Origin of the sequence: Ochrobactrum sp. BTU1, assembly GCA_018798825.1 — a bacterium.
Taxonomy (GTDB): Bacteria; Pseudomonadota; Alphaproteobacteria; order Rhizobiales; family Rhizobiaceae; genus Brucella.
Map to the genome: position 1 here is coordinate 461,372 of CP076357.1, position 115,343 is coordinate 576,714.

Genomic DNA, 115,343 nt, shown 5'->3' on the forward strand with positions numbered 1-115,343 from the left:
ACTCGACGATATTGAATCGGAGCTGAATGCAGTCTCAGAGCTACGCGAGAGACCGATGGGCACTATTCGGTTGACTGCCACGGAATATGCCGCGAGCGCCATTCTGCTACCCGCACTCCAAGGTTTCGCCAAGAATTATCCTGACATTCGCGTGGAGATCGTGACTGACTACGGTCTCACTGACATAGCTGCCGAGCGTTTTGACGCGGGAGTGCGGCCAGGTGATATCGTATCGAAAGACATGATCGCCGTTCGGATTGGCCCCGACCAGCGCATGGCTGTAGCAGGCTCACCGACATATTTCGCAGGCCGGAGCGAGGTTCACACACCGAAAGACCTGACTGATCACAACTGCATCAATCTTCGCACTCCCACGCATGGAGGCTTGTTTGTATGGGAGTTCCAGAAGGGGCAGGACGAACTAAAAGTGCGGGTCGACGGCCAGTTCGTGTTTACCACCAGCACGATGATCCTTGAAGCGGGACTGTCGGGCCTCGGTCTTATCTACCTGACGGAAGGCCAGATACAGCCTCACCTCGACACTGGCAGACTGGTCCGCATCCTAGAGGACTGGTGCCCGCCTTTTCCAGGTTATCACCTCTATTACCCTAGCCGCCGACAGCCCACGGCCGCTTTTGCGCTTCTCGTCAAGACTCTGCGATACTTAGAGTAGCGGTGACTTGTGGCACGCAGTCTATCAACGAAGGTCGGGACCTACCGGACAAGGCAGAAGTTTTAATGGCCGCTTAGGGACAATAGCGAACTTTCACCTTAGTCGCAAAAACCCCAAAACCTGCGACGCATTTTGCGACCAAAACCTGTGACGTAACAAGTCTTAGGATTTCCGCGACACGGTTAAACTACCTTTCGGTTGGGATATCGCGCCTTTATTTCGTCCTTGGTTCCCAGTTCCCTGATGAAGTCAGTGAAGCTCGGCGCGACATAGCCGATATTGTCCCAGCCGTAATTTGCGTGCTTGCCGAAAACCTGCTTTCGGACATAGGGCAGATACAACACGTTACCAAAACTTTCCGGACGAAGATCGATCAGCACGGCAGCGTTGTTGTCGCCGGTTAGCGGTAACAGATCAGGTGAGACACGCGGGCTGACGCCTTGGAAATCCGGATGGGGGTAGCAAAACCGTCTCACTACCCCGAGCGTCAACTTCGCATCGAGAACCGGGGTGAAGTGAATGCGAATTTCATTGCGCTTGGAAAAATTGCAAGGAAAGAACCCTGCTCCTATTGACGGCACGACGCCGATGGTCGAATATTTTCGCAAAAATTCCTTGTAGTCCTCTGGCAGGCTCTTCCCCATGATTTCTTCGAGCGCGGCGATATCGGCCTCGGAACTCTCCTGAAAATAGACGGGGCCTCCCGCCTTACGGATTTCCCACATCTGGAAGACCTTTGGATTAAGCGTTTTCAGGTCCATGGCCGTCCTCTTCACTCAGTCGTTCTCGTCTCAAATATGTTGAATCTGTCGCGAAATTCCCGACTTTTACTTCTGATTAGCCTTGTCTTACGATAGCGGTTTTGCTGCTCGACGCTACTGGATAGATGAACTTTATTGTTCATGATCTGGAATGGTGAATATATGGGCCGGCGCAAACTTCTCAAGCAGGAAGAGTGGGAAAAGGTTTTTGGTATTCCTGATGACGAAGTAAGTTTGATCCGGCACTATACTCTGACACCAGAGGATCGGCAGGAAATCGAAACACGCAGGCGCTCGCACAATCAGCTCGGATACGCCGTTCAGCTTTGCCTCATGCGGTATCCCGGACGAACGTTGATGCCAGGCGAGCAATTGCCGTCATCGGTTGTATGGTATATTTCCGAGCAACTCGCGGTTGATCGCGAAGACTTGGATCATTATTCCCAGCGTGAACCCACCCGGCTTGAGCATACCGCAAGCCTTTCGGCCTATCTCAAGATGCGAACGGCGAAAGGTGCTGATCGGCGTACTGCATTACTGGCAGCAATAGAGGCGGCCGCCGCAACAGACAAAGGCCTACCTATCGTTGACGCTGTTGTTGCGGCATTCCGTGCAAACACTGTCCTGCTACCGGCGCAGAATACCATTGAACGTATCGGCCTCGCCGGACGGTCCATTGCCCGGCGGCTTGCCGAAACTGCGGTACTGTCAGGGTTTTCGGCAAAACAGCTTGAGCAATTTGACAGCCTTCTCAAGGTCGATCCTATGATCAGACAGACCCGGTTCAACTGGCTGCGATCAGCTCCGGACGCACCGGGAGCTGATAATCTGGTCAGCCTGATGGAACGGCTGGCTTTTGTACGCTCTCTTGCCATCGATCCACGCCTGCAAAGCCGAATCCACTCAGCGCGGTGGAACCAGTTAGTGCGCGAGGGTGATGTAACACCTGCATGGCTGGCAGCAGATTTCAACGCAGGTCGCAGACGCGCCACGATTGTCGCGCAGATGATCAAGTCAGGCCAAAAACTCACCGATGATGCGGTGACCATGTTCATCAAACTGATCGGCAGGCTGTTTTCGCAGGCGACAGCCAAGCAAAAGCAGCGCCATATGGACACACGAAAGGAAACTGCCAAGGCACTTCGGTTGTTCAGGGATACATTGCGCGCTCTGGTCGTCGCAAATGACACCGGTTTGGATGTCATAGAAACGCTTGATCGCGAGATTGGCTGGAACAGGCTCTTGCAGGCACAGTCCGTCATTGAAGCAATGGTAAAAGAGGCCGAACCGGATATTCTTTTTCTGGCGGCAGAGAGGTATGGCAATGTACGCAAATACGCAGTGCTATTCCTGAACGTGTTTACATTCCGTTCCTCACGACAACACGATCCCCTGCTTTCCGCCATAAGGACACTCAAAACCCTAAATGACGGTGGCAAACGAATACTGCCCGACAAGGTGCCGATGTTTCACCTCGTCGAGCGGGTTCGCAAGCTGGTATTAACTGCGGACAAGTCGGACCGGCGGCGCCTTTATGAAATCGCCACCTTGGCTGAACTGCGTGACCGCTTGCGATCGGGCGATATCTGGGTCGAAGGCAGTCGCGCATTCCGCCCGATCGACGAACATCTCATGCCCCGCCCGGCGTTCGATGCACTCAAACAACAGGACAAGCTCGGTCTCGGCGTGCAACGTGACGGCGTCGCGTACCTCACAGAAATGCGACAAATGCTCGATTTTAACCTCAAGCGGCTTGCCCATCGTGCCCGCAACGGAAAGCTCGAAGGCGTTCGGCTTGAAGACGGAAAACTTATTGTCACGCCGCTTGCAAGCGATGTGCCTGTTGAGGCCGATGAGTTGAATGAAGAATTGACCGGTATGTACCCACTCGTCGAAGTTCCTGATCTCCTAAAAGAGGTTAACGACTGGACCAGTTTTGCCGAGCATTTTACCCATGTGCGCACCGGCGAACCTCCACGCAGTATTCCAGCCATGCTGGCGGGCACTCTTGCCGACGCCACCAACCTTGGCCCCAAACGCATGGCAACTGCATCCAAAGGCATCAGCGCGCATCAAATTAGTTGGTTGCGACTGTTCCACGCGCGTCCGGAAACATACCGTGCGGCGCAAGCATGCGTAACTGACGCGCACGCCCGTCATCCTCATGCGCTCCTATGGGGAAATGGAACCACTGCGTCATCGGATGGTCAATTCTTTCGGGCCAGCGACCGCGCTGCGAAACGCGGGGATGTGAATCTGCATTATGGCAGCGAACCAGGCACAAAATTCTACAGCCATCTCTCCGATCAGTATGGCTATTTCAGCATACTGCCAATTAGCCCGACAGAAAGCGAGGCGGCCTACGTTCTGGATGGCCTTTTCGACCATGAAACAATCCTCAATATCGAAGAGCACTTCACTGATACGGGCGGTGCCAGTGATCATGTCTTCGCCCTCTTCGCCCTGATTGGAAAACGCTTTGCCCCGCGACTACGAGATCTGAAAGGACGGAAATTCCACACATTCGAAAAGCAAGAAACCTATCCCGCGCTCAAGGAGCATATTGGCGCGGTCCTCAATATTGATCTCATTCTGGAATACTGGGATGAATTGCTGCATCTCGCTACCTCCATCACCACCAGATCAGTTGCGCCGTCGACAATCCTCAAGAAATTGGCCGCTTCGCCCAATCCAAGCCAGCTCGCCAAAGCCTTGCGCGAGCTTGGCCGCCTCGAACGCTCCCTCTTTATGATCGAATGGTACTCGAGTTCTGCTCTTCGCCGACGTTGTCAGGCAGGCCTCAACAAGGGTGAGGCTGCGCACAAGCTTAAGCGCGCCGTTTTCTTCCACGAGCGCGGTGAAATCCGCGACCGCTCATTCGACAGCCAAGCATTCCGTGCCTCTGGTCTCAACCTCGTCGTCAGTGCTATCGTTCATTGGAATACGGTCTATCTTGAAAGGGCCGTCAAGCACTTACGACAACAGGGCCGGCATATTCCGGATGTAGTCCTCAAACACGTCTCCCCGTTAGCGTGGGAGCATATAAATCTAACCGGGATTTATTCGTGGAATGAACCGCTGACTCTTGTCAATGGCTTCAGACCGCTTCGATCGTCAAGCAGTTTGGCCCATGCGGCATAGCCGGCGTCAGAGTGTTCTTCGATTGTTCTAGCTTACCGTATGATTCCGCACAGTTCTTGTCGCCCCCCCTATATGGTCGATCCGATCAATCGCGTAGGCCCGATCTGCAAACCATAACTCGATCTCTGACGGGTCGAGCGTATCAATCAAGGCAGGCGTTGGAACCGCACAACCGGATGCACGGATTGTCCGTATATTGTGCTGATACCGGCGAATTCGCTCTTCCAGCGGATATTCGGGACCGTGTTTTAATATTTTGTCGGTGGGCCATGTTGGCATCGTTAGCTCCTCCCTAGGGAACGGTTTCGAGGTCCGTTTCGCGAAACTCGTTATCCGTCGCCAATAACCACCAAAATTGATATTCTGGATTTGTTCGTCAAGTTAGCCAAAATCGCACGTTCGAGCCGACCGGGCCTCATGACGTTACACGACCGGAAGCTGGGCAAATTCTGCAATCAAAGTACAAACGATTATTACAAGAATGCGACTTCGAAGAACGCCATGTTCGTTCCTGTTCATTAGTGTCCATAAGCCCGTCGCGAGGAGGGTACAAAGGATTGTTATTCTAATGTCATTCCGGACATGATCCGAGTACATGACTACAAATGCCGAGAGAGCAATTCCTCCCGCCAATATGAAAAGAAATCCTTTCGAGAAAATTTGGCTAAGGTTTTGCAGCTGAAGCTTTGTCATAGCAGAAATTCTCTCGGACACTGGTTGAAGTCTTGTATTCTTTTTTGGTCAGTTTAATCGTCATTGGCTGGCCTACAGGCTTAGGCAAGCTCTATGTCGGTTTTCGGGAAATCGTCACCCTTGAAGAGCAGGGGTAACCGGTATTCCTGAGCGCAGGCGTAAGCGAAACAATCGCCCAGGTTCAAGCGAGCGGGGTGGGCCACAAATTTGCCGTAGGTGCGCGCCGCTTCAATCGCTCTGCGATGGGTTGCGCCACTGATCGCCATTTCCCTTGCGCCTAGCTCCGACATGAATTTCTCGACATGCGCTTGCGCCATGTCAATCGTCTCGGTCGGTATGGGTACCTGTGAGCCTACCTGTTTGTTTGCTAATCGCCTCGCGAGACTGATAACGGCTTCGAACATTGTCAGTGACGAATAATATATCGGCGATGTCGTCTTTTCGAGTTTTGCCAGAAGATAACCGGCGTCGTCTTCATTGCTGAGAATTGCGACGATGGCAGAAGCATCAAGATACATTAATCGTCCTCATAAAGATCATCGCTGAACTTCTTCATGTCAAAGGGTTCCGGATTCGGACCAAGAATGGCTGCGAATTCATCCTGAATGACTTTGACACGATCGCGCAGCGGTATAGAATCCTTTGCGCGCTTTAGTTCATTTTGTAGTGCCCGTCGTACCGCTTCAGTTTTGCTTGGCGCGTTGGTGATTTTCTGAACCTTCTTCGCCAGTTCATCAACAGCACTATCGCGAATGTAAAGGGACATGGCTTTTCCTTGGATATCCCAGTTGGTATATTCCGTATATTATAACTCGGATATACATTCAATTCAAGGCGGGAACCGGTCGTACGGGAGAAACGCACGACCGGCCTGCGGCTTATTCAGCCGCTTGGGAAAACTCCGCTTCATCGCCGGCGCATCCAGTTTCTTCGCCGGTTTCGTCATCCATGGTTTCGGTTGCAGTTTCCTCCGCGATCCGAACGGGGACAGGGAGCCATCCGCTACCGGAAACAAGGCGCTCTGCGATCAAGACCGCTTCGCCTTTCTTCTTGGCGGCACGGACTGACAATTCCGCCTCCTTGCCTTTGGCTTCGGCCACTGCCAGTTCAATCGTCGTCCTGTTGACGTGATTGAAATAGCTGTCACCGGTCGCCTCGAACCAATCTGACATATCAACGTCAAGTGACCGGGCCAGTTGATCGGCTTGTGCCACATCGCCCTTGCGCTGGCAGAATTTCGGCTCGACCGCATTGACAGAATGAGCGGCGGCAAAAGCCAGAAGCGATAGAAGCATGTCTTGTGGCTGCTCACGCAGCCAATCGAACAGGTCATCGGGATTGCCGGGGAGAATATCGCCGAAGCGATCCGACAGGTCGTTGAAAGCAGACAAGCCTTTGCAGTTTTCCGCGTCCTTCATGGAACGTTCAAGCCGCTCATGAGTGACACGAATTTGCAAGGCGCTATGACCGCCGTAGGGATAAACAACGTCGATCAACATGGAATGCACCACGGCAACGAGTGCGATACTGTTGATGGCCCAGAGCAAGGCGCCAGTCTTACGCGATGCGCCTGCCGTTGTTGGGTAAGCAAGTCCTTCGCGAACTTACCCAACAATTATTAGCCTCAATGTGACGCCTGATACCGGCCCTTTAAGAGTATGGCGATTGTGCTAATGAGTGCCGCCAACGCTAGATACAATGCGAATGCAAGATTGTTACCAGTTGCATCAATCAAGAATGTAATAATCATCGGCGATAACCCTCCAAATATCGTTACTGCTCCGGTGTATGAGACAGATGTGCCAGTTGCACGAAACTCTGGTGGGAAAAGATCCGCGAGTTCAGCACTTGCGCCCACAGCGAAGAAAATCATAAGTGCCATTTGGCAAGCTTGAACAAATAACAAGGTTTCGACACTGGGATGAGCGTTTAGGTACCAGAGCAGTGGGTAAGCTAGAACAAATGTTCCGATGCATCCAAACATCATCAGGCGTCGAATACCAACACGTTCTGCAAGCAGACCAACAAAAGGCGAACCTAACGCGCCGACCAATCCAACTACAACCTGACCAAGATATCCGGCACGAAGCGGAAGTCCCAACTGGCGAGTTGCATAGATTGCAAAATAGTTCGACGCGTATGTCGCGACTGTCCAGAAGAGAACAATAAAAACGCCATATATGATGGCGTTTTTATACCTTAATGCCTGCTTCAAACCAGATTCGTGCACAACTTTAAGCGTATTTTGAATGTTGGGCTCATTCGCCATCTGCCGCCGCAGATAATAGCCCACGGGCACAATGAGCAGACCAAGAATGAATGCGAGACGCCACGCTCCGTCCATAACTTCTGTTTCGGTGAAAAAATACGTAAGTCCCACCCCCACTAAACCGGCGAGAAGGGTGCCACACGATTGCGAAGCCGGGAGCAATGAAGCAAGAAAACGACGGCGGTTAGCGGGAGCAGATTCTACCATGATGGTGAGAGCCGCGCCCAGTTCTCCGCCTGCCGACAAGCCTTGAAACAATCGACCAACAACCATCAAAACAGGTGCTGCAATCCCAATCGTTGCATAGCCGGGACAAGCTGCAGTAATCAGAATGCCTAAGCCCATTAGAAGCAGAGAGAAGCTGAGTGCTTGTCGCCGCCCTACGCGGTCCGCAATCCTCCCAAGGATGATGGCACCCAATGGACGGACCACGACACCAACGGCCACGGTCGCCAATGTAAGCAGTAATGCCGCTGCGTCAGACGTTGCAGGGAAAAACGTTCGCGAAATTGGTACCGCAAAGATTGCCAGAAGTACCCAGTCATAAATTTCAAGAACAGTACCTATTGAAGCTGCCGCGGCTATCTTTTTGTTTCCCGAGGTCATTTTATCCTGCGCGGTAAAGACGTCGGTATTTTCTTGCGCAATCTCGTTATGCGGCATGGGAAACCTCGGCTAAATATGTTTCAACAAGGCGCGAGAAATAGGTTGCACCGATAGGGATCAGAGCGTCGTTGAAGTCGTAGCAATCGTTGTGCAGCTCGCAGGGGGCCGTCGCACCGTGCTCGGTACGGTGCGAACCATCGCCGTTCCCGATAAATGCGTAACAACCTGGTCGTTCGAGCAGCATGTAAGAAAAATCCTCGCCAGCCATGGTTGGTTTGACGCTACGGTGAACGTTTTCTATCCCAACGATTTCTTCTGCGACCCTCATGGCCATATTAGTTGGCTCAGCGGAGTTTATCGTGGCGGGATAGGAGAGATCGTAGCGAACGTCAGCCGAGCAACGATGGGAACTCGCCACACCTTGTGCGATCTCTTGAATGCGGGAACCGATTATCTGTAAGACGCTGGGATCCAGCGATCGAACGGCCCCGGACACTCGACATTCGTGCGCAATAACATTGTTCGCGACGCCGCCATTTATCATACAAACTGATAGAACAGCGGGATCGATGGGATCTACATTGCGACTTACAATTCCTTGAAGAGACATGACAAGTTCACTTGCCGCCAGAACCGCATCAGCCGACAGATGAGGCATGGCAGCATGGCTGCCGATCCCAGTTATGACAATTTCGAATACGGCGCTGGCTGCCATAAGCGAGCCAGTTCTGGAGCCTATTTGTCCGACAGGTAAACCCGGCCAATTATGCAGCCCAAAGATCATGTCGCATGGAAATCGCTCGAACAGACCGTCTTTCACCATTTCTCGACCGCCGGCTAACCCTTCTTCTGCCGGCTGAAATATGAAATTTACCGTCCCGTCAAAGCTCCCTTCTTCTGCCAAATATTTCGCCGCTCCCAGCAGCATGGCAATATGTCCGTCGTGTCCGCAAGCGTGCATTATTCCTGGCGTGCGGGAGCGATGAGAAAATGTGTTTTTCTCTTGAATTGGCAGCGCATCCATGTCGGCTCGCAGCCCAATGGAGCGAGAGCCGGTGCCCCTTTTTAGGGTCCCGACCAACCCGGTTTTTCCGATACCGCGGTTGACAGTTATCTGTAAATTTTCAAGATAATCAGCGATAAGATCAGCGGTCTGATGGACGTCGAAGCCCAGCTCGGGATTGGCGTGCAGGTGTTGGCGCAAATCACTTAGCTTGTCCGAAGCCGCCACAATGCTATTGTAGAGCTTCATGTTACAATGGTTCACTTTGATCCCCTGATTTATCGTTAGTGTTCTTAAACAAATGGGTAGGAGCTCAATCCGACATTGAGCCCCAACACGTGTCTGAAATTACAGCGGCGGCCGGTTCAGAGTTTATCTGCTGAGAATGCCAGACGTTGCGCGCAATACATCGAAGACTGCTGCGAGTTCATTCTCATTACAGTAATAGTGGGGCGAGAACCGGATAGCGTCATTTCGCACGCTGCATTTTACGCCAGCAGCATCCAGGCTTTCGAACAGCAAATTCGTTGGCGTTTTATTGTCCTTGATCAAGATGATGCCGGATTGGGATTTGTCCGGCCAATCGCTGAGGACTTCGTACCCTGCGCGCTTTGCCTGGTCTCGGATGCGCGCTCCGAGCTCCAAAACATAGCCCTCGATCCTTTTCAATCCAATGAAATCGATCTCTTCCAATCGCTTTGAAAGGCCGAAAATACCAGCGGCGTTCTCCGTGCCCGGTTCAAACCGTCTGGCGTCCGGAAGAAAATCGAGCACTCGATGAAACGCGAAAGCGTCCTGCACACTGAGCCAACCGATAACACGTGGACGAATGCGCTCAAATGCCCTCTCCGAGAAGCCCATCGCACCGATTCCAACCGGTCCGAGCATCCACTTGTGGGCGCTCACCACAAGCACATCTACTCCATCAGCCTGCATATCCAGGCTCAGAACACCGACCGATTGCGTACCATCAACCACCAGGAGCGCGTCATATTCCCTGCAAATCTCCGCAAAGGCGGCGACATCAACCCGGAACCCACTGTAGAATTGCACATGGCTTACCGCCACTAGCCTTGTTCTGTGATCAACCAATGCGCGGAGCTCATCGGGTGATAGCGCCCCATTGTGGGCTTTCAGCTTACGGATTTCGACTCCCTGCTGAGACAACGATTCCCAAATGAGATAGTTAGAAGGGAACTCCAGCTCCGGGATAACAAGATTATCACCGGCCTTCCAATCCATACCTAAAGCGACAAGCGACATGCCATGGGAGGTGTTCTGGACATAGGCAGTCCGATCTGTCGTGCAACCAATGAGCTTAGCCGCGAGGCGACGGCCCTTATCACGGGTTGGCGCACTTGCTTGCGTGATTCCGGAAGTGTCGACCGCATGAAGAGACGCCTGATGGATAACGGCATCCCGTACGCCAGTCGATATGGGCGAGACTGCGGCATTATTCCAATAGATGCACTCATTCACGATCGGATACCGGGTTCGGATTTCCGCCACCTCGGTCGCGGTCAAGCTGATTGTCTGCATCGATGAAGCGTGTGCGTTCATAAATAGCCTCGGACTATCGATTAATAATTTGTTAGGTCGAATTGCGGGGAAAAGTGATCAGGAGACGGCTTCCCTCCGATAACATTGATAATTAATGGGAAATCTGGTCTACGGAAGTTATGATGCGAGATGTGTCGACTGCTGCGATAGACATCCCGTATTTTTCCAGGACGGTCTTGTAGGTGCCATTTGCAATCAATTCCTGGAAAATTTTCTGCATCATTGCAGCGGTTGCCTTATCACCCTTCTGAACGGCCACCCCTAACGGCAATACATCATAAACGCCCGGCTCGATCACGAGCCTTCCCTTGCTTGTCTGTTCGTAATATCCCGCTGCTGTGGAATCGTCCAAGCGAGCGTCCGCCCGGCCAGTCAGGACCGCCTGAATCGTATCCTTTTGCTCGGGATATATGGATTTTTCGATTTTCGGGTGGTTCGATTTCTGACACTCTTCGCTTAACTTGTCAGCGGTGAAGTCAGCTGCCGATCCAGTCTGGACCGCTATTCGCAATCCACATAAGCCTTCTGCACCCGAAATGCTGCCCTTTTTGTCGGGCGGAACCATTACGACGGTTCCCGATTGAAGAAACGTGACGAAATCGACCTGCTTCAGGCGATCTTCCTTCACCGTGAACGTTGCCCACGCCACTTTTATTCTTCCAGCAGCAAGGGCTGGAATTTGTGACGCGAACGGTATTCGCTGGATATCGAGTTTTGCCGCAATGAGCTTCGTTGCCGCGTTTGCCAGTTCTATATCCAGCCCAGCTGGTCGTCCATCCGAGTCCACAAACTCGAATGGAGCATAGTCGAGACCGCTTGCAATAGTGAGAGTACCGGACGATTTGACAGAGTCTATCACCGGGATTTCCGCGCCAAACGCATTTTGCGCCAGCACCAGTGTAAAAAGAAAACCTAGATGCGTCGCCTTCATGATGTTCCCCATTATGTTTTTGGTTGGCCTTCGCCTCACAAGCAGATCATATTGACGCCCGTGAATCGAATTGAAAGTATGCATTGACAATATGAAGGTGATTCATGCCGTATTCAGCACCGCAGTAATTCGAGGGGAGGTGACATGGCCGAGTTTTCCCTGAATCAGATCGACCTAAACTTATTGAGAACATTCGATGTTCTTATGCATGAGCGAAGCGTGACGCGAGCTGCTGATCGGCTTGGCCGTACACAATCCGCTATTAGCCATTCGCTCGGCAGACTTCGTGAGGTCTTTCAGGACGAACTTTTCACGCGGGATTCAGGAGTAATGGAGCCAACGGCGAGAGCAAAGGAGCTGGGCGAGGTCATTTCGCGATCACTGCATGAGATCCGTATTGCCGTGGATCGACATTTGAACTTCGATCCGGCAACCAGTGTCAGAAATTTTCGGATAGGTCTGTCGGACTACACCGCCGTCACATTCCTTCCGGAACTGATCGAGACTTTCTCCAGTCTCGCTCCAAATGCTTCGTTAAATGTCGTCCATGCGCGGGAGCCAGATGCTTTAGGCTTACTAAGAAACCGCGAAGTCGAATACGCGGTCTTGGGCAATGCAAAGCTCGATACGGCACATTTTGAAATGATGGAGCTTTCACGGGATCGCATGGTATGCGGTGGGTGGAAGGGAAATCCGCGTATGAGCGATATGTCGTTGGACCGGTATCTTGCTTCGCCGCATCTTCAGATTTCGGCGGACGGGATAGCAAGAGGTGTCGCAGACATAGCGTTGGAGAATCTTGGCCTGCGTCGCAAAGTGGTTGCCACAATACCTCATTATCTGGTCGCACCTTGGGTAATTAAAGGGACAGAATTGATTTCGGTGTTTGGTGATGGGGTGCTGTTCGCTCTAACCGAAGAAAGCGAGATAACAATCGTTCCAACGCCAATAGAACTACCGGACGTCACAATTTCCATGATATTCGACAGAGCCAATGAACTCGATCCCGGACATCGATGGTTCCGGGACCTAATTGTAACTATCTCAGAGAAACAGAAATCGCTGAAAAAGGGGCTTTACAGGCGCCTGAAGCTAGAAGCCATGAACGAAATAAGACGATAATAGTTGTGATCTTTGATTGCGATAGCACCATCGGTTCGAATCACGATAGTCACACGCGGTACCTTTTTCAGTGCAGTTCGAACATGGCTTCGACTTCAACCGCTGCTTGCAACGGTAGTGAAGTTACCCCAATTGTGCTCCGCGTGTGGTATCCATGTTCGGCAAAGACTTCCACCATGAGATCTGAAGCACCGTTCATGACACGTGCGTGATCTGAAAAAGCGGGGGCAGCGGCAACAAAGCCGCCCAATCGAACGACGCGTTTGATTTTATCTAGGCTCCCCACAGCTGTCCGCGCCTGAGCGAGCACATTTATGGCAGCAGCACGTGCAGCGCTAACCCCATCATCCACCGACACGGTTTCACCAAGCAAACCTGTCGCGACAAGCTTTCCGTCAGCAGAAAGGCACAGCTGGCCGGAAACATAGAGAATATTTCCGACCTGATGTGATGCCACATAGTTGGCAATGGGTTTCGGTAGATTTGGCAATTCTATCGCCAAATTAGAAAGACGCTGATCGAACGAAGAGGTCATCGGTTAATCCTGTCAACAATGTGGTTGCAAATTGAATGAAGCAACGAACGGGCTAAGAAGGCCCGTTCGTCGAATGTCAAAGAACCCGCGCCAAAAACTCTCGTGTTCGGGGGGACTGCGGATTGGCAATTATTTCCCTCGGATTCCCTGATTCAACGACGACGCCACCATCCATAAAAATCAGCTGATCTGCCACCTCGCGGGCGAACCCGATTTCATGGGTTACGACAACCATCGTTATCCCGCCCCGGGCCAGGCTCTTCATAACATCGAGAACCTCGCCAACGAGTTCCGGATCGAGGGCCGATGTTGGCTCATCAAACAGCAGCACTTTGGGGTTCATTGCGAGGGCTCGCGCGATCGCCACCCGCTGCTGCTGACCACCTGACAACTGCCTCGGATAGGCATCTCGTTTATCGGCCAGGCCAACCCGCCGAAGGAGTTCCATGGCCTTGCCGGTTGCATCGCGAACGCTCTGTCGCTTGACGCGAACTGGCGCCTCGATCAGATTTTCCAGAACGGTCATGTGAGGAAATAGATTGAATTGCTGGAAAACCATGCCGATTTCCGCTCGGCGTTCACAAATCCTGCTAGGAGATAACTCGTAGAGCCTGTTTCCTTCTAGTCTATAGCCGACGAAATCTCCATCGACGAGCATCAGGCCGCCATTTATTTCCTCGAGGTGGTTTATGCAGCGAAGGAACGTGCTTTTTCCAGAACCGGATGGACCGATTATGCAAGCCACCGAACCAGTAGGAACCGTGAGGTCGACACCCTTCAGCACTTCAAGATGGCCATATGATTTACGTATGCCTTTGGCATGAATCATGGTCGTGTGTGCGATCCCAAACCGATCATGATGTGTTTGCGAGCCGGTCATGCCAAAGCCTCCTTACGGCGCAATTTGGTCAGATTGCCAAGTATGGTCGCGGCGACGCCGCCCGTGTTGCGGTGTTCGTCGCGGCTGAAGTGTCTTTCTAGATAGAACTGACCGACGGACATTATTGACACCACGGCCAGATACCAGAACGACACGACCAGAAGCAGCGGGATCGTCTCAAATGTCCGGGCGTAAATCGACTGTGCGGAGTACAGCAGATCGCTGACTGCTATGATGCTGACTAGCGAGGTCGTTTTTAAAAGGTTGATCGTCTCGTTGCCTGTTGGCGGAATGATCATTCTCATCGCTTGCGGTAGAATAATCCGCCTCAAAGCCATACCCGGCTTCATGCCAAGGCAAGCGGACGCTTCATATTGTCCTTTGCTTACTGATTTTAGTCCGCTTCTAACTATTTCGGCCATATAGCCCGATTCATGGAGGGACAGAGCGACTGTGGCCGAAACTAACGGTGTCATGATGTCGTTCGTCGATACGGAATACAACGTGCCAACCCAGGGCAACCACACCGTAACTTCTTTCACGACAATCGAAAGATTATACCAGAGGATCAATTGGACGAGGGCAGGTGTCCCTCTGAAAAACCACACGAATGTCGCAGCAGGAACTGAGAGCAGTTTGCTTGGTGACATCATCATCAAAGCTGCGATGGTACCACCGATGGTCGCAAGTATCATTACAACGATCGTTAGAAGAATCGTCGTTCTAAGACCGTTGAGTATCAGTGGATTCAACAGATAATGGGCGACTACTGGCCATTGGAACTCTGGATTGGAAACCGCGGATTTTATGATCGCTGCTACTAAGGCCAAGACAACTGCCACGGCCAGCCATCTCCATGTGTGCCGTAGTGGAACTATTCTCAATTGTTCTTGGTCGATACGGTCAGTCGCCCGCTGTTCGGTTTTTAAACCCGTCATTCCTTCTCTCCCATTAATCCGTTTACGCCATCGGCGCAGCGTTTCCCGGATTGTTCGACGCTTCATGTCGTTTTCTAGCTGCCGTACCTCTCATTCACCGGCTTTACCTGCCGATTATGTTGGTGCGCTCCGCAAGAGGTACGACTGTTCCCGTGCTACACATTGCAGTAGAGCGCGTTATTCAATCAAATTAATAGTTCGCATTATCTAAATGAATGCAGCTCATGAAATTGCATCGTTCCATCCAACGCAGCCATCGACCGGGACAGTTGACTGCTTGTAAGTTTCGTAGGTTTCCATCTATAATGAGAAGAATATTTATCTCACAATATCAATAACTTAGTTCCATAATACATATTATCTGATTGATATGTATAACGGCAATATACAGATGCGACACATGGGCAATTTAGAGATGCGACAATTTTTGCCTCTCTTGCCCTTTTCAAATCGAACGCGGAAAGGAAGACTGGGCTTTCAGCAGCAAACAGCGGATGGGAGCCGTCATGTCTTGTTTGATCACGATGTCGCAGAAAGAACTCAACCGGCTGAAGACTGTTCAGCAAATCAGAGATAATCAGCTTCGTGTGGTGGAGGCAGCGGCGCTGCTTGGCCTCAGTCGTAGTCAGATTCATCGGATGTTACAGGCATTTGATCGGCTTGGTGCAGCGGGCCTTGTTTCGGGCAAGCGCGGTCGTCCGAGCAATCGCCGTTATGGCGAGGATTTCCGGAATGATATTCTGGATATTGTACGGACGTATTATCGGGACTTTGGGCCGACACTGGCCTGTGAGAAGCTGATTGAACGCCATCGGCTTTCAGTCAGCAAGGAGACGCTGCGGCAATGGATGACAGCAGCGGGATTGTGGACATCACGTCGCGAACGCAAGCGGCAACTGCATCAACCGCGCGGCCGGCGTGATTGCTTTGGTGAACTGATACAGATCGACGGCTCGCATCATTGGTGGTTCGAGGAGCGGGGTCCCAAATGCGCCCTCCTCGTTTATATCGACGATGCCACTGGCAAGCTCCTGCATTTGCGTTTTGCGGGCTCAGAGAACACGTTTGATTATTTTCATGCGACGAAGGCATATCTCCAGCAATGGGGCAAACCACTAGCTTTCTATAGCGACAAACACGGCGTTTTTCGTTCGCTTCATCCGTCGAAGCAAGATCGAACAAGCGGCCTGACACAGTTTGGTCGGGCACTTTATGAGCTCAACATCGACATTATCTGTGCCAATACTCCACAGGCCAAAGGCCGTGTTGAGCGGGCAAACAGGACTTTGCAGGATCGTCTGGTTAAGGAATTGCGGCTGCGCGGCATCGATACGATCGAAGCAGCCAATGCATATGCGCCGGAATATATTGCAGATTTCAATGCCCGTTTTGGCAAGGAGCCACGCAATCCCAAGGACATGCATCGACCGCTGGCAGCGCATGAGAATATTGATGGTGCGCTGTGCCGGAAGGAAGTGCGAACGCTGTCACAAACACTGACACTACGCTATGATAAAGTGCTGTTCATCCTGGAACCGACCGAAGTTGCAAAGCGGCTTGCGCGGCAGAAGGTCATTGTCTGCGACTATCCCGACGGACGTCTGGAGATCATGCACGGTACGGACACCCTGCCCTATACAACATTCGACAAGCTTCGTTCCATTCATCGCTCACCTGTTGTCGAGAACAAACGGCTGGATGACATGCTGTTGATCGTCGCTGAGATGCAGGCGGGACGGGAGCAGCAACGCAGCAAAAGCGGTCCGCGTCGTACTGGTCAGGCCAACCATATGTTTGGTATACCTGACGGCAGTGTCGGGAATGGCTATCAGAAGCGAGAGCGTAAATCGCGCACAGCTTACATGAACGACCCTGCCGTCATTGCCCGGCGAGAACAAGCTTTATTGAGACAGCCAGCGCCGGAATAAAGGAGTCAATGGACACCGATATCGCTTTGCGTATCTGACTCCAATTGCAGGCAAGCTGTCCAGAGCGGTGTTTTGTGGAAGGTTCCGTCGTCAAGCAAGCTGAGCCCTTCTCTTGCCTCAAAAAGCAGGCCGAGCCAGCATAAGCGTCGCAGGACACCGTACTGAAGCTCGAATTTCAGGTCCCACGCATCGACGGTTATTTCAGTGTCGGACAGATGAGCGATATCCGGATAGAGTATCTTTACAATGTCCATCGGCTTACACCCTTCTCTGGTCTTGATATTGAGCAGATTGAGATACATACGCCACCAACGCAATCGTGCCTGGATCGCCTCTTTACGTTCGGTGGCATGAATATACGAATAGAGATAATCGGTGGCGATCAGATCGAAGAAGGCTTGCGGATTGACCAGAAACTCCAGGCCACGTTTGGTTGGCAGCAGTACATTTTTCCTGCGGCGAAGAAGCTTCAGATAACGGGTCAGGTCGTGCACAACACAAAGTGGTGGCATGTCGTTTTCATTGAGCACCTTGTGCATGCTGAAGAGGTCTTTGGCTGTGAACCTGGGCCAGAGGAAGTTCTCAGCAGCCCAATGCACGAACTTGCGGTTCATCGCGCCGGTTGCCGTTAGTCCGATGCCACCCTCGCGCTGAGCATAGGCAACTGCAAGCAGCATGCCGCGAAGCAGTGGTGAGAGTGCAGCGATATCGACGTCACCTTGCAGGCAGATTTTTGGTAGCATTGTACGACTTGGATCCCTCTCCGCCCGATGCAGGTGAGCCGAGTATCAACTGCTGACAGAACAATTGCTACTAAGAAAGCTAAAGCCGAAGAGGTGGATATTCACCCGCCCCCATTCCTCGTTTGCAACCCCGACCAGCCTCTCGGAATGGGGGCTGAACGTCAGCACCTGTCGCATCTGTAATCTGCTGGGAACGTCGCAACTTTAACTTGCTAAAACAATGTGTATAACGGGGGTGGGTTCTAGTTTGAAGTGCGACTTGCAAATGATAACAATGAGTTATCCAATGCAAGGAACCCTTCATGGACCGCACCTATTCACATATTGACCTGGATGAACGTCGCAAAATAGCCCGCTGGCGCACTGCAAAGCTTTCCGTTGACGTTATTGCTGAGAAGCTTGGAAGGCATCGCTCGACGATTTTTCGTGAACTGAAACGCAATCAGTTTAACGATGATGAGATTAAGGATTTAAACGGCTATTACTGTACGATTGCTGACCAGAAATGCCGCGAGCGGCGTTCGAAGCAACGCAAGCTCATTCGGTATGATGAGCTACGGCAGTCCGTGATCGATCACATCAGCGATGGATGGTCACCGCAACAGATTGCTGGGAGAATGCGGTTGGAGCAACATCCCATCTCTGTCAGTCACGAAACAATCTATCAGTTTGTGTATTCCACCGACGGTCGAAAAGAAGAGCTTTGGAAATATCTGCCGGAACGTCGTGCCCGACGCCGCCCACGTCATGCCCGGCGTCATCATGGACGCCGCTTTCCGCCTGAACTGAGCATCTTGCACCGCACGGATATGGTTGCCAGGCGCAAGCAATTCGGTCATTGGGAGTGCGACCTCATCCAGTTTCGCAAGAGGTTCGGCAAAGCCAATGTGACGTCTCTGGTCGAGCGGGTGAGCCGCTTTACGGTTTTGTTGCGCAACAATGATCGGCAGTCACGGCCGGTGATGGATGGGGTGATTAGGGTACTCCAACCCCTGCCCCAAATGGCCCGCCGATCGATTACGTTTGATCGTGGTACTGAGTTTACAGAGTGGTGGGTTCTAGTTTGAAGTGCGACTTGCAAATGATAACAATGAGTTATCCAATGCAAGGAACTCGTCATGGACCGTACCTATTCGCATCTAGATTTGGATGAACGTCGCAAAATAGCCCGCTGGCGCACTGCAAAGCTTTCCGTTGACGTTATTGCTGAGAAGCTTGGAAGGCATCGCTCGACGATTTTTCGTGAACTGAAACGCAATCAGTTTAACGATGATGAGATTAAGGATTTAAACGGCTATTACTGTACGATTGCTGACCAGAAATGCCGCGAGCGGCGTTCGAAGCAACGCAAGCTCATTCGGTATGATGAGCTACGGCAGTCCGTGATCGATCACATCAGCGATGGATGGTCACCGCAACAGATTGCTGGGAGAATGCGGTTGGAGCAACATCCCATCTCTGTCAGTCACGAAACAATCTATCAGTTTGTGTATTCCACCGACGGTCGAAAAGAAGAGCTTTGGAAATATCTGCCGGAACGTCGTGCCCGACGCCGCCCACGTCATGCCCGGCGTCATCATGGACGCCGCTTTCCGCCTGAACTGAGCATCTTGCACCGCACGGATATGGTTGCCAGGCGCAAGCAATTCGGTCATTGGGAGTGCGACCTCATCCAGTTTCGCAAGAGGTTCGGCAAAGCCAATGTGACGTCTCTGGTCGAGCGGGTGAGCCGCTTTACGGTTTTGTTGCGCAACAATGATCGGCAGTCACGGCCGGTGATGGATGGGGTGATTAGGGTACTCCAACCCCTGCCCCAAATGGCCCGCCGATCAATCACGTTTGATCGTGGCACTGAGTTTACAGAATGGTCGTATCTACAGAATGGGATAGGGTCTCAAACATGGTTTTGTGATCCGCAGTCACCCTGGCAGAAAGGCACTGTTGAGAACACCAATAGGCGCACAAGACGCTGGCTTCCCCGAGACCTTGATCCGCTCACCCTCAGTGATCGAGACCTCGCATTCATCTGTCATCGCCTCAACAATACACCGCGTAAATGTTTAGGATATAAAACGCCCGCAGAAGTCTTCCGACAAAAACTCATCTCAAACAGACATCGTTTTGCGTAAGCTCAAACGGCAAAAGTCGCGCTTCACCCTGACCTCACAAGCATTTAAAATACCGATTCCAGATGGTAGGTCTGGAGCATTCTTTAGAACATCAAGATTATCAATCCATGCGAAGTAACCATCGATCAAAGAACCCATTGCGTTATATGTGAACCCAGTTTCGTTTCCAGTTTTTTTCTCATTTTCCGACATTTTAACGGTCCCCCTGGAATAGCTGCGTAAGTGAGATTTTCTGTGCTGAAGAGGATTCAATAACCATGAGCGCAAGTAAGATAATTGTCCAAAATGCGACAGGAATAAATATTCCTGTAAGAATAAAAACGGAGTTATTCTCCGAAATAGGCATCCAACGAATAATACCGTCGGGATTGTTCTCAAACCATGAGTGTGAACCGCTCATTCCGAATGCAGATATATTCAACATTACAAAAGCGCAACATGCAGAGAAAATTGATATAGAGATAATATCTGCAATATATACTTTATATTCTCCGGCAACGAAGAATATTTCTTTTGATTTGGCAGAAAAATAGACGCGAAGAAAAGAGGCGAGACCACAAAGAAAAAACTGTAAGAATAAACCTCCAACGAAAGCGTCTGCAAAAGCAGGTTTGCTTGCCTCGAGGTAAGCTACGTCAAGACGGATACGATGTAGCATAGGCAAGTGTTACCAATCGAACGAAAACAGTCGAAGAAATGCTGCGGGCATGAAAACTACTGCACAGCTTACGAAGTAAAGAGATTCAGAAATTCTGATCTTAACTTTCTGATCCACATAATTGATCTTGTTTAGTTCAGGACGCATGTTCTTGAATTTGTACGAAAAGCCGATTTGCTGCTGCATTACTCCCCCCCTCCCATCTCCAACAAATCATCCACAGCCGCCCTTTTAACAGCCGTTAGAGACCCACAGCCTTTTTAACCCACGGACCCGCTCACGAAGTTTCGCGCAACACGCTTTTAAAGATGCTATAAATACCCTCACCGATACCCCTCATTTCCCGATTGAAAAGCGATTTCCAAATTTTTTTGAGGCTCTGTCAAGAAGTAACCGTTACAATGAATTCAAGTAACTTTGCTGTAACCCTGCGCTTACAACTTCAATGCCGGTGGTCTCGGTAAATTGGGTGACGAATTGCTCTTCACAGATCATTCTGTCTGAACGCCGTCGGTTGTTCGAGCTGAAGCAGCTTACATTCCCTCTCGGCGATATAACTTAGTACTCAAAGCCATAATCAATAGAAGATCTTGCTTTATAGCGAGGACGACAGGGCCTTAATGAGCCTGCTAATGCCGAGCGGACGGCGCGAAACGCGCTGGATGGACGATATTTAAAGAACCGCATAGCGCCGAAAGCAAATGCAGCGATAATTAAAGCCGTAAACGTCCACCACCGGATGTGAAAAAAGAACAATGGCAGAAAGAGTACGAAATACCCATCCAACATGAAGAAGGATGGGTTTCGCATTGTTTCACGCCATTCCACCGTTCTGCCGAAGATGTCGGACTGATGACTCATTCTGCTGCCTCTTGCGACTGTAATTGAACCGCGTGAGGCATTGGCACACCCTGCAAGAACAAAATGCCGACCGTGTTGCCTGCATTGAGTTTAACAAGTGGGCCTTTGGGCGCTAAACGCTCAATATCCTGGGCCATGCGCTGGCCGACTTTGCCTGCACCTGCATAGAGCCCCTGCTCAAATCGCGGCTTTTGCTGGTTCATCATTGCATAGCCGGGGCCATAGATGATGGAGCGACCGCTTTTAGCAAGCGTTGATCCCAGCCCCTCTATGAAAGATGCAGCGATCAAAGGCGCGTAACGCGCAAAGTAGCGCCTATCGACTTCGGATTGTACGGCTATTGATCCCTTGGCGGCATCCACTGCATAGGCTGACACCTGCGTTTCCGAGCCATCGGGGAACACCATGCGGTTAAATTGAACGATCAACGCGTTCGTTGTGTCATTCTGTTTGAATTCGCCGATCATGCGGGCTTTATACAAAGGACCTTTTTTCATGATCTCGACAACGACGGGACCGGGTGTGTCGGAGTCGGTACTGTTTATGAGACGCGCAAAAGCAAATTGGCCAGCATTGATCGCATTGTTGGGTGAAAAATCTTCGCCCCCTATTTGCTCCTGAGCTTTTTGTGTACGGTCAAGCACCGCCTGCTTACGCTGCGCGGGGGTCTTATAAAGATCCTGATTGAGAACAATGGTGTTTGTTGATCCGGCAACACCCCAACCCCGTTCATATTCGGTTGCCTTGGTAGCAATCCGGCTCGCTAACTGATTGATCCGCGAATAGTCCACTGCAGGCTGTGGCGACGCAGCCGCCTGTGTCGTAACGACTGGCGATCTTGCGTCTTGCTCAGGCTCATTGGCTGGAGCAACAGGCTTGCGGAAATTGGTCAGTGGTTTTGGTTTGTCGTCAATGTCGCGCAATGGTTCGTCAGGTGTTGCAACGAAACTCTCGCCGTCTTGCTCGGCCTTTTCTGCATTGCGACGATTGACCGTATCAAGCGTCTCTTTATAGCGCTGGCTTTCTGCGAGCTGCTTGCCTGCCGGTGTCGTATCAACCGAGGGTGGTCTGGATATGCGGGAATTGCCCAGATCCTTAGTATGCATTGCTTTAAACACGGTGAGGCCAACCCCGCAAACGAGGACGGCTCCACCGAGCAAATAGAAAGTCGAATTAAAACGTGCACGCTTGTGGCGTTTGATAACCGACTGTTCAAGACCGGACTTTGGCGCCTCTACAGTTGGCGTTACAGGTTCTGGGGCATTTTCGGTCAATTTGAAATCCTCACACGTTCGATTGTACCGTTGCGGGAAATGAGAGCGACGGGGGATTTTTTAATCCGATAAGCGTGAACACCGCCGGGACCGGTCAACACAGATGACCAGGATGGTGAAACAAGCGTGTCCTGTGTACGGAGAAAGTAATCACCGGAATAGGTCCACACATCTGTATCGGGGTCCGTGGTGCGAAGCTGAACGGCACCCTTTGGCAGCCCCGTTCCTTGAACAAATGCCATCATGACACCGTCGCTGGGTGCGACCTTGGCCGATACGGTGGATGGGTTCACGGCCGCATTGGGGCCATAGCCTTCAACGGTAATATCTCGTCGCGCCAAGGCTGTGTTCTGACTGGTCTTAAGATTGAGAACGATTGGCCTGCTTTCTTCAACAAGAGAGACGATCAGGTTTGAATAGCCGTGCGATTGCAAGGCGCTGATTGCGAGCTTGTTTGAGCCTTCCTGAAGTGCGTAGACCTGAAACCTGTCGGCACGTCCAACAACATAAGACGCCACAGGCCATGCTTTGCCGGTGCGATCATAAAAACTGATAACGGAAACTGTGTTGGGAGCGGTTGGTATCGCGGACACAGCTTGATCAGGCTTTAAGGATAGCCGGATGGCATCGCTCATCAGTCGGGGTTGTTCGCCCGATGGTGGCTCGGATGCTGCTTTCTCAATATCATCCACACGCTTGCGATAGTCACGGATCATCTCGGGCGTCATCGGCATCAAGGATTGAACGGCTGCGCCATAGGCGGTTATCACTTCTGGTGACAACGGCTTATCGAGTTCGTCCAGCGACTGCAAAAGCCGGTCTGTGCCGATGATAGGCGGCAACTCGTCTTTCTTGGAGCCGTTCGGACTGGGACGCGCCATGGGTGCTTGTCCGAAGCGGGTCGGATCCTGCTTTGATGAAGCCGGTGGGTCAGACTTGAGGTTTTGTGGTGAAGCTTTCTGCTCCGGCAAAACCGCAACAGGGATATTATGTGTCGATTGCGCAAATGCCGGACCAGCCAGCGGATGTAAAAGTAACAGCGCGGGAAGGATTGCGGTTCTCATTTTATGCTCCTGGAGCTGCATTGAAGTTGGCAACAGCGATGGCACGTGGATATTCGTTGGTCTTCATGCGGGTCAGCGTCATCGTCACCATGAAATTCTGCCCTGTGATCTGACTGGATGACTGATAGGTCACGCGTAAAGGCAGCTGCACGATCCAATTGTAGATGCCCTCAGGGTTCAGCCCTTCCCTGACGATTACCGCTCTTTGTGCAATGGCAGTCGTGTTCAGTCTCTGGTTTTTGACAAGATCGATCTGACCGCTTCGATTGAGGGCATCGACAAACGAGTTCCAACCAACCGGCACCGCAAAATAGGGCTTCATGTCTTCAAATTCGGCCCGATAATTCGAGAAAGAATATGTAAGTGCCCGGGTTGCCGCTTCGGTTGCAAAGCCGGCAATTTCTGCGGGGCTTAAGTATGGCTCGGCCAAGGGAACAAGCCGCGTAATGCTTCCAGACGAATTGGTGGCAAAATAGACGGGCGTGGGCCTTGAGATAGCAAGGAGCGTTGCAGCCATTGCACAAATAGCAGTTGTGGCTGCAAGGCTGATCGCAATAAACGTCATGCGCCGATAAGCAGAACGATAGGTTTCTGCTCTCATCAGTACAGATTCAACACGCCCATAATCGTTACTGCTCATTTTTTCCCCTGCCGTCGGCTTTTCCAGCACTCACAATGGCTTTGATCTTTTCCTCGCTGATCTGACCATAGAAAATCTGGTTACCCTGATCGGTCTTGTAGAGATAGAACGGAACGCTGTTTAAGCGGTTCTTGCGAAACCATTTGACGTTCTTTGTCATGGCCTTGATGACATTCTTGTCCATCTGATTGACGGGTAAGGGTGTGCGCTCCAGCTCACCGTTGAGCATGTCTTCACTGTGCTTGATGAATGTCTCGCCGGGGTTTTTGTCTTGAACAAAACTGACGGCGAGCTGAAACGATAAGGCAGACAGAACCGGTGTCGGAATGATGCGCAATTCAATCTCGCCGCGATCCAAGTACGGCTTCAGCTCAACCAGTGACTTTGCACAAAACGGGCAACGGGGATCGGCCAACATATAGAGGACCGGCGCCCGCTCTTTGAACCTGTTGGCCTGTATCCACATGGAATAGCTATCGGCCTGATCGCGCAGTTCAGCCAGTGTATTAAATGTTGGAACCGATTGCTCATCCATGCCGCTCGCAGCGCGTGCGTCAAAGGTGGCCGTTGTCGATGCTGGTGGTAAGCCACGAATTGTTGGCACAGTCTCCGCTTCTGGCACCGGTGGCTTTGTTGGCGGTACTTTATCGTTCCGCGTTGCAGACCTTGGCTTGAGTGGATCCACTGAAGTGAGTGACGCAAAAATATCTTCCCCTTCCGGACCGAAGATCTTGCCTCGGATCAGCAAGCCCTCCTCCGTCGTAAAAGCGATTTCAGGGCGTTGATCAGGCAACAGAATGGACCAGACTTGCAGACCACCCATTTTGAACAACAGTTTTGTTTTTAAACTCTCTTCGAATAATACCCTATGAGCATAATCAGATATTTGAGTATCAATCTTGTATTCTTTTGTATTTAGTTGAGCATTTGCGTTGCTTCCGTATCCAATAAGTAGAATAATTAATAAGTTAACTCCCAATTTATTGCTCATTATATATATACTCATGTATTATATTGGAATTATCTTTAGATTGATGTATTAAAAATAAATATACAAGTTAAAACTGCCGCATTGATTATTTTTAGAACCGAACGATTTTTTAATCACGATTGAGAGGCAAGCATGAGTGTTGAGTGGGAGAACGGCGACGATAGAGATGGCTTTGCCTTGCAAATGCTTGCGGTTGTCGTCGTCTCAGCAATTAATTCCGCCATTGGCGGTTGGGGCCTGGCCAAGCTGACGCATGGACCCTCCCCCAAAATGGATCGCTCAGAGATAACAGCGCTCCAGCGAAAAACAGCCGCGTTTGAAGACAGTCTGAAACAGCAGGTTTTAGAAACGGCAACGTTACGCCATCAGCTGGCAAACCTCACCAGTGAAAACGGCATCATTGTCCGCCTTGTCGGGCATGTGAAAGCACTCAAAGAGCGTAACCAGCTGCTGACGGAAATCGTCATGCAACAACAGGAGAATGTTGGGAGCAGAACAGGGATTTCAGCAAACGGCCTCACCATGACGGGCGCCGAAGGAGCGGCTTTAAGCGAGCAAAACATCGCTTCACCCACCCGGCTTATGGTGGTCACGCCATCAAAGAATTCGAAAGCTGAACCGGAGAAAACAACATCCACGAAAGAGGCTGTTGAAGAGGGAGAATAATGCATGGAGGGACTTGCCGGACTGATGGAGCGTGCCGCAGCCCTCATGCCACCGTTTCAGTCTTTGGTGGTTGCGATTGTCTATTGTATTGGGCTTTTGTGCGCACTTAATTCTCTGCGTGGCTTTGCGGCTGTCAGTGACCGTAGCCTTTCACCCAGGGGCTGGTCTCAAGCTGGGTGGCAGGGGCCTGCATTTCTCTTCGTGTTGGCGGTGGCGTTTGTTTCGCTCTCGAGTGTCATGTCCGTATTTCTCATGTCAATTTTTGGCATGGATCAGACATACGCTGCCAGTGAAGCTTTTGCTTATGCACCTCAGCTCCTGAAGCCTGCCAATAACGAAATGGGGCGCAAGGTTATTATATCCGTAATAAGAATAATTCAGTTTATCGGATTAATCGCATTCGTACGCGGCATATATATAGCAAATCTATCGGCAATATATCCAAACAGAGGCATGATATCAAAAGGCCTGACACATATTGTCGGCGGGATATTTGCAATGAATTTAGTAGCATTTCTTGAGATTTTAGAAAAGTTTTTACTCAATACCTAGAGGCCATTTTTTATGACGAAAACCCAGGCAATTTTATTGGCAAGCACCGCGACCATTGCCAGCGCACCGGCGGTGGCTGCATCTTCTGGCGGCGTTGGCGACATGGCATCAAACCTGCGCACCGAGGCGGTTGGACCTATCGCGGATCTGATCGGCTCCCTCGCTTTCGTCTTTGGTGTGATTGCAGGGATTATAGGCTTGTGGATGTTATTTCAACACCGCCGCAATCCCCATGACCCAAACAACAGCGTCGGCAAAGCAATTATGTCGTTTTTCGTGGCTGCGGGATTGATTGGCATCCCAAGCTATCTCGGCGTTGGGGTTGCAACCTTCTTTGGCTCCGGAGCCACAACCACATCTGTTGATGGCTCTTTGCGATCGATAAACTGATGGCAATCATACGCGATACACTGAATGGACTTGCTTATCTCCTGAGCGGGTCTGTTTTGCGTAAAACTTTGGAAAGCTACTGCCGTCTTGTCACCGTGACGGGCGACCACGTGCTGGTGGCCGATGACGGCTCGCTTGTCAGTCTATTCCGCCTGGAAGGCTGTCGGTCCATAAAAGGATCGGCAGAACTTTCAGAAGATGTAGCAAAGCTACGTTTGTCACTGGCGTCACAGTTCGGCACACGTGGTTTCACCCTGCAATTCTGGTTTGGTCATCTTCCTGATGTTGGCCTCGCGGAACTTGAGAATATTCTGGCGGGAACCCTCAACATTGCGCGGGGAGCTGAGCTTGATGTTAATGACCTGATCGAAGAGCGCCAAGCCCGTTTGCCCGACAAGCTGAGCGGCGAACGTGCCTATATCGTCTTGTGGTCACGGCCGACAATGCTGTCGCGCGAAGAAAGCCGTACTTCAGCGGCAGTCCTCAATGACGAGATCAAACAGCTTCCGCCCGCAGTAACAGCACAACTCCCCCTACCGGCACTGCCGGCGCTTCTAACCCGGCATGACGCACTTGTTGAATCGCTTTCACGCGAGACTAAACGATGTGATTTTGATGTTGAATTGCTGAATGTTCGTGAAGCACTAGCCGAAATCAAGGGCGTTCTGAACCCGGAGTTTCTCGCTGCTTCAAACGACTGGACGCCAGTTTTGCCTGGAGATTATTTGCGGGCAAAAATGCCCAACACCGATATCGAGCTGCAAGGCAAGGATTTCTCGCATCTCCTATGGCCGTCGCTTACCTCACAAATCATGTCCGAAGACAGCACTCTGCTCAATGACCGCGTGTTTGAATTTGGTAGTAAAATCTATTATGGCTTTGACATTGTTCTTGGTCCCGAACAGGTCGTGAATTTCAACGATCTGATCTCGCGCATTCTTGATCAGCGCCGCAAGATTTCATGGCGGGTCTCGATGCTCGTTGATAGCGGTGGATTTCAAGGGCAAGTTTTCAAAGAGAACTATGTCAACCTGTTGAGCTTTACAGGTCGCATCACCAATGGCCGCATTAAAAAGGCTTTCGAGACGGCACGAGCCAAGGACGGCGATGGTGAAACCGTTGTTCGCTGGCGGGCATCCTTTGCCGCATGGTGTGATCAGGGCGATGAAAAGCAGCTTTTGTCCGATATTGCGACTTTGCGCCAAACCGTACACGGTTGGGGTAATTGCCAGACAGATATGCAGGTTGGCGATCCTGTTGAATGTATCATGTCATCGGCATTGGGTATCAGTGCTGCCTCAACTGCGCCCGCTGCATCAGCTTATCTTTCCGATGTATTTGCGCTGGCTCCATTTGCGCGACCGTCCAGTCCCTGGCGCCGCGGATCGATCCTGTTTCGCACGCATGACGGGAAATTATGGCCGTATAATCCCGGTTCTTCGCGCCAACTTGGTTGGGTTGATATCATCGTGGGTCAGCCCGGCACTGGTAAATCGGTGCTATCAAACTCAATGAACCTGTCGATTGCACTGTCGCCGCAAGTCGGGCGTTCAAAAACCGGCACATCCTTGCTGCCCCGTATATCGATCATCGACATTGGACCATCGAGTGAGGGGTTCATCAATCTGCTCAAAGAAGCTCTGCCGCCTTCGCGTCGTCACGAGGTTATGCATCTCCGCCTGCAAAACCGTGAGCAATATGCAGTCAATCCGTTTGATCTCCAATTGGGCATGCGCAAACCATTTGCCTATGAACTGGAATATCTGGTCAACCTCATTTGTCTTTGTTGCACGCCAGATAACCGGGAGAGCCCATATGATGGCATCAGTGCTTTGGCGCGGGCAGCCATTCTGGAGGCTTACGAATATTATTCCGATAAAATCGCACCAAAGCGCTATGCAGCAACGGATAGTGTGGATGTTGATACGGCGCTTAAAAATCTTGGCTTTGAATTAGACAGTGCGACCACCTGGTATGAAGTGGTGGACTTCCTGTTTCGGAACGGCAAATATCACGAAGCCACACTCGCGCAACGATTTGCCGTTCCGGTACTGGCCGATCTCGTCAGCATGTCCAACAGGGAAACGGTCAAGGAACCGTTTCGTGAAATGCATGTGGAATCGACCGGTGAAACGGTTGTTGTTGCATTCCAACGCATGATTACAGCGGCGTGCCGCGATTTTCCGCTGCTTGCCTACCCGACCCGTTTCAGCGTGGCGGGTGCGCGTATTATTGCCTTTGATCTGGAAGCGGTTGCCACCAATTCGGGCGCTCACGCACATCGGCAATCGGCAGTCATGTACATGCTGGCCCGCCACACCATCACAACCGATTTCTGGCTGCATGATGATGACCTGAAGGATGACAGCATCCCGCCAAATATTCGCGCCTATCACGCACAGCGCGTGAGCGATAACAAGCAGATGCATAAGCGTCTGGCCTATGATGAGTATCATAGGACGGGAGGGCTGACCTTTTTTCGTAAGCAAAATCAGAATGATGCTCGTGTGGGACGCAAAACCGGTGTTCAGCAGGTCTATGCATCGCAGCTCATTGAGGATTTTGACAAGGAAGTTCAGGAGCTCGCGAATAATTTCTTCTTCTGCAATGTGCCAACTGAAAGTAGCATTCAAGCGCTCGGCAAGACCTACAACCTTTCGGAAACGGTCAAAAATGTATTGCGTGGCCTGAATGGCCCGATCTCGGGCCAAGGTGCGCCATTTGTTGCGATGATGAAGCTCAAAACGGGGCGCTACATTCAGTCTCTCGTCAATGATATCGGCCCGATTGAGAATTGGGCCCTCTCCACCACGCAAGATGACACCGCTCTCCGCGCGCTTCTCTACGAAACCTTTGGCCCAAAAATGGCACGCCGCGTTCTCGCAAAACGCTTTCCGACCGGAACCGCTACTGAACTCCTTGAAACGCGCAAAGCCGAAATGGAAGCGCGGGGGCAGACTGTAGATGACCGCGCCAAAGACAACATTATCCGAACGATTGCCGACGAAATCATAAGAGGGTTCCGTGATGTTTAAGACGATATTTTCAATTGCAATTGGTTTGACGCTTGTGCTGGTGGGAATGACGCCAGGTCAGGCAGACACGCCAAAAAAAGCAGGAAATGAGCAGCAGTTTCTTCAATATCAGCCCGATCTGACGATCAAATTTGATGGCTCGGACCCACAAGCAACCTCGGTCGCCCGGAAAATGTACGGACACCAGTTTAGATATGTGGAAGCAAAGCGGCTGTGGCTGAAAGAGCCAGATGCGGGCTTTGAGCAAATGGTCCTGAAGCTTTCAACGGAAAAAAGCTGCACGGATGATTGCCTTTATGCTGTTTTGTTTCACGACGACAAGCAATGGCTGGAACTATGGCGCGGCAAAGCGAAGAACCTTCAGTTTGGCCCGGTTGGAGATAATGGGCTTCGCGGCATCTATGACGGAACCCGTATGTGGAAATGGACGGGTGATGAATACTGGCCTCAGCTTGCCGAAACTAAATTCGACTTTCGTCCGATTAAACCCGTCGAGAAAGCAGCTGTCGATAAAGACCTCGCAAGAAAATCCGACGATAGACGCAGCGACACAAAATACTCTGTGCTTGACCTTCCGCTTAACGATGGAAACGGAGCAATCATATCAATCAGTAGCTTATATTATTGCGGTCAAACACTCTGCACAGTGTTTGTTCTCGACGAAAGGGCGAAAATCCTTGCAAAATACGGCTCGATGGAAGGTCAAGCTGGCGCTTCCTCTCTTCGCGACGCCAACAATAATCCATTAGTTGAAACTGTGAGCTTCAACGGGCTCAACCTTTATAAAATTGGCTCTGATACCCCTGCCTATGAAATTGCGGCACAAAAGCCCACAATTGCAGGGAAGAAGCGCAAATGAACCTACGCGCAATTTCCCTCCCCACTATCATAACCCTTCCCTTATGCGTGACAGCTGTTTCAGCACTTGCTGATTACAATCAGGATGTCGCGAAATTCGAAGGCGGGGACTCCTACTCTGTGATGAACAGTAATGCATCCTCTGCACTCGGCAAATATCAGATCACCGCTGGCACGTGGGAGAACCTCGGATATCTCACCTATAACGGTAGCGGTAGCAAATCTGATTATTCGAACTATTCCTTCACGGATAAGGCCAAGAATTCGGGCGTGAGTTCGCTCAGTGATCTTAGGAACTCCTCGGCAGGTGCTGCTTTACAGGATAGAGCCAATCAGGAATTGGCATCAAGCAACTGGGCCACCATGAGCGATCAGACGCGTGGGTTGGTCGGGCAGACTGTCAATGGTGTGGTGATGAGCCAGGATGGCTTACTGCAAGCGGCGCACTTTTTAGGTGCCCAGGGCCTCAACGACTGGGTAGCTAGCGGTTTTGACCCAAGGGTATTGCCGCCAGCGTATTTGAAGGCCAATGGCTTCAAATCCTATGAGGAATTACAAGCCTATCTGATGAACCGCATAGCAGGTGGGGCCGGCAATAGCGGACTAGCCGGTGGTCAGGGGACAGGTGGCGCCCCGATGTATCCGGATACTGCCGGTTTCCCTGGCATCGGCAGTGTGCGGCCTGTTCTCATACAAGAAAGACCGCCGTTTCAAGGTGAGAAAGGGACATTATGATGCGAAACTTACTTTGCAGCATGATGGTACTTGCGGCCTGCGTTCAGGCCAGTGCCGACCCGATGGACAGCCTGTTTGCCAATTCCGGCGAAGCTTGCCTTCCTGCCGTGAAGGTCAATCTTAAAGATGCTATCCGCAATGGTATTGAAGGTGAAGTAAAGCGGCGCGAACAAGCTTTAAAGATGCCCGCACCATTGGCGGGTTTAAGCTGTCTGGACAGTCTGATGGATGTCAATCTCGATACAGCCATCCAACTACCAAGCCTCAATAGCTTGTTCAACGGGGCGCTGTCAGACGCACAAAACCAAGTCTGTTCAATGGCGCGAGATCAAATCGAAAAAGTTACAGAACCGCTTCAGAATGCCTTTAGCATCCCGCCGATCCACGGATTAAATCTACCCGGTACTGGCGCAAATGGCGGACCTGATATCGATTTCGGTGTCAGTAACGGAGCTATAGGCCGATTCGGCGCCGAGATTGTGAACACTGGCCCTCGTGAGAACGCCCAAACCATAATGGACGAACTATATCGCGGTCTTTACGGAGGAGCGATGTGATGAAGAAGCGCAACTCTTATATGGCCGTATCACTGTTCTCTATTTTGGCAGGAACCAGTGCAGCCTCTGCAGCCTGCGACTGCCGAAGCATCCGCAACATCGTCAATGATGGCGTTGAACGTGTCAATGAGCATACAACCGATGTCGGCAAGTCGATTTCTAAGACCATCCTTGATGGCGTTGCGCAGTTAAGCGCCTATTCAAGGCGCTCGACCGAAGCGCAGAAGCGCATCACGGAAGCCGCTCAGGTTAATGACGTGACCCGCGAAAAGCAGATTGCACGTGGACTGGCAGAGAGTGGCCGCTATGATCCCGCTCCATCTGCCTGCGCCGATCTTTCGGGGATCTTCAGTATTGGTAAAGCTGGCGGCGGCATGGGGCTGAGCGGCAAAGACATTACCAATGCCTCAAGAAACTGGTCCTACGGCAATGAAGATATCGGCGCACCCGTTGCACAAGGTGGTCTGGCCGTTGCCAACGCGATCATTACCGACCGTGACCGATTTAAGGGCACTGGCGGCTTTGCCGATCCGACTTCAGACGCACGTCTGATCACCGATGCGATAACCCTTGATACAACCAAAAAGGAAATCGCAGGCGCACAGATCCGCCTCGTTAACAATATTGTCGACCCAGTACCGGCAAAGCCGATCACAGCGCTTGAGGCAAAGTCCCCTGCTGGTAAAGCGCAGATTGCGGCGCGTCAGGTTGATGCCAGTAGACGTTCAGCCGCACACGCAATCATGAGCTACCTCGGTGATCTGGTCACACCAACCGGCAGCTCAGAACTCGCGGCCTGGGCGAAAAAGGCCGCACCCCAAGGCTATCCCTATGCGATTGGAGATCAGGTCTCGCAGCTACAAGCCATGGATATTTTTGTCCGTTCGCGTTTTTCCAACGCGAGATGGCATGAACAGATTGCCCAGATGTCACCAGATGCCATTCAACGTGAACAATTGCTGGCAACAGCCCTGACCCAGCAAATTGAATGGATGCGGTTTGATCTAGAACGACGCAACGCAGTCGCGCTTGCAGCCCTCCTCTCTTCCACCCTCGACGATCGCGATACCCAAGCTACCAGCATTCCGATTGCTCCGGGATCAGGCGGCACTTGAGTTCATGCAAGCGATGCTGGAGAGGGAAATTTATATGCAGGATAATGCCAGTAAGCGACGATTTGGATCTATCCGCAGCTATTTATCATGGCGCGGAAAAACATACCGGGACATCGGGCGCGGATCTCGATTTGGATTAGAAGCAAGCGCCGGAGGTTTAAATGCATTTCGTCTGCTCAATCGCGCTCAACAGGGCAGTTTTACGTTTCAGGACAAAGACGGCGGATATGAGCGATTCTGGCGGCTTGTCGGCACATTAGGTGAGGATGCGGTACAGCGCGCACTCTATAAGTGGGATCGTGAAGCCATTATATTTCTGATGGCATCTGCGATTTTTATGGCGCTCATTCCCGCATTTTATTTCTTTTTCCACCTCACACCGACTGGCTTATTCAGCCTCCTGTTCCTGGCTATCGCATTTATCATTCTGGGATGTCGTGCTTCGTACCGGGCATGGCAACTGAGACAACGGCGAATGGGATCTCTGCGCGATTTCCTCTTTGGTCAGGATCTTGGGACAACCGAAATCAGAGGGGTTGGCGATGATTAAGCGTCTCTTGGGCTTGTCAGCTTTCTTTGCCACGATGGCCGTTTCCAGGGCTCATGCTGCCTCCGAGATCAATGTTGTCGACATTATCAGCGGTAAAGGCGATACGCGCACAAACTCCTATTTGAACATGATTTTTGGCCCCCTGTTCGATGGGCCAAACAAGGAAACACTGATTTCCGCTCTCATATTCAATTTTAACGTGCTGTTCTTCTCCATCGGCCTTGTCATCTTCCTCTATAATATTGTGACTGCCACCGTTGATACGGCCAACGAAGGAGAGGTTCTGGGAAGCCGATATTCGACCGCTTGGGTTCCGATCCGCATTGTCCTTGCAGCAGCAGCGCTCGCTCCTGTCATGCCAGGCGGTTATAATTCTGCACAGTATATTTCTGCCTACGCCGTAAACGTCGGTACCGCCGCCGCAACCTTCTTTTGGGATCAGACGGCAGACATAATCGTAGAGCAGAAAATTCCGGTTTTAGCAGCCGAAACGGATGGGCCGGATGGTCAGTTCCTGCAATCCCTGTTTCGTATGGAACTCTGCCGCGCCGTCTATAATCTGGAAGTCGCCAAGGGCGGTAACAACATGGATGGTGTTGCAAGGCACTGGGTTCTCCAATCCGGTGTCCACGTTCTTGATTACAGCCTGCCGACACAAGCTGGTGCCTGCGGAAAGATTACGCTGCCGACCGAGACTGTCGGCTTTCGTCGCATCGCCGAAACCGCTCAAACAGGTAAAGACGATCTCAACAAGAGCTCCAGTGACAAGTTCAATGATTTCCTTACTGATATGCAGAAGAACGTAGACATGATGGCCGATGAATTTGCGCCCGTAGCCGATCTTCTGGCGCAAACCGTTTCCAAGCGACAGCCCCTACCCCCTTATCGCAACCTTGCTCTTGACATGAAGAAATGGCGCGAAGCTCAAAGCCAACTGCTGCGCAGGTTCATCGGCACAGATCGTCTCAATCAAGTCGCAAAAACAACCTTCAATCAGACTGAGGACATAACCGTCATAACTCCTGGCGCAAGCACGGATCAAAAACTCTCAATCAACGTGAAGAACGGTGGCTGGTCACAGGCGGGCTTTTATTATCAGCTGATATCGCGCATGTCGTCCGACGCCAATGCGGTCGGTTCAATGATGCCAAGCGTTACGCCAGGCGGCGCTATTGGTGGAGCGGCCAATCCGCATGGTCCTGTCGTCAATGCCGTGGCGTCTCAATATGCGGCTCAGAATAGTTACTGGTTCGGCTCTGCCGAAGGTGATGCCAAGAAATTCCTCAACCAAATTACCGCGACTTACAATGGCACGGTAGACTGGTGGAATGAATCCGTCACGCGCAGCGGTATCAGAGCCTTCACCAATGAGCGTCTGGCGTTTGCCGACAATGGCGGCGATTTGGCCAATATCCTGCCTCCATCAGGTGGCCTGTTGGAGAGCATCGCGCTTTTCGCACCAAACTCATCTGTCTTAGATCCCATGAATGCCATCGTACTACTCGGCATTCAATTGACGACACTTGCAGCGGTCACAACGGCAGCAGTTGTGTTCTTCGGTGCTATGCCGTTTGTGGGCGGTGCTGCCACTACGCTCGGGACAATTATTGGACCAGCCCTGCTGGCGTTGATGGCTTTGGGGAGCACAATGTCGTTTGTTCTGCCGCTGATGCCGTCCATCATTTGGGTTCTGGCAATCATGTCGTTTATTATTCTTATTATAGAGGCCATTTTTGCAGCGCCACTTTGGGCCATCGCACATCTGTCTATGGGCGGACATGGCTTTGTCGGTTCTCACGCCCGCAAGGGTTATGTCCTGCTTCTTTCCCTGCTGCTGACACCCACGCTGATGATCTTCGGACTATTAGCTGGGATGATTGTCTTTCGGATTGCTGGAAATGTGCTCAATGCCGGCATGTATTACGCTCTGACATCCTCGCAATCCCTCGTCGCAGATAGCTGGGCTAGCTTCGGTTGGTATGCAGGAATTCTGGTCGTCGGCATTTTTATGGCTTTTGTCTACATAGCCATTATTGAATTATCGTTTTCTCTGATCGCGGGATTTCCAGGTCGTGTATTCCGATGGTTTGATGAAATCGGCGATCAGCTCGACAGCCAGTCATCCTTGCGAGCCGGGTTAGGTGCCGCTGCGCAGTTTAAAGGAACAAATTTTGGTGTCTCGAGTACGACGATTGGTGCAATCGGCTGGAACCAACGTCGGTTGAATGCGAACAAAGGTAAGGAAAATTCGGACAGCGATAAATCGCCCTGAACTAAGGCAGACGTGCTTTTGGCGCGCTAGTCAAATGGCAAGCAATACTTACGAACCCACATTCCACATAGGAACATAATGGGAATAACCAGAAACATGACAATCTTGAGCCAGGTCATCGTACCCGTATCATCCAAGAGAATTCGCATTGGTCCAATTCCCATCGAGAGCCCAAAGACTAAAAGCAAGCCAATACCGGGTATCATGAATACAAATGCTATTGGCACGAAGATCAAAAATCGTACTGCCTTTTCCGTTTTTGATATCGGGCCATATGCCTCACGATCAAAGACTGGCTTAAGATATTTTGGAAACATAGCAATTCATCCCGGAACAGGTTTGGTTAGCATATCCCTCAATATATCATTTTAACTTTTGTCTCGGTCAGCCCAACATCTTGCCCAAAAGACCGTCCGTCCGCCTTTCGTAAAAAGCCGATCCCAAATGTTCGCGCGCGGTTGCTTCCGTCAGAAGCCCTTGTCTGATCTTGATATCAATGCTTTGGGGGAGTGACCGGGCAATAAGCCTGTTAACTTTTGTCTCGGTCAGCCCAACATCTTGCCCAAAAGACCGTCCGTCCGCCTTTCGTAAAAAGCCGATCCCAAATGTTCGCGCGCGGTTGCTTCCGTCAGAAGCCCTTGTCTGATCTTGATATCAATGCTTTGGGGGAGTGACCGGGCAATAAGCCTGCCATCGTTCTTTGCGTCTTTAAAAACGTCGCTTGCAACCTTGGTCCAGTTATCAAACGGTGCTGAGGCAAAGCGATCGCGCACGGCATCCGTGAAGATCATGAATTCGCGAATGGCAAAGCGACCGCTGTAATCGGGCGTCGGCACCAGATGCTGTGCCACCACGACTTTCAGCGATGTGATGAGATCATAAGCGCGGCTTGCTTGTTCATCCGCTGGAAACTCCAGTACCATGCGCCGCAAAGCTTCGGCGACAGACCCTGCATGGGTCGTCGTGTTGACGATATGCCCCTGCACTGAGGCCGCAAGACAGCCTGACATCGATTCATAATCACGGGACTCACCGACATTGATGATTTGCGGCGCACGACGCAAAGAGGCCCAAATTGCCTTGCCGAAGGTTGCGAAATTCCGTCCTTCGCCGATTTCCGACTGCGCAATGAAGGCTGGTGAAGCGAGATTGTTCTCCAGGACATCACGGAACGTATATTCAATCGGTGCCTGATAATCGATAATCTTGCGTGGGTTCTGCCTGTTCTCAAGATGCGAACGTGTAATCGCTGCCATCGTGGATGACTTCCCATGCCCGGTGCCGCCCACAATGGCGATCAACCCACTTTTGGGATTAAGATAATCGCGTATCTCGTCTTCAAGCTTCACGCTATCCAATGTCGGTGTTTTTAACGGCAATGAACGGATAGAGAGTTCGAAACCATCTGCACCATTAACCGAAATACCGGTGGCGTTAATGCGATAACGGCGTCTGGACGCGCGATTAATGCCGATCTCATAGGCAAAATCCAGCGCTCGACCTTGGCGGATAATGCCTGCTGCGTCCGCTGAACGCCACAGAGCCGACAGGATCATGTCGACTTCCGACGTGTGTAAACTACGCAATGAGCCGTAATACTGGCGGCCGTTGATCTGAACATGGATGCGGCTCTCCGACATAATGGAGAAGTCAGACGCGCCTCGATGGGACGCGGCTGCAAAAAGGTGGTCGATAAGCTCGCTATTGTTATCAAAACGCTGAGGTTCATGCAGCAGCAGCGGCACAAACGTGCCGCGGGGATCGTAAGGCTCGTGCGAAATTTTGCTCAAGTCGATCATTAGGTCTGCCTATTTATCGACGCGGCGCGTGACCGGTTTCCATTTTTTTGGATTGGTCACAAAGGTTGCGTCGTTTTCGATGCGAACCCTCCGCTGACCAATGAACAGTTCTGCACGCGTTCCTTTGGAACGTACTTCACTGGAAGAAATCAGCAGTGACTTGATCAGACCAGCCTCGACCAGACGGCGGTATTCGATCATACCGGCATAGTCGCGCCGCAACAGATTGAGATTGATCTGCAGCGCTTCATCTGCCTGCGAACGGCCTTCCTTCCACCCCTCGACCATATACTTGTCCCAGATGGCGCGCTCTTGCTTACCGACCGGCAGAAACTGCTCATCAGGTTCGGCCGCCTTATCAAGCGGCATCACCAGATAATCGCGCCATGTCGGAACGATGCCGACAATCCGGCCCGGCTTTTCGATACGATAATATTCGTCCGCCGCCACACTCTCACGCCCACTCTTGGTAATGGTCAGCGCTTCACTCGCTCTGGTAACAACAGGCGGCACCACAAATCCAGCTTCTTTAGGGGCGGCATAGACGATTGCGTTGAAATTGAATTCTTCAGATAATTCCGGCGACTTCTTTTCAAGCTCCGCCATGATTTCATAAACGCGGCGCTCGTAACCAGCCTGTGCCGCATAGGATATCGCCGCATCGCGCAGGATCTCGGATCTTGCTTTTGCAACACCGGCACCGCTGCCGGCATTGCGGGTCCGCTTGGCAAACTGTTCAAAGGTTGAAGGCACATAGGATGCACCGGTCAATCGGTCAGGTCCGCCGATCAGAAGCGTTGGTGGCTCAATATCCCGCTTGGTTGTCGTGCAACCGGCCAAACCAAGGGAAAGAAAAACAACAGGGAGAGAAAGGCGCATTTACAGCCTCGCATCGTCAATATGTGGAATTGGGCTTTTCTCCGGTCGCTTGTAACGAACCGTCATGCTCTTGTGAGCTGGATCGATGGTCAACCGAACCAAGCCCTGTGATTGCAAAAGCCCTTCCTCTAAAATCGCATAGGCCGTGTCGCTTGACCGGTTGACCGAGACAAGAACAGGTGCACCAGGGCGCTCCCCATATTTGCGAACACTGTAACCGATCTCAGCGGCAGTGTTTCGAATCAGATCCTCAATGGGTCCCTGAAAGCTGGCACGCATTGGCATGAACAAAGAGGTGTCGGATTGAGCCGATTCAATCATCCTGATCACACCAGTCGGCCGATGATTAAAGTCCGACTTTTCCAGATAAACGAAATTCTTTTCTTCTTTTATAGTATCAGTTTTTTGATCAATAATGGGACTTATCGGCTTTGTATCCATAACGGGTTTGTTGGTGCATCCGGTCAGTAATACAATTCCGGCAATAAAAATATAACGCATAAATATACTCCTGAAATGGAGCAAATTAAGCATAAAATCCAATGGTTTACAATGTTCTTAAACTTCAATTATTAGGGGGTAATTTCATGCCCGTCATCGCATGACTGACTCATACTTTCCGTCTGATTGATTGCTCGCAAATACCACCTTGCCCGACTATCGCTGGCCTGAACCTGCGCGACTGGGTGGGCACATGCTCCGCCACAACAGGATCAGGAGTTGTTAGGACGCGGTCAGACCGATTTAATCGAGGTCGAGCGGAATTTCTGCCTCAGTTCGGAGTGGATACCAGGCGCCGGAGATACCATGACAAGACGAACGCGCCGGGACCTCGGCCCGGCTTTCAAGGGGAAGGGTGGGGCTGGCCGCGATCCGAGGTGAGCAGACGCCAGTGGAGTTGCCCAGCAGTTAGCTGTGCACGCCAACCAGATCAATAGCTGCGCATCGAGATCATCAGAAAGCCTGCCATCCGATTATATGTGGGTTTGAGGATTAGTTTTCACGAGGCCGCTAGAGGGCGAAACCTTTAGCTGATAGATCAAAGTACTAGTGAATACTCCAACAACCGATAAAGCGACAGCGTTTTGACCGATAAACCGAAGCCAGACTCTAATCCAGACCGAATTGGCGGCGGAGGCGCTGCCACGACTGCAGGAATCCGTTTCCAGCAACAGCTCGGCGCTTTGATTGCCTCCTGGATCCTCGCGGGTGATCGTTTTGATCCCGCTTTCGAACTGGGTGCTGCGCGCCCACTCTGGGTTCGGTTTGAGACAGAGGCGCCCGTAGACGATCTTCTGATGGAGACGAGTGAAGGTGGGTTCGTCGCGATCCAGGCCAAGACAACTGCACGTCTTTCAAGCGATCCAGAATCACCGTTTGGGAAAACAGTTCGGCAGTTCGTTCGGCATTGGTATGAAGCCAATCGCGGTAATGGCTCGAGGCGCTGGAACCGGTCGCTCGATCCCAAGATCGATCGGCTCGTCCTCGCCGTCGGTCCCGACGCCTCGCGTGAACTGCGCCTCACCTTACCTGAAGCATTGGCCATTTCAGCACAAGCCGGTGGCGGAGAGCTCAATCAGGCGCAAGGCGAGGCTTTGGCAAAGTTTCGGGAAGTGGTGGAAGAGGCCTGGACGCGAACCTCGTCTGATACGATGGATCCGAAATTGTGGACTGATCTTACGAAGATTGTTCGCATCTACGTTTTCGATAGTATTCAAGGTCAAGCGCTTGCTGGCAGCGCACTTGTCAGGGCGTTTGGAGGCACTGCCGACACAGTATCCGCCTTTGCCATTCTCTCTGACGTCTGCGAGGGTATGATGCGCAGTCGAGGTGGTGGCGACGAGGCCGCCCTACGCCAGCAGCTGGCGGCCCGCGGCGTCCGGTTGCCGGCGTCGAGGCAGTTTGCTGACGACATAGACGCTCTGAAGAGGCACTCGCACGAGGTATCCGAGGCGCTAGCGCGCTACGAAAAAATCGAAGTTGCCGGTGGAAAGCCACTGACGATCACGCGCGATTGTCAGTTGGCGGTAGAGCAGGCAGCAGAATCTGGGTCATTTCTCATCATTGGAGAACCCGGCGCCGGAAAAAGTGGGGTGATCAGCCTTACTGCCAAATCACTTATGGAAAAGGGCGCCGATGTTCTGCAGCTAGCGGTCGATCGATATTCAGTCGAGAGCCTCGAAGGTTTGCAATCTGAACTGGGTTTGCAGCACCCGCTTCTTGATGTCCTAAAGGCTTGGGATGGAAGCGGCTCTGGCTATCTCATGATTGACGCCTTAGACGCTACGCGTGGTAGTCCAGGCGAAAGCGTCTTCCGGCTACTAATTGAGCGTGTGCTTTCGCTCAAGGGGCGATGGACCGTTATCGCCTCCATACGAAGTTTTGACCTTCGTATGGGGCATCAGTATCGCGAATTGTTCAAGGGAGCGCCACCCGTATCATCCCTCTCGGATGCTGAGTTTTTGAACGTCAGGCATCTGGTTGTTCCGGTGTGGCAAGATAATGAGCTCGACCAACTCCTTGCAGGTTCTCAGCCACTGAAGGCTTACCTCCAGGGCTCCGATCAGAGGCTCAAGGATCTGATCCGCATTCCTTTCAATACCCGGATGGTCAGTGAATTGCTTACTGCAGGCCATGCCGAGACCCTTAGGTCAATCAAATCGCAGTCAGAACTGCTAAAGTTGTATTGGGAGCGCCGAGTTGAAGATCTGGGACTGGGAGCCCAAGTCTGCCTCACAACTGTCGTCGGCTACATGATAAGGGAAAGAACGCTGCGAGCGCCAATAGCTTCGGCGGCTTTTGATCATCCTCGCGCGCTCGAAAGCCTCTGCAGCAAGGGTGTACTTGTTGTCGATAACCGCCGTCGCTGGGTGCAGTTCCGGCATCATCTGTTGTTCGACTATGCGGCTGCCCGCTTGTACCTCGATTACGATGCTATTAAGGCCGGGCGGCTTTATTTTCCGAAAGCTGACGCCCTAGGTCTCATAATCGCACCAGCCGTCGGCTTTGTTCTTCACGAAATCTGGGAGGACGATGCAAGTCGCACCGAATTCTGGTCTGCTGTCTGGACGCTCCTTTGCGATACGGAGGCGGATCCCGTCATTCGCATAATGGCCAGCAGGCTCGGAGCCGAACTCCCGACAGATCCTGAGGATTGTAGTGCTCTGGCTCGAACTGCGGTTGAAGGCGGCGCATCAGCAGCGAAGGGGCTCTCGCAAATCGTTGGAGCATTTGCGGTCCGGATTGAAGATGGGGGGGTATTTTCGGTTGAGCCATGGGTGCGTCTCGCGCAACATCTGGCAGACGGGCCCGCCGATGTGTGGCGGTCCGTGGCCGGCTTGCTCGATCATCTTCTGAAGGTGGTCAAGGTAGAAGGCCTGCGGCTCATTCTCGGTGAGACCGCGCGAAAGTTGCTGCAATTCGGATTCGAGCAGGCTGACGATGCCATCGTTCGGTGGGGCCTTGAATTCGTCATCGACACCTTCGAGACCAATTTGCCTGCTTCGCGAGAGCTAGTCTCACGGCTTTTCGACAAGGATCGTCTAGCCAGGGTTGGCCATGATGAAATTCCAGCAGTGTGCTATAAGATTGAAAAGATCGGCAACGTCGATCCAGAATTCGCGACTGAGATTTACCGGGTCGTTTTTGGCTACGAGATCGTCGACGATCACAAAACCAGTATTGGCAACAGCCGGATCTTGCCTCTGATCTCTTCTGCACGACAAGATTACGAGTTGGCCCATTGGTCACTTGGGGAGTATTTTCCGAAGTTTCTTGAGAGACACCCCCGCGAGGCGACTTCCGCTCTGATTAATGCCGTGGATGGCCATGTTTCCAGAAAAAGACATCATGATAGCCATCTGACCGACGAAACTGTCATGATCAGCGGACGGCAAATCAGGGTGCGCGAAGATTACAGCCACATCTGGGCTAATGATCCTGACAGGGATTCGCATGACGGCGCGGAAAGACTGATCTGGCAATTCCGAAAGCATCTGCGAGCCACGTCCGATTCGAACGCTTTGCTGCTATTCGAATGCTTGGTCGGGGGGGCAAGCTGGGCAGTGATCTGGTCTCGCGTTTTCCTTTGCGCTGCCGAGCGCAAAGGAAACTTACTGTCTGCCGTTTGGCCTTTGGCCGCGACCAAGATTTTTCTTTTGCTCCCCGACACTCAGAAAGATGCCATCGATGCTGTGTTAGCTGGGATTTCGTTGCGCTCGGAGACGGAACGCCGAACCTTTGAAATGGCGGCGTTGGCGTTCAACTTCGACGAATATCTCAAGCCGAGCGAGACGCGGCGGGGCTTTCTCCTGCGTTTGTTCGGTCGCATGGGCCGTGAATCTCTGGTGACCGATAAAGCAAGGAAGTTTTTGGACGAGAACCAGGCTGAGCCCGTCCCTGACAACGACCGACGTTATAAAATCACCGTTCGCAGCCAAGAGTTTGGAGATTTTGACCACATCCCAGAGATCGATCGAGACGCCGAGGAAAATGGGCCGTTGATGGCGGCAACCAGTGCGGTCAAGGTCCGGTTACGCAAGAGCGGTGATTCCGGCAGTTCGTCGGAGCTTGGGATCGAGGACTGGTTTCAGTTGCTGGATAAGCTCAGATCCAACCTCGCTGTACCCGGCGTTAGTTCTTCGCTCAAGCGATCCGCGGAAGGTGTCCTCGGACAAGCCTGCAGTGAGCTTGTCTCGCGCCGTCTTCTCGGTTCGACCAGTGAGCCACTATCACCGGAAAATGACGACGCGTTTGTTGCGCTGCTCGAGCTTGCGGCTAGATCTGAAAGCCCAATGGTTTATCCTGATACGGAAGCCAAATTCGAGACTTCGCAGTCCTGGGGCTCGCCCGCGGCGCGGGTTGAAGCCGCAGATGCGGTATGGGACTTATTCTTCCAGAGACCGGATCTCTACCCCAGACTCATCCGTGCCGCTGAGACGCTCACAGCGGATCCACATCCCGCCGTTAGAATGAATGCCCTCTTGCGTGTCCGAAGCATCTGGTCCCTGGACAGCGACAAATTTTGGTCAATCATGGGCGTTAGACTTGAGAGAGAGACCAACATAGCCGTGATCACGCACGTTCTGGGCCATTGGGGCGCATCGATGGTGCACAGCGACCAAGACCGTTCATTGGCACCGCTGAGACGCCTCGCAGAGCGCGAAACGCCCGGGAGCAAGCGAGAGCAGCGCCTTCTGATTGTCATCGTTCCGCTGTTCGCGATCCTATGGGTTCGACATGCCCGCGAGGATGTTCGGGAACTGCTCGACAGATGGCTAGGCAGACCATGGGAGCATACCGAAGTTATCAAGGCGGTTCTTTTTTCGCTTCGCCCAGCTCTCATTTCAGGGATCAACGCAGATGGAGCGGACGCACGCAACATCCGCAAGCGCGCACGGCATATTCTAGAAACAGTCGTCCGGGCAGCCCAGGGTCAGCTGGCCGGATCGAACGCTTCAGCCAAATCCATAGACATTAAACGGAGCTGCATTCAGTTACTCGATGCCGCCGGAAGTCAGCTTTATTTCGCGTTGAACGGCGAGACGAAGGAGAAGGCGAACAAGGAGCCAGAAAGCAAACTGCTTCTTAGGGTCTTCGAGGATGAATATTCGCAGTTAATAAGTGAAATTGGTGCGAATGCAGACCCGCACACCATCTACTATCTGCTGCAGCTCGTCGAAAAGCTGGTTCCGGCCGTGCCCGAGGCCTCTTTCGCAATGATGATTGATCTGCTGCGATCCGGAAAAACGTTTGGCTATCAGTTCGAGTCCCTGGGCGTCAGTCTGGTCGTGCGCATGCTTGGTGTCTTTCTTGCTGACCATAAAATGATCTTCACCGATCGCCCAGAACGCCGCCGCGAGCTGGTCGAATGCCTAGAAATTTTTTTGCAGGCTGGCTGGCCAGAGGCGCGCAGGCTGATTTATCGGCTGCCGGAGTTGCTTCAGTGAATCCTTGGAGTGACGCAAACGACTTTAAACTTGGCCTTCAGGCTTTGCTCGCAAAGGTCGATCGAGAACTTGAGAAGGCGGACCGAGACCCATTCAGTGATCCCGATCCTGACCGGTTACCTCATGAGCACGACACGCGTCTGCTGTTCATTGATGAATTGCTGACGCTTCTTGGTTGGAACCGCGGCATTGATGGCAATGTGCGTGAAGAGGTTCGTCTCAAAGGCGAAACCACCAAATTCATGGATTATGTTGGTATTAGTGGGCTTAACAACAAAGCTCATTTGCTGGTTGAGGCCAAGGCGTGGGGCAAACCTAGCATTTCTGCCCGCCATCCCGGTGAAACAACGGATCCAATTGCGCTTGTAGTGAGCGGCGTTAATCACATCCGAATTGATGGCCATGAGAAGGATTCCCCCGTTCATCCCGAGTGGGATGCCCATCTCCGTCAGGTGGCGGGATACGTTCGGACGCTTAAAGAGAAATATGATCGTCATTTGCCACGTGCGGTCTTGCTCAGCGGCGAATGGATGGTCGTGTTCATCAAGCCGGTCGAAACTTTTCTAGAAAAAGCTGTTCCCGAAGACATCCTGTTTCTCCGGCGCGCTGATTTCTTCGACTGCAGCTCGGATATTTACAATCACCTTCACAGGGCGAAGGTTACTGGAGAGGCCCCAATCCCCCTGCGACCGGCGCAGCTGCACAACTATGTCGGGTTGGATGACGTGCAAGGGGTTTTTCGCGGCGTTCACGCAGTAGTGGAGAGGACAGGAAGCAGCCTTTTCGGTCTGGAGCCCCGCTTGAGAATTTATCCTGTTCTTTATATCGTCCGGTTGGACGATACCGTTTTGACTGTGATGAATGGAAGGGATTCATCTTATCTAGAAGACGGTCTGGATATTGATGGCAAATCTCGGGTGGAGACGCATCTCGAAGAAATCACAAGTGCAACTGGCGCCCTTCTAGAACAGTGCGCGCTTGAACTTGATGGTCGGCTTGCAATATCTGACATTGCAAGTTTTCCTGGATTCGCGGCCAACGAGCTCGGGCGTAAACTGTTGCGCGAATTGCCAGATCCGGACGAATGGTTGGCAGCGACGGGTATAGCCGAACATTTTGTTTTGCGTGAACCTCGTATTAAGGACTGCCGTTTTCATTGCTGGAGCCAGTGCGAAGCTGACAAAGCAGTGACCGGTGCGGTCAACATGCGGGGGATCTCCCCAACCCACTTCTTCACAGACGGCCAACCGCATCACTGCGCTCATCAGGTCATTTTAGATCGCCGCGAAAAAAGATGCCAAGTTGGCGCCATCGACTCCCGAATTTGCTGTCAGGCCTGTGTCTTTTTCGATAACTGCTGGAAGCCAGAAGAACAAGCCAAGCTGCCCTGTGGAACATGATTGAGATGAATTTAGCACAAAGGCTCGAAATCCAGTAATATACCGGTTTTATCGCCTTTTACACGATGGAGAGTCCGCCTTATAGTTCATGCCCGTCATCTAATGACTGGTTCATATTCTGCATCTAAATGATTGCCCGAAATTGCCACGTTGCCCGACTATCGGTGGCCAGAACCCGGGCACATATTCCGGAACAATAGGATCAAGGGTTGCTACGACACGGTTGATGCGCTCGCTTTCAATGAGGCTGGGTTACAACGGGCCAAACCGCTCGGTGATCTCGGCCAGAAGTCCTGTAATGTCCTTGAATGCTGTACTTCCATCATCACTGTTGAGCAACTTCGCCATGTAAGATTAACGGATTGCTGTCCACCGTTCAGAGATGCCTAGTGGTGGTCATTGTAGCTGGGAGGGGGTAAGCTCAACTCTAATGAGTAATCAGATGCGATATAAGCACGAGGAAGTCAGATCTCCTTTCAGACAAGAAAATTGAATCGAAGGTCCTCAAGGTAAATTGCAAAAAAGGCGGCCCCACCTTAGCTCTGACAGAGGAACAAATTACTATATTAAAGGACATGGCCAACAAAGAATACAATCAAAAGGCTACCGCTAAATCCCTTGGTGTCAATCGATCGACCATATCATGATATAACTCTTACCTGATCCGGAAGGTCGGACGAGCAAAGAATCCTATATTCTTGGAAAATCCATCCGAACGCTGGGCTAATCACAGAATTACGAACCGATATACCGCGAGCGCAGGCGTAAGGAAGAAAAAAGCAGGAGCCGAGACTTCACAAACAGCCTCCTCAGCGACAGTTGAGATTGAAATACAATGAACGACCTGTTATATGTCATACATTAGTGACGATTTGTTAGACGCGGAGCAACTTAGATGCCGAAGGTTCAAGGTGATGACATCACTTCCCAGACGCCACCCGCTGTCCAGAGCAAGCAGGTTCGTTTGGCCCACAAGCTCGCCAAAATACGCTCATTTCGCATCAACGAGACACTTTCCGCTGCGAAACAGAGTGGCCTGATTGGCGCTGGCAAGGAAGACCGCATCAGCGCACGTGTCAGCCACGAACTTTTGGAACAAGCGAAATCTCGTACGGGAATTAGCGGAACGTCAGAACTTCTAGAATTCGCGCTTGCAAGTGTCGCTCTTGAAGACCACTTTGAAGAGACTATGACGCGCCTTGAAGGCACCGTCGACAAAGATATCAAGCTTGGGTTTTAATGAGCTCGTTTGATGTCGATGCTGCAATCCGATGGATGCGAGGGTTTCCCACGAAAACCCTTGCCCGCCGAAATGATGAAGAGCTGCCCTTCATTGACAACGAGTCATTAGGTGGCCAACCCGTATTGTTGGATACCTGCGTCTATATAGATCGCCTTAAAGGCGACATTCCCGACCATTTGCGCGATATCCTCCGAGCAAGGCTGAATCATCACAGCTCCACTGCGATCCAGGAACTGGCTCATACCATTGGTGTACTTGATCCGGCAGATACCAGGACTGCATCTGTCCACAAGGCTGTTAGCGATGTCATCACAGCGATGCCGTCACATCGGGTGATCACCGCCGATATTGATGTTCTTGGACGAGCAGCCATTCTCAATGGAATAATTTGCCGTATTCAAGGCTATAACAACGACCAGAAGTTTCGATCTCTGAACGACTGTACTATTTTTCTGCAAGCCCTCAAATACGGTCTCGTTCTGATAACAAGAAATATCTCTGATTTTGACTATTGTTTGCAACTTATTCCAACAGGACGCGTGTTGTTCTACAGGACATAGATCCTTGTTTATTGTTTCGCTTTTGAGGTTCTGCGTCACCGACAGGCGCCCCTTGATTGCTGCACACCACGCGTTCTCGACTGCTCTTACACCTTCCCCAGGCGATGAGATGGCTCAACCCCTATCAATGCTCCAATGCGCTCATGCCGGATGTGTTCTTCAGCTGCTGTGAGCGGCTACGACCAAGAGCTTTGCTCTGGTCCTTGTTCGATTAGCTGAACACGTCCCACGGGTGCTTCGAAATTTGGGCATGGCCAACAAAATCGTTTACGCGATCCAGCCATGCTTTCTTCCACTTTAACTTGAGTTCGGTCCTTTCCATATCTTCGCTCATGGCAAAGTCTCCTGTCTTCCTTTTCACAAACCCATCAGGAATTGGCGAATTAGAGATTCACAAAGGCTTCGAGTTGTGGATTATGGGAGACAACTTCTAACGTACTGATTTGGGCGGGAAATGACGAAATCTCTTGAGGCGCACGATAAGTTACTGAATGACATCTTCTCAGATTCATATTCCTTCAGAATTCCAGACTATCAACGGCCATATTCGTGGACGACTGAGCAAGCAGCCGAACTGCTCAGTGACCTCATGGATGCTATGAAAGACCTTAAATCCGATAGTTCCGGTGACTTTTATTTTCTTGGAAGCATCGTCCTGATTAAGAATGACCGGGTTCCTCATTCTGACGTAGTCGATGGCCAACAACGCCTGACGACATTGACCATTTTGCTGGCCGTCTTGCGAGAATTACTTCCACTCCATTCAGATGGCATTACTGACTTTCTATATAAAAAAGGGAAAAGTTTCGCGGCGTCAGTCGAGCCGAATAAGTATCGGCTTCGAGCCATCGATGAGGACGCCCAATTCTTTCAAGAGTACGTTCAAGAACCAAGTGGCATTCAGAAACTCCTGAAATCCACCGAAAGGCTTACCGACAGCCGGAAAAACTTTCAGGAAAACGCGGCCTTCTTTTATAATGAGCTCAAAGTTCTTGATGAGGCCGAGCGCGTCACCTTGCTTCAGTTCATCGTCTATAAGTGCTCACTTGTGGTGATCTCGACCCCTAATTTCGATTCCGCCTATCGCATTTTTAGCGTTCTTAATGACCGAGGCCTTGACCTCGCGCCAAGCGATATTTTGAAGGCCAAAATTCTTGGAGACATCCGCAAAACTGGCGGAGAAGCCAAGAGCAAGGAATACGCTACAAAATGGACTTCAGTTGAACGGAAGCTGGGCCGCAACGGTTTCGTCGATCTTCTTGGCCACATTCGAATGATTTTTGCCAGACGAAAGCAGCATGCAATTCTGTCAAAGGAGTTCACTGAATTCGTTGCCAAGGGAATGTCAGCTGAAAAACTGGTCGATAATGTCATTCAACCGTATTCGAATATCTATTCATTCCTAAAGGAAGCCAATTTCCAAGCTACAGAAGCAGCAGAAGACATCAATGAGCAACTTCGGCATCTCAATCGTGTTGATTGGAAAGATTGGGTTCCGCCAGCGCTATCCTTCTTCAAAAAATTCAGAAATCAGCCTCGTCTGATAGCCGATTTCCTGAAAGGTCTCGAAAGGCTGTCCTATTACCTCCTCGTGACTAAGGCTGGGATTAACTCCCGCATCGAGCACTTCGTCGCGGTGATAGAAGAGATTGAGAAGGAGGATTTTGGCGGTATCAGCCAAAACATGAAATCCTTGGGTCTCAACGATGATGAAAAAAGGTCTTTCGTTGCGGCACTTGATGGCGATATTTATAAAAAGCTGCCGAAAGCCCGTGCGGCTCTCATCCTGCGTCTGGAAGCGTTAAGGTCTGATGGCTCAAAGAGGCAGGAGTACTCTCACGTTTCAATCGAGCACATTTTGCCACAAACGCCTTCAGTTGAATCTGGCTGGATGGACATCTTCCCAGACGCCCAACTGCGGGAGGATTGGACACAACGGTTGGCAAACTTGGTGCCGCTCCACATCCGCAAAAACCCAGCCGCATCTAATTTTGATTTCGACACGAAGAAGAATGTCTATTTTGCCGGAAATGATGGAACGGCATCTCCATTCGTACTCACTCAGGAAGTCCGATCATTACCAGCCTGGACGCCGAAAGTGTTAGAAGTTCGCCAGCAGAAACTGGTCGACATCTTCACGCGTCATTGGAATCTTCAGTCGACCGAACAATAGGTTTCGGTTCATCTCTACTCGTCGTCGGGCAAGCGAGTTCTTCTGCAGATAAGTTCTTTTTGAATAGAGGGGGCTCTTTTTTTGCGCGATGAAGAAGCCCGTTTTATAGTTCATGCCCGTCATCTAATGACGGGCACATACCCTGCGTCTGACTGATTGCTCGCAATTGCCAGGTTGCCCGAGTATCGCTGGCCTGAATCTGCTGCAACTGAGCGGTCACGTGCTCCGCCACAACAGGATCAAGAGTTGCTACGACACGGTTAAACCGCTCGCTTTCCGTGGGACTTATTTTAAACGCACCAAACCGCTCGTTGATCTCGGTCAGAAGCCCGGTGATTTCCTTGCGCGCTTTCCGGCAATCATCACTGCTGAGCAACTTCGCTATGTCGGTCTCATCATCATGCATCTTGCTGATGAAACTCTTTGTCCCCGCCGACAAATCAGCAATCGGCGTTTGCATCTTATCGCGGAAAGCCACTTCCTGTTGGGTCAGATTGGCTGTGAGAACCGTGTAGCATCGTGCATAATCATCAAGCGAACTAGAAACCAGCCGCAAGCCATCCAGAGCGGCCTTCCGCGCTTCGCTTTGGCGGCCAGAAATAGATGTCTTGCCCAATAACTCGCCAAAATCCTGTGGCCGCTTTTCCATATCCATCAATAGTTTACCGACTTCGTTGCCCTGCTGCACATTGTCAATGAACCGATCCGCAACGTGTCCATGATCGACAAAGCACTTGGCAAAGTCCTGCCGCACCATGCGTTCGAAACGCTTGACGTCCGGATTAGCCAAAACCAGGCGCGAAACCGTTTTGGATACGCTCTCTTTGAATATTGTGATTGCCGGAATGAGCGGCTGTTCTGTTTGCTCCTCTTCTACCCGAAGCTTGCGTGGATCAGATGCGGTAAACGCAACACGCGCACCGGTTTCAGGTCGAGGTTCTGGTAGATCAATCACGTTTCCAATGATGATTGCCTTATCTGACCTTTGCATCATAAAATTCGAGCCCGACGCTCCGCTAAACACGCCGTTATATTCCTGTCCCGGCTCAGTCGTCGCCATATAGAAGTGGTCCCATGAGGAGACATGCGGTTCTCGTGCAGGCTGGAAGCGCTCAAAGGCCAGTTGTGCAACTTCAAGCGCATGCACCCGTCCTGGATCGATGATTTCCGCAAACATTCGCCGCATTGGTTCAAGGTCGCCATGTTCATGTGCGGCAACAGAGACAAATGTCATGCGCTGCTCAGAAATCACACCGAATTCAAGAGAATAACCGGCTTGCTCGGCAAGCGCCGCAAAAAACTCGCGCTGCGTCCGGCCATTGCCTTCCCGGAAAGGATGAATGGAGTTTAACCGAGCGAAGGCATCCGCTGCTTGGGTGGCAAAAGTTTTTTGATCAAGCCCTCGCAGATAGTTACGGGCTTCAAGATCCGACATGAGACTTTGCAAATTCCGATCAATCTCGTTCCCAATCGCAAAATCTCTTCCTCCGATTTTGTGCATAGCAGGCATCGAAGCCTGTGTGCCATCTGCGAACGTGAATACGTTGTGACGCAACGTACCGGCCCACTCAAACACGTCTTGAAACAGATGTTTATGCAGGGCTTGAAGATAGGATATGTCGAATGTTGCCTGAGGGCCAATTCCCTCATACAATTCGATCAGACGTTGTGCGAGCTTTGGATGTTCTGCTTGTTCAAGCTGCTCAAAACTTGTGGCGCCTAATAAATTTTTTAAAGTAAAACCGTCAGCAAGAGTAAATGACATTAATGTCGGCCAAGAATGGCATCGATCTTCAAACCAAGCTCGTCAACTTCAATCTCACCAGCAATGTACGCATCAAACACCGGCTGGCATGCTTGGTTCGGACGAAGTCCTTCCATTGCGTTTGAACGAAACGCACGGCGAACGATCTTGCGACGGCGCTCCATTTCTTCCGCGGTGATTGCCGGGGTATTTTGCTTAAGGGCGTGAGCCATAATGTTTCCTCTTAAATGTTAAATGGCGAGCATCCTTCGGCTCATTCAATCTCTTATAACATCTACCTGCTTTGGCTGGCGCACAACGCGCTGATAATACTCGGCGCGTGTAAGATCGCCGGCGACGTAAGCCGCTGTCGCCTCTTCCAGCAGAGGGTCGTGCACATAACCTGCCGCCTATTGGCCGCACGCGCCTGATCGGCCGCGTATTTCCGCTTAGCAACTGCTTCCGGAGACCGATCCGGCCGAGTAGTATGAACGTTCATAATCACATCTCCTGTTAGAACTAAATTTAGCGCGAAAAGCTCCAGAAATCCAGAAATTTAAGGGTTTTTGCCGCATTTTGCACGATGAAGAAGCCTGCCTCAAAGATCATGCCCGCCATCCAATGACTGGGTAATATTCTGATGCAGGCTCATTGCTCGCAATTGCCAATTTGCCCGACTATCGCTGGCCTGAACCTGTTGTAACAGAGTGGTCACATGCTCTGCCACTACAGGATCAAGGGTTGCAACCACACGGTTAAACCGCTCGCTTTCGGTGGGACTGGCTTTAAACGCGCCAAATCGCTCGTTGATTTCAGTCAGAAGCCCGCTAATTTCCATCCGCGCTTTTCGGCAATCGTCACTGTTGAGCAACTTCGCCATGTCGGTCTGATGATCATGCAATTTGCTGATGAACCTTTTCGTCCTCGCCGACAAATCAGCAATCGGCGTTTGCATCTTGTCGCGGAAAGCCTCTTCCTGTCGGGTCAGGTTGGCTGTGAGAGTAGTGTAACATCGCGTGTAATCGTCAAGCGAACTTGAGACAAATCGCAAGCCAGCCAGAGCCGCCTGCCGTGCTTCGTTTGGTCGGCCAAAGATTGATGTCTTACCTAATAACTCTCCAAAATCCTGGGGTCGTATTTCCATGTCAGCCAGATGCTTGCCAATTGTGCCACCCTGTTGCACATGGCTGATAAAAAGATCAGCAACATTCCCATGATCGACAAAGCATTTGCCAAAGTCCTGTCGCACCGTGCGTTCGAAACGCTGGACGTCCGGATCAGCCAAAACCAGACGCGAGACGATTTCCGGCACACTCTGTTTAAAGACGGTGAGTGCCGGTATCAGCGGCTTATCCGGTGCATGCCATTGGTCCCAGTCCCTCTCATAATCGGCAAGAATCCGATCCTCTTTTCTGTCAGTGAGAACAACACTGGCAATCTCAACCTGGCTGACAAAAATGCTTGCACGCGACAAATAATGCAGCTTTGGCCAATCCTGCTCGATCCTAGCCCAATCGACCTCAGAGAACTGCGACAGGGCAAGTCCAAGCTTCACTGCATCAAACTCAGCACCAGCAGCGACAACGGTCGCAGGCGGCAAAACTTCGCGTAGCTGTTCCAAATACTGCCTGACATCGGCTGCAGCGTGACCGTCATTGATGGCATTGCGGCAAGACAAAGCGGCACTCGTCCGAGCACTTTTGCTATCCACACGCTCGGCATGATCAAGGCTCTGCTGCAGCCGCGCTGCGACCTGTCGGACACGATCCGACATCTGAGAATAGCGACGAAAAGAAACCACTGACGGCAGGTGACGACGCGAATTGGAGGGCGATGTTAGAGGGTGGTCATTCACAATACCGGGCAGCTCTGTGGACTGTTGTGCCTGTTGCGATTGCTGTTTAGGAAGCAGTTTGTGTCCAACAGATTGCAAGCGGCTCACGACCGTCTCAAGTCGTCTCTTCCAGTGGCTGACAACGTTCTGAAGTGCGCAACGCCAATCCTGATCTGTTCCGACATCGCGCCGCTCCATGAAGGAACGTAAGGCATCGCCATAATCCTGCGTGTTACGATGCAAAAACGTAACGTCTTTTTGCCGATCACGTGAGAGTGCCTTGGAGAAACCCGCCCTGTCGCCAAACTCTTTCAAATTCACATAGATGCGTAAATCGTCACGATGACGGGTCAGAGCAACATAAGTGAGCTGTGCATCCATCGTCTTCGATGCATAGACAAATGTCTGATCGACCGTTTTGCCTTGCGACTTATGAATGGTCTGCGCGTAACCATAATCAATGGCATTGTAGCGCTGTGTACTGAATTCAACGATTGAACCACTATCGGTTTCAATCGTCAAAACGCCTGTTTTGGACTGATAATCCGTAATAAAGCCGGTCGAGCCGTTTCGCAATCCGGTTTCAAAATCTCCTTCGAGACAAATGATCTTGTCACCAATCGCAAAACTCCTGCGGCCCTTGCTGGTCGTAACGTCGAACCCGTTCTGCAGCGCCCCTTCGGACTTAAGCTCCATCCGCGCAAGCACGTTCAATGCATCGACGTCCACATTGCGATGGCTCAGAATAAGGGCATCATTGCCTGCCCGCCAGCTCTCGCACCATTCCTTGATGAGCGAGGTTTTGGCTTGTGCTTCATCACGTGAATAAACAATGTTGCCAAGAGCATTATAGACATAAAGCGCATCTTCGGCCTTGCCATTGGCGAGCATTAAAGACGCATTACGGTGATGATCATTGTGCTGACGAATGATGCCGGACAGTTCCCGATAGCCGACATAATCCGCGATACCACGAAACGCAGCCCCTGACATAATGGGTTGTAATTGGCGATGATCGCCAAGAAGAATGAGCTTGGCATCGGCTTTCTGCACATGTTCAATGATCATCCGCATCTGATCTGTGGAAACCATGCCACCTTCATCAAGCACAAACACGTCGCCGCTTTGCAGCAGCCGTTTGCCTCGAGCCCAATTCACCTCCCACGAGCGAATGGTTCGACTGCTAATTCCGCTCGATTGCTTCAAACCATCGACAGCAACACCCGCCAGAGCTGCACCAAAAACCCGAGAGCCATTGGCTTCATAGGCTTGCCGAACAACATTCATAACTGTCGATTTACCCGCCCCGGCATAACCAACAATCACCGAAAGTCCCGCACGATCCGTCGCATATCGGATTACCGCATTCTGCTCATCGGAAAGTGCTAAACCGGCCTGACGTTCAAAGACAGTTCTTGCCTTGCTGACCCGATTTTCAGAGACATAGAATGTGTCGTTCTCGACAAGCTTACCGGCACTCTCGATGATGCTGTGTTCATTCTCAAACACGGCACGTGTAGTATAGATTGCTGGACGGATTTCCTTATCTGTGACCGGATCATAAACCGGCGCACAGATCGCAATCAGATTTTCTGAAGCACCGAGACGCAGCTTCACTCTCTGAAACGCCTCGCGACTGTCGGTATATCTAAATACCTCCCGCGCAACATCCTTATCAGTAAACACTGAGTGTTGTGTGGTCAGCTTCTGCAAGATCAGTTCCGGGTTTTCCAGCACCGATTGGGCGTTGAGTGCCGCAATTTGCTTGTTGCGCTCAACGCGGTCCGAAGTTCCCCCACTTGCATGAACTATGTTGGCCGCAACCCCTACATGCTCTGTTGGAATGAGCGGCAGCCCTTGTTTCTCATATGAGCGATGATCAACGAGGACATCAAAGCCGTGCAGCGCCAGATGCTGGTTTTGGATATCTGCCCAGGCCTCGCGCATGTCCTTTAATTCAGGCTTGCCGATTCCAAAGCGCGCATAATCGATCTTGCCGCCCTCACCGCGTCGAACCTCCCCATCATCGTCAAAGATCGGCTGCAACACCTTGCCAAAGCCAGTCTCTGTCAACGGCCGTGTCTGGACCATGATATGAACATGGGGATTATTCGGCACATCATGATAGGCCCAATCGGCAACTAGTCCACGCGATGTCAGCCGCTCGGCAACGAAAGCGCGTACCAAATCAATATTCTGCTTAACGCTCAGTTCCAGCGGCAATGCCATTTCAATTTCATTGGCATAACGCGAATTCGCTCTCACATTGAGATGTTCGACCTGAGACCAGAACTTCTGTGATGGCTGATCACCAGAGAGTAACAACAACTCTTCAATCCACCGTGGCGCATTCTGAGGTATAGCAAACTCTTTGTGCGCGACGTGAGACTTATTCGAGAAGTCTTTCCATTCCCCTGTCGCTTCATTCAGGATCGTAGCACCGCGACGATAGGCAATTGCGGCAACGGCACTTTGTCCCCTAGCTGCACTGATCTCCTGAACGCGTAAGTGATAGATCGCCATGGCACGCAAAATAAAAGATCACGAAGCTTCGCGGTATCGCAAGACAGCGTCCCCAACTTAAAGCCATGCAGTTTTGCGAAAAACTGCTAAGTGCGCCCTTAGCGAACCGGGCTCGCTTCGCTCGCGACGGTTCCGGGACTGGTGCACTGGGGCGGCCCGCAATGAAAGATATAGTACAGAGCGCCACCCATCCACCAAAGGTACAGAGGCAAGCCGCCAGTATGTTGGTTCGCCGTGATCCGAGCGCAAGATCGTCAGCCGAATGACAACAGCGCAGACAACAAACTCTCGTACTGAAAACGTGGATTTTTCTGTGACCTTTACGTTCGGGTGGAACCCTCGCCGCTACAATAGCTTCTAAGCATGATCGAGATGGTCGTTTAGGGCGCATCGAGCGCACCTTAACGACCGACCTTCGGCAGCCCTACAGCGTTTTTGAGTTACGCGGGTTGTCTTCGGTTATCGGCGCTCTGTTCTGAAACGTTTCACCACTTTCTAGGGAATGAACAATCGATTGTTTATCTCTAAAATCAAGGCCTCCACTGTTTCAAAACAAAGGAAGTCTCAGTAATGGCACGATTGAAAACCAACAAATCCGTTTCGCAGATTAAGGCAGAAATTGAGCGTCTCAACGCCGAACTTGAAGCCGCAAAGACCATTCAGGCACAGAATATCGGTGCGCTCGCAATCGATGCAGGCCTAGCAGATGTACCGCTATCTGATCTTAAAAATGCCTTTGGAGAACTGGCTACACGATTTCGCGCCGATGCAAATCAGTGAGCTGTCGCGGCTTAAAAACAGGCTCCTTCGACAGAAAGGCAGATTGTCGATGCTGAAAAAATCTGATCGTTCCAAAGATGCACATGAGAAAATCCAGCTGGGCGGTCTCGTCGTCAAGGCGGGGCTACGTGAGGCCGATAAAGCCTTTCTGCTCGGTGTCCTCGTCATGGCTTCCCAGCAATTGAACGACGAAGCTTTTGTCCGCGGCATGACGGCTCTCGGCAAAGAAGCCTTTGCCCATGATTGAAAAAGAACCCGCTCCCCCGTGGGGCGCGTATCTGTTTATCGGTACGTCACTCACGCTTATTTCAATCGGCGCTTTTGTCTGTGGCTATTTGTTTCGCAACTGGCCGCAAGCGCTGACACAGCTTTCATTTGCTGAGGGCTTGTCATGCTATCTGCCGCTTTTTCCATCGCATTGCGCTGCTTTGATTGCCGATCACGGCGGCATTCCACCTGCAAAAATGCTCAATTATCAGATCATAATTGCATCCCCGATGATTGTGCTTTGCGGGCTGGCTTCATTTATAACCTGGTATCATTTTATGCGCATGAGACCGCGCATAGTGCTAAGCGGTCTGTCAGTTGGCACCATGCGGGACTTGCTTGCTGCTGCGCGGATAGAACAGAAATCCAGCAAATTCCCAGATGTGCTGGGCTTGCATATGTTCAACGGCTGGCATCTTTCATTGAACCGAGAAACACGGCATTTCAATATTATAGGCGGCATTGGCGGCGGCAAAACCATTCTCATGACAAGGCTTATTCATGCAGCCGTTAAACGCAATGACAAGCTGCTGATCTTCTGCCAGAAAGGCGATTACACAAAGATCGTGCCGCAGAATGCTGTGAACGGGGTAAAGCATAGTCCGATCTTACTTGCCCCAACTGATAGCCGCTCAGCTGTCTGGAATATCGCAGCCGATCTGGTCGTTTCTCAAGAAGCCATCGAGCTTGCCAAACGACTTGTGCCGGAATCAAGCAACCGCTTTTTCTCCGATAGTGCGCGTGCGATCCTATCCGTTTGCATTATCAAACTGATGGCAACCAAACCGAAGCGATGGACCTGGGCCGATCTGCTGGAAGAAACCCGCAAGGACAATGACACGCTTCTCGCCACCGCCTTAAAATACGGGCGCGGTGCCAATCTGTTTCTTGAAGCTGATTTCCGACAGCTCATGTCCACGCGAGGTACGCTTGAAGCGCATATGGGCATGCTCAATATGCTTGCTGCTGCCTGGCCGAGTTATGAGAGTAAAACACTCTTCTCCATCCGTGAATGGCTGCAGGACAAAACAAGTTTCGGCTCCGTCATCATTCGCCATGATGGACAGTTCTCCGCGCTGTCCGATGCATGGATTTCCTCGCTTTATGCCATTGCAATCAACACTGTCACTGACAGCAAATCGCTCAATGACAATGATCTGCGCCGGATCTGGTTCTTTCTCGATGAATGGGCGCAACTGCCACATATTCACCAGTTCCAGACTTTCGTCACGGTCGGCCGTTCCAAAGGTGTGTGCGTCGTATTAGGCCTTCAAGATGCAGCACAGGTCTCCGAAAAATACGGGCAGGATGCTTTAAAAACCCTGATGGCGAGCGTCGGAACCACCATCATGGTTCAAGTCAATCATGGTGAAACTGCACTAACGCTGGAACGCTACTTCGGCAAATCCACCTATACGGAATGGAAGCGCAAACCGCTTGGGAGCCAGGGCGGTATGCAATGGGCCGATCAGCGCTTTGAAGAAGCGCCGTTTAAATCCACCGAATTCAGCTCACTGCTCGGAACCGATAAAGACGGCGTGCGCTGTCTGGTCTCTGGCGTCGGCCAATATCTTTATAAGATCGCAGTACCGCTCGATCCAAAATACGCAACCGAATATAGACAAGCGTCCGCACCTGCAGAATGGACGACAACATTCAAGGTCGATGGAACTCTCAGCACCGATACAGAGATTGAGGCTTATATCGCCGCAGTCAAGCAACGACAAAAGCCGCAATAAACGTCGATCGGTGTTCGCCAATAACAGCGGATAGAGATCGTAAAATTATCAACCTCACTGGCTTTTAAATAAAAATGGTCTGGCCGGATTAATCCGGCCAAAACCGTTTACGCTTTGAGCTCCGCCATCTTCTGCGACAGCGTCCACAGTGCTTTGTTCAGCCTGATATCCTGATCGATGCCATTAACAGCACGGGATTTAACACGGCGCGGGCGGCCGCATGCATCACGGCTAATGCCACGTAATCCGCCCTTTAAGCAGTTTTCTTGCACAGTGTTAAAAACCGTCCACAGATCGTTTGCCTTGTCATCATGGCGGCGCGGGATGAGAAGTTGAGCGGGTGTGATGGGTGTATGGGTTACGCCCTCTGCATTGCCAAAACGCAGCATGTGGGCGGCATCGGCAAAGATCGTCTGCTCATCTCGGTTCAAATGAATAGTTGACCAGTCCTGCGGGGCGGCGAGAACCTTTTCGGCTTCATTTAATACGCTATATGTGCCCTCTATCACCTTGCCCGTCACATCGCCTGAATGGCGAACCTTGATCGCTTCAATTGTGCCCACTTGGGCCACAAGTGAATTCATGCAGCGAATGCGAAACAGCCCTGCCATCAATTCATAAGCGCTTGTTCCGTCATTGGCGTTCTTGAGAAGGATTTCACAGATATTGTCACCGACGCTGTAGCTATTACCGTCATCGATACGGCGCAGGCGAATGAGGTGTTTGGTAAACTCGGCTTTGCCTTCAATCCGACTGCGCGATTGCTTTGCTCCGACCGGCACAAAACCCTCTTTGGTGAGCGCACGCAGGATTTCGATTGTCGGAATTGGCTGAAAGCGGGGTGAGCGGCTTTCATGGGCAGTGAGGGCAAAAACAGACGGTGCAGTTTTCAACATTTCGTCCTCACGCATCGCGCGGGCATTATCGAAACGGGCCGTATCAGTGCAGATAGTCATAGGCTTTCTCCGCTTTTAAGTTCTGTCCCCTAAACGGGTCAGCAGCATTGCGCTGCTGTACCTCTTGCCTCGTGGCGAACAGCGGGTGTGCAAGCGGAGGGGTGGTTTCGCGGGGAACCAGCTGCAGAGAGCAAAGCGAGCGAAGCTGGGCGGAAACCAATCCGAAGCGCGCTGAGGGCGGATGCCCTAAGCTTTTGAAATCCGTGTGAAGCAGGGGAAAACGGAACGCAAGCGCGAGTACCACTCGGGGAAGATTAAAAAGCCCCGGCACGTCTCACAACATTCCGGGGCTGCGCAACTGGATGCGACCAAACTTCCTAGCGTTGCGCACAGCGACATTAGTCAAAGCCGACAAGTCTGAAAAGAAGAATATCTTATCGTCTTTTTGCCTGCCGTCAGAGGCTTCAAATGCCCATCAACCTCGCCGACCCTTTCAACCAGATCGGGAGAATCCAAGGGCAGATCTACGGGGATTTCAATGTTCTATCCAGGATTCTGCGGACAACCGGCCGTAAGGCGGTTTCAGTTCACGGGAATGAATCAATCCGCCCTGATTGATTCAAAAGTCTCATTAGACGCAGAGGATGTTTTCAACGACGTTGATTAAATGATCGAACGGCAACTAGAGCTTTACGTTGAACACAATGATCCAAGTCGAAACATGGCGCGCTTTTACGCCATGCATATCTCCTATTCGCTGTTCGGAGAGCCTTGCCTTTTTCAGCAATGGGGAAGGATCGGTACCTCTGGCCAGTGTAAGTTACAACACTTCGAACACGAGGATGATGCAATTCGCACGTTCCGAGATGTTGCAAGAAAGAGGCAAGCCCACGGATACAAGCCAAGGAATGAGTAAAGCTGGATCTGCATGGAAGCATTAACGGCGTGATTCAGGCGCACTCAAGCAACAGTCGGACATAATTGGCGAAACGGGTGTTTTCGCAAACAACCTCTCTTTGATGAATGCGAGCATCGCGGTTGGCATGAGGGAGAAAGCTCAGACACCCCTGCTCGATAGAGCTCCGCGCACCACGGTAAAGCAGCACTTTTTATCCTTCAGCAACTTAATCGCAAGCAATAACCCTTAGCGCTCGCGGGTGGCTGGCCGACGGTGTTTCCAGAATATCCGTGTTTCCAATCTGACCCAGTATCGTGGATTAGTGACAGTGTTTAACCCACGCCTCCTCGTTGCGCCTTTTGAAAAGCCGCTTTGTCACCTAGTGCGAGTTCATTTCTGTCAGAAACGGGTCATCTTCCGTCAGCCATAGGACGGTTTACGGCAACAATACGCTGGAACAAAACCTGATCTGCTGAAATTTTCTTCGCAAACTCGCTTTTCTTTCTGCTCTTTTATACCGTAGGTCTCTAGGGACGTTGATGTCCCGACACCCATTGAACGCTTGGAAAAACCCAAGTTCGGTCTGAATTTCACAAGCCAACGCTTCCAGTAAGTGCAGACTATCCGCACAATGTTGGAGAGGTTCTTGCCACGCCATTGCTCCCGATGTTCCACGGAGATGAGTCCATGCGTTCGGGCTTTCCGCAACGCATTACGTGTCGTTGTGAGCCCTACTCCTGCGCGATCGCCGATTTCCTTGTTGGTGCAGCAGCATTGACCGGTCTGCCGAATATCGGAGGCTACGATATAAAGGACGGCTCGTTCACCTTCCGTGAACATTCCGCTGAGCTGCTGTGGCAACACCGATGAACCACCGAAACGGCGCTTACGTTCGAGACGCTGAGGGTCACGTTTTCCAGAAGCCGCTTCCGCGCGGGATTGAAGTGAGGGCACGCGCCGTGGAAACCAGCTATTGGTGCGAGACCACTGCTGCGACTGGTTCTGCAATTCGGTTCGTCGCTCGAGCACAAATTCATAAAGCGTGACGCTCATCGGGTCGAGTTCGTCAGTGAGCGTGATCAATTCGCTCACGCGTTTGAAGACCTCATTTATCTGTTCAATCGTCTTAGCGCGCCTCAAGAGTTCCGCCACTTGTTGCTGCATGAACGCTTTGCGCAAACATAAGGTTGTACTCGACATGTTGTCCTTTCAGAGAAAGGCACAAAAAATCCGTGGCGCGGAAGCGCTAGAGGCTTGCATAGATGTGTGGAAAAGACTAAATTTAGCTCCGTTGTTTTTGAGCTATTGGCAGGATTGCCGTCCTGTTAGTCCCAATTCCGAAGAAGCCGGCCTCCGTGCCGGTTTTTTTGTGTCCGTAATTCTCTCCATAAAATCTGATTCAAAATTGCGTAAAGTAATCAATAAAACTGACCCAGATTGATTAGGAACACGGCCAAAATCAAACGGCCAAATGTTGGGGGCTTCGTTCAGAAAAGGCTGCTCAATATGAATTGGCAGCTACAAAATTCGGTCTGATAGCAAGAGCCTAACTCACACCAAGTGCAGGCACCGATCAAAGCGGTGCTACCGGCCCAAAGTCACGCGTCAATGTACAGTGCGATGAAATTGCGTACTGCCCGTTGTCGCCACGTCCTTGATCTTAAAATCCGGCATCTTTTGTTGAGAGAAGCGAAGCCCGCCTTGCCGAGCGCACCGGATAAAAAATCATTCTCAAGTGTCAGTTCGCCGATCTTGGCGTGCAGCGGTTTGACATCGACGGCTGGATCCGCCGGTTCAGCCTTCGCTTCATCACCGAAGACGCCTGTCGCACCCTCAAGGAGCTGGTCTTTCCATTGCTTGATCTGGTTGGTGTGCACGTCGAACTGTTGGGACAATTCCACCGGTGTCTGCTCGCCTTTGATGGCGGCGAGCACCACTTTTGCCTTGAAAGCCGGGCTGTGGTTCCGGCGTGGTCGTCTTGTCATGGTATCTCCTGTTCCCGACATCTAAGCCAGAGTCAGGCAGAAATTCCACTTATCCCCCATGTGCAGATTTCCCGAGCCACCTCTTTCAATGGTGGTAATGCGCTGTACACGCTTTATTGCGTCTTCCAGATGTGCAGTCAGCTTGTCATGAGGGGTACGTGCAAACACGCTGTCGCATCCGAGGCGGTTAGCTTTGACGGTGAGACGGAAACCGGTCAGCGTTGCGTAGAGTAGAATGAAATAAGACATAATGTATCCTTTCGTTTGTTTGACGAAAGGATGCTACTCCGTTGACCAGAGGTGTCATGGATCGCCAAGCGACCACCCTCTGGAAAGTGGGCAACCATTTTATAGGCGCGAGCGTCAGCGCTGCGACTGTAAAATTTTGGGAGGAGCCACTTAGTCCTTGACGCCGGATGGTCTGGGGTATCTTTGGCAGTCAAACAGAGAGAGAACCACGACGGCTTTGCGTCGTGTCCGTATGGGGAGGATAATTTGAAAGGGGAAAACCCTTTCATACTGGAATACTGGCCGGTCGAACCGGCAGTGTTCCAGCCGCCCATTTGCTCGAACGATAGGCTTAAGCCGCTTGTGCCGGTATGACCTCGGCGGCCACCCGTTCGCCTATGTCACGCTCGGCAATGGAAAGCTCATAAGCGGTTTGCAGATTGAGCCAGAATTGCGCGCTGTTTCCAAAATAACGCGCCAGCCGCAAAGCTGTTTCCGGCGAAATCCCGCGCTTGCCATTGAGAATATCAATAATGCGGCTGGATGGGAGGCGCAAAGCCAGTGCAAGCTTATTGGCCGACATTTCCCGCGTTTCCAGTTCTCTCTTTAAGATGCGTCCGGGATGTACAACGAGCATTTTCCGACCCTCTCAATGATAATCAATAATTTCAACATCAAACGCATGGCCGTCCTTAAACCGGAAGCATATGCGCCAAGGGCCATTGATATTCATAGCCCACTGCCCTTTTCGGTTGCCCTTCAATGGATGAAGGTTCAACGACTTCAAAGGACTAAGATCACTCAAGGCGCTGGCCGCATGCAAGGCTGATAGTCTTTCTAATGCAAGATCAACATCCAGGCCTGTAAATTTGCTTTTGCCGGTTTGTGCCAGACGTTCCGTTGCTGCGTTCGCCCATGACTTAATCATACATTATACCTACCACGTTAAACGTTATACGTCAAGCGTATAATTCAATATTCATGATGAAATGCGCCCCCTCGCCTCACACGTATTGAACGTAGAAATGCGCTTGCGATTAAAGGAACCACAATGGAGGATTGCTCCAGCCACTATGATTCAGGCTTTGAGTTCGGCCATTTTCTCCGAAAGCGTCCACAGTGCTTTGTTCAGCCTGATATCCTGATCGATGCCATTGACGGCGCGGGACTTCACACGGCGCGGGCGGCCGCATGCATCACGGCTCATGCCACGCAATCCGCCCTTTATGCAGTTTTCTTGCACAGTGTTAAAAACCGTCCACAGATCGTTTGCCTTGTCATCATGGCGGCGCGGGATGAGAAGTTGAGCGGGTGTGATGGGTGTATGGGTTACGCCCTCTGCATTGCCAAAACGCAGCATGTGGGCGGCATCGGCAAAGATCGTCTGCTCATCTCGGTTCAAATGAATAGTTGACCAGTCCTGCGGGGCGGCGAGAACCTTTTCGGCTTCATTTAATACGCTATATGTGCCCTCTATCACCTTGCCCGTCACATCGCCTGAATGGCGAACCTTGATCGCTTCAATTGTGCCCACTTGGGCCACAAGTGAATTCATGCAGCGAATGCGAAACAGCCCTGCCATCAATTCATAAGCGCTTGTTCCGTCATTGGCGTTCTTGAGAAGGATTTCACAGATATTGTCACCGACGCTGTAGCTATTACCGTCATCGATACGGCGCAGGCGAATGAGGTGTTTGGTAAACTCGGCTTTGCCTTCAATCCGACTGCGCGATTGCTTTGCTCCGACCGGCACAAAGCCCTCTTTTGTGAGCGCACGCAGGATTTGGATTGTCGGAATTGGCTGAAAGCGGTGTGAGCGGCTTTCATGGGCAGTGAGGGCAAAAACAGACGGTGCAATTTTAAACATTTCGTCCTCACGCATCGCGCGGGCATTGTCGAAACGGGCTGTATCAGTGCAGATAGTCATAGGCTTTCTCCGCTTTTAAGTTCTGTCCCCTAAACGGGTCAGCAGCATTGCGCTGCTGTACCTCTTGCCTCGTGGCGAACAGCGGGTGTGCAAGCGGAGGGGTGGTTTCGCGGGGAACCAGCTGCAGAGAGCAAAGCGAGCGAAGCTGGGCGGAAACCAATCCGAAGCGCGCTGAGGGCGGATGCCCTAAGCTTTTGAAATCCGTGTGAAGCAGGGGAAAACGGAACGCAAGCGCGAGTACCACTCGGGGAAGATTAAAAAGCCCCGGCACGTCTCACAACATTCCGGGGCTGCGCAACTGGATGCGACCAAACTTCCTAGCGTTGCGCACAGCGACATTAGTCAAAGCCGACAAGTCTCAAAAGATGAATATCTTATTGTCTTTTTGCCTGCCGTCAGACGCTTCAAATGCCCATCAACCTCGTCGACCCTTTCGACCCGATCAGGACGGTTCTGTGCTGATCTACAAGCATTCAATGTTCACCGCAGCCCTTATTCGGCATGTGATTTGCCATGTCGATCATAAAAGCGGTCGTACACATCCCCCGCTGATACACAGCGGAGTTTGCAGAAAGGTACCCAAGTTTAGAGGACGTTGGTGATTAAAACCAATGTGCCGAGTCCGCAAGCCAATGCAATACCAACAAACTGTAAATTTGGCAGACGGTCGACCCAGTCTATTGCTTCTTGCGGCCTAGCGGACTTGTCGCCGCCTGTTTTCCATCAATGAGAAGCGTTTGTAATTTTCCAGATTTGTGGAAACCATTCTTCCCCATCACATTTCCTCCCCTCTCCCCCTCAGTCTCTTTCAGTTACAATTTTTACCACCGGGACAAAAACTGTTCATCCTTAACTTTCGATTATCTGTCCAAAATTCTGCGAACAACTGGCCCTAAGGCTGTTGGCTCCGTCGCAAAATTTTCAGCTGGTTAAAAGCAGCCTTATATTAGCGACGGAGCCAGGCCGACTGCACCCAAACGAAAAATTGCGACAGAGCCAAATAGCTGGTAGCTCGCTTCCACGCTGTAGAGGACGAATTCGGATCGAATGTTGCGGCCTTGGTGTAGGACGCATCGAGAGGCCCGTTGGTCTGCGGTCATCGGCTCAATCTTAAGAAGCAATCTGGACAAACCGGACAATCTGCACTATCTTGGCTGGAGTGAACAAGGAAGACGAAGATGGTTGCTGCCACACGGAAATCGCAGATCGGCGCAGGGCTTGAAGTCAATCCGGCTGCAGTCGCTGATGTTCTCAAGGTTCTTGCCCGACACAATCCCGGCCTTTCGAAGCCGGCGCTTGTCGCGACGGGAAAGGTCATGGCTGTGGTCTCCGCAGTGGCAGCCCGTCTATCTGTCGAGCAGCAGCGTCGAATTGCCGCCGACGATGTCGAACTGGCTCATATCGTCGAGGCGGCCGTCGCAGAACTGGCCGCGAAGCCTGGACATGCGCTCGAGAAGGTTCCGGTCGAAAAGCCTGTCGAAGTGAGCCGAGGTGCTGGCCTCGGGCAATCGGTGGACATCGAGGAAGGGCGCCGCAGGATCGCCGAGTTTGCGACGCCGACCCGCATCGAAGACTGGGCGGGGCCGGTCGCCGGACCAGGGGACATCGAGAAGACGTTTGGCACAAAGCGATCAACCTTGCACGACTGGCACAAGCGCGGGGCTGTTATCGGCTTGCTCAAGGGCGAGCGAAAGCATGTCTTTCCTCTGGCTCAATTTGTGGATGGCCGGCCTGTCGAGGGCATGCCCCAAATCACCAAAATCATCCGCAATCCTCGGGTGGCCTGGCAATGGCTGATCCAATCGAAGCCAAGCATTGGCGGAACACCGCTCGAAAACCTCAAGAAGGGCAATCTCGACGTGGTTCTGGATGCAGCCGAGCGTGATTTTGGCTGAGCCCTATCGTGAAACTTGATCCCCAAACGGTTCAGGAGCTCGCGCTGAAATTTCGACCAGAATCCTATGTCCGCGTTATCCCCGTAGCGCACATGTCGACGCCGCTTGGCATGGGGTTCGGCCAGTCGCGGTTCTCAAGTCCGAACCAATTGTTCCGTCTACTTTATGCTGCGTATGATCTTGCGACCGCAATCGCAGAGACGATTGTGCGCGATCGCTTCGAGGGGATGCCCGACCGTGTACTTGATGAGAGTGAAATCGAAGAGTGGGCAGTCACCGAGGTGACAGCCACGGCCCCTCTTATCCTTCTCGACCTACGAACGACCGGTCTCCTGAGGCTCGGCATCAGCACTGACGCTGCCCGTGCTAAGGAGCATAGCGAAGGTCAGAGTTTAAGCGAAGCAGTCTATAGCTCCTATGCAGTCGATGGGCTGCTCTATTCCTCGCGCCTTACGGCCGCGGATTGCGTCGCGGTCTATGATCGAGCCGTCGGCGGAAAACTTGTCACCTCTCCTGCTGTCGAATTGGTTAGGCAAGCCGACCTGATATCCGCCCTGCGGTCAATTGGCGTATCGATACGAACTGGGCGGTAAGGTGCAAGAGAATGAGATTTCTCTTGCGGACGTCAAAAAGGCCATGAAGAGCTAAAAAGACGCCTTGAAGTTATATTAGCGGCGCAAAATCGATAAGGTTAGTGCGCAGGCGCATGCGGATCGTGCTTCTAAGATGTTTAATGAATTGGACGTGACGAATATAACCGTAATGGTGATTTCAGCATGTCCAAATCCCTCACGAAAACGCTATCGGCTTGCCTGGCCTTTTGATTGGGGCTGAGGACTGCCCCACCATCTCTTTGAGAGATTATTTTTTCATCGGGACAAAAACTGATCATTCCTGACTTTCCATTATCTGTCCAGGATTCTGCGGACAACCGGCCGTATGGCGGTTTCAGTTCACGGGAATGAATCAATCCGCCCTGATTGATTCAAAAGTCTCATTAGACGCAGAGGATGTTTTCAACGACGTTGATGAAATGATCGAGCGGCAATTAGAGCTTTACGTTGAACACAATGACCCAAATCGAACCATGGCGCGCTTTTACGCCATGCATATCTCCTATTCTCTGTTCGGAGAGCCATGCCTTTTTCGCCAATGGGGAAGGATCGGCACGTCTGGACAGGATAAACTTGGACACTTCGAACACGAGGCCGACGCGATCAGAACGTTCCTGGATGTTGTCAAGAAAAAGCAAGCCCGCGGCTACACGCCGAGAAACGGTGAAAGCTGCAATGTTGTGAAAGCCTTTTAGCCGCTATTGATCCGCGCTCATGCGACAGCGCCTTCATCCGCTCGCGAAGGTCATGGTCATCGCTGCGCCTGGTTTCGTAACGGATCGTCATCCGGCAAACGCCCATGGCTTTACACGCCCGCCGTTCGCTCATCTGATGCTGATCCATCAGATGAGCGACAGCTTTCCGCCTTGCTGCGGGCGCCACCACTAATGAGATGGTCCGCCTCGTCCTCCCGCAGCATAATGAGGCGGCCAAACCGAAGGAGGTTGCTATGCCACAACGCAATATGCCGCGTTCAGCGGCTGTCTACGGAATTGCTATTGGTAAGAACATCTTCCAAGTCGTCGGTCTCGGAAGCGACGGCGTGCCAATTCAGAAGGTTCGTTTCCGACGCGACACGCTGCTGCAATTCTTTGAGCGAGCAGCACCGGCGATCGTGGGGATGGAATCCTGCGCTGGCTCTCAATGGATCGCCAGGAAGATACATGCGCTCGGACATAAGGTGCGCTTAATTCCCGCACAGTTTGTGAAGCCCTACGTAAAATCGAACAAAAACCGACATCATCGATGCGGATGCGATCGCAGAAGCAGCTACGCGACCAACAATGCGGTTTGCTGCACTCAAGAGCGAAGAACAAGCCGATCTTCAGGCTTTGCACAGGGTGCGAGACCAGATGATCGGAACGCGAACGCGCCTAATAAATCAGATGCGAGCCTTCTGCCTGGAATACGGAATTGCCCTGCGCCAGGGCGCGGGTCTGTTCAAGCTCGACCTGCCACAAGTTCTCGAAGACCAATCCAAACGACCTTACGTCAGCGATGAGGAAGCTGCTTGCAGATTTGTTTGCCGATCTGCGCCAATTGGAGCAACGTATTAGTGACGTCACACGCGAGATCGAAGCCATAGCTAGTCGAGAGGATGTGGCTCGACGGCTCATGACGATCCCTGGCATCGGAGCATTGGGAGCGACTGCACTTCTTGCAGCGATTGGCAGTGGACGGCAATTCCAAAAAGCACGCGATTTGGCGGCGTGGCTCGGCCTCGTGCCGCGGGAATACTCGACCGGCGGAAAGCAAAGGCTTCTCGGCATCAGCAAGCGAGGGAAACGCTACGTGCGCAAACTGCTCGTACACGGCGCACGATCATGCTTTCGACATCTCGACCGAACAAAGGATCGGCTGGGGAACTGGCTGGATGGCCTCCAAGCCCGAATGCACCCAAACAAAGCTGTCGTTGCACTTGCCGCCAAAATTGCCCGGATTGTCTGGGTCATCCTGACTAAGCCTGGAGCGCTTTACGAACGCAGAGACCCTGCCTTCACCTAACGCTTCTGGCTCGATTGCAAGGCTCGGGAATAGTGATGACGAAACAGTGGATCAACATGCCGTAAGTCCTGTGCAAAAAAGCGGGCTTCGTGCCCGAACCATTTATTGGGAACGGCGTGTGCGGATCTCATCATGGCCTGGCTGCAACCGCAGCCCACTCGCGAGAGGCCGGATACATTTATGCAACTGGAATCGTCATTTGCGATGTCGCGAACCCTTGCACGGACGAGGCGGACCATACATTCTTTCTCAAAAGGTCTTTCAAAGCGGCGTTGTCGAGCATCGCATCTGCCAGGAGCCGTTTCAGCTTCCTGTTTTCGTCTTCCAGCGTCTTCAACCGCTTGGCCTCAGACACCTCCATGCCGCCGAATGGCGCTTCCGTTCTTATCGTTTTGACGGTTCTATCGAGAGTTACAAACAGAGATAAATGCTTACGAATTATCTCATCAACCTTCCTGCTGATCAACGATCCGAAATCCGGCGTCGGAAAGATCGTTGATCGCTTTTCTGTCGACAGTTTGCGGCGCACGTGACATCCCCACCAAAGCTCTGGCAATTGTTTTGTCGAGAATTGCCGGGCAGGAACATGGGTTAGACCAATTCATCGATAGTGACTTTGAGTGCTTCGGCAAGCTTCTTCAAAGCATCGAGCGAGCCTTCGCGAGCACCACTTTCAATCTGCGAGAGATAAGGGGCGCTCATACCGGCAGCATCGGCGAGCGCCTTCCCCGTCATGCCGCGATATTCACGCCAGACCTTGATCTTGTTCTCGCCATCAAGAAGACGGTCAACTATATCGGAAGGGATCAATTCATCTTCGCCGGAAGCAATGCGCGCTTCTATCCGCCGGATATCTTCGATATCTTCTTTGTCTTCAAGAGCCTCAATCAGCCTGTCAAGTTCGGCCTTTGGAAGGAGAGCGAGTTCTTCTCCCTTCGGGGTTTTGATAATCTGAATATTCATTATATTTCTCCTAGTCGTAGACCCCTCCACGTGAGGCAATCTTTTCAACGGCAATCACTTCGCCAGTTTCCTTAAATATTATCCTCCAATCACCAACTCGCATGCGCCTAAATACTTTCATGGTGCCTGCCATAACAATCACATTGTTTCCTAAGCTTGCAGGGTCTTCAGCGTACTGGTTAAGCTTGGACCGGATCAGCCTTGACGTGTTGGCTGGCATCTTTGATAAGGCCTGGATTGCTTCGCGGATATAGGTGATCTGCTTCATAAGTCATTATTAGCACTATGCTAATTATAGCGCAATAGTATTATTATCTATCAGCTAATATCTATCTTGCGGAGGCGTCGCTGCGTCTTGCATGTGCGGTCCTGATGAATGTACCAATAAAAAAAGCCCCACCGAAGCGGGGCCTTTACTATTTCTAAAACCAAGCGATCAGTTTCACAGTGTTTTCGTAGAGCGACACAACTCCGATAAGGATCGCCAGCACGCCCAAAATCACCCATCTCATAAAGCGGCCAATGATGCGCATTGATCTGATCAGATCCGGCCCGTGTTTCATCAAGTCAATATCTTCCTCGCGAAGCTGAGAGACAAACTCGCGGGTTTCTTCAGTAATTCGATCAGCTTGCCAGCAGTGGTAGCTTCCGGATCCATTGGCATCACCTTACCCTCGGCTGTTGTCCGCGGCTGAGAGGTCTGGTCCGGCTGCTGTTGCTTGTTGCCTTCAGCATCCTTCGGCGTCAGGTCGATATTGGCCTGAATGTCGAAACCTTCATATTTCTTAGATCCTGAGAAATCCTCATGGGTGAGCGTACCGGTAACGGGCGGATAAGATTTTGTTACGACACGGTTCTCAACTATTCACCTTTGATACCACCGGAACATCATAATCTATAACATCAATGATGTCGTTTGACGTCATTACAATAAAATGCCTCAGATTTTCTTGTTCAATCACGCACTTCTCCGCATGTAACCACTTTAGATATTTTGAATTGACGCATTCGACTATAAGGAAACCTATCAGTGAAAGGGACGCAATTTCTGAAACAAACCCAATCCGGTCACCTTCATCAGTATTCCTGTATGAAACAACGCCACCATCCCAATACAAATTATAAAAATCTCCTTCATAATCCCGTACACTAATTGATAAGCCATCTACCCCATCGACAATAGTTTCACACTCGAAGCGCCCCTTCACTAATATTTCTTCAATTGGTAAAAATTTTTCCCTATATGCCATAACGAACCTTAGTTTTCTTCTTCCCATTTTGAATTTCAAGAGTTGGACGACCATCGGTGCTTTGGGGTCGAACAATAACGGTACTCCCATCTCCTAATGTTCCCACTTTAACGCCATTCGGATAATTTTTCACGTCCGACGGATTGAGATCATTAAAGTCCTTCTCCGCTTCGGGCATTCCACCCGGTTTTTCCCATTGTGACGTCCGCCCCTTAGTTTCTTTTCCCGGTGACGCTCCGGGAACTGGCGGAGGATTATTCGACGAAGCGCTAATAACCACGCTCGGAACACCTGCATTAGTGAGCACATATCCCATGTCTTTCAGCTGGCTCGGCGTCATCGGCAGCGTGCCAATTGTACCACTTGTCAAGCGGACGGCACCGCCATCGCCATAATACTCAATGTCAAGTGATGCAGTAGTTCCATCGGGATAAGTAACCAGTATTGTGGCACCTTGGATATCCCCATGCTTAGCTTTGAGAACGACGCTGGTGCCATCATCGGCTTTAAATTGCTTGTTGATATCACCGCCCGTTTCGGTCGTGGATGCCAGAAGAAATGCACCAGCGAGCCCTGCGATTGTAGCTCCGGTTACACTAATCACTCCCCGTACGACACCGGTCAACCGGTCATAGTCAGCCAGACAGGTTCCCGCCTGCGTAGGTGAGAAATACTTGATCTGCCCATTTACCGGTATTGCACAACCCGTCTGTGCGTGTGCCGAGGGTACAATCCAGCTAAAGATACTGAAATCGACAGCACCATGTTGCTGGGCACATTGCGCCAAGGCAGCTCGAACATTCGGATCATCAAGAAACGGAAACATCTCTTTGGAAAGAGCAGCCTGTTCCGGTGTCCTCTTGCCATCCTTGACCATCTGATCAAGGGCATTACTGAAAGTTTCGGCCAACGTCTGACCTGCTTCCAACGCCGCTTTTACCGAAGTATCCGACAGATAATATTCGATCTCGACGTGTTTATCCTTGGTGATCTCATACGCCTTGTCGGGATCACGGTTGAGAGCGGCGAGGTCTTCGGTCTGGCCGCTCGCTTCCAGTTCAGCCTGCTTGTCCTTGTCACGAATAATGATCTCACCCGGTCCGACGGTGGCACGTACTTCCTGACGCGTGTCGTCAAGCTGATAAGTGCCTTCTGCCGTCGTTTTCGGCTGAGACGTCTGATCCGGCTGCTGCTGCTTGTTGCCTTCTGCATCCTTCGGTGTCAGGTCGATATTGGCCTGAATGTCGAAGCCTTCATATTTCTTCGAGCCGGAGAAGTCTTCATGGGTCAGCGTACCAGTATCGAGTGTCAGATCACCGCTTTCCGAGATGATCTTGCCTGCACCCAGATGGGTGTTACCCTCAACGCGAACATCCATGTCACCCTTAGAGACAAGTCCGGACTGTTCGCTGATCCAGTTGGTTTCACCTGATCCTGTGCCATAGCCCGGCGAAACACCCGTGACCTTTGGCATTCCTCCGGTCAATGAACCGCTGACGCCAAACGAAGTCGACTTGTTCGAGCTTTCACCGGTGTCAGGAACCGAGATGATGTTGAGATCACGCCCGACATTGGCGGTGATAGTCTCACCTTCGACGACAGCACCCTTCAGATTCGTGTCACGACCGGATTCAATATTGATGTTTACCTGAGCCGGTGACGTGGGTGTTAACCTGCGTCGTGCCTTCGCTGTTCGACTTGCCTGAACTGCCATTCACGCTTCCGTTGACGCCAAAACCCACTCCGTTCAATGACACTCCGGCTGACACACCGACACTTGCACCAGCAGACTTGCTGGACGAGGATGAACTGTTGGTTGCCTGCGCACTTTCGAGATTGATATCGTTGCCGGCTTTCAGGCTGATATCGCCGGCACCACCAGAAAGCAGACCATTTTCGTCATAGCCCGCAACAATCTGTGCGCCATGGCTGTTGATGTCACCCGATTTGGCTTCAATGGAAACACTGTTGCCACCGCGAATGCCTGTAACGACCGGAACCGAGCTTGCTGCACTTTCCTTCGATTTCGAATATTCAAAACCGATGCCAACCGACGCGGAGGCTATGTTGCCATAGTTGCCGTTGGCATCCGGCATCACCATAGATGAGAGATTGTTGATCGCATCATAAGCTTTAAGGCCAGCAAAGCCTGCATTGGCTGCGGAATACCCGTCTGACACATTGGCAACCTTGCCAGCCGCATCAGCAATACTTTTGGCCGAACTGACAAGACCGGTGGAAACTGTCGCGGTTATGCCCGCAAAGAGCTCCTCGTGCATATGCTCGTAATTGGTCTTGTCCTGAGCCGCGAGAAGATTGACATCGCGCTCCGCGGTAATGGCAATATCATTTTCGGCTTCAACAAGTGCGGCTTGAAGGTTCGCATCGCGGCCCGCATTGATGATGACGTTGTTGCCAGCTTGTAGACTGGAGACAGCATTGGTCTCAGCACCCTGCTTCGTTTCGTCTTTCGACGACCCAAATCCGATACCGATGGAAGCTGAACCATTGCCGGAACTCAGCTGAACACCAAAGCCTGAGCGCTTCTCTTTGTCTTCCGACGCATAGCTTTCCGCACCAGGAAGGATATTGACGTCACGGGCGGCATCGAGCGCAATGTCATTGCCGGCTTGCACATGGGAGCCGATAATATTGACATCAGTCTCGCGGGCTTTGATCGAAACATCATTTCCCGCCGAAAGCGCAGAACCGACATTTGCGACAATGTTCTCGCTGCTGCTTTTCTCTTCCTTGCCCCAGATCGAGTAGAAGCCGTCGCCTGAGCCCGCACCAAGCCCGGACTTCTTGGATGAAGACGAGGCATCGTGGCGTTCCTGCGCACCTATGATCGAGACACTGTCACCTTCGATCGCGATATCGTCGCCAGCCGTGACCTTGGAACCTGCAATGACGACATTATCGCCAGCATTGAGGTTCACATTGCCAGAAGCACCAAGCTCGGATGCAACAGTCGTTTCATCGTAAGTATGGCTCTTGTCACTCTTCTTCGACAAAAGGCCTGATTTTGATTTGGATGCATCTGTTTCAACGGTGTCTTTGCCGGATGCGATAATCAGATCGCCACCGGCATCGATATTGAGATCAGCCTTGTTATCTGCCGTTCCCGCCTGAATGTTCGAGGCAGAGATCGTTGTATCGTTGCCAGAGGTGATATCAACACCGTTACCACCGCTGATCGATGATCCAACAGCGGTCTCGGTGTCCGTGCGGCTATGGCTTTCCTTTTTGCTGAAGACGCCCTTTGAACTCGTATCAAGCTGAGAATAGCCGGTATCGCGGGCTTCAGCGATCGTGACATTGTCGGTTGCGCTGAGATCGACCTCGCCTTTGGCATCAATTTTCGAGCCAATAATATTGAGATCATGGGAATTGTCTGCATCCGTCTTGTCGCCGGCTGGAACACACATAGGCGAGAGCAGCTATTATTGCTGCTAGTATGAACAGAAACCAAAGCATGCCACGCTCCTATGCCTGAACCCGTCCGCCACCTGGTGTTTTCCCCTTCATCCAAGGAATTGCGACCTCGGGCTCTTCAAGTATACCGCGCTTCTTGGCGAACCCTCGAATGGCGCTTTCTGCTGCTTCAATTGGTTTGATACAGTCGTGAGCATCGCAGCACGCTTTCCAAGCTATCTCATAAATCAGATCACGATCGTGCACGGGGCGCTCATCCTAACCGGCTCAGTTCTGCGTGGAAACCAACACTTGCGCCTTGCATGCGCCCAGCAATGGGCCACCCGAATGGGACCGCCGTCCTTTCGAGAAGGTTTGGTCAATCGATTGTAATTCTGATAGCCATCGACCTGCAGAATGAACACTGCGATTGAGTAGGTTTGTAAAAAGTGGTGCGCCCCTTACTCGGCATTTTCCAGTGCCGCCAGTATTGCAGCTCCCAACTCCTCATCGGAAGCCAAGGGGATCGCTGGCATTTCAGCTAGTGGCGTATATCCGTGTTTAGGTCCGTCATTGCGATAAGGTGTCAGGATCGCTGAAACACCATCATCTGTCGTGATCCCAACAGACTTGGACGAATTGACGAAGGTACCATACGATTTGACCCCCGCAAGATCGAGCATTGGCTTAAACAAATTTGGAAATGAAGATGGATGAGCGATTCCTTGCCGTGAAGCAGCCAAGCAGTCTTTAACCATCCGGCCGCCTTCCCTGATATTGCCTTTTTCAGTAGTTAGCACTGGGGCTGATAGCATCCAAATCCCTGCAGTCGTTTGAGAGCAAGCATGGAAATAGAGCCGGTTCTTGCGCTCGTAAATTGTCGCAGACTTCATTGATTTGAACTCTTTCGTGTTAGGGAAGCTGTATGATGTTGATAGTTACACCACGCGACGCTCCGAGGCTGTCGCGACGTGCATCGCTCGTCGCGCCGAAGGCCTTAGATCGCAATAACACTTTGGGTATGATTGGCGATCATCGGCTGCCGTATAGGTGTTTCACATCGGCACCGCCCAAGGTCGAAAGTCAAAACGCTCTTCTTTTTTAAGCAATACATGCTCGCAATATCGATCGATCGCCTCGGCAGGATCAGCCAAAACCATCATGTTTTCCACATCGGCATCTCGGATGTAATAGACAACGCCATCCTGGATATGGTTTTTTACGAACAGATGATCTCCATCGGTTCTTTTTTTCCCCGTAAAACTTCCCCAACTGTTTAGAAACATCATAAACTTTGTATAAGAGCTGTCTTTCCGATCAGGCTTAACGCCTGGTATCATTTCTTCGATCAGCGGCAGAAGTTTCTTTTTAAGACGCAAGCCATTGAGATAGCCGTCAATTGATTCCCATGGACGATTAATCGGGAAAGGCAAAATTTGAGTGAAAGGGCCGATCACAGGCTCATTAATAACGTTCAAGCCATCGAACCGGTGATAGTAAGCAAGTCTAATCGATTCCGGTAAACTAAAATAGCGATCGATCGATGAATACTTCCGATTAGAGAAGCCGTCATCGTCTGGATTTGCTCCTAAGAATCGCCGATTAATTCCGATTATGTTCCCATTTACTTCTTGAACAACGTGAGAAGTGTATCCAGCAAGTTCATTTTCACGTAAAATTAACGAGAACTCAGATCCATTCAGTAATTGTTTTGCTGTATGCGGCTGATGAACAGTTAATAGTTCATAAGCCCACTCTTTTCCATGATCCAAAAGAGAAATGGAATCACGAATTTTGCCTTGAAATATAAGCTCTTTAAATCCTACAGGTAAAGAGTTTCCTTTTTGAAAGACTTTACTTGGATAGTTACCTTGTGTAAAATCAGCAATATTCATTTTCCATTTTCCTTCAACATACTACTGATCTTATCTTGGAAATAATCATTAAGATTTTCTTGCTCCGATTTCAACCAATCTCGATATGCAGGATCAAGTGGTTGTCCTTTATATGTAGGCCATTCATTCGGTGTCCCCTCAATTTTGCACCCTTTCGAACAGTTTATTGAGCCTTCCAATGGCTGGAAATTCCTTGGATCGTTCAATAATTCTCGTTGCTGCGATGGAGTGAGCATATCAAAATCTTGGAGGTTCTTAATTCCATTTTTCGGGAATATATGATCTTTATGGAAATTCACACCTGTCGGGATATCTTCTAGCTTACCGGTCAAAGGATTCATCCATTTGACCGGCTTCCCTGCAATATCATAGAGTTCTGTTCGGTAGCCTGTTGGATAGAAACCTGCCTTCACTGCAGCAAGTTGCTCTTCAATAGTTCCAGTTGCTTTAGGTGTTCCTCTGGCGCGCGGTCCTCCGCCAACAATTGTAGCTGCGTAAATTGCATGCACAACAACCGGATTTCGCAAAGCGTCATTTATCTCTTTGGGCGATCCCGTGGCAATCTGCAATGAAAACGGATCTGTGAGTGCCTTTAACTGGTCTGGAGTAAAATTGTAGGTATCATTGGCATCAGCGTATTTTGCAGCGGCCAGAAATACAGTATTGCGTTCACCAAAATACAAAGCCTGAAAAGGGTTATCAGTTTGATCCGCCTTACCTGCGCGCGCCAACTCATAATACTCCGCCGCTGCATAGCGCAACTCGGCTCTGGCTTGCTGACACTCGGCAGAGGTATCACCAATACATTGGTCCAGTTTGTCGTAACGAGCCTGCGATAATGTATTAAGTTCGTTGAGATGGGTGCAAGCTGCTGGGTCGCGTTCTTGAACACAACTGACCAATGTTCTGTCGAACTCTTCACGCTCGGCATGCTTAAGATAGTTATTTTGATAAGCATTTCCTGCGTATGCGGCACCAGTTCCGCCAGTTGCGGCACCCAGTCCCTGAAGGATCGACCCGGTGATAGACTTGACCATGAGGTCTGCCGCTGAACCTGTGAGCCCAGCATCCTTCACAAACTGTTCGACAAGCTTGTGAATTTCTGGTGCAAGTTTTGCCGACATTGCACCACCGAGCATACCGGAGAGCATTCCATTAAAGTCGGTAACACCGCCGAGCAGCCCGCCCGCGATGGCGTGAAGGATGGCCGGACCCGTTCCGCCTTCCTTCCAGAATTCCATCTCTTCTGTGTTGTTGTTCTTATGTGCCTCAGCAAATCGGTCTGAAGCATAATCACCGATCATCTTTGCGGCTTTGGCGGCCGCATCGTCGTAGAGCTGCTGCGTCTTCAGCTGCTCACTGAGGAGTTTCTGAAGATCAGGAATTCCGGGCAGCGACGTGTTAGTATCTGTCGTATCACGCCGCAGATCATCAACGTTCTGCTGCTGATTGGCAGGATCAGTGATGATGATCTCGCCTGGAGAGATTGCTGACAGCGCCTTTCCGGTTTCGCTTTCACCTTCCTTGATCGGCGGAGAGACGAGCGGGCCGCTTGCACCGAAGCCACCGCCATGGGTGTCGGCTTTCCATTTGGAATGCGTGTCGAGATCTTCAAACTCGAGCGTTCCGGTTTCAAGACGATTGTTTTCAGGATCGGCTTCGCTCGTGATGAGGCCACCGGTCAGCTTGGTGTTGCCGTCGACCTTTATGTCGAAGCCACCTTCGCCTGCATGAATGCCGGATTGTTCGGAGACAATGGCCGCATCACCCTTGGCTGTCTGATAAGAGCCGGAGATGCCGCCGCTTGTCTGGCCCTGAGCGTTCGTTCCAACACCACCGCTCACATTGACCTGATTGGCCTTGGCCTTCGCGGTATCGAGTTGACTTTCAATGTTCAGATCGCCGCCAATATCAGCAATCACGGTCTCGCCGGAAACCGTCGCACCCCGCAGGTTTGTATCATTGCCGGAGTTGATATAGACAGTTCCGCTGCCCGTCACATGCGTGTTGATGTTGGTGAGAGTGGTATCGTTGCCTTTCCCCTGACCGTAGTTGAAGTTCACGCCAGGGTTCAGGAGATCAATAGAAACTCCGCCTGAGACATTCTTGCTGGAGTTCTCACTGGTTGCTTTGGCACTTTCCAGATTGATGTCATTGCCAGCAATCAGTGCAATATCACCACGCCCACCTGTCGGAAGCCCGTACTGATCATAACCGGCGCTCACCTGCGCACCGACCGCATTGATATCGCGGCCTGCTTCGATGATCACTGTATCGCCAGCATTGATCGTGGTCACCACAGGTGTCGATGTCGATCCCTCGGCACTGTTCTTCGAATATTGAAAGCCGACACTGAGCGATCCGGAAAGTAGCTGACCGCCAGGATTCCAGTTATTCGTCTCGTTTGCGCCACTCAGGACGTCATAGACATATTTGCCGTTAATCCCAGCAATAGTCGCCATCGCAATGGAATTGGCTGTGCTACCGTCACCGACCCTTTTTCCAGCTTCGTAGGCATTGCCGACGGCTGCTGCTGCCTGCGATGATACTGTTGCGGTAACACCGACAAACAGTTCCTGATGCATAAATTCATAATTTGTCTTGTCTTGCGCCGAGAGCAGATTAACGTCCCGCTCAGCGATAATGTCGACAGTAGAGCCAGCAACAACCTGAGCCGCCTGAAGATTGGCATCACGGCCCGCCGTGATGATCACATCCCGGCCTGCATTCAGGCTCGAAACCGCATTGGTTTCTGCGCCTTCGCTGGCTTCTGTCTTTGCTGAACCAAAGCCAATCCCGATCGAAGCTGAACCGTTGCCGGAACTCAGCTGAACACCAAAGCCTGAGCGCTTCTCTTTGTCTTCCGACGCATAGCTTTCCGCGCCAGGAAGGATATTGACGTCACGCGCCGCATCGCGCGCGATATCGTTTCCGGCTTCAACTTTCGACCCGATAATATTGACATCTGTCTCGCGGGCTTTGATGGAAACATCATTTCCAGCAGAAAGCTCAGAGCCAACATTTGCGACGATGTTCTCGCTGCTGCTTTTTTGGCAGCTGCTGCGTCCTCAGCTGCTCGCGGAGAATTCCGATGATCGGGAATGTCGGGTAACGAGATATTGTTACTTATTTAATATTATTGTAGAAATAATCCAACTCATCACGATCTCCCTCTAATATACCTAAATAATGATGATAAGATTCCAATAATCTAGAATATCCCATAAGCATCACAACGCCAAACGAGTACTTTAGATACTTATATTCATCCCTATCATCGATGATTTTCAAATTCCATTTTTTTATTTGATCTTCAGGCTGCATTTCGAAAATATACTGCGGAATCCACAATGGTCTTCCATCGTCTGGAGAGATAAGCGCATCTACGCGATCATGTATGATCATCAGTCCGTAGACATTATAAATATCTCCGACCTGAATACCTCCATATTCGGTCTCATCAAGTTCATGTAAATATCTTTTATCATTAGGTATGGACTTCCCAGTAGTTCGAATTATCTGAAGGTGCATGGCTCTCACTTGAACTTAAAATCATCGACCTGACCGGTTTTGACATTTCTCACGTAATGAACTTCTACTCCATTAATATTTTGGGCCATTTTTACCCATCCCTGCTCAGCAGGCCATCGTTTGTCAGTCATTGGAACAGGTATAGGCCGTCCTGCAGTTGGAGTAGACATTGCCTGTTCCATTGCCAACTTCTCGGTTAGATTATTGGGATTGACTCTACCCGTAGACCCCCTCGCTGCAAACCCCATAGTAGCAGCGGCAATTGCCGCACCGACGTCGAATCCTGCCGCTGAAAGTTGTTCAGCTTTCTCGTCCATTGACAGTGATGGATCAGCCATGATCGAGCGCCATTCCAACGATGTCGATATACCGGTGTTATAGCCATCAGCATTTCCAATCAGATATTGATTGAAATAGTAACCTTTGGGCATACCATCGAGTTCGTCCAACGAAGACCAGAGCCATTGCGTCAGAACAATTGCCTCACCGTTTGCTGGAACAATACCCATTCCACTTGCGAACCCAGCAGACTGAACTACCTTGACCCGATCTTCAAAACTCAAAGTGTTCAGATAGGCTGTAATGGCATCCTTGCATTCCTCGTATGTCTTGATACCAAGTTCGATACGGGTGCCGTCTTTCTGAACGATGTAACAGCTATTCTCGTAAGCATAAGCAGACGTTATCACCCAGCTGAACGGATTGAATCTGTTAAAGCCTTGACGCTGCCCGCCACAACCGCCGAAGCTGCCACCGTTATTGATCGCATCCAGTCCCTGCCGCACATTATTACGTTCTTCGGGCGTCAATTCCTTCCCAAGCAGATAGCGATCCACGAAACCGCCCGCCTCCATTGCCTTTCCGATGCTCGATGCGACGGCATTTAGAGACGTATCCGACAGATAATACTCGATCTCGAGGTGCTTATCCTTGGTGATCTCGTAAGCCTTGTCGGGATTGCGGTTGAGAGCGGCGAGTTCTTCGGTCTGACCCGATGCTTCAAGCTCTGCCTGTTTGTCCTTGTCTCGAATAATGATCTCGCCCGGTCCAACTGTGGCGCGTACTTCCTGCCGCGTGTCGTCGAGCTGGTACGTACCCTCGGCTGTTGTCCGCGGCTGAGATGTCTGATCCGGCTGCTGCTGCTTGTTGCCTTCAGCATCCTTCGGTGTCAGGTCGATATTGGCCTGAATGTCAAAGCCTTCATATTTCTTAGAGCCGGAGAAATCCTCATGAGTGAGCGTACCAGTATCGAGCGTCAGATCGCCGCTTTCTGAGATGATCTTGCCTGCACCAAGATGCGTATTGCCTTCGACGTACACATCCATCTCGCTCTTGGAAACGAGGCCGGACTGTTCGCCGATCCAGTTGGTTTCACCTGATCCTGTGCCATAGCCCGGCGAAACACCCGTGACCTTTGGCATTCCTCCGGTCAATGAACCGCTGACGCCAAACGAAGTCGACTTGTTCGAGCTTTCACCGGTGTCAGGAACCGAGATGATGTTGAGATCACGCCCGACATTGGCGGTGATCGTGTCACCTTCGACGACAGCACCCTTCAGATTGGTGTCACGTCCGGATTCAATATTGATGTTACCTGAGCCGGTGACGTGGGTGTTAACCTGCGTCGTGCCTTCGCTGTTCGACTTGCCTGAACTGCCATTCGCGCTTCCGTTGACGCCAAAACCTACTGCGTTCAATGACACTCCGGCTGACACACCGACACTTGCACCAGCAGACTTGCTGGACGAGGATGAACTGTTGGTTGCCTGCGCACTTTCGAGATTGATATCGTTGCCGGCTTTCAGGCTGATATCGCCGGCACCACCAGAAAGCAGACCATTTTCGTCATAGCCCGCAACAATCTGTGCGCCATGGCTGTTGATGTCACCCGATTTGGCTTCAATGGAAACACTGTTGCCACCGCGAATGCCTGTAACGACCGGAACCGAGCTTGCTGCACTTTCCTTCGATTTCGAATATTCAAAACCGATGCCAACCGACGCGGAGGCTATGTTGCCATAGTTGCCGTTGGCATCCGGCATCACCATAGATGAGAGATTGTTGATCGCATCATAAGCTTTAAGGCCAGCAAAGCCTGCATTGGCTGCGGAATACCCGTCTGACACATTGGCAACCTTGCCAGCCGCATCAGCAATACTTTTGGCCGAACTGACAAGACCGGTGGAAACTGTCGCGGTTATGCCCGCAAAGAGCTCCTCGTGCATATGCTCGTAATTGGTCTTGTCCTGAGCCGCGAGAAGATTGACATCGCGCTCCGCGGTAATGGCAATATCATTTTCGGCTTCAACAAGTGCGGCTTGAAGGTTCGCATCGCGGCCCGCATTGATGATGACGTTGTTGCCAGCTTGTAGACTGGAGACAGCATTGGTCTCAGCACCCTGCTTCGTTTCGTCTTTCGACGACCCAAATCCGATACCGATGGAAGCTGAACCATTGCCGGAACTCAGCTGAACACCAAAGCCTGAGCGCTTCTCTTTGTCTTCCGACGCATAGCTTTCCGCACCAGGAAGGATATTGACGTCACGGGCGGCATCGAGCGCAATGTCATTGCCGGCTTGCACATGGGAGCCGATAATATTGACATCAGTCTCGCGGGCTTTGATCGAAACATCATTTCCCGCCGAAAGCGCAGAACCGACATTTGCGACAATGTTCTCGCTGCTGCTTTTCTCTTCCTTGCCCCAGATCGAGTAGAAGCCGTCGCCTGAGCCCGCACCAAGCCCGGACTTCTTGGATGAAGACGAGGCATCGTGGCGTTCCTGCGCACCTATGATCGAGACACTGTCACCTTCGATCGCGATATCGTCGCCAGCCGTGACCTTGGAACCTGCAATGACGACATTATCGCCAGCATTGAGGTTCACATTGCCAGAAGCACCAAGCTCGGATGCAACAGTCGTTTCATCGTAAGTATGGCTCTTGTCACTCTTCTTCGACAAAAGGCCTGATTTTGATTTGGATGCATCTGTTTCAACGGTCTCTTTGCCGGATGCGATAATCAGATCGCCACCGGCATCGATATTGAGATCAGCCTTGTTATCTGCTGTTCCCGCCTGAATGTTCGAGGCAGAGATCGTTGTATCGTTGCCAGAGGTGATATCAACACCGTTACCGCCGCTGATCGATGATCCAACAGCGGTTTCAGTATCCGTGCGGCTATGGCTTTCCTTTTTGCTGAAGACGCCCTTTGAACTCGTATCAAGCTGAGAATAGCCGGTATCGCGGGCTTCAGCGATCGTGACATTGTCGGTTGCGCTGAGATCGACCTTGCCCTTGGCATCTATTTTCGAGCCAATAATATTGAGATCATGGGAATTATCTGCATCCGTCTTGTCGCCGGCTGCAACTCTGACCGAACCGCCAGAACTGATTTCCGAGCCAATATGAGTTTCGGAACCCTGCTTGACTTCGGAGCCGATTGTTTCGGTGCGCTGTTGGGCAACCGTGATGTTGATATCGTCCCTGGCTTCGAGGCTGACGTCACCGCCGGCCTTCACCTTTGAACCTGATATCAGAATATCGTCGCCAGCTTTGATGGACGTGTCACCACCAGACGACAGGTTGGATGTTTGCGCAAAGGTGGAATCGGTCTGCGACATGCGGGTGCCAGCGACGCCATTGACCTTCTTCTCAACACCTGCCGCAACAACATTGACCGAGCCCGCTTCTGCTTCAATGCCAAGATTGCCACCGGCTGCAACACTCGAGCCAATAACGTTCACATCCTGTTTGGCGGTGATCGTCGTGTCTTTGCCCGATTGAACAGTGGTGCCAATCACATTGTCGGAACCATTATTGGTCGCTTTTGCCGTGTCGAGCGTTACACTTTGCCCGGTAAGATCGACATCATTGCCTGCCTTGACCTCTGCACCGCGCAGGGTCAGATCATTACCCGCTGCAAGGCTCGCATTGCCGCCGGCCTCAACACCACTGCCGGATTTGACGAAAGTCTCATTACCGATCTGCATTTCGGCTGCACTAATCGTCAGATTTTGCGAGGCCGACAGCGATACGTTGTTACCGGCCGTAAAGCTGCCACCCGTAGCGGTGATATTGGTAGCGTCAAGCTTGAGGTCAGTCTTCGGGAGATAATGCCGGAGTTATTGACCTCTCCGACCTCCCATGTTCCCTTCGCGCCTAAACACCGAAAGAACGAGCTTGGCGCTCAGCCGAGTAATAAACGGCTAAGAAGCGCGCTGCAAGTCTCACAGCGGAAAAACCTTCAGCCCCCCGCGACTCACTTTGTATTATATTTGCTACCTAAAATCGTAGGTGTAACACCAGATGAAAACATTCACAATTTCGTCTGGAATTCCCGGATGTTTTGACCTGAAATCGTTGGCAGCCATTTGCCCCATTTCATTGACATCCTTTGCGTATCGATGTGCGTCAGTTGCGTAAAAATCATCCTCCAATGATTTTAGCTTATCCATCAGTGGTTTTGCGTTCATTTCACCGAATCTCTTGATCACGCGCGTCCAATCTCGACACGGCATGGAAAACATGCCGCTACCAGACCACAAAGCTGCTGCATCAGAAAGTTTTTCAAAATCAACTGTTGTCATCTTTTCCATAATAGCGTTTCAATTCCTGTAATTGGGTCAATAGCTTTAATAGATGCTACATACTGTTGGAACCAGAACTGTGACACCGTTGACCGTCTTCTTCTCATACCAGACCATCGTCTCGGTCAGATTGGCAATGAGTTCGGGCGAGAGCTTCTCACCAATCGTCAGGCCATTGGCATTGGCAAAGTCGACACCCCGATCAAGCAGCGTCTTCATCTGCTCGATGGCATCACTTCCTGGTATAAATGAACCTTTGCCAAGCCCCTGATTGACGAGTTGGCGCAGTTGCTGATCGATCAGCTGGTTCTCAAAATAGGCGTCTCCCAGAAACGGGATTTCCCGATCAGGCTTATAACCGATGCGGTTGATAAAATAGCCCGAGCCATCGAACTTGCCGACATCGAGGAATTCAGCGCGGGTCTCATAAAGGAATAGCTGGCCTGGAATAGTGCCGCCAAAGCCGCCCGAATTTGGCTTTGGTGCAGAATTACCAAGAGCTGCAATCAGATCAGCACCGACAAGTGGCGTCCCGTTTGCAGACAAACCATTCAGCGCCGCATTTGGCGTATAAAGTGCGCCACCTGCGGTCATTCCATTGAGTATTGTGGTTGGATCATCTGTCGCAGGAGCCGTTGAAAGCTGTGCGCCGCCAGCAATCGAGCCCTCAGCGGATGTGTTGTTGACAGTGGCAAAGCCACTGACGTCCATATTGCCAGCCGCCTTGATGTTTTCGAACGCGCCGCCAACAATGCTTTGGCCGGTAACACGGGAATTGCCTTTGTCGAGATCGTTGACACCATCTCGATTGCCATTGGCGTCATAGGCTTCGCAGCCGCCTGTTGCTTCACATGTCGAGGTGACGGTGCGGTAAAGTGCTATGCCTTCATTGTTGAGCACTGATCCGGTTAGTTTTGCATCACCGCCCGCTTCCTGGAAAGCTTCGCCGCCGCTATCGTGGTACGGCTTCCTTCTATTTTAATGATCTGCACCCGTTTCTACCGAACCCTCGACATTAGGTGAAAGCGGAGCAATTCAGATTATGTCCATTGCTCAACTATGTCCGGCTGGGCTCACCACTTACAAGGAAGCGAGAGAGTGAAAGCCTACCGTGGGTCCGTAGTCTTGATCCGTATCTGAAACATAGACCTCGAAACGTCGTTTAGGAAAGCTAAAACCCAAGGCTATTTTCAACGTGTGTGCCATCAAATTGGCTACGCCTTCAAATGATGTCTCGGAGACCTCATCGCGTGTGGAGAATAGATCATATACATGCTGGTGATTGAGCACCTTTTCGACCGCCACAACGTCCCCGAGCTTTAACTTCCATTCTGAATAACTAGAAAGTGTAAAATTGTCATGGAGAAATACCCCACCTTCATGTTCAATGAAGGCTGGAATAAGCAAACGACCCACAATAGATACAACATCAGGATGAACATAATAATTAATGTATTCAAACCAGCCTAGTTTAGGACGAGGGGAAACAGCATCCCCCCAATCCTTAATTGCTTGAGGCTCGGACCAAACTGAAAGTGGATCGTGAACTTTCATGGAATTTCCTCTCGGATTGCGAACCTCGGATCAGTTCTTGGCGTTTGAACCCGAATGCTGTCATCAGGAAGGTGGTTTCTACCACATTCAAGAACATGCTGAGTTGGAACGCCATAGTGGGCCGCGCCAGCGACATCCACACGTTTCATAATTAGTCCATTTGCGTCGTATGTCGCATAGCTTGTGATATTGCCTTGGTTGTCAGCCCTATAAACTGTGCTGTTAGGAGGGCTGTGGAACTTCACCTGATTTTGAGCCAGTTTTCCAATTAAGGCTAATCCACACAAATTCGGAAATCGACTTAGGTTCCAACAGTTTACATGTGCTAGGGCTGATCAACGCCAAATGCAAAGCCGGGTCAAAATCTGGTGAAATTCAACAGATAGGGGGATTACACGCTTTTCCCCATTCTGTAATTGCCTTGGGCTCCGTCCAGCAAGAGAGTGGGTCGATTTTAATCATGGATATCCTCAGGGGTGCACTCCTCGGGCCAGTCCTCGCCCGCTTTGAAACGTTCGAACCAATAGTCGCGAGTATGTGGTTCGTGAAGACGCTCGAATTGGCGCACAATAATCTCTAGATCCGCCCCTATATCGATATTAAATGCAAACCATGTTTTCGATAATCTAGCGGTAATCTGAAAAAGGGTGTCGAATTTTGCATCTGCATCAGAACGGCTCCCGCAACTAATCTCTCTAATTAACCTCCGACACTCTGTCCTATAAGCAGTAAGGCATTGCTTTACAGTCGCCTTAGCACGATCAAGCTCTTCCAGACCATTGTCCATTGTTGCGTTTATTGCATCGGGATTCATCGCTATCACTTTATCGGTTGAATGTGCCCAACTTGGCCGGTTGAAGGATTATATATCATTTCAAGCCCTGCCCCTTCATAACGGAAGTATCCTGGGGCCCCTCTCGGATCTGGAGTTACTTTAGGACTACTGCTCAATATTTCCCGAGCCTGTAGAAACGGTGCGGGACGACCACTTCCATACAAATATTCGTAATACGACTTGGAAAACTTAAAACCGTCCGCTGAATAAAATTGGCCATCAAACTCAATGGGTCTTCCTGCATTCGCACTTCCTCTTCCACCAGCACCGTTTCCTCCGCGGATAGGGCCTTCAATCTTGCTTCCACCACCTTCTCGTGCAGCTTTAAGCCTGTCTTCGATGGACTGATGGATTTTCATATTATATTGGTAGGCATTGCCTGCATAGGCCGCACCGGATCCACCCGTTGTGGCACCCAATCCCTGAAGGATAGAACCAGTAATAGTATTGACCATGAGATCAGCGGCTGATCCGGTGAGCCCAGCATCCCGAACGAATTGCCCGACGAGATTTTCGATTTCATGAGCGAGATAGGACGAGGAGGCACCGCCGAGCATGCCGGTGAGCATGCCGTTAAAGTCGGTAACCCCGCCTAATAATCCACCTGCAATCGCGTGAAGGATGTTTGGTCCCGGTCCACCTCTGGCCCAGAAGTCATATTCGGCGACATTGCCGCTTTTCAAAGCCTCTTCTGCCCGTTTGACCGCATAATCACCGATCATCTTGGCCGCTTTTGCGGCTGCATCGTCGTAAAGTTGCTGCGTCTTCAGCTGCTCACTGAGGAGTTTCTGAAGATCTGGTATTCCGGGCAGCGAGGTATTGGTTTCGGTCGTATCGCGCCGCAGATCATCGATATTTTGTTGCTGACTGTCCGGATTGGTAATGATGATCTCGCCCGGAGAGACTGCTGAAAGCGCCTTTCCGGTTTCGCTTTCACCTTCCTTGATCGGCGGAGAGACGAGCGGACCACTTGCACCGAAGCCACCGCCATAGGTGTCAGCTTTCCATTTGGAATGCGTGTCGAGATCCTCGAACTCAAGCGTTCCGGTTTCAAGACGATTGTTTTCAGGATCGGCCTCGCTCGTGATGAGGCCACCGGTCAGCTTGGTGTTGCCGTCGACCTTTATGTCGAAGCCACCTTCGCCTGCATGAATGCCAGATCGTTCGGAGACAATGGCCGCATCACCCTTGGCTGTCTGATAAGAGCCGGAGATGCCGCCGCTTGTCTGGCCCTGAGCGTTCGTTCCAACACCACCGCTGACATTGACCTGATTGGCCTTGGCTGTCGCAGTATCGAGCTGACTTTCAATGTTCAGATCGCCGCCAATATCAGCAATCACGGTCTCGCCGGAAACCGTCGCACCCCGCAGGTTTGTATCATTGCCGGAGTTGATATAGACAGTTCCGCTGCCCGTCACATGCGTGTTGATGTTGGTGAGAGTGGTATCGTTGCCTTTCCCCTGACCGTAGTTGAAGTTCACGCCAGGGTTCAGGAGATCAATAGAAACTCCGCCTGAGACATTCTTGCTGGAGTTCTCACTGGTTGCTTTGGCACTTTCCAGATTGATGTCATTGCCAGCAATCAGCGCAATATCACCACGCCCACCTGTCGGAAGCCCGTACTGATCATAACCGGCGCTCACCTGCGCACCGACCGCATTGATATCGCGGCCTGCTTCGATGATCACTGTATCGCCAGCATTGATCGTGGTCACCACAGGTGTCGATGTCGATCCCTCGGCACTGTTCTTCGAATATTGAAAGCCGACACTGAGCGATCCGGAAAGTAGCTGACCGCCAGGATTCCAGTTATTCGTCTCGTTTGCGCCACTCAGGACGTCATAGACATATTTGCCGTTAATCCCAGCAATAGTCGCCATCGCAATGGAATTGGCTGTGCTACCGTCACCGACCCTTTTTCCAGCTTCGTAGGCATTGCCGACGGCTGCTGCTGCCTGCGATGATACTGTTGCGGTAACACCGACAAACAGTTCCTGATGCATAAATTCATAATTTGTCTTGTCTTGCGCCGAGAGCAGATTAACGTCCCGCTCAGCGATAATGTCGACAGTAGAGCCAGCAACAACCTGAGCCGCCTGAAGATTGGCATCACGGCCCGCCGTGATGATCACATCCCGGCCTGCATTAAGGCTCGAAACCGCATTGGTTTCTGCGCCTTCACTGGCTTCTGTCTTTGCTGAACCAAAACCAATTCCAATCGAAGCTGAACCATTGCCGGAACTCAGCTGAACACCAAAGCCTGAGCGCTTCTCTTTGTCTTCCGACGCATAGCTTTCCGCACCAGGAAGGATATTGACGTCACGGGCGGCATCGAGCGCAATGTCATTGCCGGCTTGCACATGGGAGCCGATAATATTGACATCAGTCTCGCGGGCTTTGATCGAAACATCATTTCCCGCCGAAAGCGCAGAACCGACATTGGCGACAATGTTCTCGCTGCTGCTTTTCTCTTCCTTGCCCCAGATCGAGTAGAAGCCGTCGCCTGAGCCCGCACCAAGCCCGGATTTCTTGGATGAAGACGAGGCATCGTGGCGTTCCTGCGCACCGATGATCGAGACACTGTCACCTTCGATCGCGATATCGTCGCCGGCAATGACCCTGGAGCCTGCAATGACGACATTATCGCCAGCATTGAGGTTCACATTGCCAGAAGCACCAAGCTCGGATGCAACGGTCGTTTCATCGTAAGTATGGCTCTTGTCACTCTTCTTCGACAAAAGGCCTGATTTTGATTTGGATGCATCTGTTTCAACGGTCTCTTTGCCGGATGCGATAATCAGATCGCCACCGGCATCGATATTGAGATCAGCCTTGTTATCTGCTGTTCCCGCCTGAATGTTCGAGGCAGAGATCGTTGTATCGTTGCCAGAGGTGATATCAACACCGTTACCGCCGCTGATCGATGATCCAACAGCGGTTTCAGTATCCGTGCGGCTATGGCTTTCCTTTTTGCTGAAGACGCCCTTTGAACTCGTATCAAGCTGAGAATAGCCGGTATCGCGGGCTTCAGCGATCGTGACATTGTCGGTTGCGCTGAGATCGACCTTGCCCTTGGCATCTATTTTCGAGCCAATAATATTGAGATCATGGGAATTATCTGCATCCGTCTTGTCGCCGGCTGCAACTCTGACCGAACCGCCAGAACTGATTTCCGAGCCAATATGAGTTTCGGAACCCTGCTTGACTTCGGAGCCGATTGTTTCGGTGCGCTGTTGGGCAACCGTGATGTTGATATCGTCCCTGGCTTCGAGGCTGACGTCACCGCCGGCCTTCACCTTTGAACCTGATATCAGAATATCGTCGCCAGCTTTGATGGACGTGTCACCACCAGACGACAGGTTGGATGTTTGCGCAAAGGTGGAATCGGTCTGCGACATGCGGGTGCCAGCGACGCCATTGACCTTCTTCTCAACACCTGCCGCAACAACATTGACCGAGCCCGCTTCTGCTTCAATGCCAAGATTGCCACCGGCTGCAACACTCGAGCCAATAACGTTCACATCCTGTTTGGCGGTGATCGTCGTGTCTTTGCCCGATTGAACAGTGGTGCCAATCACATTGTCGGAACCATTATTGGTCGCTTTTGCCGTGTCGAGCGTTACACTTTGCCCGCTGAGATCGACATCATTGCCTGCTTTGACCTCTGCACCGCGCAGGGTCAGATCATTACCCGCTGTAAGGCTCGCATTGCCGCCGGCCTCAACACCACTGCCGGATTTGACGAAAGTCTCATGACCGATCTGCATCTCGGCTGCACTAATCGTCAGATTTTGCGAGGCCGACAGCGATACGTTGTTACCGGCCGTAAAGCTGCCACCCGTTGCAAGGATATTGGTCGCATTGAGCTTTAAGTCGGTTTTAGCCTGGATAATGCCAGAATTGCTGACATCACCGACATTCATATCAACCGTGTCACCGGAGATGATTGCGCCTGCAACCGTCAAGTTCGCCTTATCGACATTGGCGATGTAGACTGTTGGAACCAGCACTGTGACACCGTTGACCGTCTTCTTCTCATACCAGACCATCGTCTCGGTCAGATTGGCAATGAGTTCGGGCGAGAGCTTCTCACCGATCGTCAGGCCATTGGCATTGGCAAAGTCGACACCACGATCAAGCAGCGTCTTCATCTGCTCGATGGCATCACTTCCTGGTATAAATGAACCTTTGCCAAGCCCCTGATTGACGAGTTGGCGCAGTTGCTGATCGATCAGCTGGTTCTCAAAATAGGCGTCTCCCAGAAACGGGATTTCCCGATCAGGCTTATAACCGATGCGATTGATAAAATAGCCCGAGCCATAAAACTTGCCGACATCGAGGAACTCAGCGCGGGTCTCATAAAGGAATAGCTGTCCTGGAACTGTGCCGCGATCACGCGCAGTTGCGCTCTCACCTGAAAGACTCCATCGCAGCCTACAATTTCAGACGAAGGCTAAAGACCCTTCGAGGCCTTACGCCTTACGAGTTCATCTGCAAACAATGGACAAATCAACCGGAACGTTCACACTCAATCCGATCCATCAAATGCCGGGACCGAACATCTAATATCCAACTATAAGTCAACGACACATCAAAACCATTCTAGATCACTATCGGCTTATAAGAAAATGCCTTATTTATGATTTCATCCGGTGTCATTTCTGGGCCATCTGGAAAGAAAACATAGTCCGTGATTGCAGGATCTGGACTCATTTCCGATAGGCGTTGAAATATATTATCAACCTCCTCCTCACTAAGTACGTCACGATTTGAGTAATACTCAGTAAGGAGCTGAAGAGCTTCTGTTTTTCTATCAATGGCCATTTATTTACCGCGAATATGGTTAAGGGGTGTTCTAATAACGATATTATTCATATCGTAAACGCCACCCGCATTCTGAATTTCCTGATTATGATCCAGTTCATATCTCTGACGCTTACCAACTTGTTGCGTCGATGGTGCAAATGGAGCGTTTCCTTTCCGCATTTCAGATAGATTAGCGGTTGAGAATTGTTTATTCAACACGGGATCGTTTGCTGCAGCCTTCCAGAACTCTTCTCGGAAATGATCGAAATTGCGGAACTCTCTTCCAGCAAGCTGTTCTGCAATCTGGCTCGGTACCTTTCCTGCATTTCCATTGCTGCCTTTGAGCCAAGTGACACCATCGTTGATTAACGGGAGGTTACCGCCATACGATGCAACTCCCGGCTCTAATCGCTTCGCAGATCCAACCGTTGAGGGGGTCGGTAACAGTTTAATGCTCTTCGCCGCCTGCTCAAGGGCATTTTCGACTTGCTTTGTTGCAACAGCCGCGCTGCCTAATGTTAGCGATCCGCCACCAAGCGCCTCACCCGCAGCCATCTCACCTAAAGCAATACCAGCTTCGTTAAGACAGACCAGATTCGCCAGACATGCGGCTATTGTTGGCGACGCTTCCGCTAGGGGCCCTGCTGCCAAGGCGACAATAGTCATTATTCGAGCTGTACTGACGTTATTTGCAACCGTATCGGCGTGAGCATTCGCATAGCCGTTCAGTGTGTTCGCAAATACAAGACGGTCTTCCGCGCTCATGTTGGAGCTGGCTACCTGGACAGCCGCTACGATCTGATTGAGCTGCCCTCCAGCAAGGCCATTAATCCCAGCAACTCCCGTCTGAAACAGACCCTTTGCAAGGTTTTCAGCCGCGCTGTTTATTGCACGGTTTCGCTCGGCTTGAGACAATCCTGTTTGTTGCGAAATTCCATTTAGCAGAAACGCTGCGTCCAACGTTGCGGTACTAGAATTATATGCCAGGTGCATCAAGCCATTGAACTGACTTGAATTGGTTTTCCTTAGTTCCTGTAGTTTCTCCTTAGAATGCTGGCTCAATCCTTCGAGCTGCTGCGCAATGGCATCGCCTCCCTGACGATAGGCAGCTGCTACGTTGAAATAGGAACTGAATTCGGGGGTGTTGGGGACGATTCCTGAGTTTCGCAGGTCATTCAGATTGGGGCTGCAGAGAACATAATATGACATCTGCTGCTGCAAGCGCCCCTGCGCATCGGTAAGTTGCTGCAACTGTAAAGCTGTCAGGCTTCCACCAGTCGCCAGAATATTGTTAAGCGTCTGGATTGTGCTCAGATTCTCTCTAATTTGCTGTTCAGCACTGGCGAGGATGCCTTGTCGAGCCGCCTCGTAGGCTTCTGAGCCTATCGTCTTGCCAGCCAATTCGCCCTTGAATCGGATGGTACAGCCGTTAGCCGCATTAGCCCGTCCAACAACAAAATCCCACAGACTTCCATTTTGAGGACCTGTGCAAACGGCCAGTGAGTCTGGGTCGATATCCTCCAGTCGCCTTGCAAGCTCTCGCGCTTCGCGGGCGCTGTTTTCGTTCAACGTGCCCTTTTCGACCAAGCGGTCAATATAACTAACTGTCTTTTCCGCGAGGTCTCTCACGGCTTCGAGACTGGTATCAGACAAATAGTACTCGATCTCGACATGCTTATCCTTGGTGATCTCGTAGGCTTTGTCAGGATCACGGTTAAGGGCTGCGAGGTCTTCGGTCTGGCCAGATGCTTCAAGCTCTGCCTGTTTGTCCTTGTCTCTAATGATGATCTCGCCCGGTCCGACCGTTGCGCGCACTTCCTGCCGCGTATCGTCGAGCTGATAGGTGCCTTCCGCCGTTGTTTTTGGCTGCGACGTCTGATCCGGCTGCTGCTGTTTGTTGCCGTCAGCATCCTTCGGTGTCAGGTCGATATTGGCCTGAATGTCAAAGCCTTCATATTTCTTAGAGCCGGAGAAATCCTCATGAGTGAGCGTACCAGTATCGAGCGTCAGATCGCCGCTTTCTGAGATGATCTTGCCTGCACCAAGATGCGTATTGCCTTCGACGTACACATCCATCTCGCTCTTGGAAACGAGGCCGGACTGTTCGCCGATCCAGTTGGTTTCACCTGATCCTGTGCCATAGCCCGGCGAAACACCCGTGACCTTTGGCATTCCTCCGGTCAATGAACCGCTGACGCCAAACGAAGTCGACTTGTTCGAGCTTTCACCGGTGTCAGGAACCGAGATGATGTTGAGATCACGCCCGACATTGGCGGTGATAGTCTCACCTTCGACGACAGCACCCTTCAGATTCGTGTCACGACCGGATTCAATATTGATGTTTACCTGAGCCGGTGACGTGGGTGTTAACCTGCGTCGTGCCTTCGCTGTTCGACTTGCCTGAACTGCCATTCACGCTTCCGTTGACGCCAAAACCTACTGCGTTCAATGACACTCCGGCTGACACACCGACACTTGCACCAGCAGACTTGCTGGACGAGGATGAACTGTTGGTTGCCTGCGCACTTTCGAGATTGATATCGTTGCCGGCTTTCAGGCTGATATCGCCGGCACCACCAGAAAGCAGACCATTTTCGTCATAGCCCGCAACAATCTGTGCGCCATGGCTGTTGATGTCACCCGATTTGGCTTCAATGGAAACACTGTTGCCACCGCGAATGCCTGTAACGACCGGAACCGAGCTTGCTGCACTTTCCTTCGATTTCGAATATTCAAAACCGATGCCAACCGACGCGGAGGCTATGTTGCCATAGTTGCCGTTGGCATCCGGCATCACCATAGATGAGAGATTGTTGATCGCATCATAAGCTTTAAGGCCAGCAAAGCCTGCATTGGCTGCGGAATACCCGTCTGACACATTGGCAACCTTGCCAGCCGCATCAGCAATACTTTTGGCCGAACTGACAAGACCGGTGGAAACTGTCGCGGTTATGCCCGCAAAGAGCTCCTCGTGCATATGCTCGTAATTGGTCTTGTCCTGAGCCGCGAGAAGATTGACATCGCGCTCCGCGGTAATGGCAACATCATTTTCGGCTTCAACAAGTGCGGCTTGAAGGTTCGCATCGCGGCCCGCATTGATGATGACGTTGTTGCCAGCTTGTAGACTGGAGACAGCATTGGTCTCAGCACCTTGCTTCGTTTCGTCTTTCGACGAACCAAATCCGATGCCGATGGAAGCGCTGCCTTCGCTGGACTTCACCTGAACACCGAAGCCTGAGCGCTTTTCCTTGTCTTCGGACGCGTAGCTTTCCGCACCGGGCAGAATATTAACGTCACGCGCCGCATCGAGCGCGATGTCGTTTCCGGCTTCAACTCTCGAGCCTACAATATTAACATCACTCTCGCGGGCTTTGATGGAAACATCATTTCCAGCCGAAAGCGCAGAACCGACATTTGCGACAATGTTCTCGCTGCTGCTTTTCTCTTCCTTGCCCCAGATCGAGTAGAAGCCGTCGCCTGAGCCCGCACCAAGCCCGGACTTCTTGGATGAAGACGAGGCATCGTGGCGTTCCTGCGCACCTATGATCGAGACACTGTCACCTTCGATCGCGATATCGTCGCCAGCCGTGACCTTGGAACCTGCAATGACGACATTATCGCCAGCATTGAGGTTCACATTGCCAGAAGCACCAAGCTCGGATGCAACAGTCGTTTCATCGTAAGTATGGCTCTTGTCACTCTTCTTCGACAAAAGGCCTGATTTTGATTTGGATGCATCTGTTTCAACGGTGTCTTTGCCGGATGCGATAATCAGATCGCCACCGGCATCGATATTGAGATCAGCCTTGTTATCTGCCGTTCCCGCCTGAATGTTTGAGGCAGAGATCGTTGTATCGTTGCCTGAAGCGATATCGACGCCGCCGCCGCCGCTGATCGATGATCCAACAGCGGTCTCCGTGTCCGTGCGGCTATGGCTTTCCTTTTTGCTGAGAATGCCCTTTGAACTCGTATCAAGCTGAGAATAGCCGGTATCGCGGGCTTCAGCGATCGTAACATTGTCGGTTGCGCTGAGATCGACCTTGCCTTTGGCATCTATCTTCGAGCCGATAATGTTGAGATCATGGGAATTATCGGCATCCGTCTTGTCGCCGGCTGCAACACTGACCGAGCCGCCAGAACTGATTTCCGAGCCAATATGCGTTTCGGAACCCTGCTTGACTTCGGAGCCGATTGTTTCGGTGCGCTGTTGGGCAACCGTGATGTTGATATCGTCCCTGGCTTCGAGGCTGACGTCACCGCCGGCCTTCACCTTTGAACCTGATATCAGAATATCGTCGCCAGCTTTGATGGACGTGTCACCACCAGACGACAGGTTGGATGTTTGCGCAAAGGTGGAATCGGTCTGCGACATGCGGGTGCCAGCGACGCCATTGACCTTCTTCTCAACACCTGCCGCAACAACATTGACCGAGCCCGCTTCTGCTTCAATGCCAAGATTGCCACCGGCTGCAACACTCGAGCCAATAACGTTCACATCCTGTTTGGCGGTGATCGTCGTGTCTTTGCCCGATTGAACAGTGGTGCCAATCACATTGTCGGAACCATTATTGGTCGCTTTTGCCGTGTCGAGCGTTACACTTTGCCCGCTGAACGCGCCGACATGCCTTCCCCTGACGCAGCCAGAGCGCGGCTACGCAGATCATCACTGAAAGCCCGGGTCATATTGCCTCCAACCAAATCACCAGTCGGAGCGATGGAATCAGAATTCGGCGACCAAGGGAATCCTCAACGCGATTCCGCGTTCAATGGACGCGCTCTAGAAAAACCTGTGTAAATTCAGGTGAAACTCAACAGCCCATACTTCAACCCTATAAAGAAGGCTTTATCCAAGTTGAAAGCCCTTTTGCCTTGGTGACTATTACATTCGAAAAGCTTCACCGCTCGATATAGCTAGGGCACGATTTATATGCTCCATACCTATATATGGAGCAAATCCCAGATGCTCTCCATTTCGAAATCCATCATGATAAATCTGAAGTTTCTCAACATCCCCTAATATTGCTAAGGCGGCCAAATGCCATATTGGCCGGGCCCCAGGAGCGCTCGTCGGAAGCAAAGAATACTCCTTCAACGCGTTTTCTAAGTTCTGGCATTGTGCCCAAATCAACGCCGAATCCGATGCTTCCTTTACATTATTAACGGTCAGATTTTCGGCTCTTACATCAATATTCTTCAATGACCGGACAAGTGGATAATAGGATTTATCTTCTCCGAATATTATCGAACAAGCATCAGAGAATTTATCCGTCGATAAAGAGAGCATCCCGCCTATTTTCTGCTGACCCCGAATTTTATCGAAGCTGAAAATCCACTGAACAACACGGTCTTCAAGAATATAATTCGCAAAAGCGTTGTTTAATTCATCCTCATCTATGATCCATCCAAGTGACAGGATTGTCGGTTCAAGTTGATCTTCTTTCATTCTCCTACTCCTGTAAAATTCTTAATTTCAATTGGTATCCCATTCGGGTAACCTTGGTTTTTCAACGGCATATTGGGAATCAACCCGAACTCGCGTGCCACTTTTCCTCTAGGTATCGCGTTACCATCTTTTATTTGCGGATAGATTTCACTTTGCCTTATCGAAAGGCCAGCATTACCGGTTTTAACTTCTATAATGCTTATTTCCCATCCGGGGCTTCGTAAATGATGTCTCGCTGCGGATCGACCGGCTCACCGCGGACGTTCCCTAAAACGCTGAGGAGCTGGTTCTCGATCTCTATCGCCGGATGCCGTCCGTCCGGATCACAGACATCTTGCTGGAGGTCGATGAAGCGGTCGGCTTCTCCGACGCGTTCTCCCACCTGAGAACCGGAGCCCCGTGCAGCGACCGGGTCGGCTTGCTGAATGTCCTGCTTGCGGAAGGGCTGGATCTCGGCCTTCGGAAAATGGCGGAAGCCTCGAACACCCATGATTACTGGCAGCTGTCGCGTCTTGCACGTTGGCATGTCGAGAGCGAGGCCATGGACCAGGCGCTGGCGATGGTCGTGGCCTCGCAAGGGAAGCTGCCGATGTCCCGGTTCTGGGGCATGGGAACGACGGGATCTAGCGATGGCCAGTTCTTCCCTTCGGCACGACAGGGCGAGGCCATGAACATGATCAACGCCAAATACGGCAATGGACCCGGTCTGCTGAAAGCCGACACCCACGTCAACGACCAGTTCGCGCCGTTCGCCTCGCAGACTATTCCCGCGACGGTGAGTGAAGCGCCGTACATTCTCGATGGCCTGTTGTTGAATGAAGCAGGCAGGCAGGTTGGCGAGCAATACGCTGATTCAGCGGGGTTTACCGATCATCTGTTCGGGACCAGTGGAATGCTCGGCTACCGGCTCATCCTGCGCATCCGCGATTTGCCGTCAAAACGGCTCTACGTGTTCAACCCCGCAGCAACGCCTAAGGATTTACGCGGCCTGGTCGGCGGCAAAATCCGCGAAGAACTGATTGTGGCAAACTGGCCTGATCTGTTCCGGTGCGCCGCCACCATGACCGCCGGCAAGATCAGGCCGAGCCAGTTGCTCCGGAAACTTGCCCCCTATCCCCGGCAGAACGATTTGGCGACCGCACTTCGGGAAGTCGGACGCGTCGAGCGCACTCTCTTTATTGTAGAGTGGATTCTCGACACCGATATGCAGCGCCGCGCCCAGATCGGCATCAACAAGGGCGAGGCCCACCACGCACTCAAGAATGCCTGACTCTTGTCGCCGATACGTCCCTTTCCGGCTTGCGGGTTGCTCGTGAGTTGGACCGGATCATCGAAAGACGTGGCAAACCGAAGATGATCGTCAGTGACAACGGCAGTGAGTTCACCAGTAACGCAATCCTGCATTGGGCGGATCGGACCAAAGTGGAATGGCACTATATAGCGCCTGGCAAACCGATCCAGAACGCCTTCATCGAAAGCTTCAATGGACGGCTACGAGACGAGCTCCTGAATGAAACGCTCTTCTCGTCACTGACCCATGCACGATCAGCGCTTTTAAACTGGCGCAGCGATTACAACGATCATCGACCACACTCTGGACTCGGCTGGATGACGCCTGCCGAGTTTGCTCAGACAATTAACCCGCGACGTGGTGCGGTGCTGCGCAGCCGGAACGGCTCCGCACCGCAACCCGCCGCTACCGCCACGAATACAGCAACCCAAAACCCCTGGAGCGAACTCAAAACTGGATAAAACTTGGGGGCAACGTCACTGACAACGTGACTGCCGCAATATTGCGATCGTTCTGCGTTCGTGCTTAAATTTGGCCAAAATCACAGCTTCGAGCCGACAGGGCCAATAAAACGGTCTGCGTTTTTCTGGGTTTTTGCACTCAAATTGGCTTGCTTATCTGCTCCTGGCGTACCGCATCCACTGACCGCTATCGCGATCCCCACCGCAAAAATTCCCCGCATGATATTCTCCTTTTTCATAAGACCCGTCATGACGCCGTGAAATTCCTACGACATTGTTTTTTCGCAGGTCATTAATCATCCTCTGGGGAACCGCTCCTTTTTGGGGATTTCCAGTGTGAACGTCGCATTAAGATTCAGTCCTCTAAGTTCAACTGGAGTTGACCTCACGAATGTTATAGTCGATCCGGAGGGATACTTACTTGCTGCATCTGATATGCAGGACATCACAGTAGAAACCGAGATTTCACACTAGCTGCAGGAATCGCATTGCAACACCTTGTCAACAGGACCTGATATTGTTGCACCAGTAAATGCATATCAAGGAGCCACCCGAATCGCTTTATCAAACTCTCCCGTCAACTTCATTTGCGTCCAAGTATTGAACAGTTCCGATAGACTATTTGAATTTTTACTCCCTCGAGAAACCCCATATGCTTGGACAACCATCATTCGAGTTGGATTGAACACCCGCTTCTGGAACGGCGACAAAACCGGTTGGCCATAGTCCACCGAATCTTTACGACCCCATGTCTGTGTCCAATTCAAATCGTCGAATTTCTTCAAAAAAACCTGACTTAAATACATTCCTACATCTAGTGCCACGGAGAACGTTTTATTTGTTAGTTCCTCCTTCGGCACCTCTATCGGAAACTTTAAACTACTAACTATTTCTTGCAGTTCAGACTCAGTACGTTGCCGCGTTTCGACAACTGATGCAAACCATTCCCCCAGCGGCAATAGCGTTTCTGGCGCGTAATCGAAAGAGACCGACTTGTACTTCTCCTTCTTACGAATTTCATTGACAAGAATCTCAGTTCTATCCGTGATACTACCTATGTACCAGTCGTAGTATATCTTCAGCTCTTTCCGAGTTCTTTCAGAAAAGACAGGGGCGATTGGCAAAGAGTTAAGTTTATATTCCATTGTGAATTTCAACCTTAATTCCATTACTTTCCAGTAATTTTTGCAACTGCTTGGACGGTCCGCCTCTGTTCGTTACGGGGCTTACAAAGAAGTGCCAAACCACTGCTTCCACGTCACTAACCGCCATCAACTCAACATCTTTCTGAACCTGCCTTAGCACAGAGGAAGTCAAACTTGTGTATCCGAGCTTTGATTCGTGAGCAACACCTGCAACAAGCTGATCAACATATCGCCCTCCGTCCGACGTTGGGAAGTAAGCTTGCGACTGTCCTCCCAATTTTTTTAGGTAATCTTCACCCAGCTTCCCAGTCCAACCAATGGTATTCTTTTCAAGTTGTTCGGCGATCTTTGTAGCGGCAGCCGCTGTTAGCATACCCCCGGAGGCTGCGCACGTGACTGTTGCTGCGCAATCGAGTGCTTCGGTGACGATCGCTGTACACGATGCAGCGTTTGCCAAACAGTATGCATATACCTCTGGTCCAACAACTACGCCAACGGCGGTTAGTACAGCTAAAGCACCGACGCCGGCTGTAATCTGCTGATCCTTGATGAGCGCCTGCTGGTAAGCGCCGCCAATTTCATTGGCTGGGATTTTCCCCGATACAGCATCGTTCAGCACTCCTAACAATAGAGAGTCGGCTGTATTTACGGTGCTGGTTCCAAGAATATTTGCTTGTAAACCATACTCAACATCAACCGCATTTTTTAGATCGCTAAGTCCTTTGACACAAGCCTCGCTCGTCATCGCTGCAGCGCAGGCTTTCATCAACGCCGCATTGTTAGTATCGGATAGACTCCGATAGTACGTAGTACTTTCTTCTAGATTCTGCTCTAGCCCCGCAAGTGTCTCTCCACTACATGTCGATGCTACCTGCGACTTACATTCGGCAATCGCTTTGAGAAGTCCGGCTCGCTCAGCATTGGCCTCCTCCATTTCCTTATGGGTTAAATAGTTATTTTGATAAGCGTTTCCTGCATATGCGGCACCGGTTCCCCCCGCCGCAGCGCCGGTCACGCCTGCGTCCTTCACAAATTGCGCGACGAGCTTGTGGATTTCTGGCGCGAGCATCGCTGATGATGCTCCACCAAGCATGCCGGCAAGCATTCCGTTAAAGTCGGTGACGCCTCCAAGAAGTCCGCCCGCGATAGCGTGCAGGATGGCAGGCCCGGTTCCGCCGTCTTTCCAAAACTCATATTCTTCGATTTGCCCGTTATCCAGAGCGGCCTTAGCCTTAGCGGTCGCATAATCTCCGATCATCTTGGCCGCTTTGGCAGTTGCGTCGTCGTAAAGTTGCTGCGTCTTCAGCTGCTCACTGAGGAGTTTCTGAAGGTCCGGAATGCCGGGCAGCGAGGTATTGGTATCTGTCGTATCGCGCCGGAGATCATCAACGTTCTGCTGCTGATTGTCGGGATTGGTAATGATGATCTCGCCTGGAGAGATTGCTGAAAGCGCCTTGCCTGTTTCGCTTTCACCTTCCTTGATCGGCGGCGAGACGAGTGGGCCACTTGCGCCGAAGCCACCGCCATAGGTGTCAGCTTTCCATTTGGAATGCGTGTCGAGATCCTCGAACTCAAGCGTTCCGGTTTCAAGACGATTGTTTTCAGGATCGGCCTCGCTCGTGATCAGACCACCGGTCAGCTTGGTGTTGCCGTCGACCTTTATGTCGAAGCCACCTTCGCCGGCATGAATGCCGGATTGTTCCGAAACGATTGCCGCATCACCCTTGGCTGTCTGATAAGATCCGGAGATGCCGCCGCTTGTCTGGCCCTGAGCGTTCGTTCCAACACCACCGCTGACATTGACCTGATTGGCCTTGGCTGTCGCAGTATCGAGCTGACTTTCAATGTTCAGATCGCCGCCAATATCAGCAATCACGGTCTCGCCGGAAACCGTCGCACCCCGCAGGTTTGTGTCATTGCCGGAGTTGACATAGACAGTTCCGCTGCCTGTCACATGCGTGTTGATGTTGGTGAGAGTGGTATCGTTGCCTTTCCCCTGACCGTAGTTGAAGTTCACGCCAGGGTTCAGGAGATCAATAGAAACTCCGCCAGAGACATTCTTGCTGGAGTTTTCAGTGGTTGCTTTGGCACTTTCCAGATTGATGTCATTGCCAGCAATGAGCCCAATATCACCACGCCCACCTGTCGGAAGCCCGTACTGATCATAACCGGCGCTCACCTGCGCACCGACCGCATTGATATCGCGGCCTGCTTCGATGATGACTGTATCGCCATCGCCCACGTTTCACGTGACTAGACGAAGGCATCATTTTCGAAGTAAAAAACCGCCGCATCACACATGTCGAAAATAGTGGCTCCCGGGCGGTTCCTGAGCAAATTCTCTTTCACAGACACAAGGTCTTGAACTGAAAGAAACTCCACCATATCCAGGCGCTCAACCGGTTCAGGCGTAAAATCATCGGAACCCAATTCAGCATTGTCGGGGTTAAGGACCAGACACTTTGTTTTGGAATCTCTAACATCTGTCCTCTCAATATAAACCCATTCCTTCCAAGAATATTGGGCCAAGTTTCGAAAGACTTTTTCCAAATCTGTTAACATTATTCTTTTCCCCACTGCAAGTATCCACCGGTCCCACCAGGATGCGGGTTTTCTTCAACAGGATCCGGCGCTGTATGATGTTTACGCGAAACAAGATGCAGTTGTTCTGGCTGATCTTTGTGATGCCAAGTAACATCTGTGTCCTGAAATGAATTCGACATCCTATATCTTCGCACATCGCGGTGCCGGGAGGAGATGCCCTCCATCACATCAGGTCAGCGCCGGCCAAATTTTTGCAACGGAACCCAGATTCATACACATTCAACAGATTCTGCAACCACATGAACTACTTTATTCAAAGATTCCCAAAACATTACAAAATGTCTGCACTGTCGGTTTACCTTTGATGAGTCCCAATAACTTGCCCAAGATTTGCTGAGTTCCGATTGGCTAGCCTCTATTACAGCACCCGTCACAAAATCTCCAATGTCATACTTTCCGACCTGGGTTACGCCCGGGAATGCTCCTACCGCCCAGAATGAAGTATCTTTAAACCTGAGAGTTTTTTTCTCCTCTTCGTATTCATTTCCACGGTAGATAACAATCACTTCTAGAAAACGTCTATTGTAAGCAAAAGCTATTTCGTCTTCTCCATCGCTCGGCAACCATTCGTTCAAATCGAAAATTATTCTAGCCGTCATAATCCTTTCACCTTCTCCTCACATTGAAAATTTGCCCACAAACAGAAGAAGATGCTAAATTGCCTCACCAATTGGTAGGTACCATTGGACCTCCGGCACCGTAACCTTAACTTTGATGTAAGTCTCAGCGGCGGATAAGAGGGCATGCATGTCAATCGTTCCCCGCTCTATCACAGCCAGCACGAAGGCTTGAACAATCGGGCCGAGATTTCTCATCATCCGGTAAGACGTCGATAGCGGCGCATAGGCGCTTCAAGTTGACAGGACACTTGCAGTGTTTGGTATCCATTCGCGACCCGAGCTACAACCTTCATCATTTTTCTGGCGGCCGCTTCACATCTGCATTCATCGCGAATTGCGCCAAGCTGCAAACACTGTCTGACGCGATATTGCCGGCTTGTAATCTGCGCACTCACTACATCATAGATCAACGCGCATCTGCACACAGGTTAAGGATAAGGCTTAGACTTATCCTAGGGGCAAGATGGCGTTGATAGCAACACGTTGTTAACAGGGCCTAATTTAAGTGCACCCAAGATTGATGATTAGTGGCGAAGGAGATATATTTGTCGCTTATTTATGAAATTCCCTGTATGTAACTCTTCCAGTCTTCAGATCAAGGTCATACGTGTTTCCGCTAAATGAAGTCAGTTGAATGCAACTTGACTCTTCCCGAATCCCCACAAAAGTGTCTCTATTACTTTTCCAATATTGGCTCCTTTCCATGCCATTTACAGTCCAGATTTCTGTTCCCAGATGATCAAACAACTGAACATTCTCCCAAACTCTTGGATTACTCTGTTCAGTCAACTCTCCCCATTGAAAAACGACGAGAAGCTTTCCATCAATTTCAATTATTTGTCGCGGTTTATGTCGAAACTTCATGGCAACTTCACAGGGTTGTTGAACGCTGTATCGGGGAATCTCGTTAAAAGTTCAAACTGGGTCCCGCCACCACTCCCGCCAAAATTTCCCGAATTAACTGTTCCTGTCCGAATTATCGTGCCCTCAGGGGGCGTCTCAACTGTTATATGTAAGGGTATAAGTGGAAGATCAAATTTATCGGCTATTTGCTGTGGTGAAAGCCCCTTATTATAATCCAACGTCATTATCCATTGCCCACCTTGGTCCGTCTTGCCTTCCGTGTATACTCGTACGTACGTACTCTTGCCATCAGCATAATCGTCGATCATCTTGGCCGCTTTGGCGGCTGCGTCGTCGTAAAGTTGTTGCGCCTTCAGTTGCTCACTGAGAAGTTTCTGAAGATCAGGTATTCCGGGGAGCGACGTATTGGTATCGGTTGTGTCGCGCCGCAGATCATCAACGTTCTGCTGCTGACTGTCCAGATTGTTATTGATGATCTCGCCCGGAGAGACTGCTGAAAGCGCCTTTCCGGTTTCGCTTTCACCTTTCGCGGTTATGCCCCCAAAAAGCTCCTCGTGCATATGCTCGTAATTGGTCTTGTCCTGAGCTGCGAGAAGATTGACATCACGCTCCGCGGTAATGGCAACATCATTTTCGGCTTCAACAAGTGCGGCTTGAAGGTTCGCATCGCGGCCCGCATTGATGATGACGTTGTCGCCAGCTTGTAGACTGGAGACAGCATTGGTCTCAGCACCTTGCTTCGTTTGGTCTTTCGACGAACCAAATCCGATACCGATGGAAGCGCTGCCTTCGCTGGACTTCACCTGAACGCCAAAGCCTGAACGCTTTTCCTTGTCTTCGGACGCACAGCTTTCCGCGCCAGGAAGGATATTGACGTCACGAGCCGCATCGAGCGCGATTTCGTTTCCGGCTTCAACTCTCTAGCCTACAATATTAACATCTGTCTCGCGGGCTTTGATCGAAACATCATTCCCAGCCGAAAGCTCAGAGCCGACATTGGCGACGATGTTCTCGCTGCTGCTTTTCTCTTCCTTGCCTCAGATCGAGTAGAAGCCGTGGATGAGGTGTTTCCATTCGAGCTGACGCAGTGCAACACCTGACCAGTATAAACTTCAATTGAAACTGCAAAGAAAAAACTATCCTTTTCCCGTGTTAGAATCGAAGCTGAAAATCGGACAGGCTCCATCTTTTTTTCCAACCAAACTGATTTCCTTCGCGCCTTCAACACCATCTACGTGCAAAAGAACCTTCATTTCTTTGTTTTCGAAACTCTCTAGTTCCCTAATTAGCTGCTGCACTGATTTACCCCTCGAAGACCATTCTTTTGCTTTTTCTATCATCTCAGTCTCCTCAGGATCGCACATTGTGTCCGGCAAACTGATCGCGCGCCATCGCAATACATCACTCTGTCGCGCATCTGAAGGCTATCATTGGTCAGTTCCTAACCTCATCATTCTTACACTTATCCTCATCGATTCTGGAATGATCACTTGTTTATCTACTAAAATGCACCACAACAACTCCCATGCAACTCCGTACTCTTGATGGTTTATATATTCTTGTACATCTTTATGGTCTTTATCATCGATGTATTCACTCACTTTATTAAGAGATTCAATCAAAAGACTTTCAATCTTCTGAAAATTTTCGGAATTTTTTGAAGTCATAACTACGGATTCCTAGGTACATTTGTAGGAAATGCGGTCACAACACCACCCCCCTTTGAGGCTGGTTCTATGACGACCCTGATTTTAACATTATCAACTACAGCTTCTTTCACGATACGCTGATTATATTGTGTTGTCCCGATGATATTGGGATTCTTCGCGATCGCATCCACTTCATCCAGTATTCGTTGTGATGTCCAGCTCTTGGGAAAGGGGCTTTTACCTGGACCACCAGGCCACAAATACCCACCCCTGTACCATTACCATGCAGGATATGTGTGGCGCGGGCGGATGAGATCAGGCCTTTCCCGGCGATTCCAGAACTATTATCGGCTCCCCCATCGCAGCGGCTGCCATAATACCCATGGCATCAAGACCCTCATCATAGAGCTCATCAATCTTCTCAGAAAATGATAGAGATGGATTATTCCAGGTAGCGCTCAATTCTGCAGACTTGGCTAGGCTACTTCGATTAGAGACTGATTTGATGCATAGAGTAATGCTCCATTGCGCTTGCAATTTTCACCAGTATTATCTGATTACGCGACATAGGAAACCAGTGAAGCCAGAACGCCGCTGGCAAAGTTAGAACCATAGAAAGTGGACGAAAGACCAGATTGGATTACGCCGTCTTGAATGGTCTCCAGGACCCGGTCAAGGTCAGGTTGCCACTGTTAAAACCCTGGATCAGGTTTCGAGTAACCTGCCTGGTATCAAAGCCCAGAGTGCCGAGTTCGATAACCAGTGGTAAGCCCGGCCGAAAAGCCAAAAAAGGCTGCTGCCGAAGGTAAATATAGAATTACCCTTGTACACAGTTATCCATACCGAGATCCCTGCACATCCAACCAAGCTTTGTAGTCGAAATACCTGGCATCATAGCAAGTTTCCAAGCTTCTAAATATTCTGGATTTGGCGAGAAAATCTTACCATCTTCTTTGATACTATTCTCCACATTTCCAAATCGGATAATAAATTCTAGATGATGGACAACCATTGTCCGAAGTATGTTCGAATTTGTGTCCATTTTATTAAAATAATCTATGTCCGCATACTCATTCTCTCCACGCATCATCGCTAGGAGATCGTTTGCGTGCCCATTTATTATGAGCCAGTCAATCATTTCGGCTGGTGTACATGGCATGTTAATATCCAAACTTAAACTGAGGGAGCGCACCATGCGATATTTCGACAGTTTTGAAACCCATTAATTGCATTGATTTACCCAAAGGTGTTCCCCAAGCTGCTTCCGTAGCAGTTCTTCCTGAAGAAATTAGGTCGTTATAAGCTTGGAGATTTGATTTACCAAAGCTGCCTGACACCGTCTTTACGTTGTTAACACCTGCGAGCTCAATTGCGTTAGAAATGAGTTCCGTTCCGATTTGTTGCCCCCTCACATCCGTTGTATAGAATTTAATAAGTAAGTCACCGTTTGTAAATTGTGCGGTCAATTCAGCGCGTTGATATGGCTTAGGATGGCCGAAAATAGTTAAATCTACTTGTTCTAATCCTGGATAAGATTTTATCTCATTTGCATATTCTGTATCTGTAGATTTAAACGGTTTGAAACCTCCAGTGGCTGCAGCTTCGTCCCCTTTGAGAGCTTCTTTGGCCGCACCAATTCCTTTGAGTTTAGCAAAAACTCCGATGATCTGCGCGAGTGCCCACGGGTCACCATCGCTTGCGGACTGCAGGATACTGGGAATCGCTGTCACGCCTGTAAAATCTTGGGTGATTGCCCGAATTGCCCAGTAGATTGCATTCTGATCTTCTCGGGGAAGGTTCTCGTAACCATCGGGCGCTAGAGCGTGTCCGCTTTACTCGGGGTCATATCCGCACGATTTGAAGTAGTTGGCGCATTCTTGTGGTTCGAACAGCGTGACGATTTGGCCAACGGTATTCCATAAGCCGTCGATCGTTCGCTCGGCTTTTGCGCGCAAGACGGCCTTGAGCTTAGCGAATGCCTTCTCGATGGGGTTGAAGTCTGGACTGTATGGAGGAAGGTAAAGCAACCGGCATCCGGCGTCTTCGATTGCGTGACGTACTCCTTCCGCTTTGTGTGCAGGCAGATTATCCATGATGACGATGTCGCCCGGCACCAAGGTTGGAATGAGAACCTGCTGGACATAGGCCTGGAATGCGACGCCGTTCATCGCACCGTCGAGGACCATGGGCGCGGTCATGCCAGATAGCCTGAGGGCTCCGGTAAACGTCGTCGTCTTCCAATGGCCGTGCGGGACCGATGAGCGGCATCTATCTCCGCAAGGGGCCCGTCCACGAAGCCGAGACATCTTCGTGCTCAGGCCGGGGTGAGTAGGCCGGAGGAGTTTCACCAGCCGGCCTCTCGCAGAACGGTGCGTGAACCTCTCGATTCACACCGCTCCCATCAGGTAAACGTGTTCGTTCCGAACGCCTTCCAATGTACGAACAGCCCCGGATTTTCCCGCGCCAACTTTCGCAAGAAGAGGCTGGCACGGGTTTTATGGGACTGAAAGCGCTTGAACTTTCGCCTGATCCAGGCCCTGAGTTTCTGATTGACGTAATCAGCCAGAGTGGACAGGGCCGAGCGGCTGTACCGTCCATAATAGGCAATCCATCCCCGGAGGAGTGGATTGATCTGTCGGGCGATTTCAGCCAGCGTCCCCGGCGTCTGCCGCGGGATGTTCAAGCTTTTGATCGTCGCTCGCATCGACTTCAGTGCCGTTGGGCTGACCGCAGGCGTGTAGCCACAGAAGAACTCGTCCCGCTGTGTATTCGCCACCCGTCGCGGCCGGAACTGATATCCAAGAAAGTCGAATGCGACATTCGGATAGGTTCCCCGGCGCCGTTGATCCTTGCAGTAAACGATCTTGGTCTTTGTCGGATGCATCTGCAGTCCGCACGCCGCCAGCTGAGAACCCAGCTCCACCTTGAGAGCTTTGGCTTGTTGCTCGTTCTGGCAGTGAACAAGACCATCGTCGGCATATCGACACCATGGTAGGTTGGGATGCGTCCGCGTCATCCACACATCGAATGCATAGTGCATGAAGAGATTTGCGAGGCAGGGACTGACGACACCGCCTTGCGGGGTGCCGCACGTTCGCGCAACGATCTCGCCATCCTTCTCCATCGGCGCTGCCAGCCATCTTCCGATGTAGAGCAGAGCCCACTTGCATGTGACGTGCTTCCTGACCGCCTTCAGCAAAAGATCGTGTGGAAGATTGTCGAACAGTCCTTTGATGTCGAATTCCAAAACCCAGTCATACTTCCAGCACCGCTGGCGAGTCACGCCGACGGCATCCAGGGCCGACTTCCCCGGCCTGTACCCATATGAGTCTGGAAGAAAGACGGAGTCCAAATCCGGCTCAATCATCTGTTTGACCACCATCTGCGCGATCCGGTCGCTGACCGTGGGCACACCCAAAACCCTCTCGCCTCCAGCCTTCTTTGGAATGGAGACGGCACGCACCGGTGGCGGAAAGTAGGCTCCGGACGACATCCGATTCCAGATCTTGTAGAGATTTCTCGCAAGGTCTTTCTCGAACATTTCCAAAGTCTCGCCGTCTACCCCGGCTGCGCCATGGTTGGCTTTGACCACTTTATAAGCTTCGTACACTTGCCGTTTCTCAATTCGAAACGGCTTGTCTGTCGTACTTTCCAAAGTCATCCTGTTTCCAGTTGTTTCAAACAATACGACCACCTGATCCGACCCCTTTGCTCCGACCCCATTACAGGGCCCTCGACGCTCTTACGGGTCGGTCCGCCCCAGTCTCCCGCATCGGTACTCTAGCCTTGCGGTTTGCGCCGCTTGAGCTTCTCCCTTGGCATCAGGAGCCTGGTTCCTGCAGTTCCGCGTGAAAGCCTATGTCCAAATCACGCCCCCTCTACGCCGGTCGCCGCCCGCCCGGTCATCAGGCATCTGGCGGACTTGTCCCAGGATGACGAAACGGTCCTGGTTTGGACGACACTTAGGTTCATAACGACGCGTCCTCGGAGGGTTCACTCTCGTTCGTCTTTTGAACATGCACCTGCTCGGATCTCGTCCGAACGTTTCATCCGACGCTCACCACCACGGCTCTTTACCGTAGCAGCTCGGACTGGTTTGAGACCTGCTCCTGAAAGCCGATCCCGGAGGGCCGTCCCCCATCATTCACGCAGCTTTACGCCACGGTCTTAGTTCATGTTGAACTCCTTCCGCTGCTCTGCAGCACACTTTCATCGATGAAGACAAGCCGCGCCGGATCGAGATTGAGTTGGTCGTCGAACCAATCCTGACGACGTTTCAGCAGGTCAGGACGCTCCTGCTCCAGTGCATGCGCGGTCTTTATGGAATGGCCCGCCCCTTTCGCCAGCGTCTGTTAAGATGCTGTCGTGTGCGAAGAAGAAAGGAACGAGCCAATGACTATTGTGATCCTTGGAGTTGATCTGGGCAAGACATCTTGTAGCGTCGTGGGTGTTGATGCAACTGGCTCAGTAGTTGCTCGCAGGACGATGCGTCGTCAGACGCTAATTAATTACGTAACGAAACTTCCGACTTGCGTTGTAGCGATGGAAGCGTGTTGTGGAGCTCATCATCTTGGTCGGCTGTTTGCGGCACAAGGCCACGAGGTTCGGCTGATGTCGCCAGAATATGTTCGCCCGTACATCAAGGCCCAGAAAAACGATGATCGGGACGCTGAGGGGATTGCCGAAGCTGCATCTCGACCGACCATGCGTTTTATCGATCTTAAGAGCCAGGAGCAACTGGATATCCAGACACGGCATCGGGTGCGTAGTCGCCTTGTGGCAGAGCGAAGGAATCTGATCAATCAGCTTCGCGCAATTCTGTTGGAACGTGGGATCATCTTCCCGGTCGGACGGAAAAAGCTCGAGATCGGCATGGATGCTCTGCTCGCAGAGAGCAACGAAATATTATCTCCACGTATGCGTCAGCTGGTTGGCGATTTGCGTGTGGAATGGAAGGGCCTCGATACGAAGATCGAAGCCTTGAATACTGAATTTATCCAACTGGCACGCAATGATGCGGCCATGCGTAGACTGACGTCTATCCCCGGCATAGGTGTGCTCAATGCTACGGCCCTGGTGGCTGCAGTGGGAGATGAAAGCAGCTTCAAGAAAGCGCGCGATCTGGGTGCCTGGCTCGGACTGGTCCCTAAACAGCCCAGCACCGGCGGCAAACCCCGGCTGCTTGGAATATCAAAACGTGGCAACACTTATTTACGCACTCTGCTCATTCATGGAGCTCGCGCAGCGTTACCGTCACTTTCGACAACCGACACGCCTCTGGGGGAATGGCTGAAGGCCATGATCGAGCGCGGCGTACACCGTAACGCCGTGGTTGTAGCGTTAGCAAATAAGTTGGCGCGGATAGCATGGGCTGCATTGCGCAAGGAAACTGGCTTTGAACGCAGCTACCCAGTGGCTGTGTAATAGGATCGGCTACATACAAGGAACGCGTAGCCAACGAAGTTTGCAGGAAGGATCGTGAAGATGGCCTGACAGTCGAACGGCGTTTGGAAAGCCCGGGCAAAAAAATGGCACCTGTTGCCGAAGTCTTTATTGGGGCTCTAAGCGTGCGGATGTCCATCTTGGCCATGAGCTTGCTCATGAGACCGTATACGTTGACGCAGACTGATCAGAACACCGTAAAATCCTCTTGCAACGGGGCGGGCCATACGTTTTTTGAAAGTCCAGCCGCGCTTTCGCAGCCAGACGTCAAGCGCGCTGCGGCCGATCGATACGGCTCTGTCCTCGCGCAATCGCAGAACCATCTCGTTGAGCGTTATATCCTTTTTCTCTTCGATTATGCGGATGATGAAGTCCTCGTGAGCATCGAGGCGTGAACCACTGCGTCGGCCCTGCTTGGCAGGCGTCAACTGGCCGGCCCGTGCGCTGGCAATCCAGGCGATGGCCGTTGAAATCCCAATTCCAAATCTGGCTGCCGCCGATCTCGCCGACATGCCATCGCGTGACGCAGCCAGAACGCGGCTACGCAAATCATCACTGAAAGCTCGGGTAATATTGCCTCCGACCAAATCACCAGTCGAAGCGATAGAATCAGAATTCGACAGCCAGGGGAATCCTCAAACGCGATTCCGCGTTCAATGGACGTGCTCTAGAATTTTCAGCATCTGCCCCATTACGTCTGGATTGCGAACTACTTTGTTCCAATCCTCATAGTTCATAAAAGTAGCAACACCACTGTAACTCGATAAGGCAACAACAGCATTCTTGAGTACTGTTTCGCAATCTGCCCCTGCATAACCACCCGACCGGCAAGCCACATATTCTTTTTGTTGTTTGTCGTCTTTTTCATCAAGTTGCACGGCGCAGCGCGTTGCCAACAGGGCTCCCACGTTCATTCATTTCATAGACAAGCCAGGTCTTTGCTTTGCCTGCCTCTGGCGTTCGGTACCATTTCTGCATAAAAGGTTTGATGCGGGAACGATATTTGCGCGCCAGCCAGTGCGCCATTTTCCAGAACACGACTGTGTCGATGTGCCGGAAAGTACGCGCTGTGAAGTCCGTGAACTTGTAGAATGCCGCCCATCCCGCCAATTGACGGTTCAGCCGACTTACCATGCCGACTTTGCTAATATCATGATTGCCAGAAAGGGTTTCGGACAGTTTGCGAGCAAACGCCACAGCCTTTTCTCTGGGTATTGTAACGACGCACATGCGTCCATTCGACCCGCGCTTACGAATAATCCGATGCCCCAGAAAGACAAACCCGTCATTGACGTGGGTGATATGGCTCTTATCCATATTCAGCGTCAGCTTAAGTTTGTCTTCCAGAAAAGCACGACATTCTTCACGGATTTCCTCCGCCTGAGCCTTCGTCCCTTTGACGATGACCACAAAGTCATCGGCATAGCGAGAGTAGGCAACTGCAGGCTTCCATTGCCGATTCTCACGAACTGCAATCGGACTTCCTTGTTTGATGCGAAAGTTCCATGCCCAGCGATCCTTCCGGACTTTCTTGTTCAGGTATTTCGCCTCAAGCCACATATCAAACTCATGGAGCATGATGTTGGACAGGAGCGGTGATAGAACGCCGCCTTGCGGAACATGTTCGCTTGAAGCCGTAAACAGGCCACGATCAATGTGACCTGCCTTCAGCAACCGCCAGAGAAGATCAACAAACCGTCCGTCCTGTACCCGACGCCGCACACATTGAAGAAGCAGTCGATGATGAACCGTGTCAAAGTAACTTGCCAGATCACCTTCGATGATCCAGCGCCCCTTCGTTCCATCTCCATCCTGTAGCTGTATCCTCACTGTGCGGACGGCATGATGCACGCTGCGTTCCGGCCGGAAACCATAGTATAAACGATGGAAGTCGCTCTCCCAGATCGGCTCCATGGCCATCAGCATGGCGCGTTGGACAATGCGATCCGTCAGGGTCGGAATACCCAGTGGTCGTAGCTTGCCGTTCGATTTCGGGATATAGATGCGCTTCACCGGCTGGGGGGCGATAGCTCTCCTTCAGCAGACTTGCACGCAGGGCGTCCAGATGCTGATCCAGACGGGCCTGCATCCGTTGCTTATCTATTCCGTCTATGCCCGGTGTTCGTGCGCCACTTGACGCCAGAACAATACGGGCGGCCTCGGCGAGCCACTCCCGATCGGCAATGAGTCGAAGAAGACGATCAAACCTTCGGTTTGGATCCCTCTCGGCCCATGTTGCCAGCTTGTGCTGCATTTCACTGATTATCATAGGTCTTCACCTCGTTGGGTCAGGTAATTTGCACCTCAAGCAGTTTGAACTGTTCCCCTTCGCCATGTGACAGGCTTTCCCTGCCGCGGACTACTACGAGAACTCCGCCAGCATGATGGACATCTGGGTCAACTCCCTTGTGATGCAAACATCGTTGTCATTCCATCATGCCTTCCCTCGTTCATATGCTGGACGTCTACGTATTGGTGAGGCTGCCGGTCGCAGTCTTTTGCCTTGCTTTCTGCAAGTCGATGCCGATGCCATGGTCTGGCTGCATTCTCTCCATGGTCCCCAATAAGCGCCTTACGTATGCGCTATTGTTCGGATACGTGCCGACTTACATTTCCGGCACCATCTTCGGCATTCCGCCTGTTAAGTCGTGTAGGCGGAGGCGACGATTCAGCCCTCAGACACGGATGAACCGGTTCGTGTTCCTCAACCTTCCAATACTTCAGCCTCGTGAACCATCTTGGCGTAACGACTTCGCCGCAATCCCCTTTACCTGCGGGCTACGTCACCCTGTCAGTTGACAACAGGTCACCGCCGCATGGGCTCATGTCCCCTCACAGCAGGAGACAAGGCACTTCTTCAAATCCTCCTTTCTCTCGTGCATTCCAGTCATACGCATCCCTCCTAAACAGAGGGCGAGGCGCACCATAGGTTTCATCAACGCGCCAACTTGTTGACTGTGGTCGGCGCCAATGCCAGCGCAGCCGTTTTTCAATCTCCGGCGCGTATTTCTGGACCCAGCGATAAATCGTGGAATGATCGACGGGCACACCGCGCTCACCCATCATCTGTTCAAGATCGCGGTAGCTGATCCCAAAGCGGCAATACCACCGCACCGCCCATAAAATCACGTCACCCTGAAAATGGCGCCACTTGAAATCGCTCATCAAAAGTCTCGCTGAAAATTGTCTGCACTCTTTCGGACATCAGCAAATTTTTTGCAAAAGAGCCGCCAAACTTAAACAAGTTGCTAGATTATGGGGGCTCTACAGCGATCCAGTGACGTACTGCGTTTCAAGCATAAGGCCGCTACCGATAGCATTTCGGTTGGTATTAAACTCGTTCACATGATGCTCAAGCGAAAAGGTTTCATCTTCGCTTAAACCACACTTCACAGCGATCACTGTATAAACTTGTCCCCGGTTAAAGCGCGCTCCGCACCAACCGCATTTTGCAACAGATCTGTATTTAATTGCCTTGCAACCAAACTTCGTTTGCCCAAGCTGATAAATTCGGCCAAGCTTCA

92 protein-coding genes and 20 pseudogenes (2 of these 112 running past the window's edge) are annotated in these 115,343 nt (G+C 51.3%); 34 read left to right on the forward strand and 78 right to left on the reverse strand.

The features are described 5' to 3' along the window. A protein-coding gene (locus KMS41_25695) for a LysR family transcriptional regulator (protein ID QWK81237.1) crosses the window boundary here: on the forward strand, positions 1-673 show its 3' portion. 221 nt of this gene lie to the left of the window's left edge; the window shows 673 of its 894 coding nt (coding positions 222-894); its start codon lies beyond the left edge, outside the window; the stop codon is at positions 671-673. Positions 674-855: 182 nt separating this feature from the next. Here the strand turns inward: KMS41_25695 and KMS41_25700 are convergent, their stop codons facing one another. Continuing rightward, positions 856-1,434, reverse strand: coding sequence for an SMI1/KNR4 family protein (locus KMS41_25700; GenBank protein QWK81238.1), 579 nt, complete (start codon positions 1,432-1,434; stop codon positions 856-858). Between the two features lie 162 nt (positions 1,435-1,596). Between KMS41_25700 and KMS41_25705 the strand changes: the two genes are divergently transcribed. Next, complete coding sequence (locus tag KMS41_25705; GenBank protein ID QWK81239.1) at positions 1,597-4,575, forward strand: Tn3 family transposase; 2,979 nt, start codon at positions 1,597-1,599, stop codon at positions 4,573-4,575. 27 nt (positions 4,576-4,602) lie between these two features. Here the strand turns inward: KMS41_25705 and KMS41_25710 are convergent, their stop codons facing one another. From KMS41_25710 to KMS41_25745, 8 genes and pseudogenes are all read right to left on the reverse strand, one after another. Next, on the reverse strand, positions 4,603-4,854 hold the full coding sequence (locus tag KMS41_25710) for a hypothetical protein (GenBank protein QWK81240.1): 252 nt from the start codon (positions 4,852-4,854) through the stop codon (positions 4,603-4,605). A gap of 494 nt (positions 4,855-5,348) precedes the next feature. Then, positions 5,349-5,786 carry a type II toxin-antitoxin system VapC family toxin gene (locus KMS41_25715; protein ID QWK81241.1) on the reverse strand — a complete coding sequence of 146 codons (438 nt, stop codon included), beginning with the start codon at positions 5,784-5,786 and terminating at the stop codon, positions 5,349-5,351. After that, positions 5,786-6,034, reverse strand: a complete 249-nt coding sequence (locus KMS41_25720; protein QWK81242.1) for a type II toxin-antitoxin system VapB family antitoxin — start codon at positions 6,032-6,034, stop codon at positions 5,786-5,788. Before KMS41_25720 ends, KMS41_25715 begins: the two co-directional genes overlap by 1 nt. Positions 6,035-6,146: 112 nt before the next feature. Beyond that, a pseudogene (locus tag KMS41_25725) lies at positions 6,147-6,794 on the reverse strand (chromosome partitioning protein ParB). Between the two features lie 98 nt (positions 6,795-6,892). Continuing rightward, positions 6,893-8,200 (reverse strand): MFS transporter, encoded by a 1,308-nt coding sequence (locus tag KMS41_25730; GenBank protein QWK81243.1) that lies wholly within the window; start codon positions 8,198-8,200, stop codon positions 6,893-6,895. Beyond that, a complete protein-coding gene (locus KMS41_25735) occupies positions 8,190-9,395 on the reverse strand; it encodes an amidohydrolase (GenBank protein QWK81864.1) in 1,206 nt (401 codons plus the stop codon). The genes KMS41_25730 and KMS41_25735 overlap by 11 nt, the downstream gene beginning before the upstream one ends. Before the next feature lie 123 nt (positions 9,396-9,518). Next, a complete protein-coding gene (locus KMS41_25740; GenBank protein QWK81244.1) occupies positions 9,519-10,706 on the reverse strand; it encodes an aminotransferase class V-fold PLP-dependent enzyme in 1,188 nt (395 codons plus the stop codon). Positions 10,707-10,797: 91 nt separating this feature from the next. Further along, positions 10,798-11,637: an ABC transporter substrate-binding protein gene (locus tag KMS41_25745; GenBank protein QWK81245.1), complete on the reverse strand. Its 840-nt coding sequence runs from the start codon at positions 11,635-11,637 to the stop codon at positions 10,798-10,800. 144 nt (positions 11,638-11,781) lie between these two features. Between KMS41_25745 and KMS41_25750 the strand changes: the two genes are divergently transcribed. Next, complete coding sequence (locus KMS41_25750; GenBank protein QWK81246.1) at positions 11,782-12,759, forward strand: LysR family transcriptional regulator; 978 nt, start codon at positions 11,782-11,784, stop codon at positions 12,757-12,759. A gap of 67 nt (positions 12,760-12,826) precedes the next feature. On the opposite strand, the gene KMS41_25755 is transcribed toward KMS41_25750, so the two are convergent. From KMS41_25755 to KMS41_25765, 3 genes are all read right to left on the reverse strand, one after another. After that, a complete protein-coding gene (locus tag KMS41_25755) occupies positions 12,827-13,294 on the reverse strand; it encodes a RidA family protein (protein QWK81247.1) in 468 nt (155 codons plus the stop codon). A gap of 76 nt (positions 13,295-13,370) precedes the next feature. Continuing rightward, positions 13,371-14,123 carry an amino acid ABC transporter ATP-binding protein gene (locus tag KMS41_25760; GenBank protein QWK81865.1) on the reverse strand — a complete coding sequence of 251 codons (753 nt, stop codon included), beginning with the start codon at positions 14,121-14,123 and terminating at the stop codon, positions 13,371-13,373. Between the two features lie 47 nt (positions 14,124-14,170). Then, positions 14,171-15,112 (reverse strand): amino acid ABC transporter permease, encoded by a 942-nt coding sequence (locus KMS41_25765; protein ID QWK81248.1) that lies wholly within the window; start codon positions 15,110-15,112, stop codon positions 14,171-14,173. Positions 15,113-15,618: 506 nt separating this feature from the next. Here KMS41_25765 and KMS41_25770 point away from each other — a divergent pair. After that, on the forward strand, positions 15,619-17,040 hold the full coding sequence (locus tag KMS41_25770; protein QWK81249.1) for an ISNCY family transposase: 1,422 nt from the start codon (positions 15,619-15,621) through the stop codon (positions 17,038-17,040). A 5-nt stretch (positions 17,041-17,045) separates the two neighbouring features. On the opposite strand, the gene KMS41_25775 is transcribed toward KMS41_25770, so the two are convergent. After that, complete coding sequence (locus tag KMS41_25775) at positions 17,046-17,783, reverse strand: hypothetical protein (GenBank protein ID QWK81250.1); 738 nt, start codon at positions 17,781-17,783, stop codon at positions 17,046-17,048. A gap of 302 nt (positions 17,784-18,085) precedes the next feature. Between KMS41_25775 and KMS41_25780 the strand changes: the two are divergent. Together KMS41_25780 and KMS41_25785 are read left to right on the forward strand one after the other, a co-directional pair. Further along, positions 18,086-18,835 (forward strand): annotated as a pseudogene (locus KMS41_25780) (IS30 family transposase). A gap of 66 nt (positions 18,836-18,901) precedes the next feature. Next, entirely contained in the window at positions 18,902-19,912 is a 1,011-nt protein-coding gene (locus KMS41_25785; protein QWK81251.1) for an IS30 family transposase, read from the forward strand. A gap of 193 nt (positions 19,913-20,105) precedes the next feature. On the opposite strand, the gene KMS41_25790 is transcribed toward KMS41_25785, so the two are convergent. From KMS41_25790 to KMS41_25815, 6 genes are all read right to left on the reverse strand, one after another. Further along, positions 20,106-20,570 carry a hypothetical protein gene (locus tag KMS41_25790; protein ID QWK81252.1) on the reverse strand — a complete coding sequence of 155 codons (465 nt, stop codon included), beginning with the start codon at positions 20,568-20,570 and terminating at the stop codon, positions 20,106-20,108. Between the two features lie 558 nt (positions 20,571-21,128). After that, positions 21,129-21,431, reverse strand: a complete 303-nt coding sequence (gene icmT, locus KMS41_25795; GenBank protein ID QWK81253.1) for an IcmT/TraK family protein — start codon at positions 21,429-21,431, stop codon at positions 21,129-21,131. After that, the gene (locus KMS41_25800; GenBank protein QWK81254.1) at positions 21,428-22,705 is read right to left on the reverse strand and encodes a hypothetical protein; all 1,278 of its coding nucleotides are present in this window, start codon (positions 22,703-22,705) and stop codon (positions 21,428-21,430) included. The genes icmT and KMS41_25800 overlap by 4 nt, the downstream gene beginning before the upstream one ends. Beyond that, positions 22,702-23,769, reverse strand: a complete 1,068-nt coding sequence (locus KMS41_25805; GenBank protein QWK81255.1) for a hypothetical protein — start codon at positions 23,767-23,769, stop codon at positions 22,702-22,704. The genes KMS41_25800 and KMS41_25805 overlap by 4 nt, the downstream gene beginning before the upstream one ends. A 1-nt stretch (position 23,770) precedes the next feature. Then, positions 23,771-24,409: a type IVB secretion system apparatus protein IcmL/DotI gene (locus KMS41_25810; GenBank protein QWK81256.1), complete on the reverse strand. Its 639-nt coding sequence runs from the start codon at positions 24,407-24,409 to the stop codon at positions 23,771-23,773. Next, a complete protein-coding gene (locus tag KMS41_25815; GenBank protein QWK81257.1) occupies positions 24,399-25,400 on the reverse strand; it encodes a thioredoxin fold domain-containing protein in 1,002 nt (333 codons plus the stop codon). Before KMS41_25815 ends, KMS41_25810 begins: the two co-directional genes overlap by 11 nt. A gap of 132 nt (positions 25,401-25,532) precedes the next feature. Here KMS41_25815 and KMS41_25820 point away from each other — a divergent pair, with 132 nt between their 5' ends. The 10 genes from KMS41_25820 (at position 25,533) to KMS41_25865 (ending at position 36,130) form a co-directional block, all read left to right on the forward strand. After that, positions 25,533-26,066 (forward strand): hypothetical protein, encoded by a 534-nt coding sequence (locus tag KMS41_25820; GenBank protein ID QWK81258.1) that lies wholly within the window; start codon positions 25,533-25,535, stop codon positions 26,064-26,066. Positions 26,067-26,069: 3 nt separating this feature from the next. Beyond that, positions 26,070-26,618 (forward strand): hypothetical protein, encoded by a 549-nt coding sequence (locus KMS41_25825; protein ID QWK81259.1) that lies wholly within the window; start codon positions 26,070-26,072, stop codon positions 26,616-26,618. Positions 26,619-26,630: 12 nt separating this feature from the next. Continuing rightward, positions 26,631-27,008 carry a hypothetical protein gene (locus tag KMS41_25830; GenBank protein QWK81260.1) on the forward strand — a complete coding sequence of 126 codons (378 nt, stop codon included), beginning with the start codon at positions 26,631-26,633 and terminating at the stop codon, positions 27,006-27,008. Next, complete coding sequence (locus KMS41_25835; protein ID QWK81261.1) at positions 27,008-30,043, forward strand: hypothetical protein; 3,036 nt, start codon at positions 27,008-27,010, stop codon at positions 30,041-30,043. Before KMS41_25830 ends, KMS41_25835 begins: the two co-directional genes overlap by 1 nt. Beyond that, positions 30,036-30,902 carry a hypothetical protein gene (locus KMS41_25840; GenBank protein ID QWK81262.1) on the forward strand — a complete coding sequence of 289 codons (867 nt, stop codon included), beginning with the start codon at positions 30,036-30,038 and terminating at the stop codon, positions 30,900-30,902. Before KMS41_25835 ends, KMS41_25840 begins: the two co-directional genes overlap by 8 nt. Further along, the gene (locus KMS41_25845) at positions 30,899-31,636 is read left to right on the forward strand and encodes a hypothetical protein (protein ID QWK81263.1); all 738 of its coding nucleotides are present in this window, start codon (positions 30,899-30,901) and stop codon (positions 31,634-31,636) included. The genes KMS41_25840 and KMS41_25845 overlap by 4 nt, the downstream gene beginning before the upstream one ends. A 62-nt stretch (positions 31,637-31,698) precedes the next feature. Beyond that, a complete protein-coding gene (locus tag KMS41_25850; protein ID QWK81264.1) occupies positions 31,699-32,193 on the forward strand; it encodes a hypothetical protein in 495 nt (164 codons plus the stop codon). After that, on the forward strand, positions 32,193-33,308 hold the full coding sequence (locus tag KMS41_25855; protein QWK81265.1) for a hypothetical protein: 1,116 nt from the start codon (positions 32,193-32,195) through the stop codon (positions 33,306-33,308). Before KMS41_25850 ends, KMS41_25855 begins: the two co-directional genes overlap by 1 nt. A 4-nt stretch (positions 33,309-33,312) precedes the next feature. Then, entirely contained in the window at positions 33,313-33,858 is a 546-nt protein-coding gene (locus KMS41_25860) for a hypothetical protein (protein ID QWK81266.1), read from the forward strand. Beyond that, positions 33,851-36,130, forward strand: a complete 2,280-nt coding sequence (locus KMS41_25865) for a DotA/TraY family protein (GenBank protein ID QWK81267.1) — start codon at positions 33,851-33,853, stop codon at positions 36,128-36,130. The genes KMS41_25860 and KMS41_25865 overlap by 8 nt, the downstream gene beginning before the upstream one ends. 545 nt (positions 36,131-36,675) lie before the next feature. On the opposite strand, the gene tadA is transcribed toward KMS41_25865, so the two are convergent. The 3 genes from tadA to KMS41_25880 are packed head-to-tail and all read right to left on the reverse strand — an operon-like array spanning position 36,676 to position 39,309. After that, positions 36,676-37,929 (reverse strand): Flp pilus assembly complex ATPase component TadA, encoded by a 1,254-nt coding sequence (gene tadA / locus KMS41_25870; GenBank protein QWK81268.1) that lies wholly within the window; start codon positions 37,927-37,929, stop codon positions 36,676-36,678. Positions 37,930-37,938: 9 nt separating this feature from the next. Beyond that, entirely contained in the window at positions 37,939-38,808 is an 870-nt protein-coding gene (locus KMS41_25875) for a type IV secretion system DotC family protein (GenBank protein QWK81269.1), read from the reverse strand. Then, entirely contained in the window at positions 38,809-39,309 is a 501-nt protein-coding gene (locus KMS41_25880; GenBank protein ID QWK81270.1) for a DotD/TraH family lipoprotein, read from the reverse strand. 285 nt (positions 39,310-39,594) lie between these two features. Here KMS41_25880 and KMS41_25885 point away from each other — a divergent pair. From KMS41_25885 to KMS41_25910, 6 genes and pseudogenes are all read left to right on the forward strand, one after another. Further along, positions 39,595-39,741, forward strand: a pseudogene (locus KMS41_25885) (IS3 family transposase). A gap of 152 nt (positions 39,742-39,893) precedes the next feature. Beyond that, positions 39,894-44,756 carry a hypothetical protein gene (locus KMS41_25890; GenBank protein ID QWK81271.1) on the forward strand — a complete coding sequence of 1,621 codons (4,863 nt, stop codon included), beginning with the start codon at positions 39,894-39,896 and terminating at the stop codon, positions 44,754-44,756. After that, a complete protein-coding gene (locus KMS41_25895) occupies positions 44,678-46,156 on the forward strand; it encodes a hypothetical protein (GenBank protein QWK81272.1) in 1,479 nt (492 codons plus the stop codon). The genes KMS41_25890 and KMS41_25895 overlap by 79 nt, the downstream gene beginning before the upstream one ends. 1,000 nt (positions 46,157-47,156) lie before the next feature. Next, positions 47,157-47,396, forward strand: coding sequence for a hypothetical protein (locus tag KMS41_25900; protein QWK81866.1), 240 nt, complete (start codon positions 47,157-47,159; stop codon positions 47,394-47,396). After that, the gene (locus KMS41_25905; GenBank protein QWK81273.1) at positions 47,396-47,959 is read left to right on the forward strand and encodes a DNA-binding protein; all 564 of its coding nucleotides are present in this window, start codon (positions 47,396-47,398) and stop codon (positions 47,957-47,959) included. Before KMS41_25900 ends, KMS41_25905 begins: the two co-directional genes overlap by 1 nt. A gap of 454 nt (positions 47,960-48,413) precedes the next feature. Beyond that, positions 48,414-50,132: a DUF262 domain-containing HNH endonuclease family protein gene (locus tag KMS41_25910; protein QWK81274.1), complete on the forward strand. Its 1,719-nt coding sequence runs from the start codon at positions 48,414-48,416 to the stop codon at positions 50,130-50,132. Positions 50,133-50,235: 103 nt separating this feature from the next. Here the strand turns inward: KMS41_25910 and KMS41_25915 are convergent, their stop codons facing one another. The 4 genes and pseudogenes from KMS41_25915 to traA form a co-directional block, all read right to left on the reverse strand. After that, a complete protein-coding gene (locus KMS41_25915; GenBank protein ID QWK81275.1) occupies positions 50,236-51,897 on the reverse strand; it encodes a Fic family protein in 1,662 nt (553 codons plus the stop codon). After that, complete coding sequence (locus KMS41_25920; GenBank protein QWK81276.1) at positions 51,897-52,109, reverse strand: antitoxin VbhA family protein; 213 nt, start codon at positions 52,107-52,109, stop codon at positions 51,897-51,899. The genes KMS41_25915 and KMS41_25920 overlap by 1 nt, the downstream gene beginning before the upstream one ends. 45 nt (positions 52,110-52,154) lie before the next feature. Continuing rightward, positions 52,155-52,375, reverse strand: a pseudogene (locus KMS41_25925) (hypothetical protein). Between the two features lie 99 nt (positions 52,376-52,474). Beyond that, positions 52,475-56,233, reverse strand: coding sequence for a Ti-type conjugative transfer relaxase TraA (gene traA / locus KMS41_25930; GenBank protein ID QWK81277.1), 3,759 nt, complete (start codon positions 56,231-56,233; stop codon positions 52,475-52,477). Positions 56,234-56,803: 570 nt separating this feature from the next. Between traA and KMS41_25935 the strand changes: the two genes are divergently transcribed. From KMS41_25935 to KMS41_25945, 3 genes are read left to right on the forward strand one after another with little or no spacing between them, the layout of a single operon-like run. Beyond that, on the forward strand, positions 56,804-57,013 hold the full coding sequence (locus KMS41_25935) for a conjugal transfer protein (protein ID QWK81278.1): 210 nt from the start codon (positions 56,804-56,806) through the stop codon (positions 57,011-57,013). A 49-nt stretch (positions 57,014-57,062) separates the two neighbouring features. Next, on the forward strand, positions 57,063-57,260 hold the full coding sequence (gene traD, locus KMS41_25940; GenBank protein ID QWK81279.1) for a conjugal transfer protein TraD: 198 nt from the start codon (positions 57,063-57,065) through the stop codon (positions 57,258-57,260). Then, positions 57,253-59,019, forward strand: coding sequence for a type IV secretion system DNA-binding domain-containing protein (locus KMS41_25945; GenBank protein ID QWK81280.1), 1,767 nt, complete (start codon positions 57,253-57,255; stop codon positions 59,017-59,019). Before traD ends, KMS41_25945 begins: the two co-directional genes overlap by 8 nt. A 107-nt stretch (positions 59,020-59,126) precedes the next feature. Here KMS41_25945 and KMS41_25950 read toward each other — a convergent pair whose 3' ends face one another. Then, positions 59,127-59,975 (reverse strand): DUF945 domain-containing protein, encoded by an 849-nt coding sequence (locus KMS41_25950; GenBank protein ID QWK81281.1) that lies wholly within the window; start codon positions 59,973-59,975, stop codon positions 59,127-59,129. A 607-nt stretch (positions 59,976-60,582) separates the two neighbouring features. Between KMS41_25950 and KMS41_25955 the strand changes: the two genes are divergently transcribed. Beyond that, a complete protein-coding gene (locus tag KMS41_25955) occupies positions 60,583-60,831 on the forward strand; it encodes a WGR domain-containing protein (GenBank protein QWK81282.1) in 249 nt (82 codons plus the stop codon). A gap of 402 nt (positions 60,832-61,233) precedes the next feature. On the opposite strand, the gene KMS41_25960 is transcribed toward KMS41_25955, so the two are convergent. The 6 genes and pseudogenes from KMS41_25960 to KMS41_25985 all read right to left on the reverse strand — a co-directional run bounded on the left by KMS41_25960 (position 61,234) and on the right by KMS41_25985 (position 64,953). Next, positions 61,234-62,013: a hypothetical protein gene (locus tag KMS41_25960; GenBank protein QWK81283.1), complete on the reverse strand. Its 780-nt coding sequence runs from the start codon at positions 62,011-62,013 to the stop codon at positions 61,234-61,236. Between the two features lie 488 nt (positions 62,014-62,501). Next, positions 62,502-62,819, reverse strand: a pseudogene (locus tag KMS41_25965) (transposase). Further along, the gene (locus tag KMS41_25970; protein ID QWK81284.1) at positions 62,820-63,047 is read right to left on the reverse strand and encodes a hypothetical protein; all 228 of its coding nucleotides are present in this window, start codon (positions 63,045-63,047) and stop codon (positions 62,820-62,822) included. A gap of 331 nt (positions 63,048-63,378) precedes the next feature. Beyond that, the gene (locus KMS41_25975) at positions 63,379-63,663 is read right to left on the reverse strand and encodes a HigA family addiction module antidote protein (protein ID QWK81285.1); all 285 of its coding nucleotides are present in this window, start codon (positions 63,661-63,663) and stop codon (positions 63,379-63,381) included. A 12-nt stretch (positions 63,664-63,675) separates the two neighbouring features. Beyond that, the gene (locus KMS41_25980) at positions 63,676-63,954 is read right to left on the reverse strand and encodes a type II toxin-antitoxin system RelE/ParE family toxin (protein QWK81286.1); all 279 of its coding nucleotides are present in this window, start codon (positions 63,952-63,954) and stop codon (positions 63,676-63,678) included. A gap of 150 nt (positions 63,955-64,104) precedes the next feature. Continuing rightward, positions 64,105-64,953 (reverse strand): DUF945 domain-containing protein, encoded by an 849-nt coding sequence (locus KMS41_25985; protein QWK81287.1) that lies wholly within the window; start codon positions 64,951-64,953, stop codon positions 64,105-64,107. 1,178 nt (positions 64,954-66,131) lie between these two features. Between KMS41_25985 and KMS41_25990 the strand changes: the two genes are divergently transcribed. From KMS41_25990 to KMS41_26000, 3 genes are all read left to right on the forward strand, one after another. Beyond that, positions 66,132-66,848, forward strand: coding sequence for a hypothetical protein (locus KMS41_25990; GenBank protein ID QWK81288.1), 717 nt, complete (start codon positions 66,132-66,134; stop codon positions 66,846-66,848). 8 nt (positions 66,849-66,856) lie between these two features. Then, positions 66,857-67,441 carry an RES family NAD+ phosphorylase gene (locus tag KMS41_25995; GenBank protein ID QWK81289.1) on the forward strand — a complete coding sequence of 195 codons (585 nt, stop codon included), beginning with the start codon at positions 66,857-66,859 and terminating at the stop codon, positions 67,439-67,441. Positions 67,442-67,809: 368 nt separating this feature from the next. Then, positions 67,810-68,157, forward strand: a complete 348-nt coding sequence (locus tag KMS41_26000) for a WGR domain-containing protein (GenBank protein ID QWK81290.1) — start codon at positions 67,810-67,812, stop codon at positions 68,155-68,157. Between the two features lie 13 nt (positions 68,158-68,170). On the opposite strand, the pseudogene KMS41_26005 reads toward KMS41_26000, so the two are convergent. After that, a pseudogene (locus KMS41_26005) lies at positions 68,171-68,347 on the reverse strand (IS3 family transposase). A gap of 79 nt (positions 68,348-68,426) precedes the next feature. Between KMS41_26005 and KMS41_26010 the strand changes: the two are divergent. Further along, positions 68,427-69,466, forward strand: a pseudogene (locus KMS41_26010) (IS110 family transposase). A 238-nt stretch (positions 69,467-69,704) separates the two neighbouring features. Here the strand turns inward: KMS41_26010 and KMS41_26015 are convergent. The 20 genes and pseudogenes from KMS41_26015 to KMS41_26110 form a co-directional block, all read right to left on the reverse strand. Beyond that, positions 69,705-69,851 (reverse strand): annotated as a pseudogene (locus KMS41_26015) (IS3 family transposase). Positions 69,852-70,057: 206 nt separating this feature from the next. Then, a complete protein-coding gene (locus tag KMS41_26020; protein QWK81291.1) occupies positions 70,058-70,429 on the reverse strand; it encodes a helix-turn-helix domain-containing protein in 372 nt (123 codons plus the stop codon). A gap of 10 nt (positions 70,430-70,439) precedes the next feature. Further along, positions 70,440-70,697, reverse strand: coding sequence for a type II toxin-antitoxin system RelE/ParE family toxin (locus KMS41_26025; protein QWK81292.1), 258 nt, complete (start codon positions 70,695-70,697; stop codon positions 70,440-70,442). Positions 70,698-70,851: 154 nt separating this feature from the next. Beyond that, positions 70,852-70,992 carry a hypothetical protein gene (locus KMS41_26030; protein QWK81293.1) on the reverse strand — a complete coding sequence of 47 codons (141 nt, stop codon included), beginning with the start codon at positions 70,990-70,992 and terminating at the stop codon, positions 70,852-70,854. Between the two features lie 294 nt (positions 70,993-71,286). After that, entirely contained in the window at positions 71,287-71,706 is a 420-nt protein-coding gene (locus tag KMS41_26035) for a hypothetical protein (protein QWK81294.1), read from the reverse strand. After that, positions 71,669-75,107, reverse strand: a pseudogene (locus KMS41_26040) (hemagglutinin repeat-containing protein). Before KMS41_26040 ends, KMS41_26035 begins: the two are co-directional and overlap by 38 nt. A gap of 58 nt (positions 75,108-75,165) precedes the next feature. Next, on the reverse strand, positions 75,166-75,360 hold the full coding sequence (locus KMS41_26045; GenBank protein ID QWK81295.1) for a DUF982 domain-containing protein: 195 nt from the start codon (positions 75,358-75,360) through the stop codon (positions 75,166-75,168). A 44-nt stretch (positions 75,361-75,404) separates the two neighbouring features. After that, positions 75,405-75,509: pseudogene (locus tag KMS41_26050) on the reverse strand (IS66 family transposase). Positions 75,510-75,554: 45 nt separating this feature from the next. Next, positions 75,555-75,986, reverse strand: coding sequence for a hypothetical protein (locus tag KMS41_26055; protein ID QWK81296.1), 432 nt, complete (start codon positions 75,984-75,986; stop codon positions 75,555-75,557). Positions 75,987-76,148: 162 nt separating this feature from the next. Beyond that, positions 76,149-76,988, reverse strand: a complete 840-nt coding sequence (locus tag KMS41_26060; protein ID QWK81297.1) for a hypothetical protein — start codon at positions 76,986-76,988, stop codon at positions 76,149-76,151. Continuing rightward, positions 76,985-80,020 carry a hemagglutinin repeat-containing protein gene (locus tag KMS41_26065; GenBank protein ID QWK81867.1) on the reverse strand — a complete coding sequence of 1,012 codons (3,036 nt, stop codon included), beginning with the start codon at positions 80,018-80,020 and terminating at the stop codon, positions 76,985-76,987. The genes KMS41_26060 and KMS41_26065 overlap by 4 nt, the downstream gene beginning before the upstream one ends. Positions 80,021-80,114: 94 nt before the next feature. Beyond that, the gene (locus KMS41_26070; GenBank protein QWK81298.1) at positions 80,115-80,519 is read right to left on the reverse strand and encodes a hypothetical protein; all 405 of its coding nucleotides are present in this window, start codon (positions 80,517-80,519) and stop codon (positions 80,115-80,117) included. 5 nt (positions 80,520-80,524) lie between these two features. Continuing rightward, positions 80,525-80,650 (reverse strand): MafB, encoded by a 126-nt coding sequence (locus KMS41_26075; protein ID QWK81868.1) that lies wholly within the window; start codon positions 80,648-80,650, stop codon positions 80,525-80,527. A 141-nt stretch (positions 80,651-80,791) separates the two neighbouring features. Next, positions 80,792-84,592: pseudogene (locus tag KMS41_26080) on the reverse strand (hemagglutinin repeat-containing protein). A gap of 204 nt (positions 84,593-84,796) precedes the next feature. Next, positions 84,797-85,114 (reverse strand): hypothetical protein, encoded by a 318-nt coding sequence (locus tag KMS41_26085; protein ID QWK81299.1) that lies wholly within the window; start codon positions 85,112-85,114, stop codon positions 84,797-84,799. Between the two features lie 36 nt (positions 85,115-85,150). Beyond that, positions 85,151-86,005, reverse strand: coding sequence for a hypothetical protein (locus tag KMS41_26090; protein ID QWK81300.1), 855 nt, complete (start codon positions 86,003-86,005; stop codon positions 85,151-85,153). Positions 86,006-86,185: 180 nt separating this feature from the next. After that, positions 86,186-86,659: a hypothetical protein gene (locus KMS41_26095; protein QWK81301.1), complete on the reverse strand. Its 474-nt coding sequence runs from the start codon at positions 86,657-86,659 to the stop codon at positions 86,186-86,188. Then, on the reverse strand, positions 86,656-86,946 hold the full coding sequence (locus tag KMS41_26100) for a hypothetical protein (protein QWK81302.1): 291 nt from the start codon (positions 86,944-86,946) through the stop codon (positions 86,656-86,658). Before KMS41_26100 ends, KMS41_26095 begins: the two co-directional genes overlap by 4 nt. A 167-nt stretch (positions 86,947-87,113) precedes the next feature. Further along, positions 87,114-87,473, reverse strand: a complete 360-nt coding sequence (locus KMS41_26105) for a hypothetical protein (GenBank protein QWK81303.1) — start codon at positions 87,471-87,473, stop codon at positions 87,114-87,116. 5 nt (positions 87,474-87,478) lie between these two features. After that, entirely contained in the window at positions 87,479-91,645 is a 4,167-nt protein-coding gene (locus tag KMS41_26110) for a hemagglutinin repeat-containing protein (protein ID QWK81304.1), read from the reverse strand. Positions 91,646-91,887: 242 nt separating this feature from the next. Here KMS41_26110 and KMS41_26115 point away from each other — a divergent pair. Next, a pseudogene (locus KMS41_26115) lies at positions 91,888-92,060 on the forward strand (IS481 family transposase). A 36-nt stretch (positions 92,061-92,096) separates the two neighbouring features. On the opposite strand, the gene KMS41_26120 reads toward KMS41_26115, so the two are convergent. The 3 genes and pseudogenes from KMS41_26120 to KMS41_26130 form a co-directional block, all read right to left on the reverse strand. Continuing rightward, the gene (locus tag KMS41_26120) at positions 92,097-92,318 is read right to left on the reverse strand and encodes a hypothetical protein (protein ID QWK81305.1); all 222 of its coding nucleotides are present in this window, start codon (positions 92,316-92,318) and stop codon (positions 92,097-92,099) included. Then, positions 92,319-96,852, reverse strand: a pseudogene (locus tag KMS41_26125) (hemagglutinin repeat-containing protein). It lies immediately after the preceding gene. A gap of 327 nt (positions 96,853-97,179) precedes the next feature. Next, the gene (locus KMS41_26130; protein QWK81306.1) at positions 97,180-97,743 is read right to left on the reverse strand and encodes a hypothetical protein; all 564 of its coding nucleotides are present in this window, start codon (positions 97,741-97,743) and stop codon (positions 97,180-97,182) included. Between the two features lie 214 nt (positions 97,744-97,957). Between KMS41_26130 and KMS41_26135 the strand changes: the two are divergent. Beyond that, a pseudogene (locus KMS41_26135) lies at positions 97,958-99,010 on the forward strand (Tn3 family transposase). Continuing rightward, positions 98,998-99,495, forward strand: a pseudogene (locus tag KMS41_26140) (integrase core domain-containing protein). The pseudogenes KMS41_26135 and KMS41_26140 overlap by 13 nt, the downstream one beginning before the upstream one ends. A gap of 80 nt (positions 99,496-99,575) precedes the next feature. On the opposite strand, the gene KMS41_26145 reads toward KMS41_26140, so the two are convergent. From KMS41_26145 to KMS41_26220, 16 genes and pseudogenes are all read right to left on the reverse strand, one after another. After that, positions 99,576-99,746: a hypothetical protein gene (locus tag KMS41_26145; GenBank protein ID QWK81307.1), complete on the reverse strand. Its 171-nt coding sequence runs from the start codon at positions 99,744-99,746 to the stop codon at positions 99,576-99,578. A gap of 288 nt (positions 99,747-100,034) precedes the next feature. After that, the gene (locus KMS41_26150; protein ID QWK81308.1) at positions 100,035-100,640 is read right to left on the reverse strand and encodes a hypothetical protein; all 606 of its coding nucleotides are present in this window, start codon (positions 100,638-100,640) and stop codon (positions 100,035-100,037) included. Continuing rightward, on the reverse strand, positions 100,630-102,882 hold the full coding sequence (locus KMS41_26155) for a hemagglutinin repeat-containing protein (GenBank protein ID QWK81309.1): 2,253 nt from the start codon (positions 102,880-102,882) through the stop codon (positions 100,630-100,632). The genes KMS41_26150 and KMS41_26155 overlap by 11 nt, the downstream gene beginning before the upstream one ends. A gap of 11 nt (positions 102,883-102,893) precedes the next feature. Beyond that, positions 102,894-103,202, reverse strand: coding sequence for a hypothetical protein (locus tag KMS41_26160; GenBank protein ID QWK81310.1), 309 nt, complete (start codon positions 103,200-103,202; stop codon positions 102,894-102,896). Further along, on the reverse strand, positions 103,202-103,363 hold the full coding sequence (locus KMS41_26165) for an HNH endonuclease (GenBank protein ID QWK81311.1): 162 nt from the start codon (positions 103,361-103,363) through the stop codon (positions 103,202-103,204). Before KMS41_26165 ends, KMS41_26160 begins: the two co-directional genes overlap by 1 nt. Before the next feature lie 90 nt (positions 103,364-103,453). Continuing rightward, entirely contained in the window at positions 103,454-103,843 is a 390-nt protein-coding gene (locus KMS41_26170) for a hypothetical protein (GenBank protein ID QWK81312.1), read from the reverse strand. An 881-nt stretch (positions 103,844-104,724) separates the two neighbouring features. Then, positions 104,725-105,627 (reverse strand): hemagglutinin repeat-containing protein, encoded by a 903-nt coding sequence (locus KMS41_26175; GenBank protein ID QWK81869.1) that lies wholly within the window; start codon positions 105,625-105,627, stop codon positions 104,725-104,727. Positions 105,628-105,648: 21 nt separating this feature from the next. Then, positions 105,649-105,735 carry a hypothetical protein gene (locus tag KMS41_26180; GenBank protein QWK81870.1) on the reverse strand — a complete coding sequence of 29 codons (87 nt, stop codon included), beginning with the start codon at positions 105,733-105,735 and terminating at the stop codon, positions 105,649-105,651. A gap of 129 nt (positions 105,736-105,864) precedes the next feature. Further along, positions 105,865-106,068, reverse strand: coding sequence for a hypothetical protein (locus KMS41_26185; GenBank protein QWK81313.1), 204 nt, complete (start codon positions 106,066-106,068; stop codon positions 105,865-105,867). An 87-nt stretch (positions 106,069-106,155) separates the two neighbouring features. Continuing rightward, positions 106,156-106,395: a hypothetical protein gene (locus tag KMS41_26190; protein QWK81314.1), complete on the reverse strand. Its 240-nt coding sequence runs from the start codon at positions 106,393-106,395 to the stop codon at positions 106,156-106,158. Between the two features lie 2 nt (positions 106,396-106,397). After that, complete coding sequence (locus KMS41_26195) at positions 106,398-106,637, reverse strand: EndoU domain-containing protein (GenBank protein QWK81315.1); 240 nt, start codon at positions 106,635-106,637, stop codon at positions 106,398-106,400. Between the two features lie 557 nt (positions 106,638-107,194). Continuing rightward, a complete protein-coding gene (locus tag KMS41_26200) occupies positions 107,195-107,572 on the reverse strand; it encodes a hypothetical protein (protein QWK81316.1) in 378 nt (125 codons plus the stop codon). Then, on the reverse strand, positions 107,538-108,107 hold the full coding sequence (locus KMS41_26205; protein ID QWK81317.1) for a hypothetical protein: 570 nt from the start codon (positions 108,105-108,107) through the stop codon (positions 107,538-107,540). Before KMS41_26205 ends, KMS41_26200 begins: the two co-directional genes overlap by 35 nt. 102 nt (positions 108,108-108,209) lie before the next feature. Next, a pseudogene (locus KMS41_26210) lies at positions 108,210-108,698 on the reverse strand (IS630 family transposase). An 80-nt stretch (positions 108,699-108,778) separates the two neighbouring features. Beyond that, positions 108,779-110,038 (reverse strand): group II intron reverse transcriptase/maturase, encoded by a 1,260-nt coding sequence (gene ltrA, locus KMS41_26215; GenBank protein ID QWK81871.1) that lies wholly within the window; start codon positions 110,036-110,038, stop codon positions 108,779-108,781. Positions 110,039-110,582: 544 nt separating this feature from the next. Further along, a pseudogene (locus KMS41_26220) lies at positions 110,583-110,696 on the reverse strand (IS630 family transposase). 73 nt (positions 110,697-110,769) lie between these two features. Between KMS41_26220 and KMS41_26225 the strand changes: the two are divergent. Continuing rightward, positions 110,770-111,801 carry an IS110 family transposase gene (locus tag KMS41_26225; GenBank protein QWK81318.1) on the forward strand — a complete coding sequence of 344 codons (1,032 nt, stop codon included), beginning with the start codon at positions 110,770-110,772 and terminating at the stop codon, positions 111,799-111,801. A gap of 239 nt (positions 111,802-112,040) precedes the next feature. On the opposite strand, the pseudogene KMS41_26230 reads toward KMS41_26225, so the two are convergent. The 5 genes and pseudogenes from KMS41_26230 to KMS41_26250 form a co-directional block, all read right to left on the reverse strand. Further along, a pseudogene (locus KMS41_26230) lies at positions 112,041-112,391 on the reverse strand (transposase). 81 nt (positions 112,392-112,472) lie between these two features. Further along, positions 112,473-112,715 (reverse strand): hypothetical protein, encoded by a 243-nt coding sequence (locus tag KMS41_26235; GenBank protein QWK81319.1) that lies wholly within the window; start codon positions 112,713-112,715, stop codon positions 112,473-112,475. Next, positions 112,687-114,073, reverse strand: a pseudogene (gene ltrA, locus KMS41_26240) (group II intron reverse transcriptase/maturase). Before ltrA (KMS41_26240) ends, KMS41_26235 begins: the two are co-directional and overlap by 29 nt. A gap of 671 nt (positions 114,074-114,744) precedes the next feature. Further along, positions 114,745-114,984 (reverse strand): annotated as a pseudogene (locus KMS41_26245) (IS6 family transposase). Between the two features lie 301 nt (positions 114,985-115,285). Further along, positions 115,286-115,343: the 3' portion of an SMI1/KNR4 family protein gene (locus tag KMS41_26250; protein QWK81320.1), read on the reverse strand. Its footprint extends 365 nt past the window's final position; the window shows 58 of its 423 coding nt (coding positions 366-423); the start codon falls outside the window, past its right edge — the gene reads right to left on this strand; its stop codon occupies positions 115,286-115,288.

What these genes read in the sequence shown, in the direction of transcription:
- KMS41_25700 (QWK81238.1), bottom strand. Translation starts at nt 1,434, where the DNA reads ATGGACCTGAAAACGCTTAATCCAAAGGTCTTCCAGATGTGGGAAATC.
- KMS41_25705 (QWK81239.1), top strand. Translation starts at nt 1,597, where the DNA reads ATGGGCCGGCGCAAACTTCTCAAGCAGGAAGAGTGGGAAAAGGTTTTT.
- KMS41_25710 (QWK81240.1), bottom strand. Translation starts at nt 4,854, where the DNA reads ATGCCAACATGGCCCACCGACAAAATATTAAAACACGGTCCCGAATAT.
- KMS41_25715 (QWK81241.1), bottom strand. Translation starts at nt 5,786, where the DNA reads ATGTATCTTGATGCTTCTGCCATCGTCGCAATTCTCAGCAATGAAGAC.
- KMS41_25720 (QWK81242.1), bottom strand. Translation starts at nt 6,034, where the DNA reads ATGTCCCTTTACATTCGCGATAGTGCTGTTGATGAACTGGCGAAGAAG.
- KMS41_25730 (QWK81243.1), bottom strand. Translation starts at nt 8,200, where the DNA reads ATGCCGCATAACGAGATTGCGCAAGAAAATACCGACGTCTTTACCGCG.
- KMS41_25735 (QWK81864.1), bottom strand. Translation starts at nt 9,395, where the DNA reads ATGAAGCTCTACAATAGCATTGTGGCGGCTTCGGACAAGCTAAGTGAT.
- KMS41_25740 (QWK81244.1), bottom strand. Translation starts at nt 10,706, where the DNA reads ATGAACGCACACGCTTCATCGATGCAGACAATCAGCTTGACCGCGACC.
- KMS41_25745 (QWK81245.1), bottom strand. Translation starts at nt 11,637, where the DNA reads ATGAAGGCGACGCATCTAGGTTTTCTTTTTACACTGGTGCTGGCGCAA.
- KMS41_25750 (QWK81246.1), top strand. Translation starts at nt 11,782, where the DNA reads ATGGCCGAGTTTTCCCTGAATCAGATCGACCTAAACTTATTGAGAACA.
- KMS41_25755 (QWK81247.1), bottom strand. Translation starts at nt 13,294, where the DNA reads ATGACCTCTTCGTTCGATCAGCGTCTTTCTAATTTGGCGATAGAATTG.
- KMS41_25760 (QWK81865.1), bottom strand. Translation starts at nt 14,123, where the DNA reads ATGATTCATGCCAAAGGCATACGTAAATCATATGGCCATCTTGAAGTG.
- KMS41_25765 (QWK81248.1), bottom strand. Translation starts at nt 15,112, where the DNA reads ATGACGGGTTTAAAAACCGAACAGCGGGCGACTGACCGTATCGACCAA.
- KMS41_25770 (QWK81249.1), top strand. Translation starts at nt 15,619, where the DNA reads ATGTCTTGTTTGATCACGATGTCGCAGAAAGAACTCAACCGGCTGAAG.
- KMS41_25775 (QWK81250.1), bottom strand. Translation starts at nt 17,783, where the DNA reads ATGCTACCAAAAATCTGCCTGCAAGGTGACGTCGATATCGCTGCACTC.
- KMS41_25785 (QWK81251.1), top strand. Translation starts at nt 18,902, where the DNA reads ATGGACCGTACCTATTCGCATCTAGATTTGGATGAACGTCGCAAAATA.
- KMS41_25790 (QWK81252.1), bottom strand. Translation starts at nt 20,570, where the DNA reads ATGCTACATCGTATCCGTCTTGACGTAGCTTACCTCGAGGCAAGCAAA.
- icmT (QWK81253.1), bottom strand. Translation starts at nt 21,431, where the DNA reads ATGAGTCATCAGTCCGACATCTTCGGCAGAACGGTGGAATGGCGTGAA.
- KMS41_25805 (QWK81255.1), bottom strand. Translation starts at nt 23,769, where the DNA reads ATGAGAACCGCAATCCTTCCCGCGCTGTTACTTTTACATCCGCTGGCT.
- KMS41_25810 (QWK81256.1), bottom strand. Translation starts at nt 24,409, where the DNA reads ATGAGCAGTAACGATTATGGGCGTGTTGAATCTGTACTGATGAGAGCA.
- KMS41_25815 (QWK81257.1), bottom strand. Translation starts at nt 25,400, where the DNA reads ATGAGCAATAAATTGGGAGTTAACTTATTAATTATTCTACTTATTGGA.
- KMS41_25820 (QWK81258.1), top strand. Translation starts at nt 25,533, where the DNA reads ATGAGTGTTGAGTGGGAGAACGGCGACGATAGAGATGGCTTTGCCTTG.
- KMS41_25825 (QWK81259.1), top strand. Translation starts at nt 26,070, where the DNA reads ATGGAGGGACTTGCCGGACTGATGGAGCGTGCCGCAGCCCTCATGCCA.
- KMS41_25830 (QWK81260.1), top strand. Translation starts at nt 26,631, where the DNA reads ATGACGAAAACCCAGGCAATTTTATTGGCAAGCACCGCGACCATTGCC.
- KMS41_25835 (QWK81261.1), top strand. Translation starts at nt 27,008, where the DNA reads ATGGCAATCATACGCGATACACTGAATGGACTTGCTTATCTCCTGAGC.
- KMS41_25840 (QWK81262.1), top strand. Translation starts at nt 30,036, where the DNA reads ATGTTTAAGACGATATTTTCAATTGCAATTGGTTTGACGCTTGTGCTG.
- KMS41_25845 (QWK81263.1), top strand. Translation starts at nt 30,899, where the DNA reads ATGAACCTACGCGCAATTTCCCTCCCCACTATCATAACCCTTCCCTTA.
- KMS41_25850 (QWK81264.1), top strand. Translation starts at nt 31,699, where the DNA reads ATGGACAGCCTGTTTGCCAATTCCGGCGAAGCTTGCCTTCCTGCCGTG.
- KMS41_25855 (QWK81265.1), top strand. Translation starts at nt 32,193, where the DNA reads ATGAAGAAGCGCAACTCTTATATGGCCGTATCACTGTTCTCTATTTTG.
- KMS41_25860 (QWK81266.1), top strand. Translation starts at nt 33,313, where the DNA reads ATGCAAGCGATGCTGGAGAGGGAAATTTATATGCAGGATAATGCCAGT.
- KMS41_25865 (QWK81267.1), top strand. Translation starts at nt 33,851, where the DNA reads ATGATTAAGCGTCTCTTGGGCTTGTCAGCTTTCTTTGCCACGATGGCC.
- tadA (QWK81268.1), bottom strand. Translation starts at nt 37,929, where the DNA reads ATGATCGACTTGAGCAAAATTTCGCACGAGCCTTACGATCCCCGCGGC.
- KMS41_25875 (QWK81269.1), bottom strand. Translation starts at nt 38,808, where the DNA reads ATGCGCCTTTCTCTCCCTGTTGTTTTTCTTTCCCTTGGTTTGGCCGGT.
- KMS41_25880 (QWK81270.1), bottom strand. Translation starts at nt 39,309, where the DNA reads ATGCGTTATATTTTTATTGCCGGAATTGTATTACTGACCGGATGCACC.
- KMS41_25895 (QWK81272.1), top strand. Translation starts at nt 44,678, where the DNA reads ATGCCTAGAAATTTTTTTGCAGGCTGGCTGGCCAGAGGCGCGCAGGCT.
- KMS41_25905 (QWK81273.1), top strand. Translation starts at nt 47,396, where the DNA reads ATGAGCTCGTTTGATGTCGATGCTGCAATCCGATGGATGCGAGGGTTT.
- KMS41_25910 (QWK81274.1), top strand. Translation starts at nt 48,414, where the DNA reads ATGACGAAATCTCTTGAGGCGCACGATAAGTTACTGAATGACATCTTC.
- KMS41_25915 (QWK81275.1), bottom strand. Translation starts at nt 51,897, where the DNA reads ATGTCATTTACTCTTGCTGACGGTTTTACTTTAAAAAATTTATTAGGC.
- KMS41_25920 (QWK81276.1), bottom strand. Translation starts at nt 52,109, where the DNA reads ATGGCTCACGCCCTTAAGCAAAATACCCCGGCAATCACCGCGGAAGAA.
- traA (QWK81277.1), bottom strand. Translation starts at nt 56,233, where the DNA reads ATGGCGATCTATCACTTACGCGTTCAGGAGATCAGTGCAGCTAGGGGA.
- KMS41_25935 (QWK81278.1), top strand. Translation starts at nt 56,804, where the DNA reads ATGGCACGATTGAAAACCAACAAATCCGTTTCGCAGATTAAGGCAGAA.
- traD (QWK81279.1), top strand. Translation starts at nt 57,063, where the DNA reads ATGCTGAAAAAATCTGATCGTTCCAAAGATGCACATGAGAAAATCCAG.
- KMS41_25945 (QWK81280.1), top strand. Translation starts at nt 57,253, where the DNA reads ATGATTGAAAAAGAACCCGCTCCCCCGTGGGGCGCGTATCTGTTTATC.
- KMS41_25950 (QWK81281.1), bottom strand. Translation starts at nt 59,975, where the DNA reads ATGACTATCTGCACTGATACGGCCCGTTTCGATAATGCCCGCGCGATG.
- KMS41_25955 (QWK81282.1), top strand. Translation starts at nt 60,583, where the DNA reads ATGATCGAACGGCAACTAGAGCTTTACGTTGAACACAATGATCCAAGT.
- KMS41_25960 (QWK81283.1), bottom strand. Translation starts at nt 62,013, where the DNA reads ATGTCGAGTACAACCTTATGTTTGCGCAAAGCGTTCATGCAGCAACAA.
- KMS41_25970 (QWK81284.1), bottom strand. Translation starts at nt 63,047, where the DNA reads ATGTCTTATTTCATTCTACTCTACGCAACGCTGACCGGTTTCCGTCTC.
- KMS41_25975 (QWK81285.1), bottom strand. Translation starts at nt 63,663, where the DNA reads ATGCTCGTTGTACATCCCGGACGCATCTTAAAGAGAGAACTGGAAACG.
- KMS41_25980 (QWK81286.1), bottom strand. Translation starts at nt 63,954, where the DNA reads ATGATTAAGTCATGGGCGAACGCAGCAACGGAACGTCTGGCACAAACC.
- KMS41_25985 (QWK81287.1), bottom strand. Translation starts at nt 64,953, where the DNA reads ATGACTATCTGCACTGATACAGCCCGTTTCGACAATGCCCGCGCGATG.
- KMS41_25990 (QWK81288.1), top strand. Translation starts at nt 66,132, where the DNA reads ATGGTTGCTGCCACACGGAAATCGCAGATCGGCGCAGGGCTTGAAGTC.
- KMS41_26000 (QWK81290.1), top strand. Translation starts at nt 67,810, where the DNA reads ATGAATCAATCCGCCCTGATTGATTCAAAAGTCTCATTAGACGCAGAG.
- KMS41_26020 (QWK81291.1), bottom strand. Translation starts at nt 70,429, where the DNA reads ATGAATATTCAGATTATCAAAACCCCGAAGGGAGAAGAACTCGCTCTC.
- KMS41_26025 (QWK81292.1), bottom strand. Translation starts at nt 70,697, where the DNA reads ATGAAGCAGATCACCTATATCCGCGAAGCAATCCAGGCCTTATCAAAG.
- KMS41_26030 (QWK81293.1), bottom strand. Translation starts at nt 70,992, where the DNA reads ATGAAACACGGGCCGGATCTGATCAGATCAATGCGCATCATTGGCCGC.
- KMS41_26035 (QWK81294.1), bottom strand. Translation starts at nt 71,706, where the DNA reads ATGGGAAGAAGAAAACTAAGGTTCGTTATGGCATATAGGGAAAAATTT.
- KMS41_26055 (QWK81296.1), bottom strand. Translation starts at nt 75,986, where the DNA reads ATGAAGTCTGCGACAATTTACGAGCGCAAGAACCGGCTCTATTTCCAT.
- KMS41_26060 (QWK81297.1), bottom strand. Translation starts at nt 76,988, where the DNA reads ATGAATATTGCTGATTTTACACAAGGTAACTATCCAAGTAAAGTCTTT.
- KMS41_26070 (QWK81298.1), bottom strand. Translation starts at nt 80,519, where the DNA reads ATGCACCTTCAGATAATTCGAACTACTGGGAAGTCCATACCTAATGAT.
- KMS41_26075 (QWK81868.1), bottom strand. Translation starts at nt 80,650, where the DNA reads ATGACTGACAAACGATGGCCTGCTGAGCAGGGATGGGTAAAAATGGCC.
- KMS41_26085 (QWK81299.1), bottom strand. Translation starts at nt 85,114, where the DNA reads ATGGAAAAGATGACAACAGTTGATTTTGAAAAACTTTCTGATGCAGCA.
- KMS41_26095 (QWK81301.1), bottom strand. Translation starts at nt 86,659, where the DNA reads ATGAAAGTTCACGATCCACTTTCAGTTTGGTCCGAGCCTCAAGCAATT.
- KMS41_26105 (QWK81303.1), bottom strand. Translation starts at nt 87,473, where the DNA reads ATGAATCCCGATGCAATAAACGCAACAATGGACAATGGTCTGGAAGAG.
- KMS41_26110 (QWK81304.1), bottom strand. Translation starts at nt 91,645, where the DNA reads ATGAAGACGCTGCTTGATCGTGGTGTCGACTTTGCCAATGCCAATGGC.
- KMS41_26120 (QWK81305.1), bottom strand. Translation starts at nt 92,318, where the DNA reads ATGGCCATTGATAGAAAAACAGAAGCTCTTCAGCTCCTTACTGAGTAT.
- KMS41_26130 (QWK81306.1), bottom strand. Translation starts at nt 97,743, where the DNA reads ATGAAAGAAGATCAACTTGAACCGACAATCCTGTCACTTGGATGGATC.
- KMS41_26145 (QWK81307.1), bottom strand. Translation starts at nt 99,746, where the DNA reads ATGACGGGTCTTATGAAAAAGGAGAATATCATGCGGGGAATTTTTGCG.
- KMS41_26150 (QWK81308.1), bottom strand. Translation starts at nt 100,640, where the DNA reads ATGGAATATAAACTTAACTCTTTGCCAATCGCCCCTGTCTTTTCTGAA.
- KMS41_26160 (QWK81310.1), bottom strand. Translation starts at nt 103,202, where the DNA reads ATGTTAACAGATTTGGAAAAAGTCTTTCGAAACTTGGCCCAATATTCT.
- KMS41_26165 (QWK81311.1), bottom strand. Translation starts at nt 103,363, where the DNA reads ATGTCGAATTCATTTCAGGACACAGATGTTACTTGGCATCACAAAGAT.
- KMS41_26170 (QWK81312.1), bottom strand. Translation starts at nt 103,843, where the DNA reads ATGACGGCTAGAATAATTTTCGATTTGAACGAATGGTTGCCGAGCGAT.
- KMS41_26185 (QWK81313.1), bottom strand. Translation starts at nt 106,068, where the DNA reads ATGATAGAAAAAGCAAAAGAATGGTCTTCGAGGGGTAAATCAGTGCAG.
- KMS41_26190 (QWK81314.1), bottom strand. Translation starts at nt 106,395, where the DNA reads ATGACTTCAAAAAATTCCGAAAATTTTCAGAAGATTGAAAGTCTTTTG.
- KMS41_26200 (QWK81316.1), bottom strand. Translation starts at nt 107,572, where the DNA reads ATGGTGCGCTCCCTCAGTTTAAGTTTGGATATTAACATGCCATGTACA.
- ltrA (QWK81871.1), bottom strand. Translation starts at nt 110,038, where the DNA reads ATGACTTTGGAAAGTACGACAGACAAGCCGTTTCGAATTGAGAAACGG.
- KMS41_26225 (QWK81318.1), top strand. Translation starts at nt 110,770, where the DNA reads ATGACTATTGTGATCCTTGGAGTTGATCTGGGCAAGACATCTTGTAGC.